This window comes from Blastococcus sp. TF02-8, from assembly GCF_003319175.1.
Lineage (GTDB): Bacteria > Actinomycetota > Actinomycetes > Mycobacteriales > Geodermatophilaceae > Blastococcus.
The window spans coordinates 114192-228625 of the sequence record NZ_QOHK01000003.1; the positions used below are offsets into that span (position 1 = coordinate 114192).

Here is a 114434-nt window from a genome sequence, read left to right on the forward strand (position 1 = left end):
GGCTGGGCGGCCGGGCGGAGGTGTGCGTCGTCGGTGACCCGAACCAGACCATCTACTCCTTCACCGGCGCCGACCCCGACTACCTCCTCGGGTTCGCCGACCGCTACCCCGATGCCGCGGTGGTCAAGCTGGAGCGCGACTACCGCTCCACGCCCCAGGTGGTCGGGCTGGCGAACAAGCTGATCGGCATGGCGCCGCGGCGCAAGGGTCTGCCGGGCCTGCGGCTGCTGGGCCAGCGGGCGGAGGGCGCCGAGCCGCGGTTCACCGAGTACCCGGACGAGCCCGCCGAGGCCGCCGCCGTCGCCGCCCGGTGCCGGGCGCTCATCGACGAGGGCATGCCGGCCGCGGAGATCGCCGTCCTGTTCCGGATCAACGCGCAGTCCGAGGTCTACGAGAACGCGCTGGCGGCAGCCGGCGTCCCGTACGTCCTCAAGGGCGGCGAGCGGTTCTTCGAGCGGCCCGAGGTGCGCGAGGCCGTGCTGCTGCTCCGCGGCGCCGCGGCGGGCGGCAACGAGCCGGGGATGCTCGTGCCGGCCGTGCGCGACGTGCTGGCCTCGACCGGCTGGGCGGAGCACCGGCCGCCGCCCGGGGGAGCGGCGCGGGACCGCTGGCAGTCGCTGGCCGCCCTGGTCGACCTCGCCGTCGACCTGGTCGCGGAGAACCCCTCGCTGGACCTGGGGGGCTTCGTCGACCACCTCGCCCAGCGCGCCGACGCCCAGCACGCCCCGACGGTCCAGGGGGTCACCCTCGCGTCGATGCACGCCGCCAAGGGCCTGGAGTGGGACGTCGTGTTCGTGGTGGGGCTCGTCGAGGGCGTGGTCCCCATCGCCCAGTCGCTGAGCCGGCCCGATGCGGTCGAGGAGGAGCGACGGCTGCTCTACGTGGCCATCACCCGCGCGCGGGAGCAGCTGTCGCTGTCCTGGTCGCTGTCCCGCAACCCGGGTGGGCGCCGTGCGCGACCGCGCAGCCAGTTCCTCACCGGTCTCGCGCCGGAGTCCGGGCCCACGGCGCCGCCGGTGCGCCGGGCCACCAAGAAGGCCAAGGTCGTGCTCGAGGGCGAGGCCGGCGAGCTGTTCGAGCGGTTGCGCGCCTGGCGCAGCCAGGCCGCCCAGACCCAGTCGGTGCCGGCCTACGTGGTCTTCTCCGACGCCACCCTCCAGGCGATCGCGGAGAGCCGGCCGACCAGCCTGCGGGAGCTGTCCGGTCTGCCCGGCGTCGGTGCCAAGAAGCTCGACCTCTACGGCGAGGACGTGCTGGCCGCGGTCAGCGGCTGAGTCCCTCCCGGTGGCTTCCGGGGGGTCTGCGGCCCGTCGGGAGGACGTCGTCGTTAATTCGTTTGACCGCATCTCGGGTGCGGTCCTAGTGTCCTGACACACACGAGCGCCACCCCGTGCGATCCCGGCCGTCGGCCGGGACGCGGACCCAGGAAGGAGGGGGCACTTCGATGATCACCACGGATTACACCTCCTCCGTCGCTGATGTCCCGGCCGGCTGTGGCTCCGTGCTGATGCAGCCGCCCGCCGCTCCGTCCGGCGCCACCGGTCTGTCCTGGATCGCCGTCCAGGGCAGCCCCCGCCACGTCGGCGCCCTGATCGGCAAGCGCCGGGAGCAGGCCCTCGCCGAGCGATTCCTCGCGTCCACCTCGGTGCCCACCAACGACCTCACCACCCCCCTCGGGATCCACTCCCCGGGGAGACCGCAGAGCTAGCGCTCGACCGGTCCTCCTCCAGGCCGCGGAACCCGAACCCCGGGATCCGCGGCTTTTTTCTTCCCTCCGCGGCACCCGGCTCCCGACTTCGGTCGGCGGAGCCCCCGCCGGCCGTACCCGACACGAGTACGAGGAGGAGCGGCAGTGCAGCAGACGATCGACCGCCCGACGTCCCACCGCCGACCCGCGTTCGCCCGGACCGGTGGAGCGACGCCGCCCGGCCCCCAGCCGCGGCGCCCCCGCCCGCCCCTGTCACCCGCCCCGGTGCGGCTCCCGTTGCCGTGCCGGGTGGAGGACCCGGACCTGTGGTTCGCGGAGAGCCCGAGCGAGCTGGAGCTCGCGAAGGGTTTCTGCGGCGGCTGTCCGGTGCGCCAGAAGTGCCTGGCCGGCGCGCTGGACCGCGCCGAGCCGTGGGGTGTCTGGGGCGGCGAGATCTTCGAACGCGGCGTGGTCATCGCCCGGAAGCGGCCGCGCGGCCGGCCCCGCAAGGTGGTCGCCGCGTGAGGTCCGCAGTCAGCGACGAGCAGTCCCTCACCACAGCGAAGGAACGTGTCATGTACACCACCGAGCACGAACTGGTCCGCAGCCGGCTCGCCGAGCTGCAGACCGAGGCGGAGGCCGCCGCGCGCGCCCGCCGTCTCTACCTGGCGCGACGGGCCTCCCGTCGGGCCGAGCGTGCGGTCCGCCGGGCCGCGCGCGCCAGCGCCGCCGTCTGGTAGGCGACGCCGGCAGGAACCCGCGGTCGGGTCCGGCGTACCCCCGGTGCGTCCGGACCCGACCGCTGCGCCGGGGCGTCAGTCCCGGAAACCGGGCAGCCACTCCTCGAGCACTGCGCGCCAGTCCGCGTCGGCGTCGAGCTGGCACAGCACCCCGATCGAGCCGATCGTGACGCGGTGGATCAGCAGGTAGGCCGGGGGCAGGTTGAGCTGGCGCCCCAGCCGGTTCGCCTCGGTCCGCGGGTCGGCGATCCGTGCCGCCTGCTCCTGCATCCAGGCGCGGGTGAAGTGGAAGTGCGGCCCGGCGACCGGCTCGAGCAGCGGTCGCAGGTAGTCGAGGACGCCGTCGGCGTCGATCTCCACCCCGGGCCGGACGAACCCCTCGGTGCGCAGGTCCGCGAGCACCTCGGCCGCCCGGCCGGCCAGCGCCCAGCGCAGCAGCCGCCCGATGGGCTCGGGATGCCCGTCGGGCAACCGGGCGGTGGCCCCGAAGTCGATGACGCCCAGTCGGCCGTCGGCCAGCAGCCGGAAGTTCCCCGGATGCGGATCGGCGTGCAGCAGCCCGGCGCGCTGCGGGCCGGAGAAGTGCAGCACCGCCAGGAGCCGGCCGGCCCGGTCCCGCTGCTCGCGGGTGCCGTCGGCGATGACCCGCGACAGCGGCGTGCCCTCCATCCACTCGGAGACGACGACCTTCGGTGCGCTGGCCACCACGCGTGGGACGGCGATCTCGGGGTCGCCCGCGTAGGCGGCGGCGAACCCGCGCTGCGCGTCGGCCTCCAGGCCGTAGTCGAGCTCCTCGGCGACGCGCGCCTTGAGCTCGGCGATCAGCGGCTTGACGTCCAGCCCCGGGAACAGCGACGAGAAGAGCCGCGCGAAACGGGCCAGCTGGTTCAGGTCGGCCATCAGCGCGGTGCCCGCGCCCGGGTACTGGATCTTCACGGCCACGTCGCGGCCGTCGCGCCAGGTCGCGCGGTGCACCTGCCCGATGCTGGCCGCCGCAGCGGGAGTGTCGTCGAACTCCTTGAACCGCTGCCGCCAGGTACCACCCAGCTGCTGGGCGAGGACGGCGTGCACCGTCCGCACCGGCATCGGCGGCGCCTCCTCCTGCAGCTTCACCAGCGCCTCGCGGTACGGCGCGGCCATCTCCTCGGGAACGGCCGCCTCGAACACCGACAGCGTCTGGCCGAGCTTCATCGCGCCGCCCTTGAGCTGACCGAGGACGGCGAACAGCTGCTCGGCGGTGCGCTGCTGCAGCTCCGCGTTCACGGCTTCGGCCGACTGGCCGGACAGCCGTCGTCCCAGCCCGAGCGTCGCCCGTCCGGCCGCGCCGAGAGGGAGGGATGCGAGACGGGCGGTGCGGGCGACCGATCCCCGCGGCATCACCGGTCGCTCGTCGCTCACGCGTCCTCCTCGCCGACGCCCGGACGGCGCCGTGTCGTGTGGGGTGAGCGGCGGAGCGCGCTCAGCGGCCCATTCTTCCCTGCGGAGACGACTCTCCGCCCGGAGGAAGCGGATCGGCATCCTCGGCGGGCGACTGCTCCGGCCGCGCCGCGCCGCACCCGCAGGACGGGTGCGGCGGCCAGCGGCGCACCCGCGGGATCAGGTCCGGCGGTCGCAGCTCCACGCTCGCGTCGAGCGTGAGCGGCGCACCCGCGTCGTCGAGGTAGGCGAGGACCTGACCGGCTGCGAGCAGCGCGGTCAGCAGACAGGTGAGCGTGGAACCGCTGGCGGGCGGTTCGGCGGTGACCAGCTGGGCGGCCAGCCCCGGCCAGCGACCGTCGGCGTCCCGCCGGTGGAGGTCCGCGCAGCGCAGGCAGCTGGTGGCGCCCGGGACGACCAGGGGTCCGACGACGCCGGTCTCGCCCCGCACGGTGGCGACGAGCACGGCCCCGCCGTCGACGCTCCGGACGGCGACGGGATCGGATGCCGCCCACGGGCGGGCCAGCACCGTGAGATCGGGCGGGACCCCGGGGGGCAGGGGGCGCTGATCGGTCGACGGACTCACCCGCCGGACCGCGTCCGCCGCCGCCGAGGACCGAGGACGACCCTCGTCGTCGGCGGTCAGCCCGCCGACCACGGCGTCGGCCGCCCGGACCGAGCCCTCGTCCCGCACCACCACCCGCCCGACCCCGCTGGCGGCCAGCACGGCGGCGAGCGGGACGCCGACCCGGGTGGCGCCGTCCACGACCACCGCGGCCGAAGCCCGGTTGCGCCACACCGCGGATCGCGGGACGACGGCTGCCGAGGGCAGCTCGACCGCGGCCCGCGCGACGGCGGCCGGGCCGGCACCCATGGCGAGCAGGTCCGCCGGGTCGAGGTCGGTGACCAGCCGGGCGGAGCGCAGGGCGGCCAGCACCACCTCGACGACGCCGGGACCCAGTCCGTCCCGGGCGGCGTCGGCGCGGATCGTCCGCTCGGAGCGGCGACCGTCGAGCGCCCGGATCAGCCGCCCCAACCCGGGGAGCGGGTCGAGCACGAGTCCGTCGGTGGAGTCGACACCGCCGACCTGGACGCTCCCGCCGTCGCCGTGGAGGAGAGGTGTCGCCGGAGGGAGGAGGGGATGGGCGCTGTCGCTCACAGGAGCAGGGTCGCAGGGTCGCTGCCCCTCCCGCCCCGGTTCTCCACAGGCCCGGAACGCGCACGGCGGCATTCCCCGAGGGGAACGCCGCCGTGGGTGTGACGCGGGGGACCTGCGGGTCAGGCCTTGCCGAGGATCCGGTTCATCTTGGTGCCGCAGACCGGGCAGGTGCCCTGGGCCATGCGGCGGCCGGACTCGCTGACCTTGACCTCGCCGTCGAAGTCGCGCTTCTCCTTGCACTTCACGCAGTAGCCGTTGTAGCTCTCCGCCACGGGGATCTCCTCGATCTCGGGGCCTCCCGGCTCGCACGCCGGGCGCCGTTGCGCGAGGACGCTACCCGGGTCCGGCGGCCACGACACGAACGGCAGCACGTCCGGCGGGCACATCGGCCCCTCGGCGGAGCCGTCGTCGCACTGCGTCACCCACAGCTGTGGACAGACCTGTGGACGCCATGGGGACGACCAGGCGTGTCGCTGTGCGTGGACCGGGGACGGGTGGGGGACGGGTCGCGCTCCGCAGCGCCCGCTGCCCGGTCGACCAGCGCGGACGCGCTCCACCGGGTGTGGACGGTCCACGTTCCGCGACCTCGTCACCGGCTGGAGCGGTGCTCGTGTCCACCGTCCGTGCGACGTGCACCCGAGAGGGTGTCCGTGCGCAGGCGCCACTCCCGTCCGGTGTCCTACGGTGCCCTTGTGCCCGCAACTCCTCCCGACGCCGCCGCTGTGCCCGGCCCGGCCGACGACGACGTCGTGGAGGTCCGGCGCAGCCCGCGCCGCCGGCGCACCGTGACCGCCTACCGCGAGATGGGGCGCACCGTCGTCCTGATCCCCGCGGCCTTCAGCCCGGCGGAGGAGCAGCGCTGGGTGGCCCAGATGGTGGCCAAGCTGCGCACCCGGGAGGAGCGGCGCAAGCGATCGCTGGGCGGGGACGCCGAGCTGCTCGCCCGTGCTCGGGCGCTGTCGGCCGCACACCTGGACGGGCTGGCCGAGCCGGCCGGCGTCCGGTGGGTGGAGAACCAGCACCGCAGGTGGGGCTCGTGCACCCCCGCCGACCGCACCATCCGGTTGTCCAGCCGGCTGCAGTCGATGCCGGAGTACGTCGTCGACTACGTGCTGGTCCACGAGCTGGTGCACCTGCTCGAGCCCAGTCACGACGAGCGCTTCTGGAGCCTGGTGGCGCGCTACCCCCGCGCGGAGCGCGCGCGGGGGTTCCTCGAGGGCGTCGAGCTGGCCGCGACGGCGGGTGCGGCGAGCCAGGAGCCTCCGGCCGACGTCGACTGACCGGTCAGTCCTCCTCGGGCGGCTGCTCCTCGGTGAGGGCCCGGAACTCGTCGTCCAGCCCCTGCCGGGCGACGAAGTCCAGCGGCTCGTCGAGGTCGTCCGACGTCGGGAGCAGGTCGGGGTGCGACCACAGCCGGTCGCGCTCGACGCTGCCGTGCTGCTGAGCCATGGCGCCCCACACCGTGGCGGCGTCCCGCAGCCGGCGCGGACGCAGCTGCAGCCCGACCAGCGTCGCGAAGGTCTGCTCGGCGGGGCCGCCCGAGGCCCGGCGGCGCCGCATCGTCTCGGCCAGGGCGGCGTGCCCGGGCAGGCGGTCGGCCGAGGCAGCGGCCACGACACTGTCGACCCACCCCTCGACCAGCGCCAGCAGCGTCTCCAGCCGGCGCAGGGCCATCTGCTGCTCCGGGGTCTCGGCCGGCTCCAGGACCCCCGAGCTCAGCAGCCGCTGGATGCTCTCCGGGTCGCTCGGGTCCAGCCCCTCACCGAGGCCGCCGGACATGGCCTCGGTGATGCCGCGCTCGATCGCCTCGCGGTCGATGGTGATGCCGCGGGCGTAGGCGTGCACGGCGTCCTGCAGCTGCTGACGCAGCCAGGGCACGTGCGCGAACAGGCGCTGCGAGGCGGCCTCGCGCAGCGCGACGAACAGCCGTACCTCGTCGGCCGGGCGGTCCAGGCCCTCGGCGAAGGAGGCGAGGTTCTGCGGCACGAGGACGCCGGTGCCGGCGGGGGCGAGCGGCAGCCCGACGTCGGTGCTGGTGAGGACCTCCTCCGCGAGCTTGCCCAGCGCCTGGCCGACCTGGGCACCGAACATGACGCCGCCCATGCGACCCATGATCCCGGCGATCGGGCCGAAGGACATCGCCGCCTCCTGGGGGAGGGCGCTGGTCATCGCCGCGACCACCCGCTCGGCCAGGGGGTCGATCAGCGCGCCCCACGCCGGCAGCGTCTGCTCGACCCACTCGACCCGCGACCACGCGGCCGTGCGCTCGATGCCCGACGGGAGCTCGGTGACCTGGTCCAGCCACAGGTCGGCCAGCCGCAGCGCCTCGGCCGCCGCCGAGCGCTCGGCGTCGGACGTCGGCTGGTGACCGGCGGCCAGGCCGCTGATCGCACCCTGGCGGGCGAGGTCCCAGTTGACCGGCCCGCCGGACCAGTTCATGAGCTTCTGCAGCTCGGCGAACAGCGGCATCTTGCCCAGCACGTCCTCGGGGGACCCGCCTCCGGCCATCCCGCCGAACAGCGCCCCCAGGCCGAACGGGTCGCCACCGCCCTGGTCGCCACCGCGTCCGGGTTCGCGGCGCTCGGGGTCGCGGTCGGGGAGGCCGAAGCCGAACGGCACGTCGCTCATGCATCCACGGTAGACGCCGGAGCCCCAGGTCATCCCGGAGTGCTGCGGCGCCGTCGGCACTCCGCCGCAGGCCCGTACGCTGGCCGGTCGTGACCCGTCGGATCGCCGTCCTCAGCGCCGGCGCCGTGCTGCTGCTCCTGTTCGGCGTCCTCGGCACCACGGTGCCGGTGCCCTACGTGGCCCAGGTGCCCGGCCCCACCTACAACACCCTCGGCGACATCGACGGCGAGCCGATCATCGCCGTCCAGGGGCGCGAGCGGAACCGGACCGAGGGCAACCTGAACCTCACGACGGTCGGGGTGAGCCGCGGTGGGCTGAGCCTGGTGCAGGCGGTGCAGGGCTGGTTCGACGACGAAGTGGTCGTGGTCCCCGAGGAGGCGGTGTACCCGCCGGACCGCAGCGAGGAGGAGACCCGCAAGGCCAACCGCGAGGCCTTCCTGACCTCCGAGCAGGCGGCGGAGAGCGTCGCGCTCGGCGAGCTGGGCTATCCGCAGAAGGTCGTCGTCCGGGGGCTCCCCGAGGGCTCCCCGTCCGCCGGCCGGCTCGAGGAGGGCGACGCCGTGGAGGCGGTGGCCGGCCGCCCCGTCCCCGACGCACAGGTGCTGAACGACGTGCTCGCCGACGTCCCTCCCGGCACCGAGGTGACCGTGGACTACACCCGTCTGGGCACGCCGGGGACGACCACCGTCACGACCCGGGCCGCGACGGACCGCGAGGGGTCGCTGCTCGGTATCTCCGTCCTGGACCAGCCCTCCGCCCCGTTCGACGTCGACATCCAGGTCGCCGACGTCGGCGGCCCGTCGGCCGGGCTCATGCTCACGCTGGGGATCCTCGACCTCGTCGGTGACGAGGACCTGACCGGCGGCAAGGTGATCGCCGGGACCGGCACCATCGATCTCGACGGCACCGTCGGCCCCATCGGGGGCATCACGCTCAAGATGGTCGCGGCCCGGGAGCTCGGGGCCGAGCTGTTCCTCGTCCCTGCGGACAACTGCGCCGAGGCGGTCGCGGCCCCCGATCCCGGCGTGCCGATGGCCCGCGTGGCCACCCTCGACGACGCGCTCGACGCCCTGGCCGACCTGCGCGCCGGGCGCACGCCGGCGGGCTGCTGACGACGCGCCCGGACCGGACGCGGCCCACGCGGCGCACCGGTCCTCCGGTGGGGGAAGCTGGGGCCGGCCGCACGGCCCGCCGGCGACGGCGGGCCCCCGGGAACCCCGCGCCGCTCGGTGCGTTGTCCTGGGAGGGCCGGGGGAGCACTCCGCCGTGCGCCCCTGGACCCTCGCGGTCGATCGTCGCGTGGCCGACCGGTCACGCCTGCAATTGAAGGAGACCGCTCGTGGCCATGCGGCCCCCCGTGCCGGTGCCGACGCTGTCGCGGCGCGCGAAGCTGGTCATCGGCGTCATCGCCGTGCTGCTCGTGCTGTTCACCGTGGTGGGCACCTTGACCAACGTCTACGTCGACTACCTCTGGTTCGACGAGACCGGCTTCACCAAGGTGTTCTGGACCGAGCTGCAGACGCGCGCGCTGCTGTTCGCCGTGGCCGGCGTCGCGACCGGTGGGCTGACGGCCCTGTCGATGTACCTGGCCTACCGGTTCCGTCCGGCGTTCCGGCCGATGTCGCTGGAGCAGCAGAACCTCGAGCGCTACCGGCAGTCGCTGGAGCCCCGCCGCGGCCTGGTGCTCACCGGCATCGCCGTGGTGCTGGGCCTGTTCGCCGGGTTCACGGCCCAGGCGAACTGGGAGACCTGGCTGTCGTTCCGCAACGCCACCGACTTCGGCCGGACCGACCGGCAGTTCGGCATCGACGTCTCGTTCTTCGTCTTCGACTACCCGTTCTACCGGCTGCTGCTCGGCTTCGGCTTCGCCATCGCGATCCTGGCGCTCATCGGTTCACTGCTCACGCACTACGTCTTCGGCGGCCTGCGCCTGCAGACGCCGGGGCAGAAGCTCACGGCGGCCGCGCGGGTGCAGCTGTCGGTGCTGGTCGGGGTGTTCGTCGCGCTGAAGTCGGTGGCCTACTGGCTGGACCGGTACGGGCTGGTCTACTCCGGCCGGGGCGGTGAGTTCACCGGCGCGAGCTACACCGACGTGAACGCCCTGCTGGTCTCCAAGACGATCCTGGTCTGGGTCGCGGGCGTCTGCGCGGTGGCGTTCCTCGCCAACATCGTGGTGCGCAACTTCCTGCTGCCGGCCATGGCGCTGGTCCTGCTCCTGGTCTCCAGCCTGGTGATCGGCGTCGCCTACCCCGCGATCGTCCAGCAGTTCGTGGTGAAGCCGAGCGCCAACGAGAAGGAGGCGCCCTACATCGAGCGGGCGATCGCCTCGACCCGCGAGGCCTACGACCTCGAGGACATCGACTACGTCGAGTACGCCCGCGAGACCGGCGACTCGGTCGACCCGGCGAAGGCGCGGGAGCAGATCCAGGAGAGCGCCGGGACGATCGAGAACGCCCGCCTGCTGGACCCGAACGTCCTGTCGGGCACGTTCACCGCGCGCCAGCAGATCCGCAACGTCTACGGCTTCCCGGACAAGCTGGACATCGACCGCTACACGCTGCCCGACCTCGACACCGGTGAGATGCGGACGCAGGACTACGTGGTCGCCGCGCGCGAGCTCAACAGCTCGGAGCTGTCGGAGAACCAGGCGAGCTGGATCAACCGGCACACCGTCTACACCCACGGCAACGGGTTCGTGGCAGCGCCGGCCAACGAGATCATCTCGGTGCGCGAGGGTGGCGTCCCCGACTTCACCACCCGCGACCTGCCCACCCGCGGCAACATCCCCGTCGAGCAGGGCCGCATCTACTACGGCGAGCTCATCAACGACCAGGGGCAGGACGTCTACTCGGTCGTCGGGGCGCCCGAGGGCAGCGCGCCGCGGGAGTTCGACCGCCCCGAGGACGACAACGCCGACGACGGGCAGATCAAGAACACCTACGACGGCGAGGGTGGTGTCTCGGTCGGCAGCTTCTTCCGGCAGCTGACGTTCGCCATCTACTACCGGGAGCGGAACTTCATCCTCTCCAGCGCCGTGAACGACGCGTCCAAGGTGCTCTACGTCCGCGACCCGCGGGACCGCGTGGAGAAGGCCGCTCCGTTCCTCGAGGTCGACGGCGACCCCTATCCGGCGGTCGTCGACGGTCGGGTGACGTGGATCCTCGACGGCTACACGACGTCGGACTCCTACCCCTACGCCGAGCAGCGGACGCTCGGCGAGGTCGCCGCGGACGCCCTGACCGGGACCGGCACGACCGCCCTGCCGGACGAGACGTTCAACTACATCCGGAACTCGGTCAAGGCCACCGTGGACGCCTACGACGGGACCGTCACGCTCTACGCCTGGGACGACGAGGACCCCGTGCTGAAGACCTTCATGAAGGCCTTCCCCGGGGTCGTGCAGCCGCGCAGCGAGATGTCCGACGAGCTGGTCAGCCACGTGCGCTACCCGGAGGACCTGTTCAAGGTGCAGCGGGACATCCTGACCCGCTACCACGTGGACGACCCGCAGGACTTCTACAACAGCAACGACCGCTGGGCGGTGCCGGACGACCCGACGCGGGGTGGTCAGGCGGAGGCCCAGCCGCCGTACTACATCCTGGCGCAGCGGCCCGGCGAGACGGAGACGACGTTCCAGCTGACGAGCGCGCTCAACGCGTTCAACCGGCAGAACCTCTCGTCGTTCGTCTCGGCGTCCAGCGATCCGGAGTCCTACGGCAAGCTGCAGGTGCTGCGGCTGCCGGGCAACACGCCGTTCAAGGGGCCCCAGCAGGTCCAGCAGTCGTTCAACACCGACGACGACGTCGCGCGGGACCTGACGTTGTTCCGGAGCGCGGACTCCAAGCCGGTGTTCGGCAACCTGCTGACCCTGCCCATCGGCAGCAACGGGCTGCTCTACGTGGAGCCGCTGTACGTGCAGGGGACGGGGACGAACCCCTTCCCCCTGCTGCGGAAGGTGCTGGTCAACTACGGCGACCGGGTCGGGTACGCCGACACGCTCAAGGAGGCGCTGGACCAGGTGTTCGGCGACGGCGCGGGCGACGCCGCGACCGACAGCGGGAGCCAGGGCACGACGCCGACCCCGGCACCCACCTCACCCTCGCCGTCGCCGGAACCCACCCCTCCGCCGACCGACGGCGGAGGAGGCTCCACTCCCGAGCGCGATGCCGCGGTCGCGGAGATGAACGCCGCGCTCACCCGGCTGGCCGACGCGCAGCGCTCCGGCGACTTCGCCGCGCAGGGGCAGGCGCTGGCCGACCTGCAGCGCGCGGTGGAGGCCTACCAGCGCACCCAGCAGCCCGGCGGCGACGGCGGCTGATCGCCGGGCCGGGACCGGCGGTCCGCCCTCGGGCGGACCGCCGCCCCGGCTCCTGGTAGGCTCGCCCTACCGACGCGGGGTGGAGCAGCTCGGTAGCTCGCTGGGCTCATAACCCAGAGGTCGCAGGTTCGAATCCTGTCCCCGCTACCACCACGAAGGCCCGGTCACCACGGTGACCGGGCCTTCGTCGTGTCTCGGGGTGCTCGTCAGACGGTGGTCAGTCGCTCGTCGTGGCCGTCCCAGGTGGGGGAGGCGCTCCAGTCGCGCGACCAGGCGTCGGCCTGCCGCACGGCTTCCGGGCGCCGGTACGGCGTCGGCCGGGGCCGTGCGACCGCGACGGCGGGGGCGGCCACGCGCGCGGGCAGGACCGGAACGGGTGGAGCGGTGACGTGGGCCGGCTTGTGCGGCCGGCTGCTCAGCCCGGTGAAGTGGTTGTTGGGGCGCGTCCGGTCGTCGTCCTCGAGGGGAGCGGCGCCGACGACCCGAGCAGGGGCGGCCGGATAGGGCTCGCGCCGCGGCGGGTGGGCCGGGTCGGGCAGGCGGAGCTCGGAGAGGTCCTTCCACGTCGAGTGGCGCAAGCCGTCGACGGTGCAGCGCACGCGGGCGGAGACGCGCCCGTCCTCGGTGTGCCGCCAGCCCAGCAGCTCGCCGGAGTACCAGATCCCGCGGTGGTGGATCTCCACCGGCTGCGGGTCACCGACGAAGGCGCTCGTCGTCATGTCCCCCACCACGAGCCGGACTGTAGGCGCGGGGGAGGGGCCTCCCGGGAAGGCGCGCACGTCTCCTGAGGCAGGTGTGACGGGGCTGCCGCACGGTCCCCACGAGGACCGGCACCGGACGCTCAGCGCACCCGACCGTTCAGGACCTCTGCGGCCAGATCGGCGTCGGCGTCCGTGTTGGGCAGGTGGAAGGCCAGCCGGAGGCGCCCGGCCCGCATCCCGGCCACGACGCCGGCGGCCGCCAGGGCCTCGGCCGTGCCGGGCGGCACCTCCGCGCTCACGATCGCCGAGTTCCCCGGCGGCAGCCCGACGGCGGCGCGGAACCGGTTCGCCAGCCCGACGGCGTGGGCGTGCAGCTGCTCGCGGCCGACCTGCTGGAGCAGTTCCAGCGCCGGGGCCTGCCCGACCCAGCTCAGCCACGCCGGGGAGAGGTCGAACCGCCGCGCGTCGGGCGCCAGGCGGAGCGGGGAGCCGTAGATGCTGGTCCACGGGTCGGCCCCCGCGTACCAGCCCGCGGAGTGGGGGACCACGCGGTCGAGCGCCTCGGGCCGCACGGTGGCGAAGCTGGTGCCGCGAGGACCCAGCAGCCACTTGTAGCCGCCGCCGGTGGTGTAGGTGAAGCGGCCGGCGTCCACGGGCAGCCAGCCCACGGCCTGGGTGGTGTCGAGCAGGACCTCGGTGCCCGTCGTGGCGGTCGCGGCGGCGAGGGCGTCGAGGTCGGCGAGCCGGCCGTCGGCGGACTGCACGGCGGAGACGGCGACGAGCGTCGTGCGCGGGGTGACCGCGTCAGCCAGCGCCTCCAGGGGGACCTCCCGGACCCGCACGCCGCGGGAGACCTGGGCGAGGAACGGGAAGAGCACGCTGGTGAACTCGCCCGACGCCGTCAGCACCTCGCTCCGGTCGGGGAGGCTCGCGGCCACCAGCCCCGCGAACGCGCTGACCGTGCTGCCGACGGCCACGGCCGCAGCCGACACGCCGACGAGGTCGGCGTACCGGGCTCGCGCGGTGGTGACGGCGGCGTCGTAACCGGGGGCGTGCGCCCGTCCGGCCTGCCAGGTGGCGAGAGCGTCGCGCACGGCGGTCACCGTGCGGCGGGGCGGCAGCCCCAGGGCCGCGGTGTCCAGGTACGTCGTCTCGGCCGCGAACTCCGCCCGTGCGGTCCGGAGGTCGATCGATGCCGGGGGAGCCGGGTGGTCGTCAAGCACGGTGCTCCGCTCGGTCGGGGTGGGTGGTACAGTGGTTCTACCGACGCGGGGTGGAGCAGCTCGGTAGCTCGCTGGGCTCATAACCCAGAGGTCGCAGGTTCGAATCCTGTCCCCGCTACCACCACGAAGGCCCGGTCACCACGGTGACCGGGCCTTCGTCGTTCCTGAGTCGGCTCATCGCGTGCATCCTGCAACCTTTTTCGGCACGTCATGGCCCTGTGTGTTGTGCGTCACCGCGTTCGGCTCCTAACGTGCGAGGACGTCCGATCGCAGGGGAGTGGCCAGGTGTCCATCGACGCAGCACCCACGCAGGGAACCGTTCCGCAGCCACGGCAAGCAGGGGCCGGGGACCTCGGCATCGACCTGTCCGACCGGGACTTCTGGCTCTGCCCGCCGGCCGAGCGGCACGCCGTGTTCGACCGGTTGCGCGCCCAGCGCCCGCTCGCGTTCTTCACCGAGCCGGAGATCCCCAACATGCCGAGCGGCCCGGGCTACCACGCCGTCACCCGGTACGCCGACCTCGAGGCGATCAGCTCCCAGCCCTCGCTCTTCTGCTCCGGGAACGGCGCGGTGTCCATCCAGGACATCCCGGCGGACCTGAACGAGTTCTACGGCTCGCTGATCAGCATGGACGATCCGCGGCACGCGCGTATCCGGCGCATCGTGTCCAAGACCTTCACGCCGCGGATGCTCGAGCAGGTCGTCGGCTCCGTCGAGCTCGTCGTCGACGACGTCCTGGCGGCGGCCCGGCAGAAGGCAGCCGACGGCGACGGGACGATCGACGTCGTCGCCGACATCGCCGCCCCGATCCCGCTGCGGGTCATCTGCGACATGATGGGCATCCCGGCCGAGGACCGGGCGATGGTGCTGGCCAAGTCCAACGTGATCCTCTCCGGGGGCGACCCGGAGCTCGTCGAGGACGAGGAGGACCCGCTCACCGGGCTGCTCATGGCCGGCATCGAGCTGGCCGGGCTGATGGAGCGGCTGGCCGCGGACCGCGTGGCCAACCCCCGGGACGACCTGACGACCGCGCTGGTCACGACCGAGGTCGACGGCGAGAAGCTCAGCCACCAGGAGATCGCGTCGTTCTTCATCCTGCTGCTCGTGGCCGGCAACGAGACCACTCGCAACGCCATCTCCCAGGGCCTGCTGGTCCTCCAGGAGCACCCGGAGCAGCGCGCGCGCTGGGTGGCCGAGCCGGAGCTCACCCGCACCGCGGTCGAGGAGATCGTGCGCTGGACCAGCCCGATCACCTGGATGCGCCGCACCGCCACCCAGGACACCGAGCTGAACGGCTACCCGGTCCGGGCCGGCGACAAGTTCCTGCTCTTCTACGCGGCCGCCAACCGCGACCCCGAGGTGTTCGCCGACCCGCACCGGTTCGACCTGGCCCGTGACCCCAACCCGCACGTCGGCTTCGGCTCGAAGGGGCCGCACTTCTGCCTCGGGGCGCACCTGGCCCGCCGCGAGCTGGCGGTCACCTTCCGCAAGATCTTCGAGCAGCTGCCCGACCTGGAGATCACCGGACCGCCGGCGCGGCTGCGGTCGTCCTTCGTCAACGGCCTCAAGCGGCTGCCCGCCCGTCTCGGGGGCGCCGCGTGAGCCGGATCGCGCTGGACGGCGAGCGGTGCGTCGGCTCGGGAGCGTGCGAGTCGCTCGCCCCGGACTTCTTCGAGGTCGGGGACGACGGCGTGGTGACCGTGCTCCGGTCGGAGCCGGCTGACGACGAGCTGCGCGACGTGGAGGCCGCGGTGCGCACCTGCCCGACCCGGGCGCTGGACCTGGTGTCGGAACAGCCGGCGACCGCGGCCGGTTGACCCGGGACATGGAGACCACCGTCATCGACGTGCCCGAGTCCGACCGGTTCGAGATCCGCGACGGCGACCGCGTCCTGGGTCTGGCCGCCTACCAGCGTCGCGGCGACACCGTCGTCTTCACCCACACCGAGGTCGACCCCGACGCCGGCCAGTCCGGGCTGGGCAGCACCCTGGTGCGCGCCGCCCTCGACGAGGTGCGGTCGAAGGGCGGGAAGGTCGTACCCAGCTGCTCGTTCGTCGCCGGCTGGATCGAGCGGCACCCCGACTACGCCGACCTGGTCGCCGACCGCGACCGGTAGGGCATGAGCGACGGGGCGCCGACGGGCTGGTCGGCGCCCCGTTCTCGTCAGAGGACCTTCGAGCCGTACATCTCGCCGAGGGGGTCGGCGATGAGCTCGATGCGCGCGCCGTCGGGGTCGCGGAAGTACACCGAGACGCCGCTGTGCACCTCGTGCTCCACGCCGGCCTCGGTGAGCCGGCGCACCAGCTCCTCCCACTTCTCCGGGTCGACGCTGATGGCCATGTGGTGCAGACCGCCGAGCACCTCGGCGTACTGGCCGACGTCCAGGCCGGGGAAGTCGAAGAAGGCGAGCAGGTTGCCGTTGCCGATGTCGAAGAAGAAGTGCGAGGAACCGGGGTAGTCGCGGTTCTCGATCAGCTCGGTCAGCGGGAAGCCGAGCACGTCCTGGTAGAAGCGCACGGTGCGCTCCACGTCGCTGCTGATCAGCGCGGTGTGGTGCAGGCCGCGGGCGGTCGATGCGGGGCGCTGACCGGCCGGGCGCAGGTGCGCGTCGCGGATGCGGGCGCGCGCGGTCTCGAGCGCGTCCAGGTCTCGGGTGCTCTCGGTGGTGCTCACGCGGGGTTCCTCCTCGATGTGGCGTCCGACCGGCTCAACCGCGCACCACGCCGAGTCGTTCCCGCGCGGGGCCGTAGCCTGCCCACGACCGCCCGAACCCAGGAGGACAGAACGTGATCGAGCTCCGCACCCCCGGCGAGCTGGACGCCATGCGGGCCGCCGGAGCGGTGGTCGCCGACATGCTCGCGGCGGTGCGCGCTGCGGCGGTCCCGGGCGCCCGGCTGACCCAGCTCGACGCCGTGGCCCGCGACGTCCTCTCCGACGCCGGCGCCACCTCGCCCTTCCTCGGGTACGCGCCCCTGCCGACGACGCCGCCCTTCCCGGGCGTGGTCTGCCTGTCGGTCAACGACGTCGCCCTGCACGGCATCCCCACCCCGGAGACGCTGCTCGACGGCGACCTGCTCAGCGTCGACGCCGGCGCGACCCTGGACGGCTGGGTCGGCGACAGCGCGATCACCTTCGCGGTCGGCACCCCCCGCCCCGAGGACCTCGATCTCATCGCCACCACCGAGCGGGCGCTGGAGGCGGGGATCGCCGCGGCCGTCGTCGGCAACCGGGTCGGCGACATCTCCGCGGCGATCGGTGCGGTCGGGCGGGCCGGCGGGGTCGGCATCAACACCGACCAGGGCGGCCACGGGGTCGGCCGGACCATGCACGAGGCGCCGTCGGTGCCGAACGAGGGGCGCCCCGGCCGGGGGGTCCCGCTGCGCCCCGGCCTGGTCATCGCCATCGAGCCGTGGTTCCTGGCCGGCGGCTCGGACGACTACACGGTGGATGCGGACGGCTGGACGCTGCGCAGCGCGGACGGCAGCCGCGCCGCGCACGTCGAGCACACGGTCGCCGTGACCGAGGACGGTCCGCGCATCCTCACCGCAGCCCGGGGCTAGCCCAGCGCCTGCTCGAGGTCGGCCAGGAGGTCGTCGACGTCCTCGATGCCGACCGAGAGGCGCACCAGGTCGGCGGGCACCTCCAGCGGCGAGCCCGCGGCGCTGGCGTGGGTCATCCGGCCCGGGTGCTCGATGAGCGACTCCACGCCACCGAGGGACTCGGCCAGGGTGAACAGCCGGGTCCGCTCGCACACCTTCAGCGCCGCGTCCTCGCCGTTGCGGAGCCGGAAGGAGATCATCCCGCCGAAGCCGGACATCTGCTTCGCCGCGACCTCGTGGCCCGGGTGGTCGGGCAGGCCGGGGTAGAGGACGGCGGACACCTCGGGCCGGCCGACGAGGAACTCCGCGACGCGTGCGGCGTTCGCGCAGTGCCGGTCCATGCGCACACCCAGGGTCTTCAGGCTGCGCAGCACCATCCACGCGTCGAACGGGCCGGCGACCGCGCCCATCGCGTTGTGGTTGTAGGCCAGCTTCTCGCCGAGCGCGGCGTCCCGGGTGATCAGCGCACCCCCGACGACGTCGGAGTGGCCGCCCAGGTATTTCGTCGTCGAGTGCACGACGACGTCCGCCCCGAGGGTCAGCGGCCGCTGCAGGTAGGGCGAGGCGAACGTGTTGTCGACGACGAGCAGCGCGCCGGCCTCGTGCGCGATGGCCGCCGTCGCCTCGATGTCGGTGATGTTGAGCAGCGGGTTGCTGGGCGTCTCGCACCAGACCACGCGCGTGGTGGGCCGGATCGCCGCGCGCAGCGCCTCGGGGTCGGCGAGGTCGACCGGCGTGTGGTCCAGGCCCCACTCCGAGAGCACCCGCGAGATCAGCCGGAACGTGCCGCCGTACGCGTCACCGCCCAGGACGACGTGGTCGCCGGACCGGCAGACGGTGCGCAGCAGCGTGTCCTCGGCGGCCAGGCCCGAGGCGAACGCCAGCGCCGTCGTGCCCTCCTCGAGCGCGGCGAGCGCCGCGTGCAGCGTGTCCCGGGTGGGGTTGCCGCTGCGGCTGTACTCGTAGCCGCCGCGCAGCCCGCCGACGCCGTCCTGCTTGTAGGTCGTCGTGAGGTGCAGCGGGGGGATGACCGCGCCGGTCGCCGGGTCGGGGTCCTGGCCCGCGTGGATCGCGCGGGTGTTGAAGCCGGTCATGATCCGACCGTAGGCGTCAGCCCCGCAGACGTCAGACCAGCGAGGTGCCCCAGCACGTCCTGCCGGGTGACCACGCCGGCCGGCTTGCCGTCGACGTGCACCAGCAGCGCGTCGGCGTGCCCCAGCTCGTGCACCGCGGCGGTCACCGGCTCGCCGGAGCCGATGATCGGCAGCGGGGGCGACATGTGCTTCTCCACCCGGTCCGACAGGGTCGCCCGACCGGCGAACACGGCGTCGAGCAGCGTCTTCTCGTCCACAGAGCCGACGACCTCGCCGGCGGTCACCGGGGGCTCGGCCCGCACCACCGGGAGCTGGCTGACCCCGTACTCCCGGAGGATGTCGATCGCGTCGCGGACGGTCTCGTTCGGGTGCGTGTGCACCAGCGGCGGGGTCTCGCCGGACTTGTCCAGGAGCTCGCCGACGGTCGTGCCCGACGTCGCCTCGAGAAAGCCGTAGTCGGCCATCCAGGTGTCGTTGAAGATCTTGTTCAGGTAGCCGCGGCCGCCGTCGGGGAGCAGCACCACGAGGACGTCGTCCTTCGTGAGGCGCTCGGCCACGCGCAGCGCCGCGGCCACCGCCATGCCGCAGGAGCCGCCGACCAGCAGCCCCTCCTCGCGGGCCAGCCGGCGGGTCATGGCGAAGGAGTCGCCGTCGGAGACCGCGACGATCTCGTCGGCGACCTCCTGGTCGTAGGTCGAGGGCCAGAAGTCCTCGCCGACGCCCTCGACCAGGTAGGGGCGGCCGGTGCCGCCGGAGTAGACCGAGCCCTCCGGGTCGGCGCCGATCACCTGCACCCGCCCGCCGGACTGCTCCTTGAGGTAGCGCCCGACGCCGCTGATCGTGCCGCCGGTGCCCGCGCCGGTGACGAAGTGCGTGATCCGCCCCTCGGTCTGCGCCCAGATCTCCGGTCCCGTCGTCTCGTAGTGCGAGCGCGGGTTGTTCTGGTTCGAGTACTGGTCGGGCTTCCACGCGCCGGGCGTCTCGCGCGCCAGGCGGTCGGACACCGAGTAGTAGGACCGGGGGTCGGAGGGGTCGACGGCGGTCGGGCAGACGACGACCTCGGCGCCGTAGGCCTTGAGCACGTTGATCTTCTCCTGCCCGACCTTGTCCGGGCACACGAAGATGCACTGGTAGCCGCGCTGCTGGGCGACCAGCGCCAGACCGATGCCGGTGTTGCCGCTGGTCGGCTCCACGATGGTGCCGCCGGGCCTCAGCTCACCGCTGGCCTCGGCCGCGTCGACCATCCGCACCGCGATCCGGTCCTTCACCGAGCCGCCCGGGTTGAAGTACTCGACCTTGGCCAGCACCAGGGGGGCGTCGGGACCCAGGTCGCGGGTCACGGAGGTGAGCCGGACCAGCGGGGTGTTGCCGACGAGTTCGATGACGTTCTCGGAGTACTGCACGGGGTCCATCCCACCAGACCACGCGGTGGCGGCGCGCGGAACCGAGCGACGAGGATGCGGCCATGACCTCTCCCGTCGGTACCCGGACACTCGGCGGCCTGACCGTCTCGACCCTCGGCCTCGGCTGCATGGGCATGAGCCAGAGCTACGGCGCGGCCGACCGGAGCGAGTCCCTCGCCACCATCCACCGGGCGCTCGACCTCGGCGTGACGTTCCTCGACACCTCCGACGTCTACGGCGACGGGCACAACGAGGAACTCGTCGGCGAGGCTCTCGCCGGCCGCCGCCACGAGGTGCAGCTGGCCACGAAGTTCTCGCTGTCGCGCACCCCCGACGGCGGCATGCGGATCGACGGCCGCCCGGAGAACGTGCGCGCCTGCGCCGAGGCCAGCCTGCGCCGGTTGAAGGTCGAGGTCATCGACCTCTACTACCAGCACCGGGTCGACCGGCGGGTGCCGATCGAGGACACGGTCGGCGCGATGGCCGAGCTCGTCCGGGAGGGCAAGGTCCGCTACCTCGGTCTGTCGGAGGCCAGCGCCGCCTCCATCCGGCGCGCGGTCGCGGTGCACCCGATCGCCGCCCTGCAGAGCGAGTGGTCGCTGTGGACCCGCGACCTGGAGGACGAGGTCCTCGGGGTGGCCCGGGAGCACGGGATCGGCATCGTGCCGTTCAGCCCGCTCGGCCGCGGCTTCCTCACCGGGGCGATCACCAGCCCGGCCGACTTCGGCCCCGACGACTTCCGGCGTGACCACCCGCGGTTCGTCGGGGAGGCGTTCCAGGCCAACCTCCGCCTGGTCGACGCGGTGCGTGCGCTGGCCGAGGAGAAGGGGTGCTCGGCCGGGCAGCTGGCGCTCGCCTGGGTGCTGGCGCAGGGCGAGGACGTCGTGCCCATCCCCGGGACCAAGCGGCGCAGCTACCTGGAGGAGAACGTCGCGGCCGCCGCGGTCGAGCTCTCGGCCGAGGACCTGCGGCGGCTGGACGAGATCGCCCCGACCACCGAGGGCAGCCGCTACCCCGACGCCGGCTACACCTACGGCGACAGCCCCGAGCGGTGAGCCGGGAGGTCGTCCTCGGCGCCGACCTCGGCACCAGCGGGCTGAAGCTGGTCGCCCTCGACGAGTCCGGTGCGGTCGTCGCCGAGGCGGAGGCCGCTTACGAGTACCGGCGTCCGGCTCCCGACCGCGCGGAGATCGACGTCGCCGTGTGGCGGTCGGCCTTCGACTCGGCACTCGCCGAGCTGGGTGTCGTGCGGGTCCGGGCCCTCGGGCTGTCGGGGCAGATGCACGGCGCCGTCCTGGTCGACGACGCCGGCCGAGCGCTGCGCCCGGCCCTGCTGTGGCCGGACTCCCGCGCGACGGCGGAGCTCGAGCACTGGCGGGCGATGCCGGCCGCCGACCGCGCGGCGCTGGCCAACCCGCTCGTCCCCGGCATGACCGGCCCGATGCTGGCGTGGCTCGCCGCGCACGAGCCGGCCCTGGTCGAACGCGCCGCCGCCGTCCTGCTGCCGAAGGACGCCTTCCGGACGGCGCTGGCGCCGGACGGCCCGCTGGTCACCGACCGCAGCGACGCCTCGGCCACGCTGCTGTGGGACGTCGTCGCCGACGGCTGGTCCACCGCGGCGCCCGTCCCGGCGGAGCTGCTGCCCGCCGTCCGGCCGTCGCAGCAGGTGGTCGCGACGGCGGCGCTGCCCATGGGAGAGGTGCCGGTCGTGGTGGGCGGGGCGGACACCCCGCTGGCCCTCCTCGCGGCCGGCGCGAGCGGTGGGCTGCAGGTGAACCTCGGGACCGGTGCGCAGGTGCTGCGTCTCGGATGGGTGCCGGCGCCGGCCGACGACCCGGTGGTGCACGGGTACGCCGACACCCGGGGCGGCTGGTACGCGATGGCGGCGCTGCGCAACGGCGGCTCGGCGTGGGCCTGGGTGTGCGGCGTGCTCGGGCTGACCTGGCCGGAGCTGTTCGCGGCGGCGGAGTCGGTCCCGGACGCGGGGGGTGCGGTGTTCCGGCCGTTCCTCACCGGTGAGCGCGGGGGTGTGGCCGGCCCCGACGACCGCGGGGGGTGGGACGGGCTCGGTGCGGGGACCACGCGGGCCCACCTCGCCCGGGCCGCCGTCGAAGGCGTGGTCGACGCGGTCGGCGCGGCCGCCGCCCTGATCGGCGGGCCGGACGACGGGGCGCCGGTGGTCCTCACCGGCGGGGGCGCGCGCTCGCCCCTGGTGCAGCAGCTGCTGGCGGACACGCTGCAGCGCCCGGTGCGCGCTCTCTCGCTGCGCAGCGCGTCGGCGGTCGGCGCGGCCCTGGTGGCCGCTGCGGGCACCGGCACGGAGCTCGTCCCGCAACGGGCTTCCGGTCCGCTCGTGACGCCCCGTCGCTGAGCGACCGCATGGAACCCGGCGCGCGCGGGCACCGTTGACCGATCAGCGGGGCCGACCACGGTCCCGGCGACGGAGAGGAGGCGCGCTTCCCATGGCGTCGTTGTTCAGCAAGGTGGCCCAGTTCGCGAACAGCCCGAAGGGCAAGCAGGCGATCCAGCAGGCCACCGCGAAGGCGCAGGAGCTGGCCAAGGACCCGCGGACGCGGGCGAAGATCGACGACGTGCGCCGTCGCTTCCAGGGTGGCGGACGCGGAACCGGAGCCGGCCCCACCCGCTGACCGTCAGGCGACGGGCGTGGGACGGCTCGGCGGGCGGAGCAGTCCCAGCGCGGCGTCGTGCAGCCTGCCGTTGGTGGCCAGCGCGCTGCCACCCGCCGGGCCGGGGACGCCGGTGACGTCGGTGAACCGGCCGCCGGCCTCGCGCACGATGACGTCGAGGGCGGCGAGGTCCCACAGCGAGACCTCCGGCTCGCAGGCGATGTCGACGGCGCCCTCGGCCAGCAGCACGTAGCTCCAGAAGTCGCCGTACGCGCGGGTGCGCCACACCGAGCGGGTGAGGTCGAGGAAGCCGTCGAGCCCGCCGCGCTCCTCCCAGCCGGAGAGGCTGGAGTAGCTGAGGCTGGCGTCCTCCAGGGCGCCGACCTCGGACACCCGGCAGCGGCTGGCCGACTCCAGCCGTCGTCCGGTCCAGGCGCCGACGTCCTTGGCCGCCCACCACCGACGGTTGAGCGCGGGCGCCGAGACCAGCCCGACGACCGGCTCGTCCCCGTCGACGAGGGCGATCAGCGTCGCCCACACGGGCACACCCCGGACGAAGTTCTTCGTGCCGTCGATCGGGTCGAGGATCCAGCGCCGCGACCCGTGGCCGGTGGTCCCGAACTCCTCGCCCATCACCGCGTCGCGGGTCCGCGCGCGGCTCAGCGTGATGCGCAGCTGCTCCTCGACGGCGCGGTCGGCGTCGGTGACCGGGGTCAGATCCGGCTTGGTGTCGACCGTCAGGTCCTGGGCCTTGAAGCGGTCCATGCTGATCGAGTCGGCCTGGTCGGCCAGCACGTGTGCCAGCCGCATGTCCTCTGAGAAGCCCCGCCCCGACGTCATGGGCACCCAACCTAGCGGTGCGCGGGCCGGAGCCGGGGGACGTGGGGCGGCGATACCGTCGCAGACGTGGACGCGGCGACGATCGCAGGGCTGCTGGCCGACCCCGTACGGCTCAAGGTCGTCGCGGCGCTCGCGCTCGGTGCGGCCACCATCGAGGAGGTCGCGGCCGCCTCCGGGCTCGGGCTCAAGGACGTCGCCCTCGCCGCGCGCCGCCTGGCCCGGGCCGGTCTGGTGCACCGCGACGGTCATGCCCTGGCGCTGCACACCGAACGGTTCGGTGCGGCCGCCCGCGCCGCCGCCGAGGCAGCGCCGGCGCCCGAGCCCCTGTCGGACGACCCGGCGGAGGACGCCGTCCTGTCCGCGTTCGTCCGCAAAGGCCGGCTCACCTCGATCCCCGCGCAGCGCGGCAAGCGGCTGGTCGTGCTCGATCACCTCGTGCGGGTCTTCGAACCCGGCGTCCGCTACCCGGAGCGCGAGGTCAACGCACTGCTGGCCGTCTGGCACCCCGACGTCGCCGCGCTGCGCCGGTACCTGGTCGACGAGGGCTTCCTGACCCGCGAGGCCGGCGTCTACTGGCGCAGCGGCGGCTACGTCGACGTGACTTGATGGAACGGCCCCGTCCAGAGGCTCGCGCCGAGCGGAACGAGGCGTGAGGGGGACGGGGTCCTTCTAGTAGCCGGGGCCGACCTGGCCGACCGCGGCGAGCAGCACCCGCAGCGCGTCGAGCTGGTCCCGCCGGTGCGGCGGTCCCTGCGCGGCCCAGGCGTCCAGGGCGCAGTCGGGGTCCTCGGCGGTGTGACCGCACCCGGGCGGGCACTCGGTGGCGGCCTCGGCGAGGTCCTCGAAGGCCACCAGGACGTCGTCGGCCGTGACGTGCGCCAGTCCGAAGGACCGGATGCCCGGCGTGTCGATGACCGTGCCGCCGCCGGGGAGGTCGAACAGCACTGCTGAGGACGACGTGTGCCGGCCCTTGCCGATCTTGCTGACGTCACCGGTCGCCCGCAGGGCGTCGGGCACCAGCCGGTTCACCAGGGTCGACTTGCCGACACCGGACTGGCCGACGAAGACGCTCATCCGGTCGCGGATGCGGCCCAGCAGGTCGTCCAGCGGGAGCTCGCGGGACATCGGCACCGCGTCCAGTCCCAGCCCCGCGTAGCGGTCGAGCAACGGCTGCGCCGATGCCAGGTCGGTCTTGGTCAGGCACAGCAGCGGCTCGAGGCCGCCGGCATAGGCCGCGACCAGGCAGCGGTCGAGGAAGCCCAGCGCGGGGTCGGGGTCGGTGACCGCGGTGACGATGACCAGCAGGTCGGCGTTGGCGACGACGACCCGCTCGGTCGGGTCGGTGTCGTCGGCGGTGCGGCGCAGCGACGTCGTCCGCTCCTCGATGACGACGATGCGGGCCAGGGTGTCGGGCCGGCCGCTGGTGTCGCCGACCAGCCGCACCCGGTCGCCGACCACCACGCCGTGCCGCCCGAGCTCGCGGGCCCGCATGGCCGTGACGTCGACCGCCCCGTCGGGGCCCTCGACGCGGACCGTCATGCGCCCGCGGTCCACCGCGACGACCAGCCCGGGGACGGCGTCCTCGTGGGCAGGGCGGGTCCGGGTGCGCGGACGGGACCCACGGCGGTTGGGGCGGACCCGGATGTCGTCCTCGTCGACCCGGTGGCCGCGGCGGTTGGTGCTCAGCGGGAGGCCCCGATCGGCTCGCCCAGGAGGCCGGCCCACCGCTCGCGGAAATCGGGCAGGGTCTTCGTGACCGCGCCCGCATCGGCGACGGTGACCCCGTCGATGACGAGCCCCAGCACGGCGGCGGCCATCACCATGCGGTGGTCGGCGTAGGAGTCCAGCCGCGCCGGGCGCCCCGGACCGGGTTCGATCTCCAGGCCGTCGGGCAGCTGGCGCACCCGCGCACCCACGGCCGTCAGCACCTCGTCGAGCGCCTGCAGCCGGTCGGTCTCGTGGCCGCGCAGGTGGGCGATCCCGGTGAGCCGGGACGGTCCGTCGGCCAGGGCGCAGAGCGCGGCGAGCACCGGGGTGAGCTCGCCGACCTCGCCCAGGTCGGCGACCAGCGGGCGGACGACGTCGCCGCCGGTGACCCGCAGCCCGCCGTCAGGGGTCCGCTCGACCGTCGCGCCCATCTCGGCCAGCAGGCGGTCCAGCTGCGCCCCGGGCTGGGTGGTCACCTCCGGCCAGTCGCGCACCGTGACCCGTCCGCCGGTCGCCAGCGCCGCCGCGAGGAAGGGGGCGGCGTTGGAGAGGTCGGGCTCGATGACGCGGTCCAGCGCGGCGATCGGGCCGGGGGAGACCCGCCACCCGAGGTCGGTGGCGCTCACGTCGACGCCGTGCTCGCGCAGCGTCGTCACCGTCATCTCGACGTGCGGCATCGACGGGACCCCGCCGGCCAGGGCCAGGTCGACGCCCTCGTCGAACCGCGCCGCGGCCAGCAGCAGGCCGGAGACGATCTGCGAGGACTCGCTCGCGTCGACCGTCACCGGGCCACCGCGCACCCGGCCGGTGCCGCGCACGGTGAAGGGGGCCCGCCCGCGGCCGTCGTCGTCCACCCCTGCACCGAGGTCGCGGAGCGCGGCGATCAGGCCGCCGTTCGGCCGTTCGTGCAGCCGCGGGTCGCCGTCGATGGTGACGTCCCCGTCGGCGAGCGCAGCGACCGGCGGCAGGAACCGCAGGATCGTCCCGGCCAGCCCGGCGTCGACGGTCACCGGGCCACGGAACCGGCCCGGGGTGACCAGCCAGTCCTCGCCGTCGTCGACGATCCGCACGCCGAGAGCGCGCAGTGCCCCGGCCATGAGATCGGTGTCGCGGGCCCGCAACGGGCGGACCAGGCGGCTGGACCCGTCGGCCAGCGCGCCCAGCACGAGCGCCCGTGCGGTCAGCGACTTCGAGCCGGGCAGCGTGACGACGGCATCGACGGGCGCCGGGGAGTGCGGCGCGGACCAGACGTCTGACACGGGGTCAGTCTGCCCGGTCGCGCGCCGCACCCGGTCAGCCAGCCTGCGGCTTGTCGGCCTTCTTGGCCGGAACGGTGCGCAGCAGGCGCCGGTTGGCGAACTCGAACATCGCCATCTCGGAGAGCTCGCGGCCGTAGCCGGACCGCTTGATGCCGCCGAAGGGCAGCTCGGGGGAGGAGCCGGTGGGCTGGTTGATCCACACCATGCCGGCCTCGATCCGCTCGGCGACGGCCTTGGCCTTGTCGAGGTCGCTGCTCATGACGGTCGCGCCGAGTCCGTACACGGTGTCGTTGGCCAGCGCGATCGCCTCGTCCTCGTCCTTGACCTTGTAGACGACGGCGGCCGGGCCGAAGAGCTCCTCGTGGTAGGCCCGCATGTCCGGCGTGACGTCGGCCAGCAGGGTGGCCTCGACGAAGGCGCCGGGCAGGTCGGGGCGGTTGCCGCCGGCCAGCACCGTGGCGCCCTTGTCGACCGCGTCCTGGATCTGCGCGTGCAGGTCCTTGGCGGCCTGCTCAGACGACAGCGGCGCCAGCGAGGTCGAGGGGTCGGTGGGGTCGCCGGGGGAGAAGGTGGACCACGCCTGCTGCAGACCGGCCACGACGTCGTCGTAGATGGCCTCGGGGACGATGATCCGCTTGGCGGCGATGCAGGCCTGGCCGGTGTTCTGCATGCGCCCGGTCGTGGCGGCCTTGACGGTGGCGCCGAGGTCCTCGGCGTCCAGCACGATGAACGGGTCGCTGCCGCCGAGCTCCAGCACCGACTTCTTCAGGTGCTTGCCGGCGAGCGCACCGACGGCGCTGCCGGCCCGCTCGCTGCCGGTCAGGGTGACGCCGGCGATCCGCGGGTCGGCGATGACCTGCTCGACGTCGGAGATCTTCAGGAACGTGTTGGTGAAGACGCCCTCGGGGGCGCCCGCGTCGGTGAAGAGCTGCTCGATCGCCTCGGCGCACTGCGGAACGATCTCCGCGTGCTTGAGGATGACCGTGTTGCCCAGCACCAGGTTGGGGCCGGCGACGCGGACCACCTGGTAGTAGGGGTAGTTCCACGGCTCGATGGCCAGCAGCGGGCCGACCGGCTGCGTCTCCACGAGAGCCTCGCCGCCACCGAAGAGCGGCTGGATCGGCGTGGGCTGCAGGAAGGCCGGGCCGTTGTCGGCGTAGTACTTGAGGATCATCGAGCAGAGGAAGAGCTCGCCGACGGCCTCCTCGGTCCGCTTGCCCATCTCCTTCGTGGTGAGGGCGGCGAGGTCATGGATGCGCTCGTCCATCAGCTCGGCGGCCCGGCGCACGACGGCGGCCCGGTCCTCGACCGAGCGCTGCCGCCACTCCTGGAAGGCGGAGTGGGCGCGCCCGACGATGCCGTCGATGGCCTCGGTGGGCGTGAAGTCGAACTCCTTCTCCGTCTCACCGGTGAAGGGGTTGACGGTCGCGTAGCGCCGGGCGGCGCTGTCGCTGGCGGTCTTCGGGTGGTCGGTCGGGGGAGTCTGCGTCGCGGTCACGCGGGTGATCCTCGTCTCTCGTCGAGCGTTGCAACAAGGGTCTTCCCCGGATGACCGCCCGGCACGCGCGGCGCCGGCCCGTCGGTGGCCGGACCTAGAGTGCGGGGGAGCCAGCCCGCATGCCCGAGGAGACGCCGATGTGCGGTCGTTACGCGGCCAGCCGCAAGCCCGAGGACCTCGCGCTCGAGTTCGAGGCCGTCGTCGCCGAGGGCGCGCCGAAGCTGGACGCCGACTACAACGTGGCGCCGACCAAGGACGTCTACGTCGTGCGGCACGCCAAGGAGCGCGACGCCGAGGGGCTGCCCACCGGCGGTGGCCACCGCGAGGTGCGGGCCGTGCGCTGGGGCCTCGTGCCGTCGTGGGCCAAGGACCCGTCGGTCGGAAACCGGATGCTCAACGCGCGCGTCGAGTCGCTGACCGAGAAGCCGGCCTTCCGCAAGGCCGCCGCGTCCAGGCGCTGCCTCGTCCCCGCCGACGGCTGGTACGAGTGGGCCAAGCGGCTGGACTCGCCGACCAAGCAGCCGTACTTCATCACCCCCGAGGACGGCTCGGTCCTGGCCATGGCCGGGCTGTGGGAGGTGTGGGGCAGGGGCGAGGACCGGCTCTACACGTGCACGGTCGTGACCGCGCCGGCCACCGGGGTGCTCACCGAGATCCACGACCGGATGCCCCTGGTGCTGCCCCCCGACCGCTGGGCGGAGTGGCTCGACCCGGCGCGTGAGGACGTCGCCGAGCTGATCGCGCCCACGCCGCCGGAGCTGGTCGCGGCGCTGGAGCTGCGGCCGGTGAGCACCGCGGTGAACAACGTGCGGGTGAACGGCCCGCAGCTGACCGCGCGTGCCGAGACCGTCGCCGAGCCGGCCGACCAGCCCGCCCTGTTCTGAGGGTGGCGGCCGATCGATGCGGTCCTGGCCCGTGCGGTGGCGCGGGTGGAGCCGGACGGCCGACCCTCTAGCCGCGCCGTGGCGCGGCTGGACGTCCGGCGTCGTGGGTGAAGCCGGTCGAGCGCCGTCGGCCGCCTCCTGCTCAGCGGCCGATGGATGCGCTGCGTGCGCGGGTCAGCCGCACGAGTTCCGCCGGCGGAAGCTCCAGCTGCAGTCCCCGCCTGCCGGCGCTCACCATCACGGTGGCGAACCCCAGGGCCGAGTCGTCGACGACGGTGGGCAGCGCCCTCTTCTGGCCCAGCGGGCTGATCCCGCCGACGACGTACCCGGTCGCCCGCTCCGCGTCGGTCGGGTCGGCCATCACGGCCTTGCGGCCGCCCGCCGCCGAGGCGAGCGCCTTGAGGTCCAGCGTGCCGCTCACCGGCACGACCGCCACGGTCAGCGCACCGTCGACCCGGGTCAGGAGCGTCTTGAACACCTGCCGGGGGTCGGCGCCGAGCGCGGCCACCGCCGCCTCGCCGTGCCCCATGTCGGACGGATGCTCCGGGTCGTAGGGGTGCAGGCTGTGGGGCACCTTCGCCTGCTCCAGGATCCGCACTGCCGGGGTCGCTGCCACGGCGCGGGACTGTAGCGAGATGTGCCCGGCGGGGAATGCCCCCTGCGGGCCGGGCCGTTGCACCGGCCGTGAGCAGCACCGTCTCCAGCGCCCGCCCCAGGAGCGCGCACCGGCGTCCCCCGGGCCGTCCCGATGCCGCGCGGCTAGGATCGACCGATGTGGCGCCCCGCGTCCCGGGGCTCCGGAGAGGACGGTCGGTGCCCGAGGAGTCCGCGGTGGAGAACCCTGGTCAGCTGCCCGAGGCGGCACCCGTAGAGGTGCCGGAGGCCCGGGAGGGCGGCAGCCGGACCGAGCTCGCCGAGACCCGCGCCGAGCGCGACGCGCGCTTCGAGCGCGACGCCCTGCCCTACCTCGACCAGCTGTACCCGGCGGCCCTGCGGATGACCCGCAACCCGGCCGACGCCGAGGACCTGGTCCAGGAGACCTTCGTCAAGGCCTATTCCGCGTTCCACCAGTTCGCCGAGGGCACCAACCTCAAGGCCTGGCTGTACCGGATCCTGACGAACACCTACATCAACAGCTACCGCAAGAAGCAGCGGCAGCCGCAGCAGTACCCCACCGAGCAGGTGCAGGACTGGCAGCTCTACGCCGCCGAGGAGCACAGCTCCACCGGCCTGCGCTCGGCCGAGATCGAGGCGCTGGACCACCTGCCGGACTCCGACATCAAGGAGGCTCTGCAGCAGCTGCCCGAGGACTTCCGGCTGGCGGTCTACCTGGCCGACGTCGAGGGCTTCGCCTACAAGGAGATCGCCGAGATCATGGGCACGCCCATCGGCACGGTGATGTCGCGCCTGCACCGCGGTCGCCGCGGGCTGCAGAAGCTGCTGGCCGACTACGCCCGCGAGCGTGGCTTCGTCCGTGCCGGTGCCGGTGAGGAGGCGAGCAAGTGACCAGCGACGACGCCGGCCGTGCCGGGGAGCCGATCGAGATCAACTCCTGCGACGACGTCCTCACCCACGTCTTCGAGTTCCTCGACCACGAGACGAACGACGCGCGCCGGGCGGTGATCGCCGAGCACCTCGAGGACTGCTCCTCGTGCCTGCGCGAGTTCGGCATCGAACAGGAGTTCAAGGCGCTGGTCCGCCGTCGCTGCGGCGGGGACAAGCCGCCCACGGGCCTGCGCGAGCGGATCAAGATGCAGCTGACCACCGTCTCCTTCGAGGAGGACGGCACCCAGGTCAGCGTCGAGCGCCTCACGGTCGAGCGCACCGGCGAGTAGACGAAGGACCTCGTGGCCCTCGCGACTCGCGGGAGCCGGATGCACGAAGGCCCCGTCCGTGACAGCGGATCGGGGCCTTCGTCCGTTCGTCAGGCGTTGGGGCGCTTGCCGTGGTTGGCCTTGCTCCCCTTGCGGCTGCGACGCTTGCGTCCACGCTTGGACATCGCTGCCCTCCTCTCGCTCGCGGGTGGGCCGGGTGGCCCTGGTTCGGTGCGGGGCCGGAACGCGGCACACGTATCGTGCGCGGCGTCGCCGAACCCGCCAAGCTGACGCGACAAGCCTCTCACGGGGGACCCGGCGACTGCGCCGGGCAGGGGATCGCAGGAGGAACACGGGCGTGCCACAGCTGGAGATCGAGAGCGTTCTCGTCGCGGGGCGGGGGCCGGCGGGGTGTGCCGTGGTGCGCGCGTGCGAGCGCCTCGGCGTGAAGGCCGTGGCGGTGCACAGCGAGTCGGAGCGCTCGGCCCGGCACGTGCGGTTGGCCGACGACGCCGTCCTGCTCGGCCCGGCGCCGGCCGCGGAGAGCTATCTGGCGGTGGACCGGATCGTGGAGGCCGCGCGGCGCAGCGGCGTCGAGGCCGTCCTGCCGGTACCGCCGGCCCTGGCCGGGAACGCGCGGCTGGCCGCCGCCGTGATCGGAGCCGGTCTGCGCTGGGTCGGGCCGGATCCGGAGGTGCTCGAGCGGCTCGGGGGCGACGGCGTGGAGCCGGCCAGCGAGCGGGGGTTCCTGGCCTGGGTGACCGAGGAGGGGCTGCGGCTGACCACGCCCGTCGCCCGCGACCGTGCCGCCGGCATCGCGCGGGTGTCGTGGACGCCGGACGTCCCTGAGCAGCTGCCTCCCGCCGCTCGGCGGTTGCCCGAGCTCGGCTGGCGCGGACTCGTGACGGTGGGCATCTCCCCGGACGGCGAGCTCGGCGAGGTGGCTGCCGGGTTCTCCCTCGACATGGCGGTGCTGGAGCGGGCCCATGCAGTGGATGCCGTCGAGCTCGCCCTGCGCAGTGCCGCCGGCCCGCGGGCGACCGCCGCCGTCGAGCAGACCGCGCCGCCGCGGTCGGCCGTCGCCGTCCAGCTGCGCTCTACGCTCCCGCCCGGCACCGAGGGGCGGATCACCGACCGGCTGCCGGGCTCCGGCCGGCCCCCGGAGGCCGAGGACGGCGTCGACCTCGTGGCCGTGACGGGCTACGACCCGGGCGACCGGCTGGACGGCTGGTACGACGCCCTGCTGGCCACCGTCAGCGCCGGGGCCACCGACACGGCGACCGCCGCGCGCGCGGCCGGCGAGGTCCTGGCCGGACTGCCGGACGTCGGTGTCCCGCACGACGGCGCCGACGTGCGCGCGGTGCTCGGACGACTCGCCGCCGACCGGACCCTGCCCCGGACCTGACGGCGCTCGCGCGTGCTTGACTGAGGCCTCGCAGACGGGCTGAGCGGGAGGTCGCGGTGGCGGTCGAGGAGATCCACGCGGAGATGGTCTCCAGCGTCTGGAAGGTGCTCGTGACCCCCGGCGCCCAGGTGTCCGCCGGCGACACGCTGGTGATCCTGGAGTCCATGAAGATGGAGATCCCGGTGCTCACCGAGCACGCCGGCACGGTGCAGGAGATGCACGTCGTCGAGGGCGAGGTCCTGCAGGAGGGTGACCTCATCGCCACCGTCGCCGCGGGCTGACCGTCAGAGGTCGCGCGTGTAGACCATCAGGTCGACCCCGGGCACCGGCGTCCAGTCCCGCTCCGGGAGCCGGGTGAAGCCCAGACGCTCGTAGAGCCGGTGCGCGGTGGTCATCGGAGTGGCGGTGGAGATGACCATCCGCCGCTTCCCGGCCGCCCGTGCCCGGGACAGGCACTCGTGCACCAGAGCGGCGCCGATGCTGCGCCCCTGGGCGGCGGGGTCGACCACCAGCATCCGGAAGCCGGCCTCCTCCTCGCCCACGGTCACCTCGCCGAAGTCGCCGTCGAGCACCAGTGCGACGCTGCCGACCACCCGCCCGTCCTCGTCACGGACCACCAGCAGCTCGGCAAGGGCGGCGCGCCCGGCGACGTCGGCCAGCTCGGTGGCGTAGCCGGGGGAGGCGAGCTCGCCGTCGACGTAGACGCCGACGGTCAGCTCGGCGATGCGGTCGAAGTCCGCCGGGGTGGCCTGCTCGACGAGGATGCCGGGGACGACGCTCATGCCGTCAGAGCCTACGGAGGCGCCCCGCCTACGCTCGGGGCACCATGAGCAGCCTCTCCGAGCGCCTCACGCGCGGCACGGCCTCCAGCCCGGCACAGGTGGACCACGCTCGGCGGCTGGTCGCCGACTGGCAGCTCCTCGCCGACCTGGCGTTCGCCGACCTCACCCTCTGGGTCCCGCTCGACTCGGCCGCGTGGTGGTGCGTGGCGCAGGTGCGGCCGCTGACCACGTCGACCAGCCGCCCCGAGGACATGGTGGGCGATGAGCTGACCGGGGCCGAGGCGCAGCCGTTCGCGGTGGCCTACCGGGACGGCCGGCCGGTGACCGAGGGGGAGCCGGACTGGTCGGGGCCGATGCCCCGACGCCGTGAGGTCATCCCGGTCCGCCACGAGGGCGTGGTCATCGCGGTGCTGGCGAAGGACACCAACCTGGCGGTGACGCGCTCGCCGTCGACGCTCGAGCTCACCTACCTCGACATCGCCGCGGACCTCTGCCTGATGGTGTCCGCCGGGACCTTCCCGCCGGCGAAGCTCCAGGACGCCGAGATGGGGCCCCGGGTCGGCGACGGCCTCGTGCGGCTCGACGCCGCGGGGCGGGTCACCTACGCCAGCCCCAACGCGGTCTCTGCCTACCGGCGGATCGGCGTCACGGGCGACCTCGGCGGTGCGGAGCTGGCCGACGTGACCTGCCGGTCGGTGACCGACCGGGTTTCGGGGGAGGCCGCGGCGGCCGCCGTCTCCGCGGCGGTGGCCGGCCGGTACCCCGACCCGATGGACGTCGAGTCGGCCAGCGCGACCCTCCTGCTCCGGGCGCTGCCGCTGCTGGCACCGGACGGCGAGCCGGGTGCGCTGGTGCTCGTGCGGGACGTCACCGACGTCCGGCGCCGCGACCGCGCACTGCTGACCAAGGACGCCACGATCCGCGAGATCCACCACCGGGTGAAGAACAACCTGCAGACGGTCGCGGCGCTGCTGCGGCTGCAGGCCCGCCGGATGACCGAGCCGGCCGCACGTGCGGCGCTGGAGGAGTCGGTGCGCCGCGTGGCCTCGATCGCGGTCGTGCACGAGACGCTGGCCGGCAGCCGCGAGGACGTCGTCGACGTCGACGACGTCCTCGACCAGGTGCTGCCCATGCTCGGTGACCTCGCATCGGTGGGCCCGGCGGCCCGTACCCGGCGGACCGGCTCGTTCGGCGAGCTCCCCGCGGTCGCGGCGACCCCCCTCGTCCTGGCGGTGACCGAGCTGCTGCACAACGCCGCGGAGCACGCCTTCCCGGACGGGGCCCCCGGCGCCATCGAGCTGGTCGCCGAGCGCACCGGGGATGACCTGACCGTCCGCGTCCGCGACGACGGGCGGGGGCTCCCGCCGGGGTTCGACCCGGCGAGCAGCGACGGCCTGGGCCTGCAGATCGTCCGCACCCTCGTCGCCAGCGAACTCGGCGGCACGCTGCGGATGGGTGCACCGCAGGGAGCGCGGGGGACCGAGGTCGTCCTCGAGCTCCCGGGGGCCGCCCGGCCCCGTCGCTAGCCGCCGGAGAACGCCGAGGCCGGTCCGGGAGATCCCGGACCGGCCTCGTGGCGGTCGGTGCGATCGCGATGGTGCGGATGGCCGCTGGTGGGCGGCCTCGTCGTGCCCGGCCCTCAGGCGGTGCGGACCCGGGTGCGAGCCTGGCGACGCTTCAGCGCGCGCCGCTCGTCCTCGGAGAGCCCGCCCCAGACGCCGGAGTCCTGGCCCGAGCGGAGAGCCCAGTCGAGACACGACTGCACCACCGGGCAGCGCTGGCACACGGCCTTCGCCTGCTCGATCTGGACCGTCGCCGGGCCGGTCGTCCCGATGGGGAAGAACAGCTCCGGATCCTCGTCCCGGCAGAGCGCGCGGTGGCGCCAGTCCATGGCTTCGTACTCCTCGATGTCGTCTACGGTTCGGTGCGTCAGTCGCCTGCGCGGTCCGCCTCGCCGGGCCGACACCGGTTGCCCAGCGCCATGGCGGCAGCGACTGCCCTGCCTTGTTACCGGCAGGTTGCGTTCCTGCAGCGATGCTTTCACGGGAAAGTCGCAAGTCAAGGGAATCAACCCCTCGCCGGACCCCCGCGTGAGCAACCTCACCACGGGCGTGATAGGCCCGCCACTCGGCGGGGGGATCGCCGGCGCGAAAGGCTCCAGGACCTCGCTCAGGCGACCACGCGCAGCGCGTCCGGGACGTCGGTGATCCGCACACCGGTGGCGGTGCCGAGGTGCTCGCCGTCGACCTGCCAACCCTGGGGGCGGACGGCGGAGAGCGACAGCTCCGGCAGGTCGTGCCAGCGGTGCAGCCCGCGCCCGCGCAGGTCGGGTTCGCGGGCGAGGGTCTGCCGGAGGGCACGCAGCATCCGGGTGGTGCTCGTCCGGCCGAGCGCGAAGACGTCGAGGCCGGTGTCGAAGGACGCCTCGGGGGTCGGGTTGACCGGACGGGCGCCCAGGTAGGTCCACGGGCTCACGTTGGACACCAGGCACAGGAAGAGCCCGTCGACCGCCGCCTCACCGGGCACCTGCAGCGTCATGGCCGGGCGACGGCGCTCCCGCCCGAACAGGAACGCGCTGGTCGCTTCCCGCACGTAGAGCGCACCGGTGGAGCGCCGGCCTTCGGCACGCCGGGCCTCCACCCGGGCGATCACCTCGGCGTCGAACCCGAAACCGGCGGCGAAGACGAACCATCGGGGGCTGGTCCACCCGCCCGCGGACTGCTCCGCCTCGGCCTCGGCGACCGCCTCCGCCGCGGCGGGCCGCACGCCGGTCACGGCCGCAGAGCTCGTCCCCGTGGCGCTGATCGTGCCGAGCGAGACCATCCGGGTGCGTCCGGCGCGGAGCGAGGCGAGGATCTCCGCGGTCGCCTCGACCGGGTCGCGCGAGCGCCCCAGCGCGCGGGAGAACACGTTCGTCGAACCGCCGGGCACGACGGCCAGGGTGGGGAGCCCGGGCCGGGGCCCGCTCTCGAGCAGACCGTTGACCACCTCGTTCACCGTGCCGTCGCCCCCCACCGAGACGACGACGTCGACCCCCTCGGCCGCGGCGCGGGCGCCGAGCTCGCGGGCGTGCCCGCGGTGGGCGGTCTCGGCGACGTCGAGCTTGAGCTCGCTGGCGAGGGCGCCGACCAGCACGTCCCGCATCTTCGCGGAGGTGGTGGTCGCCGCCGGGTTGACGACCACGAGCGCGCGCATACGGCCAGGCTAACCAGCGCGGACGGCCGGGCGGGGGAGGCCGGGAAGCCGGCTCGGGTGGGGCAGCACCGTCCCCGCGTAACCTCGGCCGCGTGACCGACGACCGGAACGCACCGTCGCAGCCGCGCCGCGGCCTGGCCGACCGGTTGTTCGGCGCGGCCGCCGCCGAGCCCGCACCCCGGCCCGAGCACGGGCACGCGCCCGCTCCGCCCTCGGTGCGCCGTGCGGCGCTCGCCGTGGGAGTGGAGGCCGCCGCCTTCGCCGTCGGGGCGTTCGTCCTGCTCTACCTGACCCTCACCGGCGACCCGGAGAGCACGTCCCGCGCGGTCGCCGAGGTGGTCCTCGCCGTCCTGGCCGCGACCGTGCTCGGGGCCGCCGCCGTCGGCCTGTCCCGGGTGTCCGGCTGGGCACGTGGCCCGGTCATCGCGATGCAGCTGTTCCTCGGCCTCGCCGGCGTCACGCTCGCGTTCTCCGCCCAGCTGCCGCTGATCGGACTGCCGATCCTGGCGCTGGTGGGATCGGTGCTCTACCTGCTCGCCGCCCCGGAGTCGAGGCTGGCCTTCGAGGACCGCTGACCGGGTTCCCGGGTCAGACGAGGTCGATCACGTCGGCGATCGAGTCGCACACCCGGCTCGGCCGGAACGGGAACCGGCTGACCTCGCTCGCCGTCGTGGAGCCCGACAGCACGAGCACGGTCTCCAGGCCGGCCTCGATGCCGGCCACGACGTCGGTGTCCATGCGGTCGCCGACCATGATCGTGGACTCGGAGTGCGCCTCGATCCGGTTCATCGCGCTGCGGAACATCATCGGGTTCGGCTTGCCGACGAAGTAGGGCTTCGCCCCGGTCGCGGCGGTGATCATGGCCGCGACCGAGCCGGTGGCGGGCAGCGGACCCTCGGTGGAGGGGCCGGTGACGTCGGGGTTGGTCGCGATGAACCGGGCGCCGTTCCCGATCAGCCGGATGGCCCGCGTGATCGCCTCGAAGGAGTAGGTGCGCGTCTCCCCGAGGACGACGTAGTCCGGATCGGAGTCGGTCATCACGTAGCCGACCTCGTGCAGCGCCGTGGTGAGGCCGGCCTCGCCGATGACGTAGGCGGAGCCGCCGGGGAGCTGGGTGGTGAGGAAGTCCGCCGTCGCCATGGCGGAGGTCCAGATCGCCTCCTCGGGAACCTGCAGGCCGCCGCGCGCCAGCCGCGCCGCGAGGTCGCGCGGCGTGAAGATCGAGTTGTTGGTCAGCACCAGGAACCGGCGGCGCCGCTCGACGAGCCGGTCGAGGAACTCCTTGGCCCCGGGCAGTGCGTGCCCCTCGTGGACCAGCACACCGTCCATGTCGGTGAGCCAGCACTCGATCGGTCGGCGTTCGGTGGTCACGGGGATCCTCCGGAGGTCAGGGCCAGATGCGTGGTTCGGCGTGGGACTCGTCGGACTCTCCCAGCGTCACCGTCCGGCCGAACAGCCGCCTCCCGAGGGAGTACGGCGTGCGGATGCGCAGCTGCCCCTCGCAGTCGCGGTGCTCGAGGTCGACGCGCACCGCGTCCGACCCGAGCCAGGTGATGTCCATGACGAGGGCGACCGCCCGCAGCTCGTCGCGGGTGGCCAGCAGGCTGCGCTCCACGACCTCGATGGCCGCCATGGGGCTGAGCCGGGCCGCCGCGGAGCCGGTCAGGTGGTACTCCAGCCGGCCGGCGGAGTCGACGGAGAGTCCGAGGGGGAAGAAGCCGCCCCGGCGCTCGAGCGAGGTGACGGCGGCGTCGAGGGCCGCGGACCGGAGCCGGGTGACGTCCTGCCGCACCACGGCGGCGATCGTGCCGGTCGGCGTCGTCACGCTGGGAACATCGGCACCTGTCGCCCGATCTTGATCCGGGTCCGTGAGTTGGCCCGGAACCGGCTAGGTGCGCGGGCCGGCGAACGTGGTCAGTGCGTCGTCGGTGAGCCGGAAGACCGTCCACTCGTCCATCGGCACGGCACCCGCAGCGCGGTAGAACTCGATCGACGGGGTGTTCCAGTCCAGCACCGACCACTCCAGCCGGGAGTAGCCGCGCGCCACGCAGACCTCGGCGAGCGTGCGGAGCAGCTCCTTGCCGTGGCCGCGGCCGCGGTGCTGCGGCTGGACGTAGAGGTCCTCGAGGTGGATGCCGTGGGTGCCGCGCCAGGTGGAGAAGTTGAGGAACCACAGGGCGACGCCCACGACCTGTCCGGGGTGCACCCCGTCGTCAGCCACGGCGACGTGCCCGAACAGGGCGGGGGAGTCGGCGAACAGGTGCGCGGTGAGCTGGTCCTCGGTCAGCCGGACCTCGTCCAGGGCCTTCTCGTACTCGGCCAGCTCGCGCACCAGACCGACGACCGCCGGGACGTCGTCGGGCCGGATCGGGCGCACGCTCACGACAGCGCCTCGCGCACCCGTGCCGGCACCAGCTTCGCCAGGGGGGCGACGACGGGCACGAGGATCGGCGCGAGCAGGTAGCCGTAGGCCAGGACGCAGCCGGTGACGACGGGAACGGTCGCGAACCCGACGACCAGCAGAACCGCCATCGCGATCAGGCCGTAGGGCCGACCGCTCTTGGGGCTGACCAGCGACCGGAAGGACCGGAAGCGGATGTTCGTGACCATGAGCAGGGCCGGCACCGCGACGATCAGCAGCACCCAGAGCCGGTCGCGCCCCTGCATGTCGTCGCCGAAGGCGAACACCGAGGCGAGCACCACCCCGGCGGCGCCCGGGCTGGGCATGCCGATGAAGTACCGCTTGTCCGCCGTCGGGTCGATGGTGGTGTTGAACCGCGCCAGCCGGATCGCCGCGCAGGCCACCCACAGGAAGCAGACGACCCAGCCCAGCGGGTCCCAGCCGTCCTGCCCCTCGGAGAAGAGGGTGAACGCGAGCAGGGCCGGCGCCAGGCCGAAGGACACCAGGTCGGCCAGGGAGTCGAACTGCAGGCCGAACGGCGTCACCGCGCCGACGAGCCGGGCGACCGCACCGTCGGTGATGTCGAAGAGCACCGAGAGCCCGACGAGGACCGCGGCCAGCGTGTACTGCCCGCGGATCGACACCAGGATGGCGAAGAACCCGCAGAACATGTTGCCGAGCGTGAAGAGGCTGGGGAGCGTGGCCAGCGCTCGCCGCCGGCTGCCCCGGACCGATCCCCGGACGAACTCGACGGTCGCCGTGCGCCGCGTGGGCACCGCGGGCCTCAGCGGATCGAGGGCCAGCGGGCGATGACGGTCTCGCCGCCGCGCACGCGCTGTCCCTTCGTCACGGTGATCTCGCACTCCGGCGGGACGAAGACGTCCATCCGGGAGCCGAACTTCATCAGGCCCATCCGCTCTCCGGTGGCCAGCGTCTGGCCCACACCGGTGCGGGTCACGATCCGGCGGGCCAGCACGCCCACGATCTGCCGGAAGACGACGGTGCGGTCGCCGCCGCCGCTGGAATCGCGCAACCACAGCTCGCTGCGCTCGTTCCGGTGCGCGGACTCCTTGCGGTAGGCGGCCAGGAAGCTGCCCTTGCGGTAGGAGCTCTCGACGACCTCACCGCGGTACGGCGACCGGTTGACGTGCACGTCGACCACCGAGAGGAACACGCTCACCTGCTGCCAGTCACCCTCGGGGGCCACACCCTCCTGCGGCTCACCGGAGACCATGACGACGCCGTCGGCGGGGGAGAGGACGACGTCGGGGTCGACCGGGGTGGAGTCGCACCGCCGGTCGGGATCGCGGAAGAACAGGGCCATGTAGGCGGAGAGGCCCAGGAACGGCCAGGCCGCCACGCGCGCCCAGCGGCGGCCGGTGACCCGGCCTCCGGCGGCGAGCAGGGCGGCAGGGGCCAGCGGTCCGGTGATGAAGGGCCACCCGGCGGGGTCGATGCGCATCGTCCACGAACCGTACCGGGAGGTCGGTGGTGATCACCCGCCGTGGCGCGACCGGAACGCGAACGGCGCCGGCCGGTGGATGTCCACCGGCCGGCGCCGTTCGCGGCGTCGGAGATCAGGCAGCAGCCTTGGTCTCCCAGAAGATCTTGTCGATCTCGGCGATGTAGTCGAGCAGCTTCTGGCCCTCGGCCGGGTCCATGCTGCCCTTGCCGCCGGCCGCACCGGCCTGCTTCGTGGCCTTGTTGAACAGCTCGTGCAGCTGCGGGTACTTCTCGAAGTGCGGCGGCTTGAAGTAGTCGGTCCACAGCACCCACAGGTGGTGCTTGACCAGGTCGGAGCGCTGCTCCTTGATCAGGACGGCGCGCATCTTGAAGACCTCGTCGTCGCTGGCCTGGTACTTCTCCTGGATGGCCTTGACCGACTCGGCCTCGATGCGGGCCTGCGCCGGGTCGTACACGCCGCAGGGGAGGTCGCAGTGCGCGGTGGCCTCCACGGCGGAGAACATGCGGGTGAGACGCATGGAGATGCCTCCGGGGTTCGTGGGGATCTGTCGTCTGCGACCCTACTCGCGGTGATCCACGACGACAGTGCGAGAGAGGCCACGGCCGGCCTGCCGACGCCGTGGGTGCTGGTGCGGGTCAGCGGTCCGTCGATGTCCCCCACCGTGCGGGACGGCGACCGGCTGCTCGCCCGACGGCTCCCCGCGGGCGGGTGCGTGCGCCCCGGCGACGTCGTCGTCGCCCGTTTCCCTGCGCGGCCCGAGTTGCTCGTGGTCAAGCGGGTGCGCCGGACGGTCGAGGGCGGGCACTGGGTCGAGGGCGACAACGTCTTCGTCACCGACGACAGCCGCTCCTTCGGCCCGGCCGTGGTGGTCGGCCGGGTGGTGGCTCGTCTCTGGCCGCGGCCGGGCCGCGTGCCGGCCCGTCCGGACCTCGGGTCAGACCTGCCGTAGCTGCGCGTACCGCGCCGAGCAGTCGGCCATGGTGGGCAAGAGCCCCTGCTCGCGGGCCTCGGCGAGCGTCGGTGCGGCCCGGTCCTTCGCGGACAGCTCGAGCTCGACGTCCGAGGGCCAGGGCAGGGCGAGCTCGGGGTCCATCGGCGAGATCCCGAACTCGCGGGCCGGGTCGTAGCCCGAGGAGACCAGGTAGGTGACCGAGCTCCGGTCCTCCAGTGCGAGGAAGGCGTGGCCCAGCCCCTCGGCCAGGTAGACGGCGCGTGGCTGCTCGCTGTCGAGCACCACGGCGTCGTGCACGCCGAAGGTCGGCGAGCCGACCCGCACGTCGACGACGACGTCGAGCACCCGACCCGCGGGGCAGTACACGTACTTGGCCTGGCCCGGGGGTACGAGCGCGAAGTGGACCCCGCGCAGGACCCCCCGCGACGAGACGCTGTGGTTGGCCTGGGCGAGAGGGAGGGCGTGTCCCACTCTCTGGGACATGGCGTCGGCTCGGTACCACTCGGTGAAACGCCCCCGCGTGTCCCCGTGTGGCACGAGGTCGACGACGTAGCTGTCGGGCACGGCGAGCTCGCTGATCTCCACGACGGCACCGTAGCGACAGCCGCCGGGATCGCCCCGTCTACTCTGCTGTCCCCATGAGCGGAAATCCGGCGCCCGAGCAGACCCCCGACCGCTTCGCCGACGACCCGGCGTTCGCGGTGCACGAGGGCGGCAAGCTCTCGGTGGCGTCGACCCGCTCCATCGGCTCCATCGAGGACCTCTCGCTCACCTACACGCCCGGCGTCGCCCGCGTCTCCAGCGCCATCGCCGCCGAGCCGGAGCTCGCCCGGCGCTTCACCTGGGCACCCCGGGTCGTCGCCGTCGTCTCCGACGGCACCGCCGTGCTCGGGCTCGGCGACATCGGGCCGGCCGCCGCCCTGCCGGTCATGGAGGGCAAGGCCTGCCTGTTCAGCGAGTTCGCCGGGCTCTCCTCGGTGCCGATCGTGCTGAGCACCACCGACGTGGACGAGATCGTGGACACGGTCATGGCCATCGCGCCGTCGTTCGGGGGCATCAACCTCGAGGACATCAGCGCACCGCGCTGCTTCGAGATCGAGGACCGGCTGCGCGAGCGGCTGGACATCCCGGTCATGCACGACGACCAGCACGGCACCGCCATCGTCGTCCTGGCCGCACTGCGCAACGCCGCCAAGGTCGTGGGCCGGGAGCTGGGCGACCTGCGGGTCGTCGTCTCCGGCGCCGGTGCCGCCGGGGTTGCCTGCACGAAGATCCTGCTGGAGGCCGGGGTCGGCGACATCTCGGTCGCGGACTCGCAGGGCATCCTGCACCCCGGCCGCGAGGTGACCGGGACCAAGCAGTGGCTCGTCGAGAACACCAACTCCGCCGGGTTCGCCGGGACCATGGTGTCGGCGCTCGAGGGCGCCGACGTGTACCTGGGCGTCTCCGGCGGCTCGGTGCCGGAGGCTGCGATCGCCTCGATGGCGCCGAACGCGATCGTCTTCTCGCTGGCCAACCCGACGCCGGAGGTCGACCCCGACATGGCCGCGAAGTACGCCGCCGTCGTCGCCACCGGGCGCAGCGACCTGCCGAACCAGATCAACAACGTGCTGGCGTTCCCCGGCGTCTTCCGCGGTGCCATCGACGCCGGCGCCACGACGATCACCGAGGAGATGAAGCTCGCGGCCGCCACCGCGATCGCCGACGTCGTCGGCGACGACCTGCGGCCGGACTACATCGTGCCCAGCCCGCTGGACCGCCGGGTGGCCACCGCCGTGGCCGAGGCCGTGGCGGCCTGCGCCCGCGAGCAGGGCATCACCCGCTGACGCGGGCGGCACGTCGATCACGTGGCGCGGACGCCCTGACGTAGTCGCCAGCGTCGGAGTCGCACGGCCTGCTCACTCCGACCCAGCTGCTGTGCGGTCTCCCGGACGGACCCGGTGAACACGTCGGCGTCATCCTGTGTCGTCCACCGGCGGGCACCCGCGACCGGGCGCGCCCGCATGCCCTCCGGCCGCGTCCAGGCCGCCACCCGAGCGGCGGCGTCGCGCTTCCGTTCGAGCGCCAGGCATCCGTCCGGGTAGAGCCACTGGGCCACGGGTGCCGCAGGGTCTCCGGCCACCATCGGGTTGTAGACGCCGTCCCGGGAATTGCGACGAGGCGTTCGGTACGCCCCGGCGACCGCGAGGGCTTGGGCGCAGAAGAACTCCGCCAGTGGCTGGCTGGCGGTCACGAAGCTGACGAAGGGTCGTCCCGTACGGGTGAAGCCGACGCTTCCGTCTCCGTCGAGCAGGCCGCGCAGGTAGTCGGGAACGCTGAACGGAACCTGCGGGGGTGCAACCGTCGCCGACTTGTGCCCGGTGGGTAGTCCGAGCTGGATGAGCTCGTCGCGGAATGTGAGGTCACACACCGTCCAGACGGCGGAGCGGTGCGGTCCGAAGTTCGTCGTGCGTTGGCGGAACGACACCCGTGAGTAGAGGTCGAACAGGGTGGTGAATTCGTGGAGCACAGCCGCGTCACGTTCTGACAGCTCGATCGCCACGTGGCCCTTCCGACCCCGGCCGGCGTAGTGGTTGCCGTCGGTCTGGGCGAAGCCGAGGAAGTAGGCGTGCTCGGGGCGCAGCAGGTCGAGGTGCGGCACCAGGCCACGGTATGGGCGCCCACTGACATCTCGCGTCGCCTGCGGTGCCCGTCGAGTCCGGCACGGGATGACGAGACGTGCCAGCGTCGATGAGCCGGCCGCGCCCGTGGCGCGTGGGCGGAGCGAGCTGGTGGAGATCCTCGCTCCGCCTCGGGATCAGCGGCCGAGCAGCCGGCGCAGGAACCCGGAGGGGGCGGCGTCGGCGTGCCCGGGGCACCACTGATCGGCGGGCACACCCGCGCGGACCCGGTCGACGTGCTGGCCGCAGCCGGCCCAGGTGGTCTTGCCGCAGGTGGAGCAGGAGGTCGGACGGCACATGGTGGTGGTTCCTCTCGGTGGGTGTCGGTGCGGGTCAGTCGTGGGCGAAGCGGACGGCGGGCAGGGCGCGGGTCAGCCAGCGCGGCGACCACCAGGCCGCACGCCCGGTGAGCCGGAGCAGCACCGGCAGGAGTACGAGGCGCACCAGGAAGGCGTCCAGCAGTACGGCGACGCCGAGGATGATGCCCATCTCCTTGGGCGGGAGCGGGCCGGAGAGCGCGAAGGTGAAGAAGACCGCCACCATGACCGCCCCGGCGGCGAAGACGACGCGCCCCGAGGAGGCGACGGCACCGACCATGGCGGTACGGGCATCCCCGGTGCGCTCCCAGTGCTCCTTGGCCGAGGCGAGCAGGAACACCGTGTAGTCCATGGCGATCGCGAAGATCATCGCGAAGAAGAACACCGGGGCCCAGGCGTCCAGGAAGCCCTGGGGCTCGAAGCCGAAGAGGTCCGCGCCGATCCCCTCCTGGAAGACCGACCGGGCGACGCCGAAGGCCGCAGCGGTGGACAGCAGGCTCGCGAGGGTGCCCAGCAGTGCGATGACGGGCGCCTGCAGGGCGATGACCAGCAGCAGGAATCCCAGGCTCAGCACGATGCCGATGACCAGCGGGGTGGACTCGTCCAGCTGTGCCTCCAGATCGAGGTTCTCCACGGCGGCGCCGCCCACCAGTGCCGAGGGCGGCAGGTCGGCGCGCAGCCGCGCCACGGTCCCGGCCAGCCCCGGGTCCGACGGGTCGACGGTCGGCACGGCCTGGATCAGCACCCGGTCGGTGCCGTCCTCGGCCGGGACCGCCGGCATCGCCGCGGCGATGCCCGGATCCGCGGCCAGCCCCGCGACGGTCGCCGGGGCATCGGCGCTGCGGGCCACGATCTGCAGCGTGCCGGGAGCGCCGGGACCGAACGCGTCCTGGACGAGGCCGTAACCCACTCGGGCGGAGGCCTCGGCAGGCAGCACCTTGATGGAGGGCATCGCCGTGGTCAGACCGACCGCCGGCACGGCCAGCGCGACCAGGAGGGCGAGCGACGCGGTGCCGAACAGCACGGGCCGCCGCCACAGCCGCTCGCCCCAGCGGGTGAACACCGGCGAGCGGTGCTGCGAGCCGCGCGACCAGGGGAGGGAGAAGCGGTCGATGCGGCGGTCGAGCGCCACCAGCACCAGGGGCAGCAGGGTCAGCGTGGCGGCCAGGACGAAGACGACGGCGAGCATGATGCCGCCGGCCATCGAGCGGAACGCCGGGGCCGGCACCACCATCACCGCGCTCAGCGAGACCAGCACGGTCAGCCCGGAGAGCAGGACCGCCTTTCCGGCGGTGTCCATGGTCTCGGCGACGGCGCTGTGCGGGGTGCTGCCCCGCGCGGCCCGTGCGGCCCGGTAGCGGACGACGAGGAACAGCGCGTAGTCGATGCCGAGGGCCAGGGCGAACATCATGGCGAAGTTCATCGCCCAGACGGAGACCGGCACGAGGAAGGTGATGAGCACCAGCGATCCTGCGGAGGCGACCAGGCCGGCCAGGGTCAGCAGCAGGGGCAGCCCGGCGGCGACCAGGGCGCCGAAGGCCAGCACCAGGATCGCCAGCGTGACCGGCCAGGAGATCATCTCCGAGGTCAGCATCGCATCGAGGTTGGCCTCGTTGAAGTCGCTCCACAGCAGCGAGGAGCCGGTGGGGTTCACCTCGATGCCGTCCCCGGACAGCGCCTCCAGGGGGCCCTTGAGGTCGTCGGCGGCGCGCACCATCTCGTTCGGGTCCGCGCCGGCGCCGGCCAGCAGCACCGCCGTCCGGCCGTCCTCGCTCAGCGTCGCGCCGGGCTGGGGGCCCAGGATCCCGGCGATGCGCGGATCGGCCGACAGCAGCGCGGTGGCCTCGGCCAGCACCTCGCCGCCGCGTCCCTCGGTCACGGCGCCGTCGGCGGAGTGCACGACGACCTGGACCGCGTGGCTGGCGTTGCCGCCGAAGTGCTCCTCGGCGGCCTCCCGGACGAGGACGGACTCCGAGCCGTCGGCCTGCCAGCCGGCGCCGGAGAGCCGGCTCTCGACCTGGGGGGCGAACGCCCCGAGGCCCACCACGAGCAGCAGCCACACGACGGCCACCACGCGCCGGTGCGCACTGACGACCAGTCCGAGCCGGCCGAGGGGGCCGGGGCGGGACGACGTCCCGGGAGGCCCGTCGGTGGAGGGTGGATCGGTCGCGGGTCGGGCGGAGGTGGAGCTGGTCATGCGGGTGTCCTCGGGTTCGTCGGGGTGAGCGGGGTCAGCGGAGGGCGAGCGCGGCCTGGGCGGTGGTGAGGAGTGCGACGGTCACCACCAGCGCGGTGAAGGCCGCGGACAGGCGGCGGGCGTCGATGCGGGCGGCCAGCCGCGCCCCTGCCACGGCGGCCAGGGTCGACACGACGGTCAGCACCGCGACCAGCGGCCAGTCAGGTGCCACCCCGCTCCCGGTGCGGACGGCGAGGGCGGCGGCGCTGACGACCGTGATGACCACCAGCGAGGTGCCGGCCGCGAACCGGGGGTCCAGACCGAGGGCCAGGACCAGTGCCGGCACGACGAGGAAACCGCCACCGACCCCGAGGAACCCCGTGAGCAGCCCGACAGCGGTGGCGGTGACCAGCACCTGGAGCGCCCGCGGGCACCGGCAGGTGAAGGTGGGCCAGAACGTGATGATCGGGTCGTCGAGCCCGACGCGCGGGCCTTCCGGCGCCCGGTGCTGGACGGTGCGGACCACCATCAGCCCGCTGACCAGCAGCAGCAGTGTGGCGAAGGCCGCCATGAGCACCGCCTCGGGCACCCGCGCGGCGGCCAGCGATCCGACGGTGGCCCCGGCGACGGCGAGGAACCCGAACACGACGCCGCGACCGACGAGTGCGGTACCGGCCCGGTGCGCGGTGACGGCGGCCAGCAGCGAGGTCACGCCGACGACGACCAGTGAGCCGGTGGTCGCTTGCGCGGGGGACTGGCCCAGCAGGTGGACCAGCACCGGGACGGCGAGGACGGAGCCGCCGCCGCCGAGCGCACCCAGGCTCAGGCCGATGAGCGCGCCGGCGCCGCCGGCGAGTACGAGGGTGAGCACGGGAGGGTCAGGCGTCGGCGGGGCCGGCGATGGGCAGCCCCGCCGCCGTGGCGTTCCCGAACGCGTCGTCGACCGCGATCGGGGGCCGGCCGGCTGCGTCCAGCAGCGAGGCGGCCACCGACGCGCGGTAGCCACCGGCGCAGTGCACCCAGACCTCGCCGGCGGGCACCTCGGCGACGCGGGAAGGCAGCTCCTGCAGCGGGATGTTGACCGCGCCCTCGATCCGGCCGGCCGCGTGCTCCTCCGCCCGGCGGACGTCGAGCACCACCACGGGCCGGTGGTGGCGCGCCTGTGCCAGGTCGGCGAAGGTCGCGGTGGGGAACGAGGCGAGCTCGCCTCCTGACCAGTCGGCGGGACCACCGGTCGCGTGGGCAGCGGGCCGGTCGATGCCGATGCGGACCAGCTCGCGCTGCGCTGCGGCGACGTCGTCGGCGGTCTCCCCGAGCAGGGTGACCGGGGTGCCCCAGGGCAGGAGCCAGCCCAGGTAGGTCGCGAACTGCCCGTCGAGGCCGACGTTCAGCGTGCCCGGCGCGTGACCGGCCGCGAACGCCGTGCGGGTGCGCAGGTCCACGACCCACTCGCCGGCCTCGATGCGACGGCGCAGCTGATCGGCATCGGCGGTCTCGGGTGGGGTCAGGTCGGCTGCCGTGGGGCCGGCGGCGTTCGCCGGCGCCATGTGCGCGTAGTAGGCGGGCCACGCACCCAGGCCGTCGAGCAGCTCCTGCACGTAGGTCTGCTCGTCCTGGGTCAGCACCGGGTTGGTCTGCCGCTCGCGACCGATCGTGGACTCCGCTGCGTCGGACTGGGTGGCGGAGCAGAAGGACCCGAAGCCGTGCGTCGGGAAGACCCCCGTCTCGTCGGGGAGCAGGTCGGCCAGGCGGTGCGCGGAGGCGTGCTGGTGCCGGACCAGGGCGTCGGTGTGCTCCGGGCCGAGGAGGTCGGGCCGTCCGGTCGCGCCGAACAGCAGCGATCCACCGGAGAAGACGGCGACCGGCTCGGCGTCGCCGACGCCCAGCGCGTAGGCGAGGTGGGTGTAGGTGTGACCCGGCGTGGCCAGGGCGGTGACCCGCATCCGGCCGCCGACCCGCACGGTCTCGCCGTCCCGGATCGGGGTCCGGTCGAAGCCGACCTCGTCCGCGCCGTTGACCAGGTAGGCGGCTCCCGTGGCCCGGGCCAGGGCCAGGCCGCCGGTGACGTAGTCGTTGTGGATGTGGGTCTCGAGGACGTGGGTGAGGGTGACGCCGTCCCGTTCGAGCACCGCGGTGATCCGGTCGATGTCGCGCTGCGGGTCGACGACGAAGGCGACGGAGCCGTCGTGCACCAGGTAGCTGCGGTCACCCAGGGACAGCGTCTCCAGCGAGACGACGGTGAGCCCGGCGACGGTGGTGGTGCGCAGGTCGGTCACGGTGGCGCCCTTCTCGAAGCTATCCCCCTGGGGGGTTCCGAGAAGGAAGGTATACCAACCCCCCGGGGGGATGTAGAGTGGCGTCGTGGGATTCCCTCGGGAGAGGGGGTGCCGCAGGGGTCGGCCCCGGGTGCCGACCTCGTGCGATCCGACGGAAGGACGTCCCGTGGACCTCGAGCCCACCGAGATCAAGGCGATCATCACGCGCATGAAGCGCGCGCACGGTCACCTCGGCAGCGTCATCAAGATGATGGAGGAGGGCTCCGACTGCGAGTCGGTCCTGACCCAGCTGGCCGCGGTCAACAAGGCCATCGCCCGGAGCGGCTACGCGATCGTCGCCACGGGTCTGCAGCAGTGCCTCACCCGCAGCGAGGACGGCCTGGACGGCGTGGACGTCCAGAAGATGGAGAAGCTGTTCCTCGCCCTGGCCTGACGGCGCGGGCCTCAGCCCGAGCTGAGCAGTCGGTCCACGATCGGGTCGACCGCCGTGTGCAGGCCGGTGTTCGCGTAGGCGAAGAAGAACGCTGCGATCCCGAATGCCGGCACCAGCACCGCCTTCTCCAGGGTGGTCCCGGTGCGCAGCGGTGAGATGGCGATCCGTGCACGCCTGGCCAACCACAGGATCGGCACCGGGACGCCGGCGGTGGTGAGCGCGTCACCCAGGATGTGGGTCAGCACGCCCGCCGCCACCGCGAACGGCAGCCACCCCGGGCTCGGCATGTGCGCCAGCAGCAGCCAGGCGCCGCCCCAGGAGAGGACCAGGTTCCCGAGGATCGTCGTCTCGGCCCGGCCCGGGATCACGAAGTTCAGGGCGTGCAGCGCCAGCCCGATCGCCAGCGCCAGCACCAGCAGGCTGGACCAGAACGCGTTCGAGGCCAGGACCGCCAGCGCCCCGAACGCCAACGGCGCCAGGACGGCGTCGTGGGTGCCCCAGCGGTGACCGCCGGAGATCGCCCCGATGCCGCCGGCGGGCACATCGGTGACCGGCCCCCACATGTCCGAGACCGTGGAGCCCTGGTGGTCGAGGTCGGGCAGCATCGCGAAGCCGCCCACCGCCGCGACCCACGCGCCCTGGGCGACCGGCCCGTGCACCGGCGCCCACGGCAGGGTCGCGGCACCGACGGCGAGTCCGGAGAGCGCATGCGTGTGGCCGAGCATGCACCCAGCGTCGCGCCCTACCGCCCGGGAACGGCGGAGGCGCGCCCACCCACCGGGGCCCGGCGGATCACAGGGATGGACCCGGAGGGGCCTCCCTGTGATCCGCGGCAGGGCTCAGCGCGACTCGGGGACGGCGCGTGGCCGCGGTGCGATCCGGAGGATCGCGACGTGCTCAGTCGTCCAGGTCGTCGTCGTCCGTGCCGCCGCGGGCCAGCCAGGTGGCCAGCCGCTCGACGGGAACCTCGAAGTCCGGGAACTGGTCGACGAACGCCTGCATCTGGTCGGCCAGCCAGGCGAGGGTGACCTGCTCGTCGCCCCGCCGCTGCTGGAGCTCTTCGAGCCCCCGGTCGGTGAAGTACATCGGCGACTAGTCCGCGAACGCCTCGGCGACGAGCTTGCGCTGCTCGACCTCGTGCACCTTCGCCGAACCGACCGCGGGGCTGGCCGAGGCGCGGCGGCTGACCCGCCGCAGCTTCCGGCCCGTCGGCAGCTCCTCGGGCAGGTTGACCGCCATGAACTGCCAGGCGCCCATGTTCGCCGGCTCCTCCTGCACCCAGACGACGTCCGAGGCGTTCGGGTAGCGCTCGAGCTCGGTGCGGATCTGCTCGGCCGGCAGCGGGTACAGCTGCTCGACCCGCACGATGGCGGTGTCGGCGCGGCCCTCGGACTCCCGCTGCGCCATGAGGTCGTAGGCGACCTTGCCGCTGCAGAGCAGCACCTTGCGCACGGCCTCGGTGTCCAGCGGCTCGCCGCCCACGCCCGTGTCGGGCAGCACCGGTCGGAAGCTCTCGTCGGTGAACTCGGCGACCTGGCTGACGGCGACCTTCGCCCGCAGCAGCGACTTCGGCGTGAACACGACCAGCGGCCGGTGCACGTCGGAGAGGGCCTGACGACGCAGCAGGTGGAAGTAGTTGCCCGGCGTCGTGCAGTTCGCGACCGTCATGTTGTTCTCGGCCGACAGCTGCAGGAACCGCTCGATGCGACCGCTGGAGTGGTCCGGGCCCTGGCCCTCGAGACCGTGGGGCAGCAGCATGACCACGCCGGAGCGCTGGCCCCACTTGGCCTCGCCGGAGCTGATGAACTCGTCGATGACCATCTGGGCGCCGTCGACGAAGTCGCCGAACTGCGCCTCCCAGAGCACCAGCGCCTTGGGGTTGGCCACCGAGTAGCCGTACTCGAAGCCGAGCGCGGCGTACTCGCTCAGCAGCGAGTCGTAGACGAAGAACTTCGCCTGGTCCTCGGTGAGGTTGGCCAGGGGCGTGTACTCCGAGCCGTTCTCCCGGTCGATGAGCACCGAGTGCCGCTGCACGAACGTGCCCCGGCGGGAGTCCTGACCGGCGAGCCGGACCGGGACACCTTCCATGAGCAGCGAACCGAAGGCGAGCAGCTCGCCCATGGCCCAGTCGATACCGCCCTCGCTGGCCATGGCCGCGCGACGCTCCAGCATCTTCTGCAGCTTCGGGTGCGGGGTGAAGTCCGGCGGGAAGGAGACGTGCGCGTCCCCGATGGTCTTGAGGACCTCCGGCGTGATCGCCGTCCTCACCTGGGACTCCTGCGGCGTCCGCGGGTCCATGACCGGCTCGGGCTTCGAGGCGTCCTTGGCGTCGTGCGTCTCGGCGAAGGCCCGCTCCAGCTGGTCGCGGTAGTCCTTGAGCGCCTCCTCGGCCTCCTGCAGCGTGATGTCGCCACGGCCGACCAGGGCCTCGGTGTACAGCTTCCGCACCGAGCGCTTGCGGTCGATGATGTCGTACATCTGCGGCTGGGTCATCGACGGGTCGTCGCCCTCGTTGTGCCCGCGGCGGCGGTAGCAGACCAGGTCGATGACGACGTCCTTCTTGAACGCCTGCCGGTACTCGACGGCCAGGCGCGCCACGCGGACGCAGGCCTCCGGGTCGTCGCCGTTGACGTGGAAGACCGGGGCGTTGACCATCCGCGCGACGTCGGTCGAGTAGAGGCTCGACCGGGCCGAGGCCGGGCTGGTGGTGAAGCCGACCTGGTTGTTGACGACGACGTGCACGGTGCCGCCGGTGCGGTAGCCGCGCAGCTGGGAGAGGTTTAGGGTCTCCTGCACCACGCCCTGGCCGGCGAACGCGGAGTCGCCGTGCAGCAGGACCGGCAGGACGGTGAAGCCGCTCTCGCCCTTGTCGATCATGTCCTGCTTGGCGCGGACGACGCCCTCGAGGACCGGGTTGACCGTCTCCAGGTGCGAGGGGTTGCTGGCCAGCGAGACCGCGATCTGGGCGTCGGGCTTGAACGGGTTGCTGAACGTGCCGGTGGCGCCGAGGTGGTACTTCACGTCGCCCGAGCCCTGGACGGTGCCGGGGTCGATGTTGCCCTCGAACTCGCCGAAGATCTTCGCGTAGCTCTTGCCCAGCACGTTGGCCAGCACGTTCAGCCGACCGCGGTGCGGCATGCCGATCGCGACCTCGTCGAGGCCGTGGTCGGTACCGGCGAGCAGGACCTCGTCGAGCACCGGGATGAGCGACTCGCCGCCCTCGAGCGAGAACCGCTTCTGGCCGACGTACTTGGTCTGCAGGAAGGTCTCGAACGCCTCGGCGGCGTTCAGCCGGCCCAGGACGTGCTTCTGCTTCTCACGCTCCGGCTGCTCGTGCTTGACCTCGATGCGCTTCTGCAGCCACTCGCGCTCCTCCGGGTCGGTGATGTGCATGTACTCCACGCCGACCGTGCGGCAGTAGGAGTTGCGCAGCACGCCGAGGATGTCGCGCAGCGCCATCAGCTTCTCGCCGGCGAAGCCGCCGACCGGGAACTGCCGGTCGAGGTCCCAGAGCGTCAATCCGTGCTGGAGGATGTCGAGGTCGGGGTGGGTCCGGACCTTGAACTCGAGCGGGTCGGTGTCGGCCATGAGGTGGCCGTTGCGCCGGTAGGCCTCGATGACCTCGATGACGCGGGCTTCCTTGTCGATCTGCCCCTCGCGCGTGATCCGCACGTCCGGCATCCAGCGCACCGGCTCGTAGGGGATGCGCAGCGACCGGAAGACCTCGTCGTAGAAGCCGTCCTCACCCAGCAGCAGGGCGTGCAGCCGGCGCAGGAAGTCGCCGGACTCCGCGCCCTGGATGATCCGGTGGTCGTAGGTCGAGGTCAGCGTGATGATCTTCGAGACGGCCATCTCGGTGAGCGCGTCGGGGTTCATCCCCTGGAACTCGGCCGGGTACTCCATGGCGCCCACGCCGATGATCGCGCCCTGGCCCGCAGTGAGCCGCGGCACCGAGTGGTTGGTGCCGATCGTGCCCGGGTTGGTGAGGCTGATCGTGGTGCCGGAGAAGTCCTCCATCGTCAGCTTGTTCTGCCGGGCCCGGCGGATGATGTCCTCGTAGGCGGCCCAGAACTGGGCGAAGTCCATCTCCTCGGCGCCCTTGATCGAGGCGACGACGAGCGACCGCGAGCCGTCGGGCTTCGGCAGGTCGATCGCCAGGCCGAAGTTGACGTGCTCCGGCGTGACCAGCACCGGCTTGCCGTCGACCTCGGCGTAGCTGTTGTTCATGTTCGGGAACGCGTCCAGCGCCCGCACCAGCGCGTAGCCGATCAGGTGCGTGAACGAGATCTTCCCGCCCCGGCCGCGGGCCAGGTGGTTGTTGATGACGATGCGGTTGTCGGCGATGAGCTTCGCCGGCACCGCGCGCACGCTGGTCGCCGTCGGCACGGTCAGCGAGACGTTCATGTTCTTGACGACGGCCGCGGCGGCCCCCCGGAGCGGGGACTGCGCACCTGCGCCGACCGGCGGCTTGGGGGCGGTGGAGTTCTGCACGGGCGCGCTCCCGGCTGGCTGGGACCCGGCGGCCGGGCGCTGGACGTCGGGCTTGGCGGGCGCGGCCGGGGCAGCGGGTGCGGCCGGCGCGGGGGCGGCGGCCTTCGGCGCGGCGGCGGCGGGCTCGGCCTTCGGCGCGGCGGGGGCGGCCGGGGACGAGCCGTTGGCCTTGGGCGCGTCCTCCCGGTCACCGCCGTCGACCGGGCTGCCCGGGCGGTAGTCGGCGAAGAACTCGTGCCACGCCTGATCGACGCTGGACGGGTCGGCCAGGTACTGCTGGTACATCTCCTCGACCAGCCACTCGTTGGTGCCGAACCCGGCGACCTGGGACGAGGTGGACGAGGGCCGGGATGAACTCACGCTTGACACGGGGTCGAGTGCCTTCTTCGTCGTGGGGCTGCGTCTGAGGGGCGTCGCTGAACCGGGTATCGAGTCTACGCCCGTGGACGGCGGGCGTCCGGGTGCGGCGTGGGACCGCGCGCCCCCGGACGGTGGAGATCAGTGCGTGGCGCCGTGCGCGACCAGCAGCGCGACCAGCGCGTCGTGGCCCGTGGCGGACTCCAGGTCGCCGGGGCGGTGGCGCGCGGCGGCCACCCGACCGATGTCCAGGGCGCTGGCGCCGTCGTGGGTCGTGGCGTCGACATCGGCGCCGGCCTCCAGCAGCAACCGGACGATCTCCGGTCCCTTCCCGGCCGCGCCGGCGGCGACCGCCGTGTGCAGCGGGGTGCGGCCGGTGTCGGCGTCCCGACCGTCGACGTCCGCCCCGGCGTCCAGCAGCAGCCGGACCAGCTCCAGGTGACCGCCGGCGGCCGCCGCGTGCAGCGCGCTGCCGTCGGCCTGGGCCCCGCGGTCGAGGAGGAGCCGGGCGGAGCCGGCGGCGCCGCCGGACGCCGCCCAGGTGAGCAGGTCGACCCCCGTGGCCGGGTCGGTCAGCGCCGCACCGCCGTCGAGCTCGGCGCCGAGCCGCTCGACGTCGTCCAGGTAGGCCGCGCTCGGGGCGTCGAGAGCGGCGCCGCGGGCGACGAGCTCCGGCACGAGCGCCGGGGCGTGCTCCAGCGCCACGTGCAGCGGGGTGCGGTGGTCCTCCGTGCGGGCGGCGAGGTCCGCCCCGGCCTCCAGGAGGACGCCCGTCACCTCCGCCCGCCCGGAGCGGACGGCCAGGTGCAGCGGCGTCCAGCCGTCCTGCCCCTCGTGCTCCACGGTGGCTGACAGCAGCCGGGGCGCCTCGGCGACGGCCGACCGGACGGCCTCGGCGTCGCCCTCGGCGATCAGCCGGCCGAGTCGCTGGGCGGTCATGCGGGTCGTCACGGGGGCTCCACTCCTGCCGTTCGGGCTCAGCTCACGTCGCGCCGGACGGCGAACAGGGTTCCCAGCAGCGCGGCGCCCAGACCGTATCCGAGGAGGAGCAGGCCACCCTGCCAGCGTTCGAGGAGGTCCGGCCCCTGGAACGTGACGGTGAGCGCCTCGAGCGCACCCCCGGGCAGCCAGGTGTAGACGGCGCCGAGGAACGTGCGGACCAACCCCTCCACGACGAAGACGTAGACCAGTCCGCCGACGATCGCGCCCACCTGGTTGCGGACCAGCGCGCCCACGCCGACGCCGATGACCGTGTAGACCACCAGTGCGAGGGCCGTGGTGACCACGACCCGCAGGTTGTCCCCCGTCAGCTCGGGTACCGCGCCGCGCGCCCCGGCGTACCCGGCCACCACGGCGTCGGTCACCACGGTGACGGCCACGGCGAACGGAACCGCCGCCAGGGCGTAGGCCAGCAGCTTCGCGGCGATCACCCGGCCGCGACGAGGGGTGGTGAGGAACGTCGGGGTCGCCGTGCGGTGCCGGTACTCCTGGGTGGTCCCGATGATCCCGAGCACGAGCATCAGCACGACCGCCTGTGACGGGCTGCCGAGGGCCAGCTGCTCGTACAGCGGCGTGCCCACCGGGGGGACGCCGACCGTCGGGTCGCCGGCGAACGCCGTGGTGATGACGGCGGACAGCACCGACAGCGCCGTGACACCCAGCAGCAGCCCGATCCAGACGCGCGTGGTGAACAGCTTGGCCCACTCCGCGCGCACCAGGCCGGTCATCGCGCGCCCTCCACCGGTGCGGCCGGCGCCGCGGCGGCGAACTGCTCGCGCCCGCTGGTCAGCCGGAAGTAGATCTCCTCCAGGCCGCTGGCGTGCGGCCGCAGCTCGTGCAGCTCGATGCCGGCGGCGAAGGCGCGCGACCCGATCTCCGCGCTGCTGCGCCCGAGCACCGTCAGGGCGCCGTCCTCGGCGGCCGTGACCGCGATCCCGGCGCCGCGGAGCACCTCCGCCAGCCGGGCCGGCTCGGGGCTGCGCACCAGCACGCTCCCCTCCGCGCCGGAGCGCAGCTGCGCCATGGACCCTTCGCGGACCAGCCGCCCGGCGCCCACGATGACCACCCGGTCCACGGTCTGCTCGACCTCGGACAGCAGGTGGCTGGACACCAGCACGGTGCGGCCCTCCTCGTGTGCCAGGTGGCGGAGGAAGCCGCGCAGCCACTGGATGCCCTCGGGGTCCAGCCCGTTGGCCGGTTCGTCCAGGACGAGGACGGCGGGGTCCCCGAGGAGTGCGGTGGCCAGCGCCAGCCGCTGTCGCATGCCCAGGGAGTAGGCGCCGGCGCGGCGGCCGGCGGCGTCGCCCAGCCCCACCTGGGCCAGGACCTGTTCCGCGCGGGCGGGCGGGAGACCCGCGGCGTGGCAGTAGACCCGCAGGTGGTTGCGAGCGGAACGGGCGGGGTGGAACGCCGTCTCCAGCACCGCGCCGACCGTGCGCACCGGGTGCGGGAGCGCCGCGTACGGGACGCCGTCGAAGGTCGCCGCTCCCTGGTCGGGACGGACCAGCCCCAGCATCATCCGCAGGGTGGTGGTCTTGCCGGCGCCGTTGGGGCCGAGGAAGCCGGTGACCGCACCGGGCTCGACGGTGAACCCGAGCTCGGTCACGGCACGCACGGCGCCGAAGGACTTGGTCAGTCCGCTCACCTCGACCCGCACGGGGCCGGGTACGCGGGTCGGTGCGGTGGGGATGGCGCGCTCCTCGTCGTCCGCAGGGCCGGTCCGCCCATCCAAGCGCACGCGCCGGGCCGGTGGGGCCGTCGTGCGACCGGCAGCGCGACACGCCCGGGTCACATAGAGTGCCCGCCGTGAGCGATGCCGCGAGCACCTACTCCACGGTCGTCGTCGGAACCGACGGGTCCGAGTCGTCCCTGCGGGCGGTCGCCCGCGCGGGGGCGCTCGCCGGCGCCAGCGGGGCCGCCCTCGTGATCGCCTGCGCCTACCTGCCGACCGAGGGCGGGGACCGCGACCTGGAGCGCGCCCAGGACGTCCTCCGTGACGAGGCGTACCAGGTGGTCGGGTCCCACCCGGCGGAGGACACGGTGCGCACGGCGGCCGACCGGGCCCGCGCGGCCGGCGCGGGCGAGGTCCGCACCGTGGCCGTCGTGGGTTCACCGGTGGAGGCGCTGCTGGACGTCGTCCGCCGGGAGAACGCCGACCTGCTGGTGGTCGGCAACCGGGGCCTGGCAGGGATCAAGGGGCGGCTGCTGGGTTCGGTGCCCGCCGATGCGACCCGCCGCTCCCAGTGCGACGTGCTCGTCGTGCACACCACGGACTGAGGCCGCGACGGGCATGGACGACGCCGAGGCGCCGCCGCCCGGTCCGGGTGCACGGGAGGCCCTCGAGCGGCTGCTGCTCGGCGGTCCGCGGCGGTACACGCGCCTGCAGGTCGGCGAGCAGGCCGGCATGCCGCCGGAGCGCACGCTGCGGCTGTGGCGCGCCCTCGGTTTCCCCGACGCCGCCGACGACGACCCGGCGTTCACCGATGCCGACGTCGCGGCGCTCGGCGTGCTCTCCACGCTCATCGACTCGGGCTTCATCGGTCCGGGCAGCGAGGCGTCGATCGCGCGGGCCATGGGGCAGTCGCTGTCCCGGCTGGCCGACTGGCAGACCGACATGCTGGCCGACGCGCTCTCCCGGGGTGCCGGCCGGCCCGACGGGGCGGTGAGCACCGACGAGGCGGTGGCGGCGGCCGAGGCGCTCCTGCCGCGGCTGCGCGAGGTGCAGGACTACGTCTGGCGCCGGCATCTCGCGGCGAACGTCGACCGGCTGCTGGCGGCGACCGGGCCGGGCGACCGCCGGGAGCTCGCGGTCGGGTTCGCCGATCTGGTCGGCTACACGTCCCGGAGCCGTGGCATGGGTGGCCGTGAGCTGGGCGCCATGGTCGAGGACTTCGAGAGCACCGCCGCCGAGGTGATCGCCCGCCACCACGGCCGGGTGGTCAAGACCGTCGGCGACGGCGTGCTGTTCACCGCCGCCTCGGCGACCGACGCCGCCGACATCGGCCTGGAGCTGCCGGACGCCTGGGACGCGGCGGACCGCCCCCCGTTGCGGGTCGGAGCCGCCTTCGGCGCGGTGCTGACCCGGCTCGGTGACGTCTACTCGCCGGTGGTGAACCTGGCCAGCCGGCTCACCTCCCTGGCCCGGCCGGGTGCGCTGCTGGTCGACCGCGAGCTCGCCGACCGGCTCCGCGGCACCGACTCCTATCGCGTGCGCCCGCTGCGGCGGGTCTCGGTCCGCGGCTACGACCACCTGCAGCCGTGGCTGGTGCGCCGCCCCCGGCACGCCGACGACCCGCAGGACCGCGACGCGCACTACGACGAGGACGCCTTCGACGCCGAGGACGCCACGGGCGACTGACCGCGCCGACGGCCGCCGCACAGGGCTTGGCAGGCTGTGGGCATGAGCGCCACCCTCGTCGCGCGCGGACTGGCGGCCGGTCACGGCGCCCGCGTGCTGTTCTCCGGCCTGGACCTGGTCGTCGCCCCGGGTGACGTCGTCGGGCTGGTCGGCGTCAACGGGGCGGGCAAGTCCACCCTGCTGCGCACCCTCGCCGGGGAGATCCCGGCCGAGGCGGGCAGCATCGTGCTGAGCCCGCCGACCGCCACCCTCGGCTACCTCCCGCAGGAGCACGAGCGGCGCGACGGCGAGACCGTCCTGGCCGCGTTGGCCCGGCGCACCGGGGTCGCGGCCGCGCAGGCGGCGATGGACGCCGCGACCGAGGCGTTGTCGGCCGGGGAGCCCGGTGCCGACGACGCCTACGGCGACACCCTGGAGCGCTGGCTGGCCCTCGGGGGCGCGGACCTGGAGGAGCGGGCCGCGGAGGTGGTGGCCGACGTGGCGCCCGGCGTCGCGCTCGATGCGCTGATGACCGGTCTGTCCGGAGGGCAGGCCGCCCGGGTGGGGCTGGCGACGCTGCTGCTCTCCCGTTACGACGTCCTGATGCTCGACGAGCCGACCAACGACCTGGACCTCGCCGGCCTGGACCAGCTGGAGCGCTTCGTCACCGGCGCGCGCGCCGGCGTGGTCGTGGTCAGCCACGACCGCGAGTTCCTCGCGCGGACCGCCAACCGGATCGTCGAGCTCGACCTCGCCCAGCAGCTGGTGCGGGTGCACGACGGCGGCTACGAGGCCTACCTCACCGAGCGCGAGGTGGCCCGCCGGCACGCGCGCGAGGAGTACGGGGAGTACGCCGAGACGAAGGCCGGCCTCGAGGCCCGCGCGCAGATGCAGAAGAACTGGATGGCCAAGGGCGTCCGGGACTCGATCAAGAAGTCCAAGGACGGCGACAAGCACATCAAGGCGGCGAACCGGGCGTCGTCGGAGAAGCAGGCGGCCAAGGCCAAGCAGACCCAGCGGATGATCGAGCGGCTCGACGTCGTGGAGGAGCCGCGCAAGGAGTGGGAGCTGCGGATGGAGATCGCCGCCGCCCCGCGCGCGGGCGCGGTGGTGGCCACGCTGCGAGGCGCCGTCGTCCGACGGGGCGGCTTCACCCTCGGGCCCGTCGACCTGCAGGTGGACTGGGGCGACCGGGTGGCGATCACCGGCGCGAACGGCTCGGGCAAGTCCACGCTGCTGGCCGCGCTGCTGGGGCGTCTCCCGCTGGACGAGGGGTCGGCCGCGCTCGGACCGTCGGTGCAGATCGGCGAGATCGACCAGGCGCGCGGCCGGTTCTTCGGCCCGGAGCAGCTCATGGACGCCTTCGGTGCCGAGGTGCCCGACTGGCCGACGTCGGAGGTGCGCACGCTCCTGGCGAAGTTCGGGCTGACCGCCGACCACGTGCTGCGTCCGGCCGTCACCCTCTCCCCGGGCGAGCGGACCCGCGCGGCGCTGGCGCTCCTGCAGGCGCGCGGGGTGAACGTGCTGGTGCTCGACGAGCCGACCAACCACCTCGACCTGCCGGCCATCGAGCAGCTGGAGCAGGCGCTGGCGGGTTACACCGGCACCCTGCTGCTGGTCACCCACGACCGCCGGATGCTCGGGGCCGTGCAGACCGACCGCCGGCTCGAGATCGACGGCGGACGCGTCACCGAGCGCTGAGCGGTTGCTCCCGCGGGGCGGTCGCGGTGACCGCGAGGGTCAGCGCGGCCAGGCCCGCCGCCCCGAGGAGCAGCACCCAGTAGGGCAGCAGGGTCGCCAGCAGGGCCAGCACCACGGGCGCGGCGAACCCCACGTAGGTGAGCGCGTAGTAGACCGCGGTCAGCCCGGCGAGCTCCCCGGGCGCGGCGATCCGCTGCGTCTCCAGCAGCCCGGACACCAGGCAGCACCCGTACCCGGTGCCCAGGAGGACGGCGGCGAGCGCGACCAGCCACGGGGACGCCGTCGCCGCGGCCCCGGCCGCGACGCACAGCCCGGCGACCACCGCGACCAGCCCGCACACCACCCCGCGGCGCGGCGACCCCGCGGCGATCCGCCGGGCGGTCGGCTGGACGAGGAAGCCGGTGCCCAGCGTGCCGCCGGCGACGAGCGCGCTGAACGCGACGGTCCAGCCGGCCGTGCTCCCGGTGACCAGCCCGGGCAGGACGGCGATGGCGACCGTGGCCGCGCCGAACACCCACGGGGCCACCGGTGCCACGGCGCGCCGGAAGCGGGGGTCGGCCGCGGACCGGACCCTGAGCCGCGCCAGCGGGGACCCGGCTGCGGGGGGCAGCGCGGCCGGGTCGACGGTCTCGGGGGAGCGCCACAGCGGCACCAGCACCGCCAGCACGACCACGAGGTGCGGGAGGTAGGCGGTGACCAGCGGCGCGGGGGCCCACTGCGCGAGCAGACCGGCGACCACCGGCCCCAGGCAGAAGCCGGCCGTCAGGGACATCGCCGCGCGGCGCGCTCCGGAACCTTCCCTGGCCGAGGGATCCCAGCGCGCGGTGGACAGCTCCTCCACCCAGGCGCTCCCGGCGGCGAACGCAGCGCCGCTGGCCAGGCCGGCCAGGAAGCGCCCCGCGTAGAGCGCCCACAGATCGCCGACCATGAGCACGGCGGTGGCCAGCAGCGACACGAGCGCGGCGACGCGCAGCACCGGCGTCCGGCCGCGGCGGTCGGAGACCGGCCCGAGCACCAGCAGTGCCGGGATGAGCCCGAGGGCGTAGAAGCCGACCAGCGCGTCGACCGTGCTCACCGAGAAGCCGGAGCGGTCCCGGTAGGCCACGAGCAGGCTGACGAACTGGTTGGCGCCCCAGCCGATGGCGAACATGGTCAGCGCCACCGGGAGCCAGGCCCGGCGGGTGGTCGTGGGTGGGGCGGCCGTCACCCGGTCAGGGTGCCGGGTGCCGGCCCGCGCCCCTCATCCGGGGTCGGCCACGCCGTCCAGCGCCTCGCCCAGACCCAGGGTGTCCATCGCCGACCAGGTGGCGTCGACCCGGTGGGCGAGCACCAGCAGGTCGCGCAGCTGCCCGGACCGGTCGCGGATGTGGTCCTCCAGGAGGGCCTCGCCGCGGAAACCCAGCCCGCTGAACAGCGCCAGCGCCGCCCCCTGCTCGGCGACCACCTCCACCACGAGCTTGGTGGCCCCTGAGGAGATCGCCTCGGTCACCGCGTGACGGGCCAGCAGCCGGCCCAGCCCCGCGCCGCGCCGCCGTCCACCGACGACCAGCCGCAGCTCGGCGACGTGGTCGGACCAGCCGGACAGCCGCCGGACCGCCACGTAGCCGTCGATCTGCCCGTCCCCGCTCGTCGCCACCCAGCGCGCGGTGCCGTCCTCCGCCCAGCCCCGCACCGTCTCCGGATCGGTGACGTCCTCCTTGATGAAGGTGCGGTCGCCCTCGGGCAGTCCGGCGAAGAAGCGCTGCAGGGGCTCGGCGTGACCGGGGCCGAGCGCCTCGACCGTGACCTCCGGGGTCTGCACGTCCTCGGTCACCTCAGGCCCCCTTCGCCATGCCGGGCGCCTCGACGGCGTCGCTGCGTCGTCGCAGGAAGTCGATGATCGTGGGCACCGTCGTCTTCGCCGCGGTGCGGCCGACGACCAGGCCCATGTGCCCGGCGGGGAGCACCAGTTCGTGCTTGTCGGGTGAGCCCACGAGGTCGATCAGCGGTTCGCTCGCCGCGGCCGGGACGATGTGGTCCCGCTCGGCGCGCACGGTCAGGAACGGCACTCGGATGTCGGCCAGGTGGACGGGGTCGCCCCCGACGGTCAGCCGGTCGTCGAGCATGCCGTTGTCCCGCACGAGCATCCGCACCGTCTGCCGGGCGGCCCTGCCGGGGAACGGCACGTGGTCGTCCGACCACCCGGTCATGGCCTGGTAGGAGGCCACGTACTCGTCGTTCCAGAGTCGCTCCCACAGGGTCACGTACCGGGTCACCTCCGCCGTGGGGGTGAGCGTCCGGAACCCCTGGACGACGACCTGCGGGGGCACGTTGCCGTTCTCGTCGACGACCGAGTCCACCTCCAGACCGCCCACGGCGAAGACGTCGGCCAGCGGGCCCATGTGCCGGAAGTCGACCGGGGTCGCCAGCACCGTCAGGCTGCGCAGCGGCGAGTCGGGGTGGTGCGCGGCGTGCAGCAGCGAGAGGTCCCCACCGAAGCAGTAGCCGAAGAGGTTGACCTCGTCGGCCCCGGAGAGCTCCAGCACCCGGTCGATGGCCGCGGGGATGTAGTCGTCGGCGTAGTCCTCCAGGCCGTTGGCGGCGTCGCGCTCGTCCGGTTCACCCCAGTCGACCATGTACACGTCGAACCCGGCCCGCAGCAGCTGCTCGACGAAGCTGTTCCCCGGCGACAGGTCGAGGATGTAACTGCGGCTGATCAGGCTGAACACCAGGAGCAGGGGAGGGGAGTGCCGCACCCCGCCGTAGGTCTCCGGGTCGTTGCGGTAGTGCCACAGCTGGGTCCGCCCGCGTTCCCAGACGACGTCCTTGGGGGTGCAGCCGACGCCGGGCCGGTCGACGCCGGCCACCAGTCGGATGCCGTTACGTGCCCGCAGGGCGTTGCGCTCCACGTCGCGCCGGACGCGGTCGAGGATCGTCTGCGGGCTGGGCACGGTCGGCATGGCTGTCCTCCGGGAGGCGGGACGGGGTCGTGCGGGGCGGCTGGGTGCGACGGCGCTCGGCCTCGAGGGCGACGGTGAGCCGGCGGACCTCGCGGTCCAGGGCCCCGACCTGCGCCCGCAGCCGGTGCACGTCGCTGCCGGCGGGCAGGTTGACCAGGTGCCAGGCGCGCGCGGTCAGGTCCTGGGCCGAGGAGCGGGCGATCGTCGTCGCCTTGCGCAGCAGGGCCACGCCGAGGGCGAAACCGGGGGTGCGCACCAGGCCCTCCGCGTGCGGGGTGACCGCGCGGTCGACGGCGTCGTAGGCCTGCCGCCACCGGGGCGGCTGGCTCATCGCACGCCCTCCGGGACCTCCACCGCGCGGCGCAGGATCTTGCCGGTCGGCCCCTTGGGCAGCGCGTCGACCAGCCAGAGGTGGCGGGGGTACTTGTAGGCCGCGACCCGCTCCTTGACCCAGGCCTGCAGCTCCTGCGGATCGGCCTCCTGGCCCGGCTTCAGCGCCACCGCGGCGGCGACCTCCTCGCCGAGGTCGGGGTGCGGCACCCCGACGCAGGCGGCCTCGGCCACGGCCGGGTGCTCGTAGAGCGCCTCCTCGATCTCCCGCGGGTAGACGTTGTAGCCGCCGCGGATGATCATCTCCTTCTTGCGGTCGACGATGAAGAAGTAGCCGTCCTCGTCCTGCCGGGCGAGGTCGCCGGTGCGGAACCAGCCGTCGGGGATCGCCTTCTCGGTCTCCTCCGGGCGCTGCCAGTAGCCCTTCATGACGTTCTCGCCCCGGATCGCGATCTCGCCGACCTCGCCCTGCGGCACGTCCTTGCCGTCGTCGTCGACCAGCCGCATCTCCACGCCCTCGATGGGGGTGCCGATGGAGCCGGGCTTGCGCTCCGCGTGCGGGTGGTTGAACGAGGCGACCGGGGAGGTCTCGCTCAGCCCGTAGCCCTCGAGGATGATGCAGCCGAACTCCTGCTCGAAGTTCCGCATCACCTCCACCGGCATGGCCGACCCGCCGGAGACGCACAGGCGCAGGCTGGACATGTCGTACCGGTCGTGGTCGGGCGCGTGCAGCATCGCCGAGAACATCGTCGGGACGCCCTCGAAGATGGTGACCCGGTCGCGCGCGACGATCTCCAGCGCCTTGGCTCCGTCGAAGCGGGGGAGGAGGGTCAGGCAGGCCCGTGCCAGGACGGCGGCGTTGAGGCCGCAGGTCAGCCCGAAGACGTGGAAGAGGGGCAGGCAGCCCATGATCACGTCGTCCCGGGTGGACTCGACCAGGTCCCGCCCGCCGGTGCGGGCGTTGCTGCGCAGGTTGGCGTGCGTGAGCTGGGCGCCCTTGGGTCGGCCGGTGGTGCCCGAGGTGTAGAGGATGACCGCGTCGTCCTCGTCGGTCCGGTCGGTGGCCGCGGTCAGGCACTCGTCGCCGAGCAGCTCGCGCGGCAGGTCGGGGCTCACCGCGACCGCCTCGACGCCGACGCCGCCGGCCGCTTCCTCCACGGGCCCGGACGACCCGGCGAGCGCCACCACGACCCGGGCCCCCGAGTCCTGCAGGTAGTACTCCACCTCCCGGGCCTTGAGCAGCGGGTTCATCGGGACGACGGCCGCACCGGCCAGCAGCGTCCCGTAGAAGACGACCGGGAAGGCGACGACGTTGGGCAGCACCATCCCGACGCGGTCCCCGGGGGAGACCCCGCGGTCCTGCAGCGCCGCCGCGACCCGGAGCGCGGCGTCGGCGAACTCCCGGTAGGTGAGGGCGACGTCGTCCATCCGGAGCGCCACGTGGTCGGGCGCCTCGTCGGCGGCGTCGAGCAGGTTCTGTGCCAGGTTGGTCATCGGTCCCCCAGTTCGCCGGTTGCTCGACGGCGGGGTCCTACCCGGCTCGACGGGTGATGTACCGCACAGCCTCGATACGGTGGGCGGAAAGTCCCAGCACCCGTCCCAGCACCCGTCCCGGGGGAGTCCCAGCCATGCCCGACCGCTCGATCCTCGACATGTTCCGCCTCGACGACCGGGTCGCCATCGTGACCGGTGCCTCCTCCGGGCTGGGCGCGGTGTTCGCCCGCACGCTGGCCGAGGCCGGCTGCGACGTCGTCCTCGGCGCCCGGCGGGTCGACCGGCTCGCCGAGACACAGCGGGCGGTCGAGGAGACCGGGCGGCGCGCGGTCTCGGTGCAGACCGACGTCGCGAAGGTCGAGGACTGCCAGGGCCTGGTCGACGCGGCGATGGCCGAGTTCGGCAAGGTCGACATCCTGGTCAACAACGCCGGCATCGGCACGGCCGCACCCGCCACCCGCGAGAGCCCGGACCAGTTCCGCTCGGTCATCGACGTCAACCTCAACGGCTGCTACTGGATGGCGCAGGCCTGCGGCCGGGTGATGAAGCCCGGCAGCTCCATCGTGAACATCTCCAGCATCCTGGGCCTGACCACCGCGGGGCTGCCGCAGGCCGCCTACGCCGCCAGCAAGGCGGGCCTGATCGGGCTCACCCGCGACCTCGCGCAGCAGTGGACCGGGCGCAAGGGCATCCGCGTCAACGCGCTGGCGCCGGGCTTCTTCGCCTCGGAGATGACCGACCAGTACCCCGAGGGCTACCTCGACCAGCAGATGGCCCGGGTGCTGGCCGGCCGGGCCGGTGACCCGCGTGAGCTCGCCGCGGCCCTGGTGTTCCTGGTCAGCGACGCCGGCGGCTACGTCACCGGCACGACCATCCCGGTCGAGGGCGGGATGCTCACCAGCTGAGTCCCGCCCCCGGCCGGGGTCACCGTGCCTGCTCGGCCCGCTCGACGAGCGCGGTGATCCGGTCGGTGAGCTGCTCCCACAGCTCGCGCGGCAGGTCGTGCCCCATCCCGTCGACCACGAACAGTTCGGCGCCCGGCACCGCGGCGGCCGTGGCCCGGCCGCCGGAGACGTCCACCAGCTGGTCCTGCTCGCCGTGGATCACCAGCGTCGGGACCGCGACCTTCCCGAGGTCGCCGGTCCGGTCGTGCGTGCTCAGGATGGCGGCGAGCTGCCGGGAGACCCCGGCGGGGTCGTAGGCCCGGTCGAAGGAGAGCCCGGCGCGGTCGCGGACCGAGGGCTCGTCGAACTCGAAGCCCGGGGAGCCGATGACCCGGTAGGTGTCGACGACGCGCTCGATCGCGCCCTCCCGGTCGCTCGCGGGCGCGGCCAGCAGGACGCCGAGAGCCGCCTCGGCGGGAGCGCCCACCGCGGGGTCGCCGGTGGTCGACATGATCGAGGTCAGGCTGCGCACCCGCCGGGGGTGGGCGATGGCCACCAGCTGGGCGATCATGCCGCCCATGGAGGCGCCCACGAGGTGCACGCTGTCCAGGCCGAGGGCGTCGAGCAGGCCCACGGTGTCCTCGGCCAGGTCGGGCAGCCCGTACGCGACCGAGGAGCGATCGCCACCGAGCACCGCCATCACATCGGCCGGACCGGCCTGGTCCAGGTGGGTGGACAGGCCGATGTCGCGGTTGTCGAACCGGACCACGAAGTGCCCGCGCTCGGCGATGCCGACGCAGAACTCGTCGGGCCAGCCGATCATCTGGGTCGCCAGGCCCATCACCAGGAGGACGGGGGTGTGGGAGGGGTCGCCGAAGGTCTCGTACGCGATCTCGACGTCGCCGACCGTGGCCTTCTGGATGCCGCTGCTCTGCATGGCCGCGGACGCTAGCCGAGCCGGACGAGACCTGGGTCACCGGCCTCGCGGACCTACCGCAGCGGATCGATCATCGTCATGCCGGCCACGGTGGCGCGGTCGAACACCGGCAGCAGGGCCGCGGCCTCCTCGAGCCCGACCACGCGCTCGATCAGCCGCTGCGGCGCGAGCGCTCCCCGCTCGATCAGCTCGAGCATGCCCGGGTAGTCGACCGCGGCCATGCCGTGGCTGCCGAGCACGTCCAGCTCCCAGGCGATCACGCGGCCCATGGGCAGCCGGGGAAGGCCGCCGTCCTCGGGAGCGAGCAGCCCGATCTGGACGTGCCGGCCGCGCCGGCGCAGGCCGAGCACGGCGTCGGCGGAGGTCTGCTCGCTGCCCACGGCGTCGACGGCGACGTGGCTGCCGCCGTCGGTGAGCTCGTGCACGGCGGCCGGCACGTCGGAGCCGTCGGCGAGCAGCACGTGGTCCGCACCCAGCTCGCGGGCCACCTCGAGCGCCTCCGCGTTGCGGTCGACGGCCACCACGCGGGCGCCCAGGGCCTTGGCGATCATCACCGCGCTGAGCCCCACGCCCCCCGCGCCGACGACGGTCAGCCACTCGCCGCGACGCAGGGCCGCGCGCGCGACCAGGCCGCGGTAGGCGGTGGCGAACCGGCAGCCCAGCGCGGCGGCCGCCTCGAAGCCGACCCCGTCGGGGATCGCGACGAGGTTGGTGTCGGCGGCGTGCAGGGCGACCTGCTCGGCGAAGGACCCCCAGTGCGTGAAGCCGGGCTGCTCCTGCGCGGGGCAGACCTGCGCGTTGCCGGAGCGGCACCAGGCGCAGACGCCGCAGCCCTCGACGAACGGCACGGTGACCCGGTCACCGACCGCCCAGCGGGTCACGCCGGCGCCGACGGCCGACACGACCCCGGCCAGCTCGTGCCCGGGCACGTGCGGCAGGGCGATGTCGTCGTGGCCCACCCAGGCGTGCCAGTCGCTGCGGCACAGCCCCGTGGCGTGGACACGGACGACGACGCCCGCAGGTGGGGCCACCGGCTCGGGCACCTCGCGCACCTCCGGCGGCGCACCGACGGCGTCGAAGACCACTGCTCGCACGGTTCGCGCCTCGCTCCTCGTGGTGCGGCCGCAGACGACTCCGGCCCGCACCGTGGCGACGGTGCGGGCCGGAACAGCCTGGCTGATGTGCCCCCGGCAGGATTCGAACCTGCGCACCCGCCTCCGGAGGGCGATTCGGCTGGTTGGCTGACCTGCGGACAAGCGTCCAATTCCGCGGTTGACCTGCCGTTATGTCGTTGGCCACTGACGGGTGAGAGTGGCCATCTTCGGACGATTTGCGGACTTTCTGCGGACTCGGTGCGGACCAAGAACGGTGTGACGTCGGTTCGTCGATCGCCGTCGAGCAACGAGGACTCCGCCCCATCGCGTTCGGCCCGAGCGTCTGTCGCGCGTGTTCCCGCGGGATGGTGCATGGCGGCTCGCCGACTGGGGGCGGCCGCGCGGGTCAGTACAGGTAGCGGTCGATGCCGGAGCCGTGCGCCCAGATGTGGTTCATGCGGTCGGCGGTGCGGGCGTGGGCGGCTTCCTCGGCGTCACTGAGCACGCAGTCGGTGCCGGGCGGGGTTGCCCGCAGCCGGGCGGTGAGCAGTCGGGTGTCGTCGGTGGGAGAGAGGTCGAGCAGACCGGCCAGCCGTGCGAGGAGCGCGACCAGGTCTGTGCGGCCAGCGCGCCGGTAGGTGTCGCCGAGCTGCTCGGCGTGGGCGTCGACCAGCTCGGCGATGTCGGAGTCCAGCCGCGGGTGGCCGAGGGGTTGCGGCGGTTGCGGAGAGGACGTCGATGTCGGCGGCGGGCAAGGTAAGCGCGGTCATCGGCGCGTGCTCGTAGCGGCCGTCCGGGGCGAGCAGCCGGCCGCGCCCGGGTCCCCGGGACTGGGTGGGCGCCAGGTTGGTGAGGAGGCGCTGCACGGCGGAGAGGGCGACCCGATCGGCCAGTGGCGCCGGCAGCTGCAGCGGCTCCGTGCCGGCGCTCGGATCCTGCCGGTCGTCGTCCTCCCACGTGCCCAGGCACAGCAGGATCTCTTCCAGGGCGCGCAGCGGCGCCAGCGGCTCGCCGTCGAGGTCGACGACGAGCACGGTGCGCTGCCCTGGCCGGGCGTCCTCGCTCGGTTCGGGGTGGCCGGTCGTCTGCTCAGTCACGGGTGGACCACCGCTCGGTGGCCGACCAGCGGGTCATGCCGGCGGCCCGGCCGATGTCGGCCCACGAGGCTCCGGCGGCGAGTGCGGCCCGCACCGCATCGTCCAGCGCGCGGTTGGCGGCGGCCTGCCGGGCGGCGGCCGCCTCGACATCTTCGAGGGCTTGCCATCCGGCGATGTGCCGGCGCCATTCGGCCATCACCCGGTTCTCGTCGGCGGCCTCCAGGTCGGCCCACGGGCCGGCGGTGGCGAGTCGCCGCGCCGCGGGGTCGGTCAGCTCCGGTGGTACGCGGGTCCAGGGAGTGCCGCGCCAGCCGCAGGTGCAGCCGGCGGCCCAGCCGACGACCGCGGCGTCCGGGCGCCACTGCTCGGCCTGGTCGATCACCTCGAGGCGGTCCTGACCGGTGCTGGGCGCGGGCACGATCCCGTCGCCGCGGAGAAGCGTGCCGTCGGACCAGATGCCCTCGGCGGTGGAGCCGTCGCGGTAGGTCAGCCGCACCCGGTCGCCGTCGCAGGGCCCGTCGTCGGGCCGGCGGGCGATCAGCCGACCGCGGGCGCTGCTGGTGCCGGCGCCGTGCGCGCCGTCGGCGAACAGCGGCACCACCCAGCCCTCAGGCTCCTGGCCGTTCACGACCGGGCCCATCCACCCCATCGCTCCTCCTCTCGAGGCGTGTTGAGCAGCGTCGCCGTTCCGGCGCTGCCAGAGCCCGGCCCGTTCGGCTTCTGTGGATGTCCGTCGTCGTCCACAGACAGGGCTTGGCCCGAAGGCCTGACCATGTGCCCGGAGTCGCGGGCGGTCCCGTGCCGGGTCCAGCCGCTCTCAGCAGGGGGGGCTATCGACGCGGGGACTGGCCTGCCTGTGCGTCGATCCAGGTACGCAGGTCGGCGCGGCGGTACAGCACGCGCCGGCCGAGTCGGAAGCTGTGCGGGCCGATGCCCAGGTGTCGCCAGTACCGGAGGGTGGCGACGGGGGCGCGGAGCACGTCCGCGGCCTCGGTGATGGTGAGCAACTCGGCCTCGTGGTCGGTGGTGGGGTCGGCGGTGGGGTCGGGCATGGCTGGCTCCCGGGGGGTCGTCGATAGTGGGCGGTGCCGTCACCACAGAAGGCGCCAATTCGGGCCCGGTGGTGACACCTCACGACCAACTTTTCTGGAGCGGTCTCCGGTTGTTCTCCTGTCGGGGCCTCCCATGAGGCGTCGCGTCACCTGTCAGCGACGGAGGCCCGGCATCCGCCGGCGCCGGGGCGGCGCCGAGACAGCCGGTGAGCCTGCCCGGGTGATGCGGCTGGGTTCGGCCCGGTCCCGGTGAGCGGCCTCCCGGACCGCCTCGTTCGTCCTGGGGCGACGCCCGGGTGGCACTCCGCGCCGCTGTCCCTGGCCGACCTGCGCGGCACCTGCGCTTCTGCAGCGCCTTCGCCGATAGACCGCCGGCAGTCGAGGCACCCCGTGCCGCACGGACCGGAAGACCGCCGCGGGTCCGCGGCCGAGCTGAGGATTCTCCTGTTCTCCTCCTGTTGTCCTCCGGTCGGCCGGTGCAGGGGCGAGCATCGGGGCGCTGCGCGCAATCGGTCCCTGTGGACAACGGCTGCTGTCCACAACATCCGGACGGGCGCCTTCGGGCAGGCGCCGGCCTGACCACGCTCGACTCATGGCGCTGCACACCGCACACGAGGCACATGGCGGGGCCTGTGATCGGTCCGCCAGGGCCTCCCGCGACGTGTCGGGTGACCAGGGATCGCTGACCGCCGGGGTCGCCGACATCGTCGTCGCGCCGTGGCCGGTGGGGCGGGGTCAGGAGCACCCTTCGGGCCACGCTGCGCGTGGCGCCGGCTGCGCCGTCGTCAAGGTCCGCCTGCGGCGGGCTGCGCTTGCTGGTCCCCCGGCCCGTCCGGCAGCTCAGCGTAGGGGCCTCCCGCGCCGTCTCCTCCCGACCGGACCAAGATCCTTCCGCCCTTCGGGCGCTCCGCTGCGGAAGCAGTCTTGGTCCGGTCGTCCCCCGCCGTCGCTCCCGGCCCCTGAGCAGAGCTCTTTGCCGGACGGGCCGGGGGAATGGGTGGCAGGACACCGGTTCCGCAGTTCCTCCCGTACCGGTGTCGGCTCCAGTTCCGGGAGGGTCCAGATGACCAGCACCAGCAGCACACGCAGGAGCGCGGCCAGCGGCACGAGCAACAGGGGGAGCCGGAGTCGGCGACCGCAGCCGAGGCCGGCGCAGCGGGAGGCAGCCGACGCCGCCCGGACGGCGAAGATCGCCGCCCTGCACGACCAGATCAGCGAGCAGGTCGAGCAGCTGACCGCCGACCCGCGGTGGCGGGCGATGCTCGATGCCGCCGCGAAGTTCCACACCTACAGCCTGGGTAACCAGCTGCTGATCGAGCTGCAGGCCGCGCGGCTGGGCATCAGCCCCACCCGCGTCGCCGGGTTCACCACCTGGAAGGCGCTGGGCCGCAGCGTGGTCAAGAAGTCCACCGGGCTCGCCGTCCTGGCGCCGTGCACCTACACGCCCAAGGGCGCCAGCACCGGCCAGGGCACCGACCGGGCCGCGCCCGCCGCCGCGACGGCGACAGGGACGGAGACGGCGGGGGAGCCGGCCGGCGGGGACGCCGACCGGCCGGCCGGGGCGCGGGTGCTGCGCGGGTTCCGGATCGCGCACGTCCTCGACATCTCCCAGACCGAGGGCGAGCCACTGCCCGACATCACACCCGAGCTGCTCGCAGGTGACGCCCCCGCCGCCCTCTGGGACGCGCTGGCCGCCCAAGTCACGGCGCACGGCTACACGCTCGTCCGCGAGGACTGCGGGCAGGCCAACGGCGTCACCGACCCGGCAGCCCGGACCGTGCGGGTCCGCCCGGACGTCGCCGACGCCCAAGCGGTCAAGACCCTCGCCCACGAACTGGCCCACATCGAGTGCGGGCACACCGCCGCCGGCTACGACTACCGGGGCTGCCGCGGGCGGGCCGAGGCCGAAGCCGAGTCGGTCGCCTACATCGTCACCGCCTGGGCCGGGCTGGACTCCGGCGCCTACACCGTCCCCTACGTCGCCGCCTGGTCGGCCAGGGACGCCGACGTCGTCCGCGCCGCTGCGACCACGGTGACCGCCGCCGCCCGCCGCATCCTCGACCACCTCGACGGCGCCGAGGCCACCGATTCCCCGTCCGGGGATGGGGAGACCGCCCTGCCCGCCGGACCGGTCGCGCAGCCCGGGGGCGCCCGCATCGCCACCGCCTGAGCGGGGAGAGCGCGACATGCCCGCCACCAGCACCCCCGCCGCCAGCACCCCCACCGCCAGCACCGCCACCGAACGCACCGCCACCCTGCAGAGCATCGAAGGAGAACCCGCCATGACCACGACCACGACAGTTGCCGCCCTGAACACCGGCCGGGGGACCACGCCCGACGAGCCTTCCGCGACCGAAAACGCTCACAGTGCCGGGATCGAGCAGCACGAGACCGAGCACGTCGACCCGGCCGGCACCGGCACCACAAGCGCCGACCCGGCCCAGGACAACGGCCAGGCACACCGGCTGGTATGGCTGGACCCACGCGAGCTGGCCGTGCACCCCCGCAACATCCGCGACGACCTCGGCGACCTGTCCGGGCTGGCCGACTCCATCGCCTCCCAGGGCGTGCTGGAGGCCCTCACCGTGATCCCGCACGCCGCCGCCGACGGCACGCCGGGACACCAACTGGTCGCCGGGCACCGCCGGGCCGCCGCCGCCATCCTCGCCGAAGTCACCACGGTGCCGTGCGTGCTGCGCCCCGACCTCGCGAACGACGGGAACGCTGCCGACGGTGACCGGGCCGCCCAGGCCGGACACGTCGGCGCGATGCTGGCCGAGAACCTGCACCGCCGCGGCCTGTCCGCGGTGGAGGAGGCCCGCGGAGTGCAGGCGATGCTCGACCTCGGCGTCCCGCTGACCAGGGTGGCCAAATCCACCGGGCTCGGTCGGAAGCGGGTCGCCAAGGGCGCCGGGGTCGCCCGGCTGGACGGCGACACCGCCGCCGCGGTCGCCGGTGCCGGGCTGACCCTGGACCAGGCCGCCGCCGTCGCCGTCTACGCCGCCGACCCCGACACCACCGCGACCCTGATCGCGGCGGCGGGGGAGGGGCCCGGGCGGTTCGCCCACGCGCTGACCCGGGCCAAGCAGGCGAAGCAGGAAGCGGAGAAGGCCGCAGCCCTGCTGGCCGAGCTGACCGCCGCCGGGCGAACCGTTCTGGACGAGGACACCGGCCGCGCCGCCACCCGACTGGTCGACCTCGAGCACGAGGGCGAGTCGCTGACCGCCGACGGCCACGCCCGGTGCCCCGGCGCGGCGGTCTACGTCTGCAACACCGGCTGGCAGGGGCCAGAGCCGGTCGAGGTGTGCACCGACCCGACCGGCAACGGCCACCGCGACCGCTGGACGGCCACCGCCCTGCCCAGCAACGCAGCAGCCGGGGACCCCAGCGACGCCGAACGCGAGGCCGCCGCGGCCGAACGGCGGGCCACCATCGAGAACAACAAGGCGATGGCCGCAGCCAACGAGACTCGCCGCGAGTGGGTCAAGGGCCTGCTGCAGCGCAAGACCGCACCCAAGGCGGCGCTGCGGTTCGCCGTCGAAACGCTGACCACCGACCCCCGGGCGGTGTCCCGGTGGCTGTCCGGGCAACCCAACCGCGCCCAGGACGCCGCTGCCGCCGACCTCGGCATCGACGCCCCCGGCCAGTGGTGGGGCACCCGGGACAAGCCCGCGCTCACGCTGACCAGCGGCGAACAGGTGCCCGACGCCCGCCTCGCCGTGGCGCTGCTGGCGCACGTCGCCGGGGCCATCGAATCGGGCATGCACCGCCAGTCCTGGCGCAACCCCGGCGCGGGCGACGCCCGCTGGCTGCGGTTCCTGGTCTCCTGCGGCTACACCCTCGCCGACATCGAACGGCAGATCGTCGACGCCGCCAACCAACCCACCCTCGACCCCGCACCCGACGTCACCTGACGGCGTCCGGCCGTCCCCGCCCCGCGGGGGCGGCCACGCCGAGGGAGGGGGACCGGTTCGGGTGGCCGGCCGGCGGCGGCGGTCGCGCGCGGCCCCGCCGCTGGCGCGTCGGAGCCACCCGTCAGCAAGCTGCCGGCGGGCCTGCCGGCCCGACGCGCTCACCAGGCCCGCGACCGCCGCCCGACACCCGTCGACGGCCGCGCTGTCAGACCCCGACGGCACACTCACCCCCGACCGCGCCGTCCGGGAAAGGAGAACCCAGTGATCTTCGAACCCAGAGCCGCCGACCTCGACCTGGTCGACGTCGAGAACGCCCTGCTGCGCGCCGCCCTCGGCGACTACTCCGACGAGGCCGCGATCCTCCTGCTGATCACCTCCGGCCACTGGCTACCGCAACTGCAGCACGCCGGACTGATCACCCTCGACGGGAACGTCGACGGCGAGGGACTGTGGGCCCACATCGCCTGGCCCGACCTCGACGCGGCCGTTCGCATCGGCACCGTCACCGGCAGAAGCAGTGACCAACAGGTCCTGCGGGCAGCCGCCAGCATCGCGGACGGGCACCCCGTCGACCTCGGCGACCTCGCCACCGGCCTCGACCGCCACGCCCTCACCCTCGTCCTCGCCGCGATCGCCCACGCCGCGGGCAGCCACGGCCAGCAGGCGGCCGTGCACGGCCCAGACGGCGTCCCTGGTCCCGGCGGACGCTTGCCGCCACTGGTCGCGTGGCCGCTGCCTGCCTGACGACTGCGGCGTCGTGCGTCGGTCGCGGGCTGGTGGCCGGCCGGTGATCCGTCAGGAATTAGCGCCGCTTACGGGGCTTGCTGGGCCGTTCGATCGCTGAGCCGTAGCCCACGACGTGCCACCAGCCGCAGTAGGGGCAGGGCAACGCGACGGCACCCTTGCACACCCTAGCGGCAATTGCCCTGGCCTCGTCGGCCGGGCCGACCGAGGAGTGAAAACCTGCCTTCTAAATCGCACTTATCGTTGCCCAGGAGTTTCCTCTTACCCTCTCCCGGGCGACTGAGCAGGACGGTCCCTCTTTCGAGAACCTAGGAAAGTGAAACAGTTGGGCACTATCCAGCGACAGCCTCTGGGCTGATACTCCTGCTACTGCGCTTACCCTCCAGCCTCCTGGGAGATGGCGACCGGATTCAGCCAGCGGCTTCCTGCAGCAATGCGACGTAGGCCGAACCGCTCATCCGCACTTCCAGTTGAGACAGGCTTCCGGAGAAGATTCGCGGCGTCGCTAGGAGTACTCGAGGAGATTGATGATGACTGCCATGCAGGTAGCGACCGCAGCGCACAACGAGGCCCACGTCAACGTGGACGTTCTTAGACCAGTGCTGACTTTATCTTCGCCGCAGTCGTGACCGCCCCGATCAGGAAACTGAGCAATGAATGCCTCGATGCGGTGAGCCGCCCTGACGGAGCGCGGGTAACCGACTAATTGACCCAAGAGCGACTTCCCGAAGGCCAGGGACGTGACCTGCTCTCCTGAGACGAGCGTGATACGAAGGCCGTCGTCCGAGTGCACCTCGTCGATCATTCCAACCGGCACCCGCTTGTACGTGACTATGCCGATGACGAAGATGAATGGACCTGGGCCGCCAACGATTCGGGCAGAGGCCGTCAGTCCGAGCACGACGATCGCGATGGTGAGCGGCAGGAGCGTCACGACGATCTCGCCTGCGCTGGCCGGCGCAGCGATGCTGACGCCGACGCCGATGAGGACCATCAGGAGGACTCCGGCACTCGCCACCGCCAGCACAGTGGGTCCCCACGTTCCGAGGACCCGCCGACCCGCCACGGCCTTGCTCATGGTGGTCACCCCCGCTCGTCCTTCCGTTTTCCAGGTACGCCAACAAGCCTGCCCATGACGCCTATCTCCCTCGCCGACGCTGGGGTATGTCCCGCTTCCAGCCATCAGCCATCCCATTGAACGCGAAGGCTTGGGCGCCACCACCCGCAAGTCGAGGGATCCAGGGCAGCTTCCGCCCGGTCGCCCTCCCGATCGCCTGAGCGCCCCTACCGATACCGGCACCGAGGCCGGCGAAGAGTACGTCGACTCCGGCGGCTCGAGCATTGAAACTCGGGAGCCGTCCTCGCCTAGGACTGAAGTTGGTGGCGGCGGCGACACCCACGCCGATCATCAGACAGCCACCGACGGTCGCGAACATGCACGCCCCGAAGGCGACGACCTGGATGGCCGTCTTGTGGCGGTTCACGAAGGAGACCGCTCTGTTGGCTGCCTTCTTCACGCGCCCCCAAGCCCTACTCAACCACGACTGGCCGTCAAGATCGACGATGTTGATTGGATTAGCGCCGACGTATTCGTAGTCGTTGAAACCGCCACCGTCGACGGGGTCGACGGAGAGGAAGCGCCCGAGGAGGGGGCTGTAGGGGCGGGCGCCCATTTGGACGATGGCGAGTGCGCCGGCGTGCTCGATCGGGCGTTGGTGCTGGCCGAGCCAGCCGTGGTCCATGTTGCCAGGCTGGTTGTCCGGCAACCCGTCCCCGTCTGCGCTGAGCGCCTCGCCGTAGGGGCCCCAGATTCGCAGTTCGCCCTTCTGCAGCCCGGCTGCGTCGGTGGTCAGCGACAGGTCGCCGCGGACGGTGGGGTGGTCGAAGGTGCGCGCGGCCGAGTCGGTCGTCCAGGTGTGCAGCACCCCGCCGGGCAGGGCAATGCTGCGGGTCAGCAACCGCCCGGCGCCGTTGAGGGCCAGGTCGGCGGTGTCCCCGCCGGCCGAGTAGCCATAGCGCACCTCGTCGATGGTGTCGCCGCCGGTGGTGGTGCGCCGGATGATCCGGTCGGTGGCATCCCGCAGATACGTTACGGCAGCCGGGTCGGCGCCGGTGACCTTCAGGCCGGTGTTGCGGCCGGCCCCATCCCAGCTCAGCGTCGTAGTTGCCGAGCCTTGCGTGTAGGAGGTGGTGGAGCCCTCGGCGTCGTAGCGAACGTCGGAAATCGCGGTGGCGCCGAGAGTGGCCAGGAGCCGGTCGGCGTCGTCGTAGCAGTACCGGGTCTCCGCCGACCCGGCTGCGGTGACCTCGACCATCCGCATCCGGTTGGTGTTCGCCCCGGCGTTCGCCCGGCTGCCTGCCGGACACGCAGCGTCGGCGGGCGAGGTGAAATCGTAGCTGTACTGGCGGCCGGGCACCCACGCCTCGGTCAGCCGGCCGACCGGGTCGTAGACGAAGTTCGGCGCACCGGGGCGGGCATCGGCCCCGGCCAGAGACTCGTCCACCACCGTGCCCGCGCGGGTGCGGGTCACCGCCGACACCACGTCCCTCCCGTCGGCGGTCCGCCACGCCTGCGACGTCAGCGCACCGGCCGCGTCCCGGCCCACCGCGGCCAGCCCGCTGCCGTTGCCGTAGGCCACCGAGGCGACCTCACCGGCCCCGGTGTAGGTGACGGTGGCCAGCGCGGCCCCGTCCAGCGCCACGGTCAGCAGCCGTCCAGCGTCATCGTTGGTGTAGGCGGTTTGCTGCGGCGCGTCGGCGCTGTTGGGCGGGACGAGCCGCTCTGCGGTCACCCGCCCGGCGCGGTCGTAGCTGGTCAAGGTCGTCACGCCGACGGCGTCGGTGTAGCGGACAACCCGGCCGAGCAGGTCGACCTCGGTGGTGATGGTGCCGGCGCTGTCGGACACCGAGGAGATCAGCGGGTTGCCGTCGACCGCGTGGGTGGTGCGCACGACCCGCTCGGGGGTGTCGCCGTTGGCCGGGAACGTCTGCGTCACGACCCGGTCCCGGTCGTCGTAGGTGGTGCATTCCCAGCCACCGGAGCTGGCCCGGGCGACCACCCGGCCCGATGCGTCGTAGACCTGCTCGTCGGTGCGCGGCTCCCCCGACGCAGGGGTGACGAGGGTGCTCAGCTTCGGCAGGCCGCCCTGGTTGGCCGGATCGGCGGCCGTGGTGCACGGGTTGTCCCGTTGCTCGGCGTCCCCGTAGGGGGTGTAGGTGACCTGGGCCCCGCTGGGCATGACCTTCGCCGTCGAGCGCAGGTAGCCCGAGCCGGGCGGCTCGAACTTGGTGCCGCTGGTCACCAGCCCGCCGATGGTGGTGCTGGTGGCCAGGCCGTAGCCGGCGTCGAGCCCGTTGTCGGTGTAGCGGGTGGTCGTGGTCTTGTCCGGCACGCCGGCCGACTCGGCCTGCGTGCTGGAGGTGGTCAGTCCGTAACCGGGCTTGAGGTTCGCGCCGGGCACCGGCTCGGACGCTCCGTCGGGCCGTCGCCAGTTCAAGTTCAGCGAGCCGGGGCCGGCACCGTTGAAGTAGTCGACGCGGATGCGGTGGGTCGAGCCGGCGACGGCGTTGGCGTACCCGCCCGAGACCAGGCGCGGCGAGCCGCTGACCCAGGAGTCGACGATCAGGGTGTCGTCGATCCACAGCCGGGCGCCGTCGTCGACCTCAAGTTCGAGCGTGTAGGTGCCGGCGGCGGGAAAGGTGATCTCCCCGGTGGCGCGCACCGAGAAGGACGCGGCCGGGATGCCGGCCGCGGGGGCGTCCGTGCCGTTCCAGACGGCGCGCAGCCGGCCGTCGGTGCCGCCCAGCCCGGTCTGGTGCACCTTCGGGGCGCCGGTCAGCGTGGTGTTGTCGTAGAACGCCGCCCACAGGCCGACCAGGCCTTCGTCGTAGCCGGTGCGGGTCTGCGGCACTGTCGCGGCGCAGGCGCTCGTGGGCGTCTGGCCCGTGAAGCAGGACGCCGGCGCCGGGCCGTAGGTGGCGACCGGCCGATCGCGGTCGTCGTAGACGGTGGTCGACACCCGCCCGGCCGCGTCGGTGGACGTCAGTGGCATGTCCTTGACGTTCCACGTCTGCGACTTGGTCCGGCCGGTGGCGTCGGTGGCCGACAGCAGCCGGTCGGCGTCGTCGACGACGACCTTGCTGGCGAACCCGCCGGCCGGGGTCAGGCCGGCGACGTCGACGAACGTCGTGCGGGTGGCCGCGTCGTAGCGGTAAGACCGCTGCGGGCGCTCCTGGGTGGCGCTCGGTTTCGGCCCGGCCACCACCTGGGCGGCGGGCTTGCCCCGGTGCGTTGTGTAGCCGATCGTCGTCGTCGCGTCGGCCGCGGCGTTGGCGGCGGGGTTCGCCGCGACCCAGTCCGCGCCAAGGCTGTCCCGAACGCCGGTCAGCAGCCCGGAAGCGTCGTAGGCGTAGTCGGTGAGCTCACCGCCCGGGTCCTCGATGCGGGCCAGCCGGCCCTGGGCGTACCAGTAGCGGGTCTCGGTGCCGTCCCAGTAGGTGACCCGACACAGCATCCGGCCCGGTGCCGCCGCGTCGAAGCCGGCGGGCACGTTGGCACCGCCGTAGCAGTTCTCCCCGGGCCGGTTGTAGGTGAGGGTGTGGGCACGGCCGGAGACGGGGTCCTTGATCTGAGTCAACCGCGACGGGGTGCCGGAGTACACATTCTGCAGCGCGGCAGGCTTGCGGGAGTCCAGCACGCTGGTGAGCGAGTCCAGCTTCCCATCGGTGCGGAAGGCGTACACCTGCCCGCCCTCGGTGACGGTAATGCGGCCCGAGGAGTCGATGGCCAGTACGCCGTCCTCGCCGGTCGGGGGCGCGTAGCCGCCGGCGGTCTTGGTCCAGGTGTGCTTGGCGCCGCTGGCGTCGGTCAGCACGACCGTCTGGTCGGCCATCGTGGCCTCGGTGTAGGTCGCGCCGCTGCCGTCCAGGTCGGCAGAGAGGGTCCAGCCCTTGGGCAGCGCGGGGCTATCGGCGGTGGTCAGCCAGCTGGTCGGGATGATCTGCTCGGGCACCACGCCGCCGGCGGTGGTGCGGGTGAAAAGCTTGAGCTGGGCGGCGCCGGTCAGCTCCTGCAGCTCCACGGTGATCGGCACCATCTGGCCAGCGATGAGGTCGACGTTCTTGGCGTTGGCCCAGTTCAGCGAGCTCGGCGATCGGACGTCGTAGACGTAGGCGCCGTTGATCTCCACCGTCGCCACGTCGTCGTGCACGCCGGCGAACTGGTAGGTGCCGGTCACCGGCGGCACGAAGAAGCCCTGCCAGCGTCCCAGCCACCAGTCACCGCCGAGGATCGGCGGGAACGGCGAGCTGGTGCCCCAGTCAGCGTTGATCTGCGGCTCGTTGCGCACCAGCACTGGCTTCTGGAAGTTGTCGTTGATCAGACCGGCGTGCGAGGGGTCGTCGAAATAGGAGGCGGTCAGCCCGCCCTGCTGCGGCTGCTGGGAGTTGTAGGTCAGGTTCAGCCCCGCCGACCCGCCCACCGTGGTGAACGTGGGCGAGGACGCCGAGGTGGTCACGTTGCCGTTGGCCAGGTTCACCTGCACCGGGCCCAAGAAGTCCACAGGCGCCGGCCCGCGGTTGCCGATCCGCTGGTCGATCTTGAACCGGCCCACCGCCGGATTGGTGACCATCGTCGTCCCGCTGTATGCGCTGGCTAGCCACGTGTAGGCGACGCCGTCGGCCAGAACCCCTTCGGGCACCGTCCACGACGTCGAAGGCCGGCAGCCGGAGTCCACGACGGCGCCGGTCTTGCCGTCGGCGCCGGTGGCGATCCGGAAGCAGTAGGACACCGGCTCCCCGTCGGGGTCGGTCACCGGGTTCACCGACAGGGTCGGAGTCAGCGAGGTGAGCACCGCGTCGTTGGCCGGCGCGGTCATCACCGGCGCGGGTGCGGCCGAGCCGACGTCGACGGTCATCGTCGCGGTCAGGTTCTTGTACGTGCCCACCCTGGACTGCTCGGTGCCGACCAGCATGTAGTAGGCGTTCGGGTCGCGGGCGTTGACCCGGTCGCGGACGAACTGGGTCAGTGCCGGGCCGGTCAGCCGGCCCACGTCGCCAACCACACCGGTGCCCAGCAGCTGCCCGACGCCGTTGTAGTTGAGCGCGGTCGCGTGGTGGATCGTGGCCTCCCACGCCTTCTGGAAGGTCGTCGGGTTGATCCGGGCCACGTCGACCTGGGCGTTGACCACGTTCTTGCCCCACAGGGCGGAGTAGTCGAACTTCACCGCTGTCCGGTTGTAGGTGTCCGGGTTGGCCGCGGTACCGGCCATGCTGTTACCGATCTTGACGCCACAGTTGGTGCAGGTGTAGCCGTTGGAGCGGTAGGCGCGGGTGTCCATCGCCGTGTAGGTGAACGTCGGGTCGACGCTGACCGGGTACACCCGCTCGGGGGCCTGCAGCCATGCCTCGTCGACGGTGACGGTGAGCACCCACTTGTTGCCCGTCTGCTGCAGGCCGTAGGTGCCGCCGGTGAGCGCCGGGGGTTCGGTGCCGCCGCCGGCCGAGTCCCAGGTCTCGATCGGCGGCAACATGACCGGAACGCCGCCGTCGCCGTCGACCAGCTCCACGCTGCCGTCCTCGGCCAGCCGCGGGGTGAGCCCGTCGGTGGCCAGGGTGAACCGCCAGCTGTTCTTCCCCGGCTTCGGCGCCCGGTCCAGAACGATGGTCTCCTTCACCGAACCCGGGGTGACCTCGTACTCCAGGTCGGTGGCGGGGGCCACGTCCTCATAGGTGGCGGTCGCGCCGTCGACCTCCACCTTGCGCCCGCGGGCGGCGTTCTCGAAGCCCAGGGACACCGAGTCCCCGCCCACCTCGACCTGCAGCAGCCCGGCGCCGTCGGCGGCCGGGGCGAACGAGGGGCTCAGCGGGTGCGCGTCGGCCTCCACCCGCCCGGACCGCTCGGCCTCCAGGTCGACGTCGATCGGCTGCCAGTCGCCGTCCTCGTCCTGGACGTTGAGCGGCGTCGTCGACTGGCGGTAGCTCTGCGTGCCGTCGGGGTTGGCGTAGGTGGTGGTGAACTCGGTCCGCTCGGTGGCCTCCGAACGAGCCGGGTCGAACGAGGACCCGTCCGGGTTGCGCTCGCCCAGCGGCGCGAAGGTCGCCTCCGTCGCCGGGTCCTGCGCCGGAACACCGGCCGCCTCCGGCATCGCCAGAGCCGGCAGGTCCCGTGGCAGCACCGCCGGGCCCTGCGGGGCGGCCTGCGCCGGCTGGTCCACGACCAGCATCGAACCGAGCACCGCGGCAGCGACGAGCACGCCGAGCGGCGCCCGGGCGCGCCACGTCGGACCCGGACTGGAGGCAGAACGCACGCGCACGAAGACCACCTGAGAGACGCAACCAGGAGTGAACGACTCGTCACTCCAAGAGAACACCCTCACAGAGGTCGCCTCGAGAAGGAACGGTCCGCAGCTATCTCTTGGTTACGTCGGCGTAACAGAACGCCCCACCAGGCACGCGCCTCCCTCGCGCCTCTCGAGCGGCTCGTCGGACCCGGCGTCCCTTCGCTCCCTTTCCTGGTGTGCGAGCGTCGCGGCGGCCGCGGCCCGGGCGGCCGGGTCAGTAGAGGTAGCGGTCGATGGCGGAACCGTGGGCCCAGAGATGGTTCATGCGGTCGGCGGTGCGGGCGTGGGCGGCTTCCTCGGCGTCGCTGAGCACACTGTCGACGCCGGGCGGGGTTGCCCGCAGCCGGGCGGTGAGCAGTCGGGTGTCGTCGGTGGGAGCGAGGTCGAGCAGGCCCGCGAGCCGTGCCAAGAGCGCGACCAGTTCGGTGCGGCCGGCGCGGCGGTAGCGAAGGTTCAGCTGCTCGGCAGACGCGTCGACCAGGTTGGTGATGTCGGGGTCCAGTCCGGGGTGGCCGAGGGCGGCGGCGGTGGTGGACAGGAGGTCGATGTCGGCGGCGGGCAGGCTGAGCACGGTCATCGGCGCGTGCTCGTATCGACCGTCGGGAGCGAGCTGCCGGCCCTCCGCTGCCCGGGACTGGGTGGGCGCCAGGGTGGTGAGGAGGCGCTGCACGGCGGCGAGGGCGACCCGGTCGGCCAGTGGCGCCGGCAGCCGCAGCGGCTCCGTGTCGGCGCCCGGATCTTGCCGGTCGTCGTCCTCCCATGTGCCCAGGCACAGCAGGATCTCCTCCAGGGCGCGCAGCGGCGCCAACGGCTCGCCGTCGAGGTCGACGACGAGCACGGTCCGCTGCGCTGGCCGGGTGTCCACGCTCGGTCTGGGCTGGCCGGTCGGCTGCTCAGTCACGGGCGGACCACCGCTCGGTGGCCGACCCGGTCGTCAGGCCGGTGGCCCGGCCGATGGCGGCCCACGACGCTCCGGCCGCGACTGCGGCGCGCACCGCCTCGTCCAGCGCGCGGGCGGCGGCGGCCTGCCGGGCGGCGGCCTCCTCGACCTCCTCGAGGGCCTGCCATCCGGCGATGTGCCGGCGCCATTCGGTGATCACCCGGTGCTCGTCGGCGGCCTCCAGATCGGCCCACGGGCCAGCGGTAGCGAGCCGCCGCGCCGCCGGCTCGGCCAGCGCCCACGTGGTGACGCGGGTCCAGGGGGCGCCGCGCCAGCCGCAGGTGCAGCCGGCGACCCAGCCGACCACGTCTGCGTCCGGGCGCCACTCCTCGGCCTCCTCGATCACCTCGCAGCGCACCTGGCCGCCGGCACCGTCGGGGGTAACCCCGGCACCGCCGATGACCGTGCCGTCGGACCAGATGCCCTCGACGGTGCGGCCGTCGCGGTCGGTCAGCCGCACCCGGTCGCCGTTCCGCGGTCCCTCGTCGGGTCGGCGGGCGATCAGCACGCCGCGGGCGCCGGTGGTGCCGGCGCCCTGGGCGCCGTCGGCGAACAGCGGCACCACCCAGCCCTCGTGCGCCTGGCCGTCGGCGACCGGACCCATCCATCCCATCGCTTCCTCCTCTCGGTCACATGAACGTTGCCGTTGCGGCGCCGCCGGAGTCGGTCCCGTCCGGCCTCTGGGGATGGCCGTCGTTGTCCACAGCCGGGGGTGGCCATCGGGCCCCACCGTGTGCCAGGAGCACGCAGCGGTCGCGTGTCCGGTCCGGCCGCTCTCCGCTAGAGGCGCGGCGGCTATCGGCTCGGGGGCTGGTCCGCGTGTGCGTCGACCCAGCTGCGCAGGTCGGCGCGGCGGTAGAGGACGCGCCGGCCGAGCCGGAAACTGTTCGGGCCGCTGCCGAGGTGTCGCCAGTACCGGAGGGTGGCGACGGGGGCGCGGAGCAGGTCCGCGGCCTCGGTGATGGTGAGCAGCTCGGGCTCGTGGTCGGAGGTGGGGTCGGGCATGGCTGGCTCCCGGGGGGCGTCGGTGGTTGTGCCGTTACCGCAGAAGGCGCCATTTCGGGTCCATTGGTGACACTCGACGGCCAGCTTTTTCTGCCGGTCTCCAGTTCTTCTCCGGTAGCGGCGACCGCTGGCGCGTCACCCGTCAGCGATGCAGGCGCCTCATCTGCCGACGGCGGGCGTCGAGGCCGGGACAGCCGGTGGACGCCCCCGGGTCCTGCGGCTGCCGTTCGGCACGTTCTCCGGTAGTCCGACGACAGTCGCGGTACCCGTGCCCCGACGGGACTAGAGAGATACTGGAGGCCCGCTGCTGACCTGGGGTTCCTGCAGTTGTCCTCCGGTTGTCCTCCAGTCCGCCGATGCAGGCCGTGCGCATCGTGGCCCTGCGGCGCAAGCGGGTTGTGTGGACAACCGCTCCCGTCCACAACACCCGGTCGGACGCCCCCGGGCGCGCGCCGGGCTGGCCATGCTCGACTCATGGCGCCCGACACCGCACTCGGGGCACGGCGGGACCATGAAGCGCGTGACCGGTCCGGCAGGGACCTCCGCGACGCGTCGGGTGACCGGGGCGCCCTGACCGGTGGGTCCGCCGCCGAGATCGCTGGACCGCGGCCGGCGGGGCAGTCGAGGAGCACTATTCGGGCCACGCTGCGCGTGGCTCCGGCTGCGCCGTCGTCACCGTCCGCCTGCGGCGGGCTGTGTTTGCTGGTTCCCCGACCCGTCCGGCAGCTCAGCGTAGGGGCCTCCCGCGCCGTCTCCTCCCGACCGGACCAAGATCCTTCCGCCCTTCGGGCGCTGCGCTGCGGAAGCAGTCTTGGTCCGGTCGTCCCCTGCCGTCGCTTCCGGCCCCTGAGCAGAGCTCTTTGCCGGACGGGCCGGGGGAATGGGTGGCAGGACACCTGTTCCGCAGTTCCTCCCGTACCGGTTTCGGTTCCAGTTCCGGGAGGGTCCAGATGACCAGCATCAGCACCAGCACCAGCAGCACGGCAAGCAGCAGCCGCACCGCCACGGGCGGGCGGGGCAGGCGCGCCCGCCTCAGCGCCGCGCGGGCGGAAGCCGCCGACGCCGTCCGGGCGGCGAAGATCGCCGCCCTGCACGACCAGATCGGCGAGCACGTCGAGGCGCTGACCGCCGATCCGCAGTGGCGGGCGATGCTCGATGCCGCCGCGAAGTTCCACACCTACAGCCTGGGCAACCAGCTGCTGATCCAGCTGCAGGCCGCGCGGCTGGGCATCAGCCCGACCCGGGTCGCCGGGTTCGGCACCTGGAAGGCGCTGCGCCGCAGGGTGGTCAAGGGTTCCACGGGGCTCGCCGTCCTGGCCCCCTGCACGTACGCCCCCAAGGACACCCAGGCCGACACCGGCACCGGGCAGCACACCGACCACGCCGTCCCCGCCGCCACGACAGCGGCGGGGCCGGCGGGGACGCCGACCGGCCGGCCGGGCCGCGGCTGCTGCGGGGGCTCCGGGTCGCGCACGTCTTCGAGATCTCCCAGACCGACGGCGACCCACTGCCCGACATCACACCCGAGCTGCTGACCGGCGACGCCCCCGCCGCCTTGTGGGAGGCTGGCCGCGCAGGTCACGGCCCACGGCTACACGCTCACCCGCGAGGACTGCGGGCCGGCCAACGGCCTCACCGATCCGGCCGCCCGCACCGTGTAGGTCCGCCCGGACGTCGCCGACGCCCAGGCGATCAACACCCTCGCCCACGAACTCGCGCACATCGAGTGCGGGCACACCGCCAACGGCTACGACTACCGGGGCTACCGCGAGCAGGCCGAGGCCCAAGCCGAGTCCGTCGCCTACACCGTCCCCTACGTCGCCGCCTGGTCGGCCGGGGACGCCGACACCAGCCGCGCGCAGCCTCATCATCCGGCTGTCGCTCATCATCCACGCCGCCGTGTCGCAGGCCGCCCCGTGACCCGTGCCGATGCATCGCAGAGCTGATCGTTGCAAGCACCTGCAGCCCCCGACAAGTGACCACTTGCTCAATCAGCATTCGCCGTCACTAGCCAACAGAATGACGCTAGCGAAGACTCGCCGCGCACCACTACAGCCCTTTTCCCCTCTTACTTCCGCCTTCCCGACAGAACGGCACGCATGCTACCTTCGGAGGTAGGTCGGGCCCCGCTTCGCGGGGCCCATCGCCGTTTCTGGGGGTGACTTGTTGGTCATTGTCGGGTGGCGTTGGAAATGCATGGCGGGATGAAAATCTACGCCGGCGCGCCGGCGGCTGCCCGGCAGTACGTGGAGGTCGACCGGGGCCGGGCGGATGACTACTACCTCACCGAGGGCGCCGGTGTCGCGCGCCGGTTCAGCGTCACCGAGGGGCGGGTGAGCGAGCTGGCGTCGCTGACCGGGGAGGCCTACGAGACGTGGGCGGCCGGCCGTGACCCGGGCACCGGGCAGCCCCGGGGGCAGCTGCGCGGCGACGGGCGTGCGGTGCGGTTCGTCGAGGTGGTGGTCAATGGCCCGAAGACGTGGTCGTTGGCCGCGGCGCTGCATCCGGACATTGCGACGGCGTATGACGCGGCCCAGGCCCGGGCGGCCGAGCAGATCATCGGCTGGCTCGGGCAGCACGCCACCACCCGGGTCGGTCCGGGCGGCGGGCAGGTGCAGGTGCCGGTGCAGGTGGCCGAGGCGGTGACGGTGGCGCACTACACGTCGCGGGCCGGGGATCCGCACCGCCATCTGCACCTGCAGATCAACGCCCGGGTGTTCGCGGCCGGGAAATGGCGCGGCCTGCACACCGTCGGCGTGCGCGATTCCCTCGCCGCGATCAACGGTATCGGGCACGCCGCGGTCTCCTGCGATCCGCAATTCCGGGCCGCGCTCGCCGCCCACGGATATGCATTGGATGCCGACGGGGAGATACGGCAGTTAGCGGATTTCGTGGGCGCCTTCAGCGCGCGGGCTGCGCAGATCGCCCGGAACATCGACACCTACGAACGAGAATGGGTCGCGGCGCATCCCGGCGAGCACCCCGGTCCGGCGTTGCGCCGGGCCTGGGACGCGCGAGCGTGGGCAGCGGGCCGCCCGGACAAGGTGCGGCCGCAGCCGGGGGAGGACCTCACCGCACGGTGGGCGGCCGAGCTGGCCGCCCTTGGGTATCGCGACCGCGGCCGGCCGGTGGACCTGGCACCTGCGCCGGTCGGTGCACTGGACCGCGAGGGAGCGGCCGACCGGGTGCTGGCCCGGCTGGGCGCCGGCCGCTCGGCGTGGAACGCCGCCGACGTCCGGGGCGAGGTCGAACAGCTGATCGCCGCCGCCGGCATCGTCACCGACCCGGCGGTGCGCATCGAGCTGGCCGAGGACCTCACCGCCCGCACCCTGGTCCGGTGCGTGCCGCTGTTGGACCGCGACGGTCCTGCCGGCGGGGTGCCGGAGCACATTCGGGCGTGGACCTCGGCGCCGGTGCTCGATGTCGAGGCCGACCTCACCGACCGCCTCGCCGCCCGCGCCACCCAGCGCCCGGCCGACACCCCGGGCCCCGGCCCGATACCGCCGGCCGACGTCGCCGCCGGTGCCGCGCGGCTGGACCCGGGACAGGCCGCGGCGGTCGCCGCGCTCGCCGGCCCGCGGGCCCTGGTCGTGGTCGAGGGCGCCGCCGGGGCGGGCAAGACCACCACCCTGGCCGCCACCCAGACCCTGCTCGCCGGGCAGGGGCGCCGGTTGGTGGTCGTCACCCCGACGCTGAAGGCGGCCAAGGTCGCTGCGGCCGAGGTCGGCGCGGTCGCCGGGTCGGCGGCGCGGCTGGCCTTTGAGTACGGCTGGCGCTGGAACGGCGACGGGGTCTGGACCCGGTTGTCTGCCGGCCAGGCCGATCCGGTCACCGGAGCGCTCTACACCGGCCCCCGGGACGCCGCGCGGCTGGCCGCGGGCGACCTCCTCGTCGTCGACGAGGCGGGCATGCTGGATCAGGACACCGCCCGGGCGTTGCTGACGGTCGCCGACGAGTGCCGGGTGCGCGTCGCCTTGCTCGGCGACCGGCATCAGCTCGCGGCGGTCGGCCGCGGCGGCGTGCTGGACCTGGCCGCGGCTCAGGTCGATCCGGCCGGGCACCTGACCCTGATCGGAGTACACCGCTTCACCCGCACCGACGCCACCGGCCGCAGCACACCGGACGGCGACTACGCGGAACTGACCCTGGCGATGCGCGCCGGCACCAACCCCGGGACGGTGTTCGACGCGCTGCTGGCCCGCGGGCAGATCCGGCTGCACCCCGACCCGCCGGCACTGCGGGAGGCACTCGCCACCGCCGCGGCCGACAGTTACGCCGCCGGCGAGCGCGTGGCCGTGGTGGCCGCCACCCGCGAGCAGGCCACCGCCCTCAACGCCGCCATCCGGGACCGCCTGGTCACCGACGGCCGGGTTGACGACCGGCGGGTGGTGGTCACCGCCGCGGGGGAGCGGATCGGCGTCGGCGACCGGATCGCCACCCGCCGCAACGACCGCGACCTGCAAGTCGCCAACCGCGACCTGTGGACGGTCACCGGCGTCGACCGGAATGGCGGGCTGCTCATCACCCCCCACGGCACAGGGCATGTCACCCCGGCCGACGGCGTAGTCGCAGCTGTCACCCTCGCCGTTACCCTCGACGTCACCCCGGCGGGGACAGGTGCGCGGGTGTTGCCCGCCGACTACGTCACCGCGCACGTGGAACTGGCCTACGCCACCACCGCGCACGGCACCCAGGGTGACACCGTGACCGCCGCGCACCTGGTGGTCGGCGAGGACACCGGCGCCGCCGCGGCCTACGTGGGGATGACACGGGGCCGTACCGCCAACACCGCCCACCTCGTCGCGGCCGACCGCGCCGAGGCGCGGGAGCAGTGGCTCGCCGTCTTCGCCCGCGACCGCGCCGACCTCGGCCCCGCGCGCGCCGCCGAACTCGCGGCCGCCGAGGCCGCCCGCTACGCCCCACAGCGCCCGCTGGAGCAGGCGCTCGCCGACCTGCACTCCGCGTGGACGGCCGAGCAGCGCTGCCTGGATCGGCTCGCCCACGATCTGCCGCGCCGGGACGCGCTGCGTCAGATAGTCGCGCTCGAGTCCCCCTACTCCGACCGAGCCGCCGCGCTGGAAGCCCGGTACGAACGGACTGGAATCGACGCCCGCCACGCCACGGCGCGGGCCGACGCCAGCGGCGCGGCTGTCACCGCCGAGACCGACCGGATCCGCGACACGCTGCTCTACAGCTGGGACACTGGGCGGAACGCCGCCCGCGCCGCCGCGCGGGTCGTGCTCGACGGTCCCGGCCGGCTCGGGATTCGGCGGGCGGCGGTGAACCGGGCCGGGGAGCAGCTGGTCGACTGGGCGAACGCCTGGCGGCCCTATCTCCCGGCCATGCCCATAGAGCCGAAGCAGATCGCGCGCCTGGCTGACCGGTCCGACGACCGACCGCGGCTCTGGACCGCCTTCGACACCTACGCCCGCCACCACGCCGAACACACCCACCCCGAACACGCCCAGCTGCTCGCGGTCACAGCCGCCGCCCAGGAGGCCCACCGGCACGCCGGGGCTGAGGTGGTCGACGCCCGCCGTCAGCACGAGGACCGGCTCGCCCGCTTCGGGCGCCTGGCCTGGACCCCCGACCCGGCGGAGCGGCTGGTCGATATCGACCGGGACATCGCCGCCACCCAGACAGAACTGGCCGCTGTCCGCGCCCGCATCACCTGCCTGACGGCCGAGCCAGCTCTCCTCGCCCAGCCGGCCGACCAGCTAGCCAGAGAGCGTGACCGCTGGCGTGCCCGCCACGACCCCGCGCCCGCCGCCACCCGGCCACCCGCCCCCCGGTCGGCGTCATCTCAGCCGGGCGTTCGGGCGCCGCGCCCTGAGGACATCCGACGGCTCACACGACCTCCCGACCCGGGCCTGGGGATTCCCCGGTGAATCCCCAGGAAGACGGGAGCCGGGAGACAAGGCCCATGCGCGATGTCAGCGTTCGGGTCAGCAGACGAGCCCGAGACGGCGCTGGTCACGGGCCATCTTCACGACCAGGGAGGCGATGAGCGGTGGCGTCGATCGCAAGGCGGCCCGATGGCACGTACCGGCCGCGGTACCGGGACGAGAACGGCAAGGAGCACGCCCGCCACTTCAAGCGCAAGGTCGACGCCCAGCGGTGGCTGAACTCCGTTACGGCCGCCATGGAAACCGGGAACTACGTCGACCCTCGCGCGGGCAAGATCAAGGTGGGCGAGTGGGCGGAGAAGTGGTTCGCGGGTCAGGCCCAGCTCAAGCCCACGACGCGGTCGCGGTACCGAAGCATCCTCGACATGCACGTCCTGCCGCACTGGTCCGCCTACCAGTTGCTGGCTGTGTCGCACGCCGACGTCCAGGCCTGGGTGGCGCAGCAGCACGCGGAAGGTGCCGCCCCCGCGACTGTCCGCAAGCACTTCCGAGTTCTCAGCCTCATCCTCGATCTCGCCGTGCGTGACGGACGGCTCTCCCGGAACCCGTGCCAGAAGGTCAACCTGCCCCGAGTCCAACAGGCTCGGCGGCGGTACCTCACACACGCACAGGTCCACCGCCTCGCGGACGCGACGTGTTCTCCCCGGGCTGGCACCCGACTCCCGCACCGCGAGCGAGAGATCATGGCCTCCTACCGCATCGTCGTGCTCGTCCTCGCGTACTGCGGGCTGCGCTGGGGCGAGGTGGCGGCCCTCAAGGTGAAGCGGGTCGACCTTCGCCGGCGCCGGATAGAGATCGCCGAATCGGTCGTCGAGGTCGACGGACTGCTGACCTGGGGCGTGCCCAAGGGGTACGAGCGCCGCTCGGTTCCGATCCCGGCCTTCATCGCCGAGGACCTACGCGAACAACTGGCAGGCCGGGGACCTGAGGATCTCGTCTTCACTGGCCTGCGGGCCGGGGGAGTACTGCGCAACCGGGTGTTCCGCAGAGCGGGCTTCGACCGGGCCGCCCAGGCGGTGGGACTCGAGGGACTCGTGCCGCACGAGCTCCGGCACACGGCCGCCAGCCTGGCCGTGTCATCCGGTGCCAACGTGAAGGCGGTGCAACGGATGCTGGGGCACGCCTCGGCCGCCATGACGTTGGACACCTACGCCGACCTCTTCGACGAGGACCTCGACGCGGTAGCGGAGCGCTTGGACCTCGCTGCGCGGACGGTCCGCGAACATTCTGCGGACTATTTGCGGACTCCGGACCTGTTCACGCTCGATCCAGCGTCGAACTGATCACCCCAACGGCCGACTGACCAGCGACATCTCGTGGTGCCCCCGGCAGGATTCGAACCTGCGCACCCGCCTCCGGAGGGCGGTGCTCTATCCCCTGAGCTACGGGGGCTCGGGGCAGGTCAGAAGCTACCAGCCCCGGACGGCGGTCCCGACGGCGGCCCCGGCGGTCAGGGCGCGGGCAGCGGAGTGCCGCCGCGCGCGCTGAGCATGGCCGTCATCGTCTCCGTCTCGAGGCTCTGCGACTGCTCGATCGAGCGTGCCAGGTCGCGCACGGCCGGCACCTCGGCGTGCGCGGCGGCGTCCTCCGCCATCGGGAAGCCGCCCTGGTGGTGCCGGATCATCAGCCGCAGGAACTGCACGTCGAAGGCGCTGCCCGACAGACCGCGCAGCTCCGCCAGCTCCTCGTCGGTGGCCATCCCCGGCATGAGCGCCCCCGGCTCCATGTCCATGCCGGACATGTCGTGCCCGCCGTGCCCGGAGTCGGTCATCCAGGCCATCGTGTCGCCGCCGGTGAGGGGCAGACCCCACAGCACCAGCCAGCCCTGCATCCGGCCGGCCTGGTTGGTCTGGGTTGCGGAGATGTCGAACGCCAGCGACCGCACGTCCGGGTCCTGGCTCCGCTCCGCGACGAGGTTGGCCATCTCCACGCCCTGCAGGTGGTGGCGCGACATGTCCCGGGCGAACCCCGCGTCCACCGAGTCCTCGGCCGGGGTGACGTCGTCCCCCCGGCCGATGCCGAGCAGGACGGCCAGGCCGCCGCCGAGCACCACGAGGCCGACGGCGATCACGGCGAGCAGGACGACGCGCAGCGGGCTGCGCGCGGCGGTGGGAGCGGTCACGAGATCACCTCCGGGATCGAGTGCGATCAGGGGGCCGGCGTGACCGGGGCGGAGCTCTCCGGCGCGGAGGACTCGGCGGGGGTCGCGCCGGCGTCGGCGCTCTCCAGCAGCGGGTCGGCCAGGAACTGGGGCGACTCGCAGGTGGCCCCGGGCTCGGGGAAGCTGTCGGACTTGAACGTCATCAGGTCCGCGAACTGCTTGATCCGCTTGTCGCCGGCGCTCTCCACCTTGAGCTGGTGGCCCCAGGACTGGACGCTGATGGGGGAGTCCTGACCCTCGTACGGGGAGAGCATCCGCCCGGAGACGCCGTCGACGAGCTTCGCCAGCTTCGCGACGTCGGCGTCGGAGACCTCGTCGGGGTCGTAGGTGATCCAGACGGCACCGTGCTCCAGGCTGTGCACCGCGTTCTCGTGCCGGATGTCGACGTCGTAGACGGTGCCGGTGCAGTCGGCCCACAGGTTGGCGTGCGGCCCACCGACGGGCGGGGACTGGTCGTAGGAGATCGGGTTGTCGTCGTGCTGCCCGCCCTCGTACTCGTAGACCTCGCCGCCGGAGATCTCGTCGAAGGACTCGATCTTGTCCGCGTTCGCCTGGCGCACCTTGACCACCGCGTAGCCGAGGACGCCGACGGCGAACAGGGCGATGACGATCGCGCCGGCGATCAGCCCCCACGGCCGCTGGGGCGCCACCACCTGCGTGGGCGGGCGGGTGCGCCCGCCCTTGCCGCGGCCCCCGGCGCCGGCCCCGGAGCGGCTCGCCCCGCCGCCGGTCGCTCGGCTCTTCTCGGGCGTGCGGTCCTTGGCCAAGGCCTCTCCTCGATGCGGGGCGCGTGCGCGCGTGCCGTGGGGCCGGTCGGGCCCCTCGTACCGGTCGGGAGTCTAGGTCGCGGCGCTGTGTGCAAGCTGGTAACCGGGCAGACGGGAGCGGTCAGTACGCTCGCCCGGTGACACCGGAGCAGCTGCAGGACGTCGTTCGTACCGCCGTGGCCGCGGTCGTCCAGCGGGGCGAGCTGCCCGTCGAGGTCCCCGCCGACGTCGTGATCGAGCGGCCGAAGAACCCCGAGCACGGCGACTACGCCACCAACATCGCGCTGCGCCTGGCCAAGCCGGCCGGCCGGCCGCCGCGCGACGTGGCCGGTCTGGTCGCCGAGGAGCTGCGCGTCCACGCGGGCATCGCCTCGGTCGACATCGCCGGTCCGGGCTTCCTCAACATCACCCTCGCGCAGGGCGCGCTCGGCAGGATCGCCGTCGACGCCGTGACTGCGGGGGAGGCCTACGGCCGCACCGACACCCTCGCCGGGCAGAAGCTGAACCTGGAGTTCGTCTCGGCCAACCCGACCGGCCCGGTGCACATCGGTGGCACCCGGTGGGCGGCGGTCGGCGACGCCCTCGGCCGGCTGCTGGAGGCCAGCGGCGCCTCGGTCACCCGCGAGTACTACTTCAACGACGCCGGTTCCCAGATCGACCGGTTCGCCCTCAGCCTGATGGCCGCCGCGCACGACCGTCCGGTGCCGGAGGACGGCTACGCCGGCGACTACATCACCGAGATCGCCGCCCAGGTGGTCGCCGCCGAGCCCGGTGTCCTGGAGCTTCCCGACGCCGAGCAGCAGGAGCGCTTCCGGGTCCGCGGCGTCGACCTGATGTTCGCCGAGATCAAGCGGACGCTCGCGGACTTCGGCGTCGTCTTCGACGTGTACTTCAGCGAGCGGACGCTGCACGAGAGCGGCGCGCTGCAGAAGGCGATCGCCCGGCTGCGGGACAACGGCCACGTCTACGAGGCCGACGGTGCGGTGTGGCTGCGCACCACCGACTTCGGCGACGACAAGGACCGCCCGCTGATCAAGAGCGATGGCGCCCCGACCTACTTCGCCGCCGACTGCGCCTACTACCTGGACAAGCGCGACCGGGGCTTCGACAAGGTCGTGATCATGCTGGGCGCCGACCACGCCGGCTACGTCGGCCGGTACAAGGCGCTCTCGGCCGCGGTGGGCGACGACCCCGAGGCCAACCTGGAGATCCTGCTCGGCCAGCTGGTGAACCTGGTCCGCGACGGCGAGCCGGTGCGGATGAGCAAGCGGGCGGGCACGGTCGTGCTGCTGGAGGACCTGGTCGGGGCGGTCGGCGCCGACGCCGCGCGCTACGCGCTGGCCCGCGCCTCGGTCGACCAGCAGATCGACCTGGACCTGGGCCTGTGGAGCCGGCAGACCAACGACAACCCGGTCTTCTACGTCCAGTACGCCCATGCCCGGATCTCCTCGGTGCTGCGCAACGCCGCCGACCTCGGCATCGCCCTCGGGAACCCCGCCGACGTCGACGTCTCGCTGCTCACCCACGACCGGGAGAACACCCTTCTGCGGGCCATCGGCGAGTTCCCCCGGGTGATCACCGCCGCCGCCGAGCTGCGGGCGCCGCACCGGGTCGCCCGGTACCTGGAGGAGCTGGCCGGCACCTACCACCGCTTCTACGACGCCTGCCGCATCCTGCCGATGGGCGACGAGGAGCCCGGCGAGCTGCACCGCGCCCGCCTCACCCTCTGCGCGGCGACCGCCACCGTGCTGCGCAACGGGCTGGCCGTGCTCGGTGTCTCCGCCCCGGAGCGGATGTGAGGGCGCACCCGGCGGGCCCCCTGCACGGGAACATCAGCCCGCCGTCGGCCGCCGGCGCCCCGCCGGCCGAGCTCGGCGTCCTCGACCCGCAGGTCTGGCCGCGGTCGGCCGAGCGGGTCGACGGCGAGCTGCACCTCGGCGGCCGCCCGGTGACCGAGCTGGCCCGCGAGCACGGCACCCCGCTGTTCGTGCTGGACGAGGACGACTTCCGCGGCCGGGCCGCCGAGTTCGCCGCGGCGTTCGAGGGTGCCGACGTGCACTACGCCTCCAAGGCGTTCCTCTGCGGCCAGGTGGCCCGCTGGATCGCCGACGACGGCCTGCACCTGGACGCCTGCAGCGGCAACGAGCTGGCCCTGGCGCTGGCCGCCGGTTTCCCCGCGGAGCGGATCGCGCTGCACGGCAACAACAAGTCGCTGGTCGAGCTGCAGCTCGCCGTCGACTCCGGGATCGGGCACGTCGTCCTCGACTCCTTCGACGAGATCGAGCGGCTGGTCCCGTTGGCCACCGCCCGCGTCGCCGGCGGGGGAGCGGCCGTGCCGGTGCTGATCCGCACGACCGTGGGCATCGAGGCGCACACCCACGAGTTCATCGCCACCGCCCACGAGGACCAGAAGTTCGGGTTCTCCCTCGCCACCGGTGACGCCCTCGAGGCGGCCCGGCGCGTGGTCGAGGAGCCGGCGCTGCGCCTGGCCGGCCTGCACAGCCACATCGGCTCGCAGATCTTCGACACCGCGGGCTTCGAGGCCGCCGCGCACCGCGTCGTCGGCCTCCTGGCCGAGGTCCGGGACGCGACCGGCCAGGTCCTGGAGGAGCTCAACCTGGGGGGCGGCTTCGGGATCGCCTACCTGCCCGAGGACGACCCGGTCAGCCCGCTCGACGTCGCCGGCCGGCTGCGTGCCGTCGTCGCCGCCGAGTGCGCCGAGCTCGGTCTGCCGGTGCCGCGCCTGGCGGTCGAGCCGGGCCGCGCGATCGCGGGGCCGGGCACGGTCACGCTCTACGAGATCGGCACCATCAAGCCCGTCCGCCTGGGTGCTTCCGGCACGCCGGGCACACCTCTGGTGCGCAACTACGTGTCGGTCGACGGCGGGATGAGCGACAACATCCGCACCGCCCTCTACGACGCCAGCTACACCTGCGTGCTGGCCAACCGGGTCTCCGACGCCCCGCCGGCGCTCTGCCGGGTGGTGGGCAAGCACTGCGAGAGCGGCGACATCCTGGTGCGCGACCTGTGGCTGCCCGCGGACGTGCAGCCCGGCGACCTGCTGGCCGTCGCGGCCACCGGGGCCTACTGCTGGTCGATGGCCAGCAACTACAACTACCTGCTCAAGCCCCCGGTGGTGGCCGTCCGGGACGGCCTGGGCACCGAGATCGTCCGCCGTCAGACACTGGCCGACGTGTTCGCCCTCGACGCCGTCCTCGCCGGCCGGTCCGCACCGTCGCCCGCGCCCTCCCAGCCGGCGCCCGAGCACTCCGGAGGAGCCCGCTCGTGAACGGTCCGCTCAAGGTCGCCCTCCTGGGCTGCGGCACGGTCGGCAGTGCCGTCCTGCGGTTGCTGCAGGAGCAGTCCGACGACCTCGCCGCCCGCATCGGCCGCCCGGTGGAGGTCGCCGGTGTCGCCGTCCGCCGTCCGCAGCACCACCCCGACGTCCCGGCCGAGCTGCTCACCACCGACGCGCACGCGCTCGTCACCCGCGACGACGTCGACCTCGTGGTCGAGGTCATCGGCGGGATCGAGCCGGCCCGCTCGCTGATGCTCGCCGCCTTCGAGGCCGGCAAGTCGGTGGTCAGCGCGAACAAGGCGCTGCTGGCCGAGGACGGCGTGGCACTGCACGCCGCCGCTGCGAAGTCCGGCGTCGACCTCTACTACGAGGCGGCCGTCGCCGGCGCGATCCCGATCCTGCGGCCGCTGCGCGAGTCCCTCGCCGGTGACCAGCTCTCCCGGATCGTCGGGATCGTCAACGGGACCACCAACTACATCCTGTCGCGGATGGCGGAGACCGGTGCCGGGTTCGGTGAGGCGCTGGCCGAGGCCACCGACCTCGGCTACGCGGAGGCGGACCCGACCGCCGACGTCGACGGCTTCGATGCCGCCGCGAAGGCGGCGATCCTCGCCTCGCTGGCCTTCCACACCCCGGTGTCGGCCGGTGACGTGCACCGCGAGGGGATATCCACGGTCACCGCCTCCGACGTCGCCCGCGCCGCCGAGATCGGCTGCACGGTGAAGCTGCTGGCCATCTGCGAGCGGGTCTCGGGATCAGCGGACGCGGATGCCCCCGTGGACTCGGTGGCGGTCCGCGTGCACCCGGCGATGATCCCGACCAGCCACCCGCTGGCCTCGGTGGGCGGCGCGTTCAACGCCGTCTTCGTCGAGGCCGAGGCCGCCGGCCAGCTGATGTTCTACGGTCAGGGCGCCGGCGGCGAGCCGACCGCGTCAGCGGTGCTCGGCGATCTCGTGGCGGTGGCCCGCAACCGGGTCACCGGCGCCGCGGGCCAGGGTCCCTCCGGCTACGCGGACCTGACCGTGCGCCCCATGGCCGAGACCCCGACCCGGTACCACGTCAGCCTGGACGTGGCCGACAAGCCGGGTGTCCTGGCCGCCGTCGCGCAGGAGTTCGCGCAGCACGGCGTCAGCATCTCGACGGTGCGCCAGACCGGCCACGGTGAGGCCGCGACGCTGGTTCTCGTGACCCACAGCGCCCCGGATGCGGCGCTGTCGGCCACCATCGACGCGCTGCGGGAGATGCCCGCGGTCCGAGGAGTCACCAGCGTGCTGCGTGTGGAGGGGTTGTCATGACGGCGTTGCAGGTCTCCCCGGGCTGGCCCGGGCTGATCGAGGCCTACCGCTCGCGGCTGCCGGTCAGCGACAGCACGCCGGTGGTGACGCTGCACGAGGGCGCCACCCCGCTGGTGCACGCCCGTGAGCTCTCCCGCCGGACCGGCTGCGAGGTCTACCTCAAGGTGGAGGGCGCCAACCCGACCGGTTCCTTCAAGGACCGCGGGATGACGATGGCCATCACCAAGGCCGTCGAGGAGGGGTCGAAGGCGGTCATCTGCGCCTCGACCGGCAACACCAGTGCCAGCGCCGCGGCCTACGCCGCGCGGGCCGGGCTCACCTGTGCCGTGCTGGTACCGCAGGGCAAGATCGCCATGGGCAAGCTCGCCCAGGCGCTCGTGCACGGGGCCAAGCTGCTGCAGGTCGACGGCAACTTCGACGACTGCCTCGCCCTGGCCAGCAAGCTGGCGATCGACTACCCGGTCAGCCTGGTGAACAGCGTCAACCAGTTCCGGATCGAGGGGCAGAAGACCGCCTCGTTCGAGATCGTCGACGTCCTGGGCGACGCCCCGGACATCCACTGCCTCCCGGTCGGCAACGCCGGCAACATCACCGCCTACTGGCAGGGCTACCGGGAGTACGCCGCCGACGGCACCGCGACCCGGACGCCGAAGATGTGGGGCTTCCAGGCCGCCGGCGCCGCCCCCATCGTCACCGGCCAGGTGGTGGAGAACCCGAGCACGATCGCCACCGCGATCCGGATCGGCAACCCGGCCTCCTGGACCAAGGCGCTGGCCGCCCGCGACGAGTCCGGCGGTCGCATCGACGCCGTGACCGACCGCGCGATCCTGTCCGCCTACCGGCTGCTCGCCCGCACGGAGGCGGTCTTCGTCGAGCCGGCGTCCGCTGCCTCGGTCGCCGGCCTGCTGCAGGTCGCCGACGCCGGTGGGCTCGAGCAGGGCCAGCGGGTCGTCTGCACCGTCACGGGCAACGGGCTCAAGGACCCCGAGTGGGCCATCTCGGGTGCCCCGGCACCGCAGACGGTCCCGGTGGACGCCGCGGCGGCCGCCGCGCACCTGGGCCTGTGACGACGCCGGTCCGCGTCCGGGTCCCCGCCACCAGCGCGAACCTCGGCCCGGCGTTCGACTGCGCCGGCCTGGCACTGGCCCACCACGACCTGCTCGACTTCTCGGTCGAGCCGTCCGGGCTGACCGTCGAGGTCCACGGGGTCGGCGAGGGGGAGCTGCCGCTCGACGAGTCACACCTCGTCGTGCGCGCGTTCCGGGCGGCGTGCGCGGACCTGGGCTGGACGCCGTCCGGCCTCCGGGTCACCGCTCGCAACGCCATCCCGCAGGGGCGAGGGATGGGCTCGTCGGCGGCGGCCGTGGTCGCCGGGGTCCTCGGTGCGTGGGCGCTGTGCCCCGAGGTGGCGACGATCGACCTGGACGCCGTCCTCCGGCTGACCACCGAGATGGAGGGGCACCCCGACAACGTGGCCGCCTGCCTGCTCGGCGGGCTGACCCTGTCCTGGACGGGCGAGGGCGGCGTGGGGGCCGACTCGCTGACGGTGCACCCGGACGTCATGCCCGTGGTGCTGGTGCCGGACGCGACGCTGTCGACCGAGGTCGCTCGGGGGCTCCTGCCCGAGCTCGTGCCGCACGCCGACGCCGCGTTCAACGCGGGCCGGTCGGCCCTGCTGGTGCACGCGCTCACCTCCGGTGCGTTCCTGCTGGAGGCCACCGAGGACCGGCTGCACCAGCGCCAGCGCACGGCCGCGATGCCCGGCTCGCTCGAGCTGATCGACCGGCTGCGGGCCGCCGGCCATGCGGCCGTCGTCTCCGGTGCCGGACCGTCGGTGCTGGTGCTCGCCCGGCGCACCGTCCGGGGCGCCGATCAGTCGCCTGGCGCCCAGGAGCTGCAGGACGTCACCGCGCTCGTCCCGGACGGCTGGTCCGTCCTGACCCCGGACGTCGACCCCACCGGGGCGAGGGTGTCCCGTGGGATGGGGGAGGTATCGTCTCGGTAACGGGGAACACACTGGAAACCACCGGTGTTGTCCCCTCTGTGAGCTGCGTCTAGGCTCACGGCGTAGCCGCCCACTCGGGCGAGCCTCGCGCGGGGCCGAAGCAGACGTTCGAATCTCTTCGCCGCTGATCCGCCTCGCATCTTCTCCACCTGTTCCCCGTGCGTCCCCGCTCCGGCCGGGCCGACGGGGACCGGGGATCCCTGCGCCCGCACGGCGCAGGTCACCGCAGGGAAGGACCTGTACGTGAGCGAAACCACCGACCTCGTCGAGACCGGCGCCTCCGACGCCGCCGCCGAGGGAACTGCCGCTTCTGGGACGGCGGGCCGCCCCCGCCGCCGCGGCAACGGGCTGGCCGGCATGCTGCTGCCCGAGCTCCAGCGCCTGGCCGGCGAGCTGGGCATCCCCGGCACCGGCCGGATGCGCAAGAGCGACCTCGTCGCCGCCATCTCCGCCCGTCAGGTGGGTGGCGCCGACGCCGCCGCACCGGCACCCCGCACGGAGAGCGCCGACGGCGCCGACACCGCTCGCGGCGTGGCCGCGACCGCAGCGCCCCTCGAGGCCCCGATCAGCGGCGGTGCCAACGGCGGCCCGCTGACCGGCGACGGCAACGTCAACGGGAACGGCAACGGCAACGGGAACGGCGCCCCGACGCGTACCCGCCGCGGCGCCAGCCGCCCGGCCGGGTCGCCGAGCGCCGAGACCCCCACCGAGAACCCGGCCGCCACCGAGGCGTCCTCGGCTCCGGCCGAGGCCGAGCCGCGCGAGGACGAGCAGCGCGACGGGGACCGTCCGCAGCGCAACCGCGACCGCAACCGCAACCGCGGTGACCGGGACGGCAACCGCGAGAACGGCCAGCGCGAGAACGGCCAGCGCGAGAACGGCCAGCGCGAGAACGGGAACCGGGACAACGCCGGCCGGGACAACGGCGAGCGCGCCGAGCGCGGCAACCGCGACGGGGCCAACCGCGATGGCAACCGTGGCCCGGACCGTGACCGCAACGAGCGGGGCGGACGTCCGGACAACCGGACCGACAACGGCCGCACCGACGCTCCGCGCAACGACCGGAACAACGGCCCGGCCGACGACGAGGACGACGACTTCGAGGGTGGCCGCGGCCGCCGCGGCCGGCGCTACCGCGACCGCAACAAGCGCGGCAACGGCCGGGACCGGTTCGACCAGGGCGAGCCGACCGTCAGCGAGGACGACGTCCTGCTGCCCGTCGCCGGCATCCTGGATGTGCTGGACAACTACGCGTTCGTCCGCACCTCGGGCTACCTGACCGGACCGAACGACGTCTACGTCTCGCTGTCGCAGGTGCGGCGGTACGGCCTGCGCCGCGGTGACGCCATCACCGGCGCCGTCCGCCAGCCCCGCGAGGGCGAGCGCAAGGACAAGTACAACGCGCTGGTCCGCCTCGACACGGTCAACGGTCTGGACCCCGAGCAGGCCCGCAACCGGCCCGAGTTCACCAAGCTGACCCCGCTCTACCCGCAGGACCGCCTGCGGCTGGAGACCGAGTCGCACCTGCTGACCACCCGCGTCATCGACCTGGTCATGCCGATCGGCAAGGGGCAGCGCGCGCTCATCGTGTCGCCGCCCAAGGCCGGCAAGACGATGGTGCTGCAGTCGATCGCCAACGCGATCACGACCAACAACCCCGAGTGCCACCTGATGGTCGTGCTCGTGGACGAGCGGCCCGAAGAGGTCACCGACATGCAGCGCTCGGTGAAGGGCGAGGTCATCGCCTCGACCTTCGACCGGCCGCCGTCGGACCACACCACGGTCGCCGAGCTCTCCATCGAGCGGGCCAAGCGCCTGGTCGAGATGGGCCACGACGTCGTCGTCCTGCTGGACTCGATCACCCGGCTGGGCCGCGCCTACAACCTGGCGGCCCCCGCCAGCGGGCGAATCCTCTCCGGTGGTGTCGACTCCACGGCGCTCTACCCGCCCAAGCGCTTCCTGGGTGCCGCCCGCAACATCGAGAACGGCGGCTCGCTGACGATCATCGCCTCGGCGCTGGTCGAGACCGGCTCCACGATGGACACGGTCATCTTCGAGGAGTTCAAGGGCACCGGGAACGCCGAGATCAAGCTGGACCGCCGGCTGGCGGACAAGCGGGTCTTCCCGGCCGTCGACGTCAACGCGTCGGGCACGCGCAAGGAGGAGATCCTCATGTCGCCCGACGAGCTGGCCATCGTCATCAAGCTGCGCCGGGTGCTCGCCGCGCTCGAGCCGCAGCAGGCGCTGGAGCTGCTGCTGGAGAAGCTGAAGAAGACGCGCAACAACGTCGAGTTCCTCATGCAGATCCAGAAGACGACGCTCGGCCCCGAGAAGGACTGACACCCACCGCCGTCCAGCGGGGTTCGGCCATCTGGGAGACTGGTCGACCGAGCCCCGCTGGTGCGGCCGGAAATAGTCCTCCGGCCCCCGGCGTTCTGACACACCGAACGACCCAGACTTCGTAGAAGAGGCAGCAGCCATGAAGCCCGACATCCACCCGGCCTACAACGTCACCACCGTGACCTGCGGCTGCGGCAACACCTTCACGACCCGCAGCACCAGCCCGACCGGTCAGCTGACCGTCGAGACCTGCTCCGCCTGCCACCCCTTCTACACCGGCAAGCAGCGCATCCTCGACACCGGCGGTCGCGTGGCCCGCTTCGAGAAGCGGTTCGGCAAGCGCAACGCCGGCGCCACCACCGACGCCCAGTAGTATCCCCGACGGCGCCCGTCCCACCTCGCGGTGGGGCGGGCGCCGTCGTCGTGTCCGGACCGCGTGAGGAGGACCTTCCGTGACCAGCACCGAGACGTCGGCCGCCGACCGGCTGGCCGGCCTGCTCGCCGAGCACGCGCGGCTGGAGCAGGAGCTCGCCGACCCCGCGGTGCACGCCGACCAGTCGCGCGCCCGCCGCCTCGGGCGGCGCTACGCCCAGCTGGCCCCGCTCGTGGAGACCGCCCGGGGCCTGGACCAGGCGCGCGACGACCTGGACGCCGCACGGGAGCTGGCCGCCGAGGACGCGTCCTTCGCCGCGGAGGCTGCTGCGCTGGAGCGGCGCATCGAGGAGCTGACGGGGCAGCTGCGCGAGCAGCTGCTGCCCAAGGACCCCGACGACGACAAGGACGTCATCCTCGAGATCAAGGCGGGGGAGGGTGGTGCGGAGTCGGCGCTGTTCGCCGGCGACCTGCTGCGCATGTACCTGCGGTACGCCGAGCGCCGCGGCTGGTCCACCGAGATCCTCGACGCCGTCGACGCCGAGCTCGGCGGGTACAAGGACGTCGCGGTGGCCATCAAGTCGCGCACCGACGAGGGCATCTGGTCACGGCTGAAGTTCGAGGGCGGCGTGCACCGGGTGCAGCGCGTGCCGGTCACCGAGTCGCAGGGGCGCATCCACACCTCCGCCGCCGGAGTCCTGGTACTGCCCGAGGCCGAGGAGGTCGACGTCACCGTCGACCCCAACGACCTGCGCATCGACGTCTTCCGCTCCTCCGGCCCCGGCGGGCAGAGCGTGAACACCACCGACTCCGCCGTCCGGATCACCCACCTGCCGACCGGCATCGTGGTCAGCTCGCAGAACGAGAAGAGCCAGCTGCAGAACCGCGAGTCCGCGCTGCGGGTGCTGCGCTCCCGGTTGCTGGCCGCCGCGCGCGAGGAGGCCGCCGCCGCGGCCAGCGACCAGCGCCGCAGCCAGGTCCGCACCATGGACCGCAGCGAGCGGGTGCGCACGTACAACTTCCCGGAGAACCGGATCGCCGACCACCGGGTCGGCTACAAGGCGCACAACCTCGACCAGGTGATCGACGGCGACCTGGACGCGGTGATCGACGCGCTCGCCGCCGCGCACACCGCCGAGCTGCTGGCGGCCGGCTCCTGAACGCCCGCGTCCTGCTCACCGATGCCACCCGGCGGCTCGCCGCCGCCGGGGTCGAGTCGCCACGGGTGGACGCCGAGCTGCTGCTCGCCCACGTGCTGGAGCTGTCGCGCACCCGGTTGCTCACCCTCGACGACGTCGACGACGGTTCCGCTGCCCGCTTCGCCGCCCTGCTCGAGCAGCGGGCCGACCGGGTGCCCCTCCAGCACCTGACCGGCCGCGCGGCGTTCCGGCACCTCGAGCTCGCCGTCGGTCCCGGGGTGTTCGTCCCGCGGCCGGAGACCGAGCTGCTGGTCGAATGGGCGCTGGAGCGCCTGACCGGCCTCGACGGGCCGATCGTGGTCGACCTCGGCAGCGGCTCCGGCGCCATCGCGCTCTCCGTGGCGCACGAGCACCCGGGCGCGCGGGTCACCGCGGTCGAGCGTGACCCTGCCGCCATCGAGTGGACCCGGCACAACGCCCTGGCGCGGGTCGGCTCGGACACCCCCGTGGGCGTGGTGGCCGGCGACATGACCGACCCGGCGCTGCTGACCGAGCTCGACGGGCGGGTCGACGTCGTCGTCTCCAACCCGCCCTACGTGCCCGACGGCGCCCGGGTGCCCCGCGAGGTCGCCGACCACGACCCGCCGCTGGCGCTGTGGGGCGGGCCGGACGGTCTCGACGTCGTGCGCGGCATGCTGTCGGTCGCCGCGCGGTTGCTGCGCCCCGGCGGCTCGCTGGGCATCGAGCACGCCGACCAGCAGGGGACGGCGCTGCCCGCGCTGGTCCGGGCGCACGGTGCCTTCACCGACGTCGAGGACCACGCGGACCTGGCCGGTCGACCGCGGTTCACGACCGCGACGCGGAGGAGGACCTGATGCGACCCGCCCTGCTCGCGGACCGCTACCGCCTCACGTCGCTGATCGCCGGTGGCGGGATGGGTCAGGTCTGGCGGGCGCAGGACACGCTGCTGGACCGCCCGGTCGCGGTGAAGGTGCTGCGCGAGCAGTTCGCCGAGGACGCCGGTTTCCGCGAGCGGTTCCGGGCCGAGGCGCGCCACGCCGCACTCCTGACGCACCCGCACATCGCGGCGGTCTTCGACTACGGCGAGCTGCCGGCCACCGCGACCGGCCCGGCATCGGCGTACCTGGTCATGGAGCTGGTCGAGGGGGAGTCCCTGGCCGATCTCCTGGCGCGGGAGGGCCGCCTGGACCCGGCCCGGACCGTGGACGTCGTGCGTCAGGCCGCCGACGGTCTCGCCGCCGCGCACGCCGCCGGCATCGTGCACCGCGACGTGAAGCCGGCCAACATCCTGGTCACCCCACGGGGCGTCGTGAAGCTCACCGACTTCGGCATCGCGCGCTCTGCGTCCAGCGTCGCGGTCACGGCCACCGGGCAGGTCATCGGCACCGCGCACTACTTCTCGCCCGAGCAGGCGGCCGGTGGACCGGCGACCCCGGCCAGTGACGTCTACGCGCTGGGTGCGGTCGCCTACGAGTGCCTGGCCGGGCGGCGCGCCTTCGAGGCGGAGAACCCCGTGCAGATCGCCGTCATGCACATCCGCGACGAACCCGCGGCCCTGCCGGCGGGCATCCCGGCGGAGGTGCGGGCACTGGTGGGCCGCGCCATGGCCAAGGACCCGGCGGCGCGGTACCCCGACGGGGCCGCACTGCGCGACGCCGCTGCGGCACTGACCGCGGACCTGCCCACCGGCGCGGTGCGTCCGGCGCCGACCGCGGTCCTGCCGCTGCCCGGCCCGGAGACCGCGGTCCGGACGCAGGAGCCGGCCCGCGCCCGCCGCCGGTGGCTCCTCCCGGCCCTCGTCGCAGCGGTGGCCCTCGTGCTGGCGGTGGCCGTCCTCGCCGCCACGCTGCCCGACGGCTCCTCGTCCCCGACCTCGCGGACGACCTCCACGCCCACCACCCCGGCCGGGATCGATGTGGTGGCCGCCGACCTGGTCGGCCGGCAGGTGCGCGAGGTGCAGGCCGAGCTCGTCGCCCAGGGGTTGCGGGTGGAGGTCGTCGCCGCCGAGACCGGCGACGTGCCCGCCGGCCAGGTCACCGCCGTCGACCCGGCCGGGACGCTCGCGCACGACAGCCTCGTGCGGCTCACCTACGCCGTCCCCCCGGTGGTCGTGCCCGCGCCGCCCGCCCCGGGCCCGGCCGAGGACCGGCCCGGTAAGGAGGAGAAGCCGGGCAAGGAGGACAAGAAGAAGAAGGACGACGAGGACGACTGACGACGCCGGGCGACCGGCCTCCGGGAGCCCGGTGAGAGACTCGGCACCCGTGGCCGACATCTACGACTGCACCGACCCCGACACCCGGGCCGCCGGGCTCGACGCCGCCGCCGCGGCGATCAGCCGCTCCGAGCTGGTGCTGCTGCCCACCGACACGGTCTACGGCGTCGCCGCCGATGCGTTCTCCCCGGCCGCGGTCACCCGCCTGCTCGCGGCCAAGAACCGCGGCCGCGGGATGCCCGTGCCGGTCCTCATCGGCGAGGCCTCCACCCTGGCCGGGCTGGTGCTGCGGACCCCGGAGGTCGCGACGCGGCTGGCGCAGGAGTTCTGGCCCGGCGGTCTCACGCTCGTGGTCGAGCACGCGCCCTCGCTGGCCTGGGACCTCGGTGATGCGGAGGGCACCGTGGCCGTCCGGCTGCCCGGTGACGACCTGACCCGTGACCTGCTGCGCCGCACCGGCCCGCTGGCCGTCTCCAGCGCCAACCGCTCCGGCCGTCCCGCGGCGACGACCGCGCAGGAAGCCGACCAGCAGCTGGGCGCGCACGCCGCGGTCGTCCTCGACGGCGGTCCGCGGGACAGTTCGGCGGCCAGCACCATCGTCGACTGCACCGGGCCGGTTCCGCGGGTCCTGCGGGTCGGGGCGATCCCGGTCGACCGCCTCCGCGAGGTCGTCCCCGAGATCACGGACTAGCGCCGCCGCAGTGTCATAGTTGTCCCCTGACCGCCGCGCCGCCCGAGCACCGGGTGCCGCGGGCGCCCGCACCACCTCCAGGAGTGCCGCCGAGATGAGCACGCCGTACTGGGGCCCGGACTTCGGGGCCCTGGCCGCGTTCGACCCCGACATCGCGGGCGTGGTCACCGACGAGCTCGACCGGCTGCGCGGCGGCCTGCAGCTGATCGCCAGCGAGAACTTCACGAGTCCCGCCGTGCTGGCGGCCCTGGGCAGCACGCTGTCGAACAAGTACGCCGAGGGCTACCCGGGACGGCGCTACTACGGCGGGTGCGAGGTCGTGGACCGGGCCGAGGAGATCGGCATCGCCCGCGCCAGGGAGCTGTTCGGCGCCGAGCACGCCAACCTGCAGCCGCACTCCGGAGCCAACGCCAACCTCGCTGCCTACGGCGCGTTCCTGCGGCCGGGCGACACGTTCCTGGGCATGGCGCTACCGCACGGTGGTCACCTGACCCACGGCGCCACGGTCAGCTTCAGCGGCAAGTGGTTCAACGCCGTCCAGTACGGGGTCGACCCGGCGACCGAGCACATCGACTACGACCAGGTCCGCGACCTCGCCCGGGAGCACCGGCCCCGGATGATCGTCGCCGGCGGCTCGGCGATCCCGCGGCTGATCGACTTCGCGGTGTTCCGGGAGATCGCCGACGAGGTCGGGGCGGTGTTCATGGTCGACGCCGCGCACTTCATCGGCCTGGTGGCGGGCAAGGCGATCCCGAGCCCGGTGCCCTACGCCGACGTCGTCACGTTCACCACCCACAAGGTGCTGCGCGGGCCTCGTGGCGGAGCCATCGTCTGCAAGGCCGAGCACGCCAAGGCGATCGACAAGTCGGCCTTCCCGATGATGCAGGGCGGACCGCTCATGCACGCCGTCGCGGCGAAGGCGGTCAACTTCAAGGAGTGCCTGCAGCCGGCCTACCAGGACTACGCCCGCCAGGTGGTGGCCAACGCCCAGGCGCTCACCGCCGGGCTGGCCGAGGAGGGGCTCCGCCCGGTCGCCGGTGGCACGGACACCCACCTCGCGCTGCTGGACCTGCAGGAGACGGGGGTGACCGGTGCCGAGGCCGAGGCGCGGTGCGGTGCCGCCGGCATCGTGCTGAACAAGAACGCGATCCCGTTCGACCCGCAGCCGGCCTCGGTGGCGTCGGGCATCCGGGTGGGCAGCCCGGCGGTGACCACCCAGGGGATGACCGAGGGCGACATGGCGACGATCGCCTCGCTGATCGGCACCGCGATCCGCGACGTGGACGGCAGCCGTACCGCCGAGGTCGCGGCCGGAGTCCGCGAGCTGGTGGAGGCGCGGCCCGCGTACCCCGAGCCGGCCCGGGCCGTCTGAGCCGTGCGCGAGTACGTCGTCGTCCTGCTCACCGCGGCGCTGGTCACCTTCCTGGCCACGCCGGTGGTGCGGATGGTGGCGATCCGGCTGCGGATGATGGCCGCGCCCCGCGAGCGCGACGTGCACGTCATCCCCACGCCCCGGGGTGGCGGCGTCGCCATGTACCTGGGGGTCGTGGCGGCCGTCCTGGTGGCCTCGCGGCTGCCCAACCTCCAGCGGACCTTCGACGACTCCCAGGCCTACGCGGTCCTGGTCGCCGGTGGCCTGATCTGCCTGCTGGGTGTGCTGGACGACAAGTGGGGCCTGGACGCCCTCACGAAACTCACCGGGCAGATCGCCGCGGCCGGGGTGATGGTGCTGCTCGGCATCCAGCTGGCCTACGTCTTCCTGCCGGTCGCCGACATCGGCACGATCTCCCTCGGCCCCGACGTCGGTGTCCCGGCGACCATCCTGCTCACCGTTCTCGCGGTCAACGCGCTCAACTTCATCGACGGTCTCGACGGGCTGGCCGCGGGTGTCTCGGCCATCGCGGCGCTGGCCTTCTTCGCCTACAGCTACAGCCTGGCCCTCGACGGCTACGTCGAGTCGGCGAGCGCTCCCGCGCTGGTCACAGCCGTGCTGGCCGGCGCCTGCCTCGGTTTCCTGCCGCACAACTTCAGCCCGGCGCGGATCTTCATGGGCGACTCCGGCTCGATGCTGGTCGGCCTCATGCTGTCCGCGGCGGCGGTGAGCGCGACCGGGGGAGTGGACGCGCAGTCGTTCGGCTCCGCGGCCAGCCTGCTGCCGCTGACCCTGCCGCTGCTCGTGCCGATCGCGGTGCTCTTCATCCCCTTCACCGACCTCGTGCTCGCCGTCTTCCGCCGCACGCTGCGCGGGCGGTCGCCGTTCGCCCCGGACAAGATGCACCTGCACCACCGGCTGCTCTCCATCGGGCACTCCCACCGACGCGCGGTGCTCGTCATGTACTTCTGGGCGGCGCTGCTCTCCTTCGGGGCGGTGGGGCTGTCGATCACCGGCGGCCGGGCCGAGCTCCTCGTGGTGATCGCCGTCCTGCTCGTCGTGGGCGTGGTCGTGGTGCTGAGCCCCCGCGCCCGGCGCGCGGCCCGGGAGGCCCGGGCCGCCGAGCTCGAGGCGCAGCGGCAGAAGAGCCGCGCCGACCACCCGACGTCACGGCTCCGGCGGCCCGACGCGGAACCGTCCGCGACGGTGGGCGACGGCGCCCGCTGACCCCCGGCGGAGGGGGTGGGAGGACGCTGCCCTGCCAGTGGGTGGCGTCACCCGGATACGGTGAGGCGTGACTTCTGAGCCCCGCCCCGACCCCTACGGCGCCATGCTGCGCGGCGGTGCCGTCCCCGCCGTCGCCGTCGGCGTGATCGCGATCGTGGTCTTCACGCTGGTCGAGGGCTCGCTCGGCTTCGCGGGGAGCGCGCTGGCCACCGCCCTCGTCGTGCTGAGCGCCGCCTCCACGATGCTGATCCTGAGCCGGATGTCCGGCCTGGACCCGCGCGTGGTCTTCATGGGCGCGATGGTCAGCTACTTCTTCAAGGTCATGCTGCTCGGGGTCTTCCTCGTCCTCTTCCGCAACGCCGACTGGCTCTCGCCGGTCGCCTTCGCCATCACCGCGATCGTGGTCTCCCTCGCCAGCACGACCGGCGAGATCCTCGGCTTCCGCAAGGTCCGCACCTACATCTACGACGAGCCGGCCGCGCCGTCCGGGGCGCAGCGTTGACCGAACCCCGCGAGGGCGGGGCGGAGCGCGACCTCTCGGTCCACACCCAGCTGGTCGCGGGTGCCCACCTGCGTCAGGGCTGGGACGCCCTGGGCACGATGCTGTCGGCGATGCTGGTCTTCGGGCTGCCCGCGTGGTGGCTCAGCGAGGCCGTCGACCAGGTCTGGGTGCTGCCCGTGGCGCTGGTGCTGGGGATGGCCGCCGCGATCTTCGCGGTATGGGTCCGTTACAGTGACCGCGGCCTGTGAAGACCGTACGCCGCGCTGAGCGCGTGCTCCCGTTCCCCGGGCCGCAGACCTGCACCCAACCGCAGAAGTTCCTGACGGAGGCTGAGTAGTGACGACCGTGGTCTCGGCCGCCGAGGAGTTCGTCCCGCCGAGCGCGCCCGATTTCTGGCAGCCGCTGGTCGGTGACGGCGCCTTCGCCATCACCCGGACCATGGTCGTGATGGTGCTGGTCACCATCGGCCTCGCGGTCGTCATGATGGCGGCGACGCGCCGCCTGTCCGTCGTCCCGGGGCGCGGGCAGTTCCGCCTCGAGGGCGTCTACGGCCTGGTCCGCAACTCGATCGGTCGCGACATCATCGGCTCGGCGCACTTCCGGCCGTACCTGCCGCTGCTGTTCACGCTCTTCACGCTGATCCTCGTCAACAACCTGATGGGCATCATCCCGCCCGTCCAGTTCCCGACGATGAGCCGGATCGGTTTCCCGCTCGCCCTCGCACTCGGGGTCTACGTCGTCTACCTGGTCGCCGGCGTCCGCCGGCGCGGCCTGGGTGGCTTCCTCAAGAACCTGGTGCCCAGCGGGCTGCCCTGGTGGGTCGTGCCGGTCGTGTTCGTGCTCGAGCTGGTGACCTTCCTGATCACCCGCCCGGTGACGCTCACGCTGCGGCTCTTCGGCAACATGTTCGCCGGGCACATCCTGCTGCTGCTCTTCGCCCTCGGTGGCGAGTACTTCCTGCTGCACGGTGAGGGGCTCCTGCGGGTCATCTCGCTGCCGGCGTTCTTCATGTTCTTCCTGTTCACCGCGTTCGAGATCCTGATCGCGTTCCTGCAGGCCTACGTCTTCATCCTGCTGGCCTCGATCTACATCGCCGAGGTCTACGCGGACGACCACTGACGTCCGTGGGGTCCCGGCCCCAGAACTGCACCACCGCGTGCGCCACCCGGCGGCACGGACCTGACTGAGAGGAACGGAAACACCCATGGAAGGCAACCTCGCGATCATCGGCTACGGCCTCTCGGCCATCGGCCCGGGCGTGGGCATCGGCCTGATCTTCGCCGCCTACGTGAGCGGTGTGGCGCGTCAGCCCGAGACCCGCAACGTGCTGCAGACCATCGCCATCCTGGGCTTCGTGCTCTGCGAGCAGCTGGCCATCTTCGGCATCGCCCTGGCCTTCGTCTTCTCGTGACCGAGGGTCGGAAGGAGAACATCTGATGGGCACGATCGACACCGCCGCCGGCGTCCTCGCCGCCGAGAGCGGCGAGGGCGGCTTCTGGGAGACGGCCTACCCGGTCATCCCGCACCCGGGTGAGCTGATCGTCGGCATCATCTCCTTCGCCGTCCTCTACTTCCTCTACAAGCGCTTCGTGGTCCCGCGCTTGGAGGCCATGCTGGCCGAGCGCCAGCAGACCATCGAGGGTGGCATCGAGCGGGCCGAGGCCATGCAGGCCGAGGCCAAGGCTGCTCTCGAGCAGTACCGGTCGCAGCTGGCCGAGGCCCGCAACGAGGCCGCCCAGATCCGCGACGCCGCGCGCGCGGAGGGGCAGCAGATCATCGAGGAGCTCCGCGCCCAGGCGCAGGAGGAGTCGGCTCGCATCGTCGCCCGTGGCGAGGAGCAGATCGCCGCTGCCCGCCAGCAGGTGGTCAACGAGCTCCGCGGCCAGATCGGCGCGCTCGCCGTCGACCTCGCCGGCCGCGTGGTCGGCGAGTCGCTCGCCGACGACGCTCGTCGTCAGGGCACGGTCGACCGGTTCCTCGACCAGCTCGACGGCATGAGCGCGGCGGACGGTCGCGGTGGCGTTCCCGTGCCGGAGGGCAACCGCTGATGGAGGCATCCAGCCGGGAGGCGCTCGTGCAGGCGCGCGAGCGCCTGTCCGAGCGCACCCAGGGAGCGGCCGGTCCGGCGCTGCTGGGCCTGGCCGACGAGCTGTTCGCCGTCGGTCGCCTGCTGGAGGCGCAGCCGACGCTGCGCCGGGCGCTGTCCGACCCGTCGGGCAAGCCCGACGAGCGCGCGGCGCTCGCGCAGCGGCTGTTCGGCTCGCGGCTGCAGGCCGAGGCCCTCGACGTCGTCGAGGTGACCGTGCGCCAGCGGTGGTCGCGTCCCCTCGACCTCGCCGAGGCGCTGTCGACCCTGGCGACCGAGGCCGCCCTGGACGCGGCCGACGCCACCGGCGAGCTCGACGACGTCGAGGACGAGCTCTTCCGGTTCGGCCGGATCGTCGCCGGCGACCAGGAGCTGTCGCGGATCCTCAGTGACCGCACCGCGCCGGCGGAGGGCAAGTCCGCTCTGCTGGACCGGCTCCTCTCGGGGCGGGTCAACCGGGTGACCGAGCAGCTCCTCCGGAACGTCCTGACCGGCTCGCACGTCGGTACTGCCGGGGTCGCCATCGAGCGGCTGTCCGACGTCGCCAGCCGGCGTCGCGGGCAGTCGATCGCGCGCGTCACCACGGCGGCGGCGCTGACGCCCGCCCAGGAGCAGCGGCTGACCGAGGTGCTCGGCCGCCTCTACGGGCGGACCATCGGGTTGCACGTGACCGTGGACCCCACGGTGATCGGCGGCCTGCTCGTCCAGGTGGGCGACGAGGTCATCGACGGCACGATCGCCCACCGCCTGGAAGCTGCCCGACGGCAGCTGGCCGGCTGACCGCCCACACACCACAGACACGACCCCGCAGGGAAGAGGACTTCGAGCCATGGCCGAGTTGACGATCTCCGCAGACGAGATCCGCAGCGCCATCCAGAACTACGTCACCGAGTACTCGCCCGACGTCTCCCGGGAAGAGGTCGGGATCGTCACCGAGGCCGGCGACGGCATCGCGCGTGTCGAGGGCCTGCCCTCGGTCATGACCAACGAGCTGCTCGAGTTCGAGAGCGGTGTGCGTGGCCTGGCGCTGAACCTCGACGTCCGCGAGGTCGGCGTGGTCATCCTCGGTGACTTCTCCGGGATCGAGGAGGGCCAGCAGGTCCGCCGCACCGGCGAGGTGCTCTCGGTGCCGGTCGGCGACGGCTACCTCGGCCGGGTCGTCGACCCGCTGGGCAACGCGATCGACGGTGGTGGCGCGATCGAGACCACGGGCCGCCGAGCACTGGAGCTGCAGGCCCCGACCGTGGTCCAGCGCCAGTCGGTGCACGAGCCGCTGCAGACCGGCATCAAGGCGATCGACGCCATGACGCCGATCGGCCGCGGCCAGCGCCAGCTGATCATCGGCGACCGCCAGACCGGCAAGACCGCGATCGCGATCGACGCGATCATCAACCAGAAGCAGGCGTGGGCCACCGGTGACCCGGCCCAGCAGGTGCGCTGCATCTACGTCGCCGTCGGCCAGAAGGGCTCGACGATCGCCTCGATCCGCTCGGCCCTCGAGGAGGCCGGCGCGATGGAGTACACGACCATCGTGGCCGCCCCGGCCTCCGAGGCCGCCGGCTTCAAGTACATCGCCCCCTACACCGGCTCGGCCATCGGCCAGCACTGGATGTACGAGGGCAAGCACGTCCTCATCGTGTTCGACGACCTCACCAAGCAGGCCGAGGCCTACCGCGCGGTCTCGCTCCTGCTGCGCCGCCCGCCGGGCCGCGAGGCCTACCCCGGCGACGTCTTCTACTTGCACTCCCGCCTGCTGGAGCGCTGCGCCAAGCTCTCCGACGAGCTGGGCGCCGGGTCGATGACGGGTCTCCCGCTCATCGAGACCAAGGGCAACGACGTGTCGGCCTACATCCCGACCAACGTCATCTCCATCACCGACGGCCAGATCTTCCTCGAGACGGGTCTGTTCAACTCCGGTGTCCGCCCGGCCATCAACGTCGGCATCTCGGTGTCGCGCGTCGGTGGGTCCGCACAGATCAAGGCCATGCGCTCGGTCGCCGGGCGGCTGCGCCTGGACCTGGCCCAGTACCGCGAGCTCGAGGCGTTCTCCTCGTTCTCCTCCGACCTCGACGCCTCCAGCCGGGCCACCCTGGACCGCGGCCAGCGTCTGGTCGAGCTGCTCAAGCAGGGCCAGTACTCGCCGTACTCGGTCGAGCGCGAGGTCGTCTCGCTGTGGCTGGGCACCACCGGCAAGCTCGACCGGGTCCCCGTGCCCGACGTGCGCCGGTTCGAGTCGGAGTTCCTCGACTTCATCGGCCGCGGCGACAACGGCATCTTCGACACCATCCGTGAGTCGAAGAAGCTCGAGGACGACACCGTGGGCAGCCTGGAGCGGGCCGTGGAGACCTTCTACGGCCAGTTCACCACCTCCGAGGGCGAGACGCTGGCGGGCAACGAGCCCGAGGCGCAGGCCATGGACGCCTCGGAGCGTGGCCAGGAGCGCGTCCAGGTCAAGCGGGGCAGCTGACCCATGGCCGGCTCTCTCCGCGCGCTGCGGCGCCGCATCCGCTCCACCCAGTCGACGAAGAAGATCTTCTCGGCCCAGGAGCTGATCGCCGGTGCCCGCATCGTGCGCGCCCAGGCCCGGGTGGAGGCGTCCAAGCCCTACGCCCGGGAGATCACGCGGGTGCTGTCGGCGCTGGCCTCCTCGGCCAGCCTCGACCACCCGCTGCTCACCGAGCGCGAGAACCCGCGCCGGGCGGCGGTCCTGGTCATCACCTCCGACCGCGGGTTCGCCGGCTCGTACAACGTGAACGTGCTCCGGCGGACCGAGGAGCTGCTCTCCCTGCTCCGGCAGGAGGGCAAGGAGCCGGTGCTGTACGTGGTCGGCCGCAAGGGGGAGACCTACTACTCCTTCCGCGACCGCGAGATGGCCGACACCTTCACCGGCTTCTCCGAGCAGCCGAACTACCCCGACGCCCAGGAGGTCGGTCGCGTCCTCATCGAGGCGTTCACCTCCGGTGCGGACGACGCCGACGGCGGCCCCGGTGCCGACGGTGTCCTCGGCGTCGACGAGCTGCACATCGTCTACACCGAGTTCCGGTCGCTGCTCGCGCAGGTCCCGGTCGCCAAGCGGATGGCTCCGCTGGAGGTCGAGGAGGTCGAGGAGTTCGACTACGAGCGCGAGGACCGCGAGCACGGCGTCGCCAAGGACGACGGTCCGCAGGCTGCCTACGAGTTCGAGCCCTCGGCCGAGGGGCTGCTGGACGCCCTGCTGCCGAAGTACATCACCACGCGCATCTACGCGGCGATGCTGGAGTCGGCCGCGTCCGAGTCCGCGTCGCGTCGCCGGGCGATGAAATCGGCGTCCGACAACGCCGAGGAGCTGGCGAAGAACCTGTCCCGGCAGGCCAACCAGGCCCGCCAGGCGGAGATCACGCAGGAGATCAGCGAGATCGTCGGCGGCGCCGACGCGCTGGTGTCGTCCAACTCCGGCGACTGACCCCCAGACCACACCTCAGACATCCCGACGCCCCAGGGCAGGAGAGCAGTACAGATGACCGTCACCGAGGACCGTCCGACCACCTCGCAGACGCAGGCCACCGGCCGCGTCGTGCGGGTCACCGGGCCGGTCGTCGACGTCGAGTTCCCGCGCGACGCGATGCCGGACCTGTTCAACGCGCTGAAGGTCGACGTCACGCTCGCCGACCTCAGCAAGACGCTGACCCTCGAGGTCGCGCAGCACCTGGGCGAGAACGTCGTCCGCACCATCTCGATGCAGCCGAC

109 protein-coding genes, 3 tRNA genes and 1 pseudogene (2 of these 113 cut by a window edge) are annotated in these 114434 nt (G+C 73.4%); 60 read left to right on the forward strand and 53 right to left on the reverse strand.

Annotated features, from left to right (window positions below; all coding sequences use genetic code 11):
• The 4 genes from DQ237_RS07605 to DQ237_RS19415 all read left to right on the forward strand — a co-directional run.
• A protein-coding gene (locus DQ237_RS07605; RefSeq protein ID WP_113798779.1) for an ATP-dependent helicase crosses the window boundary here: on the forward strand, positions 1–1274 show its 3' portion. The gene continues 721 nt to the left of window position 1, outside the view; the window shows 1274 of its 1995 coding nt (coding positions 722–1995); the start codon falls outside the window, past its left edge; its stop codon occupies positions 1272–1274.
• 170 nt (positions 1275–1444) lie between these two features.
• The gene (locus DQ237_RS07610; protein ID WP_113798780.1) at positions 1445–1708 is read left to right on the forward strand and encodes a hypothetical protein; all 264 of its coding nucleotides are present in this window, start codon (positions 1445–1447) and stop codon (positions 1706–1708) included.
• A gap of 288 nt (positions 1709–1996) precedes the next feature.
• Positions 1997–2212, forward strand: coding sequence for a WhiB family transcriptional regulator (locus DQ237_RS07615; protein WP_304557735.1), 216 nt, complete (start codon positions 1997–1999; stop codon positions 2210–2212).
• Complete coding sequence (locus DQ237_RS19415) at positions 2209–2427, forward strand: hypothetical protein (protein WP_147251761.1); 219 nt, start codon at positions 2209–2211, stop codon at positions 2425–2427. The genes DQ237_RS07615 and DQ237_RS19415 overlap by 4 nt, the downstream gene beginning before the upstream one ends.
• A gap of 75 nt (positions 2428–2502) precedes the next feature.
• On the opposite strand, the gene DQ237_RS07620 is transcribed toward DQ237_RS19415, so the two are convergent.
• The 3 genes from DQ237_RS07620 to DQ237_RS07630 form a co-directional block, all read right to left on the reverse strand.
• The gene (locus DQ237_RS07620) at positions 2503–3825 is read right to left on the reverse strand and encodes an AarF/ABC1/UbiB kinase family protein (RefSeq protein ID WP_240619480.1); all 1323 of its coding nucleotides are present in this window, start codon (positions 3823–3825) and stop codon (positions 2503–2505) included.
• Positions 3826–3886: 61 nt separating this feature from the next.
• Positions 3887–5002, reverse strand: coding sequence for a ThiF family adenylyltransferase (locus DQ237_RS07625; RefSeq protein ID WP_113798782.1), 1116 nt, complete (start codon positions 5000–5002; stop codon positions 3887–3889).
• A gap of 119 nt (positions 5003–5121) precedes the next feature.
• Positions 5122–5424 (reverse strand): DUF5679 domain-containing protein, encoded by a 303-nt coding sequence (locus DQ237_RS07630; protein WP_113798785.1) that lies wholly within the window; start codon positions 5422–5424, stop codon positions 5122–5124.
• Positions 5425–5694: 270 nt separating this feature from the next.
• Between DQ237_RS07630 and DQ237_RS07635 the strand changes: the two genes are divergently transcribed.
• Positions 5695–6282, forward strand: coding sequence for a M48 family metallopeptidase (locus tag DQ237_RS07635; protein ID WP_113798787.1), 588 nt, complete (start codon positions 5695–5697; stop codon positions 6280–6282).
• Positions 6283–6286: 4 nt separating this feature from the next.
• On the opposite strand, the gene DQ237_RS07640 is transcribed toward DQ237_RS07635, so the two are convergent.
• A complete protein-coding gene (locus DQ237_RS07640; protein WP_113799389.1) occupies positions 6287–7630 on the reverse strand; it encodes a zinc-dependent metalloprotease in 1344 nt (447 codons plus the stop codon).
• Between the two features lie 89 nt (positions 7631–7719).
• On the opposite strand from DQ237_RS07640, the gene DQ237_RS07645 reads away from it, so the two are divergent.
• From DQ237_RS07645 to DQ237_RS07655, 3 genes are all read left to right on the forward strand, one after another.
• Positions 7720–8742 (forward strand): PDZ domain-containing protein, encoded by a 1023-nt coding sequence (locus tag DQ237_RS07645; RefSeq protein WP_113798789.1) that lies wholly within the window; start codon positions 7720–7722, stop codon positions 8740–8742.
• A 233-nt stretch (positions 8743–8975) separates the two neighbouring features.
• On the forward strand, positions 8976–11948 hold the full coding sequence (locus tag DQ237_RS07650; RefSeq protein ID WP_240619520.1) for a UPF0182 family protein: 2973 nt from the start codon (positions 8976–8978) through the stop codon (positions 11946–11948).
• A gap of 73 nt (positions 11949–12021) precedes the next feature.
• A tRNA-Met gene (locus tag DQ237_RS07655) sits at positions 12022–12098 on the forward strand.
• Positions 12099–12154: 56 nt separating this feature from the next.
• On the opposite strand, the gene DQ237_RS07660 is transcribed toward DQ237_RS07655, so the two are convergent.
• Complete coding sequence (locus DQ237_RS07660) at positions 12155–12667, reverse strand: hypothetical protein (RefSeq protein WP_113798792.1); 513 nt, start codon at positions 12665–12667, stop codon at positions 12155–12157.
• Positions 12668–12789: 122 nt separating this feature from the next.
• Positions 12790–13872, reverse strand: coding sequence for an aminotransferase class V-fold PLP-dependent enzyme (locus DQ237_RS07665; protein WP_166509543.1), 1083 nt, complete (start codon positions 13870–13872; stop codon positions 12790–12792).
• 44 nt (positions 13873–13916) lie between these two features.
• On the opposite strand from DQ237_RS07665, the gene DQ237_RS07670 reads away from it, so the two are divergent.
• The 4 genes from DQ237_RS07670 to DQ237_RS07685 all read left to right on the forward strand — a co-directional run bounded on the left by DQ237_RS07670 (position 13917) and on the right by DQ237_RS07685 (position 15988).
• A tRNA-Met gene (locus tag DQ237_RS07670) sits at positions 13917–13993 on the forward strand.
• Positions 13994–14157: 164 nt separating this feature from the next.
• Positions 14158–15474 (forward strand): cytochrome P450, encoded by a 1317-nt coding sequence (locus DQ237_RS07675; RefSeq protein ID WP_205730114.1) that lies wholly within the window; start codon positions 14158–14160, stop codon positions 15472–15474.
• Positions 15471–15689 (forward strand): ferredoxin, encoded by a 219-nt coding sequence (locus DQ237_RS07680; protein WP_113798798.1) that lies wholly within the window; start codon positions 15471–15473, stop codon positions 15687–15689. Before DQ237_RS07675 ends, DQ237_RS07680 begins: the two co-directional genes overlap by 4 nt.
• A gap of 8 nt (positions 15690–15697) precedes the next feature.
• The gene (locus tag DQ237_RS07685; protein WP_113798799.1) at positions 15698–15988 is read left to right on the forward strand and encodes a GNAT family N-acetyltransferase; all 291 of its coding nucleotides are present in this window, start codon (positions 15698–15700) and stop codon (positions 15986–15988) included.
• Positions 15989–16035: 47 nt separating this feature from the next.
• Here DQ237_RS07685 and DQ237_RS07690 read toward each other — a convergent pair whose 3' ends face one another.
• Positions 16036–16545: a VOC family protein gene (locus DQ237_RS07690; protein WP_113798802.1), complete on the reverse strand. Its 510-nt coding sequence runs from the start codon at positions 16543–16545 to the stop codon at positions 16036–16038.
• A 113-nt stretch (positions 16546–16658) separates the two neighbouring features.
• Here DQ237_RS07690 and map point away from each other — a divergent pair, with 113 nt between their 5' ends.
• Positions 16659–17432 carry a type I methionyl aminopeptidase gene (map, locus tag DQ237_RS07695; protein ID WP_113798804.1) on the forward strand — a complete coding sequence of 258 codons (774 nt, stop codon included), beginning with the start codon at positions 16659–16661 and terminating at the stop codon, positions 17430–17432.
• Here map and DQ237_RS07700 read toward each other — a convergent pair.
• Together DQ237_RS07700 and DQ237_RS07705 are read right to left on the reverse strand one after the other, a co-directional pair.
• The gene (locus tag DQ237_RS07700; RefSeq protein ID WP_113798806.1) at positions 17429–18565 is read right to left on the reverse strand and encodes a cystathionine gamma-synthase; all 1137 of its coding nucleotides are present in this window, start codon (positions 18563–18565) and stop codon (positions 17429–17431) included. The genes map and DQ237_RS07700 overlap by 4 nt on opposite strands.
• Positions 18562–19977 (reverse strand): cystathionine beta-synthase, encoded by a 1416-nt coding sequence (locus tag DQ237_RS07705; protein ID WP_240619481.1) that lies wholly within the window; start codon positions 19975–19977, stop codon positions 18562–18564. The genes DQ237_RS07700 and DQ237_RS07705 overlap by 4 nt, the downstream gene beginning before the upstream one ends.
• Positions 19978–20030: 53 nt before the next feature.
• On the opposite strand from DQ237_RS07705, the gene DQ237_RS07710 reads away from it, so the two are divergent.
• The 3 genes from DQ237_RS07710 to DQ237_RS07720 all read left to right on the forward strand — a co-directional run bounded on the left by DQ237_RS07710 (position 20031) and on the right by DQ237_RS07720 (position 22616).
• Entirely contained in the window at positions 20031–21023 is a 993-nt protein-coding gene (locus tag DQ237_RS07710) for an aldo/keto reductase (protein ID WP_113798808.1), read from the forward strand.
• Positions 21020–22339, forward strand: a complete 1320-nt coding sequence (locus DQ237_RS07715; protein WP_113798811.1) for an FGGY family carbohydrate kinase — start codon at positions 21020–21022, stop codon at positions 22337–22339. The genes DQ237_RS07710 and DQ237_RS07715 overlap by 4 nt, the downstream gene beginning before the upstream one ends.
• Before the next feature lie 91 nt (positions 22340–22430).
• Complete coding sequence (locus DQ237_RS07720) at positions 22431–22616, forward strand: hypothetical protein (protein ID WP_113798813.1); 186 nt, start codon at positions 22431–22433, stop codon at positions 22614–22616.
• Positions 22617–22619: 3 nt separating this feature from the next.
• On the opposite strand, the gene hisN is transcribed toward DQ237_RS07720, so the two are convergent.
• The gene (hisN, locus tag DQ237_RS07725) at positions 22620–23435 is read right to left on the reverse strand and encodes a histidinol-phosphatase (RefSeq protein WP_113798814.1); all 816 of its coding nucleotides are present in this window, start codon (positions 23433–23435) and stop codon (positions 22620–22622) included.
• 66 nt (positions 23436–23501) lie between these two features.
• Here hisN and DQ237_RS07730 point away from each other — a divergent pair, with 66 nt between their 5' ends.
• Entirely contained in the window at positions 23502–24041 is a 540-nt protein-coding gene (locus DQ237_RS07730) for a DUF2087 domain-containing protein (RefSeq protein ID WP_113798816.1), read from the forward strand.
• 63 nt (positions 24042–24104) lie between these two features.
• Here DQ237_RS07730 and rsgA read toward each other — a convergent pair whose 3' ends face one another.
• The 3 genes from rsgA to DQ237_RS07745 form a co-directional block, all read right to left on the reverse strand.
• Entirely contained in the window at positions 24105–24974 is an 870-nt protein-coding gene (gene rsgA / locus DQ237_RS07735) for a ribosome small subunit-dependent GTPase A (protein ID WP_240619482.1), read from the reverse strand.
• Positions 24975–25117: 143 nt separating this feature from the next.
• Positions 25118–26401, reverse strand: a complete 1284-nt coding sequence (gene aroA, locus DQ237_RS07740; RefSeq protein WP_113799395.1) for a 3-phosphoshikimate 1-carboxyvinyltransferase — start codon at positions 26399–26401, stop codon at positions 25118–25120.
• A 34-nt stretch (positions 26402–26435) separates the two neighbouring features.
• Entirely contained in the window at positions 26436–27899 is a 1464-nt protein-coding gene (locus DQ237_RS07745; protein WP_113798818.1) for an NAD-dependent succinate-semialdehyde dehydrogenase, read from the reverse strand.
• Between the two features lie 119 nt (positions 27900–28018).
• Here DQ237_RS07745 and DQ237_RS07750 point away from each other — a divergent pair, with 119 nt between their 5' ends.
• Positions 28019–28783: an SOS response-associated peptidase gene (locus tag DQ237_RS07750; RefSeq protein WP_240619483.1), complete on the forward strand. Its 765-nt coding sequence runs from the start codon at positions 28019–28021 to the stop codon at positions 28781–28783.
• 142 nt (positions 28784–28925) lie between these two features.
• Here DQ237_RS07750 and ybaK read toward each other — a convergent pair whose 3' ends face one another.
• A complete protein-coding gene (gene ybaK / locus DQ237_RS07755) occupies positions 28926–29399 on the reverse strand; it encodes a Cys-tRNA(Pro) deacylase (protein ID WP_113798821.1) in 474 nt (157 codons plus the stop codon).
• A 197-nt stretch (positions 29400–29596) separates the two neighbouring features.
• Between ybaK and DQ237_RS07760 the strand changes: the two genes are divergently transcribed.
• Together DQ237_RS07760 and rsrA are read left to right on the forward strand one after the other, a co-directional pair.
• Positions 29597–30289: a sigma-70 family RNA polymerase sigma factor gene (locus DQ237_RS07760; protein ID WP_113798823.1), complete on the forward strand. Its 693-nt coding sequence runs from the start codon at positions 29597–29599 to the stop codon at positions 30287–30289.
• On the forward strand, positions 30286–30618 hold the full coding sequence (rsrA, locus tag DQ237_RS07765) for a mycothiol system anti-sigma-R factor (protein WP_113798825.1): 333 nt from the start codon (positions 30286–30288) through the stop codon (positions 30616–30618). Before DQ237_RS07760 ends, rsrA begins: the two co-directional genes overlap by 4 nt.
• A gap of 89 nt (positions 30619–30707) precedes the next feature.
• Here the strand turns inward: rsrA and DQ237_RS20605 are convergent, their stop codons facing one another.
• Entirely contained in the window at positions 30708–30782 is a 75-nt protein-coding gene (locus tag DQ237_RS20605; RefSeq protein WP_099459150.1) for a 50S ribosomal protein bL37, read from the reverse strand.
• A gap of 173 nt (positions 30783–30955) precedes the next feature.
• Between DQ237_RS20605 and DQ237_RS07770 the strand changes: the two genes are divergently transcribed.
• Both DQ237_RS07770 and DQ237_RS07775 read left to right on the forward strand, forming a co-directional pair.
• A complete protein-coding gene (locus DQ237_RS07770; protein ID WP_113798827.1) occupies positions 30956–32002 on the forward strand; it encodes a biotin carboxylase N-terminal domain-containing protein in 1047 nt (348 codons plus the stop codon).
• Positions 32003–32058: 56 nt separating this feature from the next.
• A complete protein-coding gene (locus DQ237_RS07775; protein ID WP_113798829.1) occupies positions 32059–32283 on the forward strand; it encodes a biotin/lipoyl-binding carrier protein in 225 nt (74 codons plus the stop codon).
• A gap of 3 nt (positions 32284–32286) precedes the next feature.
• Here DQ237_RS07775 and DQ237_RS07780 read toward each other — a convergent pair whose 3' ends face one another.
• Entirely contained in the window at positions 32287–32784 is a 498-nt protein-coding gene (locus DQ237_RS07780) for a GNAT family N-acetyltransferase (protein WP_113798831.1), read from the reverse strand.
• Positions 32785–32828: 44 nt separating this feature from the next.
• Here DQ237_RS07780 and DQ237_RS07785 point away from each other — a divergent pair, with 44 nt between their 5' ends.
• Entirely contained in the window at positions 32829–34310 is a 1482-nt protein-coding gene (locus DQ237_RS07785) for a sensor histidine kinase (RefSeq protein WP_113798833.1), read from the forward strand.
• A 113-nt stretch (positions 34311–34423) separates the two neighbouring features.
• Here the strand turns inward: DQ237_RS07785 and DQ237_RS07790 are convergent, their stop codons facing one another.
• Together DQ237_RS07790 and DQ237_RS07795 are read right to left on the reverse strand one after the other, a co-directional pair.
• Positions 34424–34675 (reverse strand): WhiB family transcriptional regulator, encoded by a 252-nt coding sequence (locus DQ237_RS07790; protein ID WP_113798835.1) that lies wholly within the window; start codon positions 34673–34675, stop codon positions 34424–34426.
• A gap of 278 nt (positions 34676–34953) precedes the next feature.
• Complete coding sequence (locus DQ237_RS07795; protein ID WP_113798837.1) at positions 34954–35979, reverse strand: diacylglycerol kinase family protein; 1026 nt, start codon at positions 35977–35979, stop codon at positions 34954–34956.
• 92 nt (positions 35980–36071) lie between these two features.
• On the opposite strand from DQ237_RS07795, the gene DQ237_RS07800 reads away from it, so the two are divergent.
• Entirely contained in the window at positions 36072–36554 is a 483-nt protein-coding gene (locus DQ237_RS07800; RefSeq protein WP_113798839.1) for a hypothetical protein, read from the forward strand.
• A 13-nt stretch (positions 36555–36567) separates the two neighbouring features.
• Here the strand turns inward: DQ237_RS07800 and DQ237_RS07805 are convergent, their stop codons facing one another.
• The 6 genes from DQ237_RS07805 to sodN all read right to left on the reverse strand — a co-directional run bounded on the left by DQ237_RS07805 (position 36568) and on the right by sodN (position 40362).
• On the reverse strand, positions 36568–37308 hold the full coding sequence (locus DQ237_RS07805) for an HAD-IIA family hydrolase (protein WP_113799397.1): 741 nt from the start codon (positions 37306–37308) through the stop codon (positions 36568–36570).
• A 58-nt stretch (positions 37309–37366) separates the two neighbouring features.
• The gene (locus tag DQ237_RS07810; RefSeq protein WP_113798841.1) at positions 37367–37804 is read right to left on the reverse strand and encodes a hypothetical protein; all 438 of its coding nucleotides are present in this window, start codon (positions 37802–37804) and stop codon (positions 37367–37369) included.
• A gap of 63 nt (positions 37805–37867) precedes the next feature.
• The gene (locus DQ237_RS07815; RefSeq protein ID WP_113798844.1) at positions 37868–38362 is read right to left on the reverse strand and encodes a GNAT family N-acetyltransferase; all 495 of its coding nucleotides are present in this window, start codon (positions 38360–38362) and stop codon (positions 37868–37870) included.
• Entirely contained in the window at positions 38359–39156 is a 798-nt protein-coding gene (pssA, locus tag DQ237_RS07820; protein WP_113798846.1) for a CDP-diacylglycerol--serine O-phosphatidyltransferase, read from the reverse strand. Before pssA ends, DQ237_RS07815 begins: the two co-directional genes overlap by 4 nt.
• Positions 39157–39164: 8 nt before the next feature.
• Complete coding sequence (locus DQ237_RS07825) at positions 39165–39842, reverse strand: phosphatidylserine decarboxylase (protein ID WP_113798848.1); 678 nt, start codon at positions 39840–39842, stop codon at positions 39165–39167.
• A gap of 115 nt (positions 39843–39957) precedes the next feature.
• Positions 39958–40362 (reverse strand): superoxide dismutase, Ni, encoded by a 405-nt coding sequence (gene sodN, locus DQ237_RS07830; protein WP_113798850.1) that lies wholly within the window; start codon positions 40360–40362, stop codon positions 39958–39960.
• Positions 40363–40413: 51 nt separating this feature from the next.
• Between sodN and DQ237_RS07835 the strand changes: the two genes are divergently transcribed.
• Entirely contained in the window at positions 40414–40794 is a 381-nt protein-coding gene (locus DQ237_RS07835; protein WP_240619484.1) for a S26 family signal peptidase, read from the forward strand.
• Here the strand turns inward: DQ237_RS07835 and DQ237_RS07840 are convergent.
• On the reverse strand, positions 40780–41382 hold the full coding sequence (locus DQ237_RS07840; RefSeq protein WP_113798854.1) for a dTDP-4-dehydrorhamnose 3,5-epimerase family protein: 603 nt from the start codon (positions 41380–41382) through the stop codon (positions 40780–40782). The two genes, DQ237_RS07835 and DQ237_RS07840, sit on opposite strands and share 15 nt — an antisense overlap.
• A 53-nt stretch (positions 41383–41435) precedes the next feature.
• Between DQ237_RS07840 and DQ237_RS07845 the strand changes: the two genes are divergently transcribed.
• Positions 41436–42623: an NADP-dependent malic enzyme gene (locus DQ237_RS07845; RefSeq protein WP_113798855.1), complete on the forward strand. Its 1188-nt coding sequence runs from the start codon at positions 41436–41438 to the stop codon at positions 42621–42623.
• Between the two features lie 17 nt (positions 42624–42640).
• On the opposite strand, the gene DQ237_RS07850 is transcribed toward DQ237_RS07845, so the two are convergent.
• From DQ237_RS07850 to DQ237_RS07865, 5 genes are all read right to left on the reverse strand, one after another.
• The gene (locus DQ237_RS07850; protein WP_113798857.1) at positions 42641–43438 is read right to left on the reverse strand and encodes an LAGLIDADG family homing endonuclease; all 798 of its coding nucleotides are present in this window, start codon (positions 43436–43438) and stop codon (positions 42641–42643) included.
• 156 nt (positions 43439–43594) lie between these two features.
• Positions 43595–43756 carry a hypothetical protein gene (locus DQ237_RS19690; protein WP_166509544.1) on the reverse strand — a complete coding sequence of 54 codons (162 nt, stop codon included), beginning with the start codon at positions 43754–43756 and terminating at the stop codon, positions 43595–43597.
• A gap of 34 nt (positions 43757–43790) precedes the next feature.
• Positions 43791–45971 (reverse strand): MMPL family transporter, encoded by a 2181-nt coding sequence (locus DQ237_RS07855; RefSeq protein WP_113798858.1) that lies wholly within the window; start codon positions 45969–45971, stop codon positions 43791–43793.
• A gap of 34 nt (positions 45972–46005) precedes the next feature.
• Positions 46006–46821, reverse strand: a complete 816-nt coding sequence (locus DQ237_RS07860) for a sulfite exporter TauE/SafE family protein (protein ID WP_113798860.1) — start codon at positions 46819–46821, stop codon at positions 46006–46008.
• Between the two features lie 7 nt (positions 46822–46828).
• Entirely contained in the window at positions 46829–48226 is a 1398-nt protein-coding gene (locus tag DQ237_RS07865) for a rhodanese-like domain-containing protein (protein ID WP_240619485.1), read from the reverse strand.
• A gap of 166 nt (positions 48227–48392) precedes the next feature.
• Here DQ237_RS07865 and DQ237_RS07870 point away from each other — a divergent pair, with 166 nt between their 5' ends.
• Entirely contained in the window at positions 48393–48659 is a 267-nt protein-coding gene (locus DQ237_RS07870) for a metal-sensitive transcriptional regulator (RefSeq protein ID WP_113798864.1), read from the forward strand.
• Positions 48660–48670: 11 nt separating this feature from the next.
• Here the strand turns inward: DQ237_RS07870 and DQ237_RS07875 are convergent, their stop codons facing one another.
• From DQ237_RS07875 to DQ237_RS07900, 6 genes are all read right to left on the reverse strand, one after another.
• Positions 48671–49384 (reverse strand): metal-dependent hydrolase, encoded by a 714-nt coding sequence (locus DQ237_RS07875; protein WP_113798866.1) that lies wholly within the window; start codon positions 49382–49384, stop codon positions 48671–48673.
• 172 nt (positions 49385–49556) lie between these two features.
• Positions 49557–49745 carry a DUF6104 family protein gene (locus DQ237_RS07880; RefSeq protein ID WP_113798868.1) on the reverse strand — a complete coding sequence of 63 codons (189 nt, stop codon included), beginning with the start codon at positions 49743–49745 and terminating at the stop codon, positions 49557–49559.
• Between the two features lie 6 nt (positions 49746–49751).
• Complete coding sequence (locus DQ237_RS07885; protein WP_240619486.1) at positions 49752–53510, reverse strand: multifunctional oxoglutarate decarboxylase/oxoglutarate dehydrogenase thiamine pyrophosphate-binding subunit/dihydrolipoyllysine-residue succinyltransferase subunit; 3759 nt, start codon at positions 53508–53510, stop codon at positions 49752–49754.
• A 138-nt stretch (positions 53511–53648) separates the two neighbouring features.
• A complete protein-coding gene (locus DQ237_RS07890) occupies positions 53649–54458 on the reverse strand; it encodes an ankyrin repeat domain-containing protein (protein WP_113798872.1) in 810 nt (269 codons plus the stop codon).
• A 26-nt stretch (positions 54459–54484) separates the two neighbouring features.
• Positions 54485–55234 (reverse strand): ABC transporter permease, encoded by a 750-nt coding sequence (locus DQ237_RS07895; protein WP_113798874.1) that lies wholly within the window; start codon positions 55232–55234, stop codon positions 54485–54487.
• Positions 55231–56121, reverse strand: a complete 891-nt coding sequence (locus DQ237_RS07900; RefSeq protein WP_113799399.1) for an ATP-binding cassette domain-containing protein — start codon at positions 56119–56121, stop codon at positions 55231–55233. Before DQ237_RS07900 ends, DQ237_RS07895 begins: the two co-directional genes overlap by 4 nt.
• A 191-nt stretch (positions 56122–56312) precedes the next feature.
• Between DQ237_RS07900 and DQ237_RS07905 the strand changes: the two genes are divergently transcribed.
• From DQ237_RS07905 to DQ237_RS07915, 3 genes are read left to right on the forward strand one after another with little or no spacing between them, the layout of a single operon-like run.
• The gene (locus DQ237_RS07905; RefSeq protein WP_113799401.1) at positions 56313–56783 is read left to right on the forward strand and encodes a universal stress protein; all 471 of its coding nucleotides are present in this window, start codon (positions 56313–56315) and stop codon (positions 56781–56783) included.
• A gap of 13 nt (positions 56784–56796) precedes the next feature.
• The gene (locus DQ237_RS07910) at positions 56797–57864 is read left to right on the forward strand and encodes an adenylate/guanylate cyclase domain-containing protein (protein ID WP_113798876.1); all 1068 of its coding nucleotides are present in this window, start codon (positions 56797–56799) and stop codon (positions 57862–57864) included.
• Between the two features lie 42 nt (positions 57865–57906).
• Positions 57907–59544, forward strand: a complete 1638-nt coding sequence (locus DQ237_RS07915) for an ABC-F family ATP-binding cassette domain-containing protein (protein ID WP_113798878.1) — start codon at positions 57907–57909, stop codon at positions 59542–59544.
• Here the strand turns inward: DQ237_RS07915 and DQ237_RS07920 are convergent.
• The 5 genes from DQ237_RS07920 to DQ237_RS07940 are packed head-to-tail and all read right to left on the reverse strand — an operon-like array spanning position 59531 to position 64307.
• Positions 59531–60751: an MFS transporter gene (locus tag DQ237_RS07920; RefSeq protein ID WP_113798880.1), complete on the reverse strand. Its 1221-nt coding sequence runs from the start codon at positions 60749–60751 to the stop codon at positions 59531–59533. The two genes, DQ237_RS07915 and DQ237_RS07920, sit on opposite strands and share 14 nt — an antisense overlap.
• Before the next feature lie 33 nt (positions 60752–60784).
• On the reverse strand, positions 60785–61357 hold the full coding sequence (locus DQ237_RS07925; protein WP_240619487.1) for a GNAT family N-acetyltransferase: 573 nt from the start codon (positions 61355–61357) through the stop codon (positions 60785–60787).
• A gap of 1 nt (position 61358) precedes the next feature.
• Positions 61359–62483 carry an alpha/beta fold hydrolase gene (locus DQ237_RS07930; protein WP_113798881.1) on the reverse strand — a complete coding sequence of 375 codons (1125 nt, stop codon included), beginning with the start codon at positions 62481–62483 and terminating at the stop codon, positions 61359–61361.
• Positions 62404–62814, reverse strand: coding sequence for a hypothetical protein (locus tag DQ237_RS07935; RefSeq protein ID WP_113798883.1), 411 nt, complete (start codon positions 62812–62814; stop codon positions 62404–62406). The genes DQ237_RS07930 and DQ237_RS07935 overlap by 80 nt, the downstream gene beginning before the upstream one ends.
• Positions 62811–64307 (reverse strand): long-chain fatty acid--CoA ligase, encoded by a 1497-nt coding sequence (locus DQ237_RS07940; RefSeq protein ID WP_113798885.1) that lies wholly within the window; start codon positions 64305–64307, stop codon positions 62811–62813. The genes DQ237_RS07935 and DQ237_RS07940 overlap by 4 nt, the downstream gene beginning before the upstream one ends.
• A 134-nt stretch (positions 64308–64441) precedes the next feature.
• Between DQ237_RS07940 and DQ237_RS07945 the strand changes: the two genes are divergently transcribed.
• Positions 64442–65212 carry an SDR family NAD(P)-dependent oxidoreductase gene (locus tag DQ237_RS07945; protein WP_113798887.1) on the forward strand — a complete coding sequence of 257 codons (771 nt, stop codon included), beginning with the start codon at positions 64442–64444 and terminating at the stop codon, positions 65210–65212.
• A gap of 19 nt (positions 65213–65231) precedes the next feature.
• Here the strand turns inward: DQ237_RS07945 and DQ237_RS07950 are convergent, their stop codons facing one another.
• From DQ237_RS07950 to DQ237_RS07970, 4 genes are all read right to left on the reverse strand, one after another.
• Complete coding sequence (locus DQ237_RS07950; protein ID WP_113798889.1) at positions 65232–66128, reverse strand: alpha/beta fold hydrolase; 897 nt, start codon at positions 66126–66128, stop codon at positions 65232–65234.
• Positions 66129–66181: 53 nt separating this feature from the next.
• Entirely contained in the window at positions 66182–67339 is a 1158-nt protein-coding gene (locus tag DQ237_RS07955; protein WP_240619488.1) for a zinc-dependent alcohol dehydrogenase family protein, read from the reverse strand.
• 972 nt (positions 67340–68311) lie between these two features.
• Positions 68312–68968, reverse strand: a complete 657-nt coding sequence (locus DQ237_RS07965; protein ID WP_113798893.1) for a hypothetical protein — start codon at positions 68966–68968, stop codon at positions 68312–68314.
• Between the two features lie 181 nt (positions 68969–69149).
• Positions 69150–69371: a helix-turn-helix domain-containing protein gene (locus tag DQ237_RS07970; RefSeq protein ID WP_113798894.1), complete on the reverse strand. Its 222-nt coding sequence runs from the start codon at positions 69369–69371 to the stop codon at positions 69150–69152.
• Between the two features lie 1063 nt (positions 69372–70434).
• Between DQ237_RS07970 and DQ237_RS07975 the strand changes: the two genes are divergently transcribed.
• The 3 genes from DQ237_RS07975 to DQ237_RS07985 all read left to right on the forward strand — a co-directional run bounded on the left by DQ237_RS07975 (position 70435) and on the right by DQ237_RS07985 (position 74029).
• Positions 70435–71541: an ArdC-like ssDNA-binding domain-containing protein gene (locus DQ237_RS07975; RefSeq protein ID WP_240619489.1), complete on the forward strand. Its 1107-nt coding sequence runs from the start codon at positions 70435–70437 to the stop codon at positions 71539–71541.
• Positions 71542–71557: 16 nt separating this feature from the next.
• Positions 71558–73285, forward strand: a complete 1728-nt coding sequence (locus tag DQ237_RS07980) for a ParB/RepB/Spo0J family partition protein (protein ID WP_113798896.1) — start codon at positions 71558–71560, stop codon at positions 73283–73285.
• A gap of 261 nt (positions 73286–73546) precedes the next feature.
• Positions 73547–74029, forward strand: a complete 483-nt coding sequence (locus tag DQ237_RS07985) for a hypothetical protein (protein ID WP_113798898.1) — start codon at positions 73547–73549, stop codon at positions 74027–74029.
• Between the two features lie 505 nt (positions 74030–74534).
• Here DQ237_RS07985 and DQ237_RS07990 read toward each other — a convergent pair.
• The 5 genes from DQ237_RS07990 to DQ237_RS08010 form a co-directional block, all read right to left on the reverse strand.
• Positions 74535–75116, reverse strand: coding sequence for a hypothetical protein (locus tag DQ237_RS07990; RefSeq protein WP_113798900.1), 582 nt, complete (start codon positions 75114–75116; stop codon positions 74535–74537).
• A gap of 52 nt (positions 75117–75168) precedes the next feature.
• Positions 75169–81342 carry a PA14 domain-containing protein gene (locus DQ237_RS07995; RefSeq protein ID WP_147251762.1) on the reverse strand — a complete coding sequence of 2058 codons (6174 nt, stop codon included), beginning with the start codon at positions 81340–81342 and terminating at the stop codon, positions 75169–75171.
• 241 nt (positions 81343–81583) lie between these two features.
• On the reverse strand, positions 81584–82270 hold the full coding sequence (locus DQ237_RS08000) for a LuxR family transcriptional regulator (RefSeq protein ID WP_113798904.1): 687 nt from the start codon (positions 82268–82270) through the stop codon (positions 81584–81586).
• The gene (locus DQ237_RS08005) at positions 82263–82922 is read right to left on the reverse strand and encodes a hypothetical protein (RefSeq protein ID WP_113798906.1); all 660 of its coding nucleotides are present in this window, start codon (positions 82920–82922) and stop codon (positions 82263–82265) included. Before DQ237_RS08005 ends, DQ237_RS08000 begins: the two co-directional genes overlap by 8 nt.
• A gap of 182 nt (positions 82923–83104) precedes the next feature.
• On the reverse strand, positions 83105–83314 hold the full coding sequence (locus DQ237_RS08010; RefSeq protein ID WP_113798908.1) for a helix-turn-helix domain-containing protein: 210 nt from the start codon (positions 83312–83314) through the stop codon (positions 83105–83107).
• 950 nt (positions 83315–84264) lie between these two features.
• Here DQ237_RS08010 and DQ237_RS08015 point away from each other — a divergent pair.
• The 4 genes and pseudogenes from DQ237_RS08015 to xerC all read left to right on the forward strand — a co-directional run bounded on the left by DQ237_RS08015 (position 84265) and on the right by xerC (position 90503).
• Positions 84265–84849 (forward strand): ArdC family protein, encoded by a 585-nt coding sequence (locus tag DQ237_RS08015; protein WP_240619490.1) that lies wholly within the window; start codon positions 84265–84267, stop codon positions 84847–84849.
• 150 nt (positions 84850–84999) lie between these two features.
• Positions 85000–85260, forward strand: a pseudogene (locus DQ237_RS20610) (ImmA/IrrE family metallo-endopeptidase); the annotation flags it as partial.
• A gap of 258 nt (positions 85261–85518) precedes the next feature.
• Positions 85519–89202, forward strand: coding sequence for a MobF family relaxase (mobF, locus tag DQ237_RS08025; RefSeq protein ID WP_113798909.1), 3684 nt, complete (start codon positions 85519–85521; stop codon positions 89200–89202).
• Positions 89203–89324: 122 nt separating this feature from the next.
• Entirely contained in the window at positions 89325–90503 is a 1179-nt protein-coding gene (gene xerC, locus DQ237_RS08030; RefSeq protein WP_113798911.1) for a tyrosine recombinase XerC, read from the forward strand.
• Between the two features lie 34 nt (positions 90504–90537).
• Here xerC and DQ237_RS08035 read toward each other — a convergent pair.
• The 3 genes from DQ237_RS08035 to DQ237_RS08045 all read right to left on the reverse strand — a co-directional run bounded on the left by DQ237_RS08035 (position 90538) and on the right by DQ237_RS08045 (position 92148).
• Positions 90538–90612: transfer RNA gene (locus DQ237_RS08035), tRNA-Arg, on the reverse strand.
• 58 nt (positions 90613–90670) lie between these two features.
• On the reverse strand, positions 90671–91342 hold the full coding sequence (locus DQ237_RS08040) for a DUF305 domain-containing protein (protein ID WP_113798913.1): 672 nt from the start codon (positions 91340–91342) through the stop codon (positions 90671–90673).
• Between the two features lie 26 nt (positions 91343–91368).
• Positions 91369–92148 (reverse strand): DUF3105 domain-containing protein, encoded by a 780-nt coding sequence (locus DQ237_RS08045; protein ID WP_113798915.1) that lies wholly within the window; start codon positions 92146–92148, stop codon positions 91369–91371.
• A gap of 137 nt (positions 92149–92285) precedes the next feature.
• On the opposite strand from DQ237_RS08045, the gene argS reads away from it, so the two are divergent.
• The 22 genes from argS to atpD form a co-directional block, all read left to right on the forward strand.
• The gene (gene argS, locus DQ237_RS08050; protein ID WP_113798917.1) at positions 92286–93947 is read left to right on the forward strand and encodes an arginine--tRNA ligase; all 1662 of its coding nucleotides are present in this window, start codon (positions 92286–92288) and stop codon (positions 93945–93947) included.
• Entirely contained in the window at positions 93944–95437 is a 1494-nt protein-coding gene (gene lysA / locus DQ237_RS08055) for a diaminopimelate decarboxylase (RefSeq protein WP_113798919.1), read from the forward strand. Before argS ends, lysA begins: the two co-directional genes overlap by 4 nt.
• Positions 95434–96741: a homoserine dehydrogenase gene (locus DQ237_RS08060; protein WP_113798920.1), complete on the forward strand. Its 1308-nt coding sequence runs from the start codon at positions 95434–95436 to the stop codon at positions 96739–96741. The genes lysA and DQ237_RS08060 overlap by 4 nt, the downstream gene beginning before the upstream one ends.
• The gene (gene thrC, locus DQ237_RS08065; protein ID WP_113798921.1) at positions 96738–97808 is read left to right on the forward strand and encodes a threonine synthase; all 1071 of its coding nucleotides are present in this window, start codon (positions 96738–96740) and stop codon (positions 97806–97808) included. The genes DQ237_RS08060 and thrC overlap by 4 nt, the downstream gene beginning before the upstream one ends.
• Positions 97805–98746, forward strand: coding sequence for a homoserine kinase (gene thrB / locus DQ237_RS08070; protein WP_113798923.1), 942 nt, complete (start codon positions 97805–97807; stop codon positions 98744–98746). Before thrC ends, thrB begins: the two co-directional genes overlap by 4 nt.
• A gap of 357 nt (positions 98747–99103) precedes the next feature.
• Complete coding sequence (gene rho / locus DQ237_RS08075; protein ID WP_369832208.1) at positions 99104–101086, forward strand: transcription termination factor Rho; 1983 nt, start codon at positions 99104–99106, stop codon at positions 101084–101086.
• Between the two features lie 139 nt (positions 101087–101225).
• Entirely contained in the window at positions 101226–101459 is a 234-nt protein-coding gene (gene rpmE / locus DQ237_RS08080) for a 50S ribosomal protein L31 (RefSeq protein WP_113798927.1), read from the forward strand.
• Between the two features lie 79 nt (positions 101460–101538).
• Complete coding sequence (prfA, locus tag DQ237_RS08085; RefSeq protein WP_113798929.1) at positions 101539–102618, forward strand: peptide chain release factor 1; 1080 nt, start codon at positions 101539–101541, stop codon at positions 102616–102618.
• An 11-nt stretch (positions 102619–102629) separates the two neighbouring features.
• Entirely contained in the window at positions 102630–103472 is an 843-nt protein-coding gene (gene prmC / locus DQ237_RS08090; RefSeq protein WP_255411533.1) for a peptide chain release factor N(5)-glutamine methyltransferase, read from the forward strand.
• Positions 103472–104830: a protein kinase gene (locus DQ237_RS08095; RefSeq protein WP_113798931.1), complete on the forward strand. Its 1359-nt coding sequence runs from the start codon at positions 103472–103474 to the stop codon at positions 104828–104830. The genes prmC and DQ237_RS08095 overlap by 1 nt, the downstream gene beginning before the upstream one ends.
• Positions 104831–104879: 49 nt before the next feature.
• The gene (locus DQ237_RS08100; protein ID WP_113798933.1) at positions 104880–105521 is read left to right on the forward strand and encodes an L-threonylcarbamoyladenylate synthase; all 642 of its coding nucleotides are present in this window, start codon (positions 104880–104882) and stop codon (positions 105519–105521) included.
• A gap of 94 nt (positions 105522–105615) precedes the next feature.
• Positions 105616–106893 carry a serine hydroxymethyltransferase gene (gene glyA / locus DQ237_RS08105; RefSeq protein ID WP_113798935.1) on the forward strand — a complete coding sequence of 426 codons (1278 nt, stop codon included), beginning with the start codon at positions 105616–105618 and terminating at the stop codon, positions 106891–106893.
• 3 nt (positions 106894–106896) lie between these two features.
• Positions 106897–108120, forward strand: a complete 1224-nt coding sequence (locus tag DQ237_RS08110) for a glycosyltransferase family 4 protein (RefSeq protein WP_113798937.1) — start codon at positions 106897–106899, stop codon at positions 108118–108120.
• Positions 108121–108187: 67 nt separating this feature from the next.
• On the forward strand, positions 108188–108622 hold the full coding sequence (locus DQ237_RS08115; protein ID WP_147251763.1) for a hypothetical protein: 435 nt from the start codon (positions 108188–108190) through the stop codon (positions 108620–108622).
• Complete coding sequence (locus DQ237_RS08120; protein WP_113798940.1) at positions 108619–108870, forward strand: hypothetical protein; 252 nt, start codon at positions 108619–108621, stop codon at positions 108868–108870. Before DQ237_RS08115 ends, DQ237_RS08120 begins: the two co-directional genes overlap by 4 nt.
• Positions 108871–108958: 88 nt before the next feature.
• On the forward strand, positions 108959–109741 hold the full coding sequence (gene atpB / locus DQ237_RS08125) for a F0F1 ATP synthase subunit A (RefSeq protein ID WP_205730116.1): 783 nt from the start codon (positions 108959–108961) through the stop codon (positions 109739–109741).
• Between the two features lie 85 nt (positions 109742–109826).
• Positions 109827–110033, forward strand: a complete 207-nt coding sequence (locus DQ237_RS08130; protein ID WP_113798942.1) for an ATP synthase F0 subunit C — start codon at positions 109827–109829, stop codon at positions 110031–110033.
• Positions 110034–110058: 25 nt separating this feature from the next.
• On the forward strand, positions 110059–110670 hold the full coding sequence (locus tag DQ237_RS08135; protein ID WP_113798944.1) for a F0F1 ATP synthase subunit B: 612 nt from the start codon (positions 110059–110061) through the stop codon (positions 110668–110670).
• Positions 110670–111488 (forward strand): F0F1 ATP synthase subunit delta, encoded by an 819-nt coding sequence (locus tag DQ237_RS08140; RefSeq protein ID WP_113798946.1) that lies wholly within the window; start codon positions 110670–110672, stop codon positions 111486–111488. The genes DQ237_RS08135 and DQ237_RS08140 overlap by 1 nt, the downstream gene beginning before the upstream one ends.
• Before the next feature lie 49 nt (positions 111489–111537).
• Complete coding sequence (atpA, locus tag DQ237_RS08145; protein WP_113798948.1) at positions 111538–113175, forward strand: F0F1 ATP synthase subunit alpha; 1638 nt, start codon at positions 111538–111540, stop codon at positions 113173–113175.
• Positions 113176–113178: 3 nt separating this feature from the next.
• Positions 113179–114150: a F0F1 ATP synthase subunit gamma gene (locus tag DQ237_RS08150; RefSeq protein ID WP_113798950.1), complete on the forward strand. Its 972-nt coding sequence runs from the start codon at positions 113179–113181 to the stop codon at positions 114148–114150.
• A gap of 54 nt (positions 114151–114204) precedes the next feature.
• Positions 114205–114434: the 5' end (the start) of a F0F1 ATP synthase subunit beta gene (atpD, locus tag DQ237_RS08155; RefSeq protein ID WP_113798952.1), read on the forward strand. 1216 nt of this gene lie beyond the right edge of the window; only the first 230 of its 1446 coding nucleotides appear in the window; it begins with the start codon at positions 114205–114207; its stop codon lies beyond the right edge, outside the window.

Coding starts and splice junctions, on each gene's coding strand:
- DQ237_RS07610 (WP_113798780.1), top strand. CDS start 1,445: ATGATCACCACGGATTACACCTCCTCCGTCGCTGATGTCCCGGCCGGC.
- DQ237_RS07640 (WP_113799389.1), bottom strand. CDS start 7,630: ATGAGCGACGTGCCGTTCGGCTTCGGCCTCCCCGACCGCGACCCCGAG.
- DQ237_RS07650 (WP_240619520.1), top strand. CDS start 8,976: ATGCGGCCCCCCGTGCCGGTGCCGACGCTGTCGCGGCGCGCGAAGCTG.
- DQ237_RS07660 (WP_113798792.1), bottom strand. CDS start 12,667: ATGACGACGAGCGCCTTCGTCGGTGACCCGCAGCCGGTGGAGATCCAC.
- DQ237_RS07685 (WP_113798799.1), top strand. CDS start 15,698: ATGGAGACCACCGTCATCGACGTGCCCGAGTCCGACCGGTTCGAGATC.
- DQ237_RS07700 (WP_113798806.1), bottom strand. CDS start 18,565: ATGACCGGCTTCAACACCCGCGCGATCCACGCGGGCCAGGACCCCGAC.
- DQ237_RS07705 (WP_240619481.1), bottom strand. CDS start 19,977: ATGGACCCCGTGCAGTACTCCGAGAACGTCATCGAACTCGTCGGCAAC.
- DQ237_RS07710 (WP_113798808.1), top strand. CDS start 20,031: ATGACCTCTCCCGTCGGTACCCGGACACTCGGCGGCCTGACCGTCTCG.
- DQ237_RS07720 (WP_113798813.1), top strand. CDS start 22,431: ATGGCGTCGTTGTTCAGCAAGGTGGCCCAGTTCGCGAACAGCCCGAAG.
- hisN (WP_113798814.1), bottom strand. CDS start 23,435: ATGACGTCGGGGCGGGGCTTCTCAGAGGACATGCGGCTGGCACACGTG.
- rsgA (WP_240619482.1), bottom strand. CDS start 24,974: ATGACGGTCCGCGTCGAGGGCCCCGACGGGGCGGTCGACGTCACGGCC.
- DQ237_RS07750 (WP_240619483.1), top strand. CDS start 28,019: ATGCCCGAGGAGACGCCGATGTGCGGTCGTTACGCGGCCAGCCGCAAG.
- DQ237_RS07780 (WP_113798831.1), bottom strand. CDS start 32,784: ATGAGCGTCGTCCCCGGCATCCTCGTCGAGCAGGCCACCCCGGCGGAC.
- DQ237_RS07785 (WP_113798833.1), top strand. CDS start 32,829: ATGAGCAGCCTCTCCGAGCGCCTCACGCGCGGCACGGCCTCCAGCCCG.
- DQ237_RS07790 (WP_113798835.1), bottom strand. CDS start 34,675: ATGGACTGGCGCCACCGCGCGCTCTGCCGGGACGAGGATCCGGAGCTG.
- DQ237_RS07795 (WP_113798837.1), bottom strand. CDS start 35,979: ATGCGCGCGCTCGTGGTCGTCAACCCGGCGGCGACCACCACCTCCGCG.
- DQ237_RS07805 (WP_113799397.1), bottom strand. CDS start 37,308: ATGGACGGTGTGCTGGTCCACGAGGGGCACGCACTGCCCGGGGCCAAG.
- DQ237_RS07825 (WP_113798848.1), bottom strand. CDS start 39,842: ATGCGCATCGACCCCGCCGGGTGGCCCTTCATCACCGGACCGCTGGCC.
- sodN (WP_113798850.1), bottom strand. CDS start 40,362: ATGCGTCTCACCCGCATGTTCTCCGCCGTGGAGGCCACCGCGCACTGC.
- DQ237_RS07845 (WP_113798855.1), top strand. CDS start 41,436: ATGAGCGGAAATCCGGCGCCCGAGCAGACCCCCGACCGCTTCGCCGAC.
- DQ237_RS19690 (WP_166509544.1), bottom strand. CDS start 43,756: ATGTGCCGTCCGACCTCCTGCTCCACCTGCGGCAAGACCACCTGGGCC.
- DQ237_RS07855 (WP_113798858.1), bottom strand. CDS start 45,971: ATGACCAGCTCCACCTCCGCCCGACCCGCGACCGATCCACCCTCCACC.
- DQ237_RS07875 (WP_113798866.1), bottom strand. CDS start 49,384: ATGCTCGGCCACACGCATGCGCTCTCCGGACTCGCCGTCGGTGCCGCG.
- DQ237_RS07880 (WP_113798868.1), bottom strand. CDS start 49,745: ATGTACTTCACCGACCGGGGGCTCGAAGAGCTCCAGCAGCGGCGGGGC.
- DQ237_RS07895 (WP_113798874.1), bottom strand. CDS start 55,234: ATGACCGGCCTGGTGCGCGCGGAGTGGGCCAAGCTGTTCACCACGCGC.
- DQ237_RS07910 (WP_113798876.1), top strand. CDS start 56,797: ATGGACGACGCCGAGGCGCCGCCGCCCGGTCCGGGTGCACGGGAGGCC.
- DQ237_RS07915 (WP_113798878.1), top strand. CDS start 57,907: ATGAGCGCCACCCTCGTCGCGCGCGGACTGGCGGCCGGTCACGGCGCC.
- DQ237_RS07930 (WP_113798881.1), bottom strand. CDS start 62,483: ATGCCGACCGTGCCCAGCCCGCAGACGATCCTCGACCGCGTCCGGCGC.
- DQ237_RS07935 (WP_113798883.1), bottom strand. CDS start 62,814: ATGAGCCAGCCGCCCCGGTGGCGGCAGGCCTACGACGCCGTCGACCGC.
- DQ237_RS07940 (WP_113798885.1), bottom strand. CDS start 64,307: ATGACCAACCTGGCACAGAACCTGCTCGACGCCGCCGACGAGGCGCCC.
- DQ237_RS07945 (WP_113798887.1), top strand. CDS start 64,442: ATGCCCGACCGCTCGATCCTCGACATGTTCCGCCTCGACGACCGGGTC.
- DQ237_RS07950 (WP_113798889.1), bottom strand. CDS start 66,128: ATGCAGAGCAGCGGCATCCAGAAGGCCACGGTCGGCGACGTCGAGATC.
- DQ237_RS07965 (WP_113798893.1), bottom strand. CDS start 68,968: ATGGGGTGGATGGGCCCGGTCGTGAACGGCCAGGAGCCTGAGGGCTGG.
- DQ237_RS07970 (WP_113798894.1), bottom strand. CDS start 69,371: ATGCCCGACCCCACCGCCGACCCCACCACCGACCACGAGGCCGAGTTG.
- DQ237_RS07975 (WP_240619489.1), top strand. CDS start 70,435: ATGACCAGCACCAGCAGCACACGCAGGAGCGCGGCCAGCGGCACGAGC.
- DQ237_RS07980 (WP_113798896.1), top strand. CDS start 71,558: ATGCCCGCCACCAGCACCCCCGCCGCCAGCACCCCCACCGCCAGCACC.
- DQ237_RS08005 (WP_113798906.1), bottom strand. CDS start 82,922: ATGGGATGGATGGGTCCGGTCGCCGACGGCCAGGCGCACGAGGGCTGG.
- DQ237_RS08010 (WP_113798908.1), bottom strand. CDS start 83,314: ATGCCCGACCCCACCTCCGACCACGAGCCCGAGCTGCTCACCATCACC.
- DQ237_RS08015 (WP_240619490.1), top strand. CDS start 84,265: ATGACCAGCATCAGCACCAGCACCAGCAGCACGGCAAGCAGCAGCCGC.
- mobF (WP_113798909.1), top strand. CDS start 85,519: ATGAAAATCTACGCCGGCGCGCCGGCGGCTGCCCGGCAGTACGTGGAG.
- thrC (WP_113798921.1), top strand. CDS start 96,738: ATGACGGCGTTGCAGGTCTCCCCGGGCTGGCCCGGGCTGATCGAGGCC.
- rho (WP_369832208.1), top strand. CDS start 99,104: ATGCTGCTGCCCGAGCTCCAGCGCCTGGCCGGCGAGCTGGGCATCCCC.
- rpmE (WP_113798927.1), top strand. CDS start 101,226: ATGAAGCCCGACATCCACCCGGCCTACAACGTCACCACCGTGACCTGC.
- DQ237_RS08095 (WP_113798931.1), top strand. CDS start 103,472: ATGCGACCCGCCCTGCTCGCGGACCGCTACCGCCTCACGTCGCTGATC.
- glyA (WP_113798935.1), top strand. CDS start 105,616: ATGAGCACGCCGTACTGGGGCCCGGACTTCGGGGCCCTGGCCGCGTTC.
- DQ237_RS08130 (WP_113798942.1), top strand. CDS start 109,827: ATGGAAGGCAACCTCGCGATCATCGGCTACGGCCTCTCGGCCATCGGC.
- DQ237_RS08135 (WP_113798944.1), top strand. CDS start 110,059: ATGGGCACGATCGACACCGCCGCCGGCGTCCTCGCCGCCGAGAGCGGC.
- DQ237_RS08140 (WP_113798946.1), top strand. CDS start 110,670: ATGGAGGCATCCAGCCGGGAGGCGCTCGTGCAGGCGCGCGAGCGCCTG.
- atpA (WP_113798948.1), top strand. CDS start 111,538: ATGGCCGAGTTGACGATCTCCGCAGACGAGATCCGCAGCGCCATCCAG.
- DQ237_RS08150 (WP_113798950.1), top strand. CDS start 113,179: ATGGCCGGCTCTCTCCGCGCGCTGCGGCGCCGCATCCGCTCCACCCAG.